The 115,343-nt window shown below is 44.7% G+C and carries 104 protein-coding genes, 1 tRNA gene, 4 pseudogenes and 1 other annotated feature (1 of these 110 running past the window's edge); of the genes and pseudogenes, 58 read left to right on the forward strand and 51 right to left on the reverse strand.

Features of this window, described 5'->3' with window-relative positions; genetic code table 11:
- Positions 1 to 128 precede the first annotated feature (128 nt).
- The 4 genes from csn2 to cas9 are packed head-to-tail and all read right to left on the reverse strand — an operon-like array spanning position 129 to position 6,164.
- A complete protein-coding gene (gene csn2, locus L870_RS0115000; protein WP_028518830.1) occupies positions 129 to 797 on the reverse strand; it encodes a type II-A CRISPR-associated protein Csn2 in 669 nt (222 codons plus the stop codon).
- Positions 794 to 1,114: a CRISPR-associated endonuclease Cas2 gene (gene cas2, locus L870_RS0115005; RefSeq protein ID WP_341349480.1), complete on the reverse strand. Its 321-nt coding sequence runs from the start codon at positions 1,112 to 1,114 to the stop codon at positions 794 to 796. Before cas2 ends, csn2 begins: the two co-directional genes overlap by 4 nt.
- Before the next feature lie 2 nt (positions 1,115 to 1,116).
- Positions 1,117 to 2,001, reverse strand: coding sequence for a type II CRISPR-associated endonuclease Cas1 (cas1, locus tag L870_RS0115010; RefSeq protein ID WP_028518832.1), 885 nt, complete (start codon positions 1,999 to 2,001; stop codon positions 1,117 to 1,119).
- Entirely contained in the window at positions 1,998 to 6,164 is a 4,167-nt protein-coding gene (cas9, locus tag L870_RS0115015; protein WP_028518833.1) for a type II CRISPR RNA-guided endonuclease Cas9, read from the reverse strand. The genes cas1 and cas9 overlap by 4 nt, the downstream gene beginning before the upstream one ends.
- 454 nt (positions 6,165 to 6,618) lie before the next feature.
- Here cas9 and L870_RS0115020 point away from each other — a divergent pair, with 454 nt between their 5' ends.
- Both L870_RS0115020 and L870_RS0115025 read left to right on the forward strand, forming a co-directional pair.
- Positions 6,619 to 7,347, forward strand: coding sequence for a DUF134 domain-containing protein (locus L870_RS0115020; protein WP_028518834.1), 729 nt, complete (start codon positions 6,619 to 6,621; stop codon positions 7,345 to 7,347).
- On the forward strand, positions 7,347 to 8,156 hold the full coding sequence (locus tag L870_RS0115025) for an MBL fold metallo-hydrolase (RefSeq protein WP_028518835.1): 810 nt from the start codon (positions 7,347 to 7,349) through the stop codon (positions 8,154 to 8,156). The genes L870_RS0115020 and L870_RS0115025 overlap by 1 nt, the downstream gene beginning before the upstream one ends.
- A gap of 51 nt (positions 8,157 to 8,207) precedes the next feature.
- Here L870_RS0115025 and L870_RS0115030 read toward each other — a convergent pair whose 3' ends face one another.
- Positions 8,208 to 9,542, reverse strand: a complete 1,335-nt coding sequence (locus tag L870_RS0115030) for a sensor domain-containing diguanylate cyclase (protein WP_028518836.1) — start codon at positions 9,540 to 9,542, stop codon at positions 8,208 to 8,210.
- Positions 9,543 to 10,013: 471 nt separating this feature from the next.
- On the opposite strand from L870_RS0115030, the gene L870_RS0115035 reads away from it, so the two are divergent.
- The 6 genes and pseudogenes from L870_RS0115035 (at position 10,014) to L870_RS0115065 (ending at position 17,755) form a co-directional block, all read left to right on the forward strand.
- Positions 10,014 to 10,574, forward strand: coding sequence for an RNA polymerase sigma factor (locus L870_RS0115035; protein ID WP_028518837.1), 561 nt, complete (start codon positions 10,014 to 10,016; stop codon positions 10,572 to 10,574).
- Positions 10,567 to 13,197: a dockerin type I domain-containing protein gene (locus L870_RS19955; RefSeq protein WP_028518838.1), complete on the forward strand. Its 2,631-nt coding sequence runs from the start codon at positions 10,567 to 10,569 to the stop codon at positions 13,195 to 13,197. The genes L870_RS0115035 and L870_RS19955 overlap by 8 nt, the downstream gene beginning before the upstream one ends.
- Positions 13,198 to 13,519: 322 nt before the next feature.
- The gene (locus L870_RS0115050) at positions 13,520 to 13,759 is read left to right on the forward strand and encodes a hypothetical protein (protein WP_028518839.1); all 240 of its coding nucleotides are present in this window, start codon (positions 13,520 to 13,522) and stop codon (positions 13,757 to 13,759) included.
- Positions 13,760 to 13,775: 16 nt separating this feature from the next.
- Positions 13,776 to 14,291, forward strand: coding sequence for a flavodoxin (locus L870_RS0115055; protein WP_028518840.1), 516 nt, complete (start codon positions 13,776 to 13,778; stop codon positions 14,289 to 14,291).
- 39 nt (positions 14,292 to 14,330) lie between these two features.
- Positions 14,331 to 14,732, forward strand: a pseudogene (locus L870_RS0115060) (cupin domain-containing protein); the annotation flags it as partial.
- Positions 14,733 to 15,064: 332 nt separating this feature from the next.
- Positions 15,065 to 15,308, forward strand: a binding site (T-box leader).
- 110 nt (positions 15,309 to 15,418) lie between these two features.
- Positions 15,419 to 17,755 carry an AMP-binding protein gene (locus tag L870_RS0115065; RefSeq protein ID WP_028518842.1) on the forward strand — a complete coding sequence of 779 codons (2,337 nt, stop codon included), beginning with the start codon at positions 15,419 to 15,421 and terminating at the stop codon, positions 17,753 to 17,755.
- 336 nt (positions 17,756 to 18,091) lie between these two features.
- Here the strand turns inward: L870_RS0115065 and L870_RS0115070 are convergent, their stop codons facing one another.
- The 4 genes and pseudogenes from L870_RS0115070 to L870_RS0115090 all read right to left on the reverse strand — a co-directional run bounded on the left by L870_RS0115070 (position 18,092) and on the right by L870_RS0115090 (position 21,723).
- The gene (locus tag L870_RS0115070) at positions 18,092 to 18,649 is read right to left on the reverse strand and encodes a hypothetical protein (RefSeq protein WP_028518843.1); all 558 of its coding nucleotides are present in this window, start codon (positions 18,647 to 18,649) and stop codon (positions 18,092 to 18,094) included.
- Positions 18,650 to 18,680: 31 nt separating this feature from the next.
- Positions 18,681 to 19,145, reverse strand: a complete 465-nt coding sequence (locus tag L870_RS0115075; RefSeq protein WP_028518844.1) for an 8-oxo-dGTP diphosphatase — start codon at positions 19,143 to 19,145, stop codon at positions 18,681 to 18,683.
- Positions 19,146 to 19,534: 389 nt separating this feature from the next.
- Positions 19,535 to 20,261, reverse strand: a pseudogene (locus L870_RS18015) (ABC transporter ATP-binding protein); the annotation flags it as partial.
- 127 nt (positions 20,262 to 20,388) lie between these two features.
- Complete coding sequence (locus L870_RS0115090; protein ID WP_028518845.1) at positions 20,389 to 21,723, reverse strand: sensor domain-containing diguanylate cyclase; 1,335 nt, start codon at positions 21,721 to 21,723, stop codon at positions 20,389 to 20,391.
- Positions 21,724 to 21,950: 227 nt separating this feature from the next.
- On the opposite strand from L870_RS0115090, the gene L870_RS0115095 reads away from it, so the two are divergent.
- The 25 genes and pseudogenes from L870_RS0115095 to L870_RS18040 all read left to right on the forward strand — a co-directional run bounded on the left by L870_RS0115095 (position 21,951) and on the right by L870_RS18040 (position 40,276).
- Positions 21,951 to 22,829, forward strand: coding sequence for a LysR family transcriptional regulator (locus L870_RS0115095; RefSeq protein ID WP_028518846.1), 879 nt, complete (start codon positions 21,951 to 21,953; stop codon positions 22,827 to 22,829).
- A 168-nt stretch (positions 22,830 to 22,997) separates the two neighbouring features.
- A complete protein-coding gene (gene pnuC / locus L870_RS0115100; protein WP_028518847.1) occupies positions 22,998 to 23,717 on the forward strand; it encodes a nicotinamide riboside transporter PnuC in 720 nt (239 codons plus the stop codon).
- 89 nt (positions 23,718 to 23,806) lie between these two features.
- Positions 23,807 to 24,049 (forward strand): hypothetical protein, encoded by a 243-nt coding sequence (locus tag L870_RS0115105; RefSeq protein ID WP_028518848.1) that lies wholly within the window; start codon positions 23,807 to 23,809, stop codon positions 24,047 to 24,049.
- A 15-nt stretch (positions 24,050 to 24,064) separates the two neighbouring features.
- A complete protein-coding gene (locus L870_RS0115110) occupies positions 24,065 to 25,231 on the forward strand; it encodes an iron-containing alcohol dehydrogenase (RefSeq protein ID WP_028518849.1) in 1,167 nt (388 codons plus the stop codon).
- Positions 25,232 to 25,284: 53 nt separating this feature from the next.
- Positions 25,285 to 26,139: an aldo/keto reductase gene (locus L870_RS0115115; RefSeq protein ID WP_028518850.1), complete on the forward strand. Its 855-nt coding sequence runs from the start codon at positions 25,285 to 25,287 to the stop codon at positions 26,137 to 26,139.
- Between the two features lie 4 nt (positions 26,140 to 26,143).
- Positions 26,144 to 26,368: pseudogene (locus L870_RS20090) on the forward strand (putative quinol monooxygenase); the annotation flags it as partial.
- 120 nt (positions 26,369 to 26,488) lie between these two features.
- Positions 26,489 to 26,971: a flavodoxin gene (locus L870_RS19965; protein ID WP_028518851.1), complete on the forward strand. Its 483-nt coding sequence runs from the start codon at positions 26,489 to 26,491 to the stop codon at positions 26,969 to 26,971.
- 12 nt (positions 26,972 to 26,983) lie between these two features.
- Positions 26,984 to 27,739 carry a carboxymuconolactone decarboxylase family protein gene (locus tag L870_RS0115125; RefSeq protein WP_028518852.1) on the forward strand — a complete coding sequence of 252 codons (756 nt, stop codon included), beginning with the start codon at positions 26,984 to 26,986 and terminating at the stop codon, positions 27,737 to 27,739.
- An 11-nt stretch (positions 27,740 to 27,750) separates the two neighbouring features.
- Positions 27,751 to 28,875 carry an aldo/keto reductase gene (locus L870_RS0115130; RefSeq protein ID WP_028518853.1) on the forward strand — a complete coding sequence of 375 codons (1,125 nt, stop codon included), beginning with the start codon at positions 27,751 to 27,753 and terminating at the stop codon, positions 28,873 to 28,875.
- A 2-nt stretch (positions 28,876 to 28,877) separates the two neighbouring features.
- Complete coding sequence (locus L870_RS18020; protein ID WP_051411610.1) at positions 28,878 to 29,456, forward strand: ECF transporter S component; 579 nt, start codon at positions 28,878 to 28,880, stop codon at positions 29,454 to 29,456.
- Entirely contained in the window at positions 29,449 to 29,871 is a 423-nt protein-coding gene (locus L870_RS18025) for a DUF1893 domain-containing protein (protein WP_051411611.1), read from the forward strand. The genes L870_RS18020 and L870_RS18025 overlap by 8 nt, the downstream gene beginning before the upstream one ends.
- A gap of 180 nt (positions 29,872 to 30,051) precedes the next feature.
- Positions 30,052 to 30,567 (forward strand): flavodoxin, encoded by a 516-nt coding sequence (locus L870_RS0115145; protein WP_028518854.1) that lies wholly within the window; start codon positions 30,052 to 30,054, stop codon positions 30,565 to 30,567.
- A gap of 72 nt (positions 30,568 to 30,639) precedes the next feature.
- A pseudogene (locus L870_RS19970) lies at positions 30,640 to 31,431 on the forward strand (aldo/keto reductase).
- Positions 31,432 to 31,440: 9 nt separating this feature from the next.
- The gene (locus L870_RS0115155; RefSeq protein ID WP_028518855.1) at positions 31,441 to 31,998 is read left to right on the forward strand and encodes a DapH/DapD/GlmU-related protein; all 558 of its coding nucleotides are present in this window, start codon (positions 31,441 to 31,443) and stop codon (positions 31,996 to 31,998) included.
- Positions 31,999 to 32,008: 10 nt separating this feature from the next.
- Positions 32,009 to 32,377 carry a nuclear transport factor 2 family protein gene (locus tag L870_RS0115160; protein WP_028518856.1) on the forward strand — a complete coding sequence of 123 codons (369 nt, stop codon included), beginning with the start codon at positions 32,009 to 32,011 and terminating at the stop codon, positions 32,375 to 32,377.
- 10 nt (positions 32,378 to 32,387) lie between these two features.
- Entirely contained in the window at positions 32,388 to 33,260 is an 873-nt protein-coding gene (locus tag L870_RS0115165) for a LysR family transcriptional regulator (RefSeq protein ID WP_028518857.1), read from the forward strand.
- Positions 33,261 to 33,398: 138 nt separating this feature from the next.
- Positions 33,399 to 33,557: a hypothetical protein gene (locus tag L870_RS20120; RefSeq protein WP_341349481.1), complete on the forward strand. Its 159-nt coding sequence runs from the start codon at positions 33,399 to 33,401 to the stop codon at positions 33,555 to 33,557.
- Complete coding sequence (locus tag L870_RS18035; RefSeq protein WP_341349482.1) at positions 33,557 to 34,579, forward strand: iron-containing alcohol dehydrogenase; 1,023 nt, start codon at positions 33,557 to 33,559, stop codon at positions 34,577 to 34,579. Before L870_RS20120 ends, L870_RS18035 begins: the two co-directional genes overlap by 1 nt.
- Before the next feature lie 23 nt (positions 34,580 to 34,602).
- On the forward strand, positions 34,603 to 35,433 hold the full coding sequence (locus L870_RS0115175; protein ID WP_028518858.1) for an SDR family oxidoreductase: 831 nt from the start codon (positions 34,603 to 34,605) through the stop codon (positions 35,431 to 35,433).
- A gap of 10 nt (positions 35,434 to 35,443) precedes the next feature.
- Positions 35,444 to 36,193, forward strand: coding sequence for a flavodoxin (locus tag L870_RS0115180; RefSeq protein WP_028518859.1), 750 nt, complete (start codon positions 35,444 to 35,446; stop codon positions 36,191 to 36,193).
- A 1-nt stretch (position 36,194) separates the two neighbouring features.
- The gene (locus L870_RS0115185) at positions 36,195 to 36,857 is read left to right on the forward strand and encodes a DUF4405 domain-containing protein (RefSeq protein ID WP_037272710.1); all 663 of its coding nucleotides are present in this window, start codon (positions 36,195 to 36,197) and stop codon (positions 36,855 to 36,857) included.
- A 363-nt stretch (positions 36,858 to 37,220) separates the two neighbouring features.
- The gene (locus L870_RS0115190) at positions 37,221 to 37,787 is read left to right on the forward strand and encodes a hypothetical protein (protein ID WP_028518861.1); all 567 of its coding nucleotides are present in this window, start codon (positions 37,221 to 37,223) and stop codon (positions 37,785 to 37,787) included.
- 121 nt (positions 37,788 to 37,908) lie between these two features.
- Complete coding sequence (locus L870_RS0115195; RefSeq protein ID WP_028518862.1) at positions 37,909 to 38,406, forward strand: CarD family transcriptional regulator; 498 nt, start codon at positions 37,909 to 37,911, stop codon at positions 38,404 to 38,406.
- 101 nt (positions 38,407 to 38,507) lie between these two features.
- On the forward strand, positions 38,508 to 38,747 hold the full coding sequence (locus L870_RS0115200) for a hypothetical protein (protein ID WP_028518863.1): 240 nt from the start codon (positions 38,508 to 38,510) through the stop codon (positions 38,745 to 38,747).
- 89 nt (positions 38,748 to 38,836) lie between these two features.
- Positions 38,837 to 40,276, forward strand: coding sequence for an MATE family efflux transporter (locus L870_RS18040; RefSeq protein WP_051411612.1), 1,440 nt, complete (start codon positions 38,837 to 38,839; stop codon positions 40,274 to 40,276).
- Between the two features lie 6 nt (positions 40,277 to 40,282).
- On the opposite strand, the gene L870_RS0115210 is transcribed toward L870_RS18040, so the two are convergent.
- The 4 genes from L870_RS0115210 to glgB form a co-directional block, all read right to left on the reverse strand.
- Positions 40,283 to 41,116 carry a hypothetical protein gene (locus L870_RS0115210; protein ID WP_028518864.1) on the reverse strand — a complete coding sequence of 278 codons (834 nt, stop codon included), beginning with the start codon at positions 41,114 to 41,116 and terminating at the stop codon, positions 40,283 to 40,285.
- The gene (locus L870_RS18045; protein WP_207637730.1) at positions 41,116 to 42,396 is read right to left on the reverse strand and encodes a hypothetical protein; all 1,281 of its coding nucleotides are present in this window, start codon (positions 42,394 to 42,396) and stop codon (positions 41,116 to 41,118) included. Before L870_RS18045 ends, L870_RS0115210 begins: the two co-directional genes overlap by 1 nt.
- Positions 42,397 to 42,904: 508 nt before the next feature.
- Positions 42,905 to 42,993 (reverse strand) — tRNA-Ser (locus tag L870_RS0115220).
- A gap of 275 nt (positions 42,994 to 43,268) precedes the next feature.
- On the reverse strand, positions 43,269 to 45,059 hold the full coding sequence (gene glgB / locus L870_RS0115225) for a 1,4-alpha-glucan branching protein GlgB (RefSeq protein WP_028518865.1): 1,791 nt from the start codon (positions 45,057 to 45,059) through the stop codon (positions 43,269 to 43,271).
- Positions 45,060 to 45,303: 244 nt separating this feature from the next.
- On the opposite strand from glgB, the gene aroC reads away from it, so the two are divergent.
- A complete protein-coding gene (aroC, locus tag L870_RS0115230; protein WP_028518866.1) occupies positions 45,304 to 46,395 on the forward strand; it encodes a chorismate synthase in 1,092 nt (363 codons plus the stop codon).
- 33 nt (positions 46,396 to 46,428) lie between these two features.
- Positions 46,429 to 47,457, forward strand: coding sequence for a 3-deoxy-7-phosphoheptulonate synthase (locus tag L870_RS0115235; RefSeq protein ID WP_028518867.1), 1,029 nt, complete (start codon positions 46,429 to 46,431; stop codon positions 47,455 to 47,457).
- 34 nt (positions 47,458 to 47,491) lie between these two features.
- Here the strand turns inward: L870_RS0115235 and L870_RS0115240 are convergent, their stop codons facing one another.
- Positions 47,492 to 48,508: a sensor histidine kinase gene (locus L870_RS0115240; RefSeq protein ID WP_028518868.1), complete on the reverse strand. Its 1,017-nt coding sequence runs from the start codon at positions 48,506 to 48,508 to the stop codon at positions 47,492 to 47,494.
- Positions 48,505 to 49,167 (reverse strand): response regulator transcription factor, encoded by a 663-nt coding sequence (locus tag L870_RS0115245; protein WP_028518869.1) that lies wholly within the window; start codon positions 49,165 to 49,167, stop codon positions 48,505 to 48,507. Before L870_RS0115245 ends, L870_RS0115240 begins: the two co-directional genes overlap by 4 nt.
- Positions 49,168 to 49,358: 191 nt before the next feature.
- Here L870_RS0115245 and L870_RS18050 point away from each other — a divergent pair, with 191 nt between their 5' ends.
- The 7 genes from L870_RS18050 (at position 49,359) to L870_RS0115285 (ending at position 61,021) form a co-directional block, all read left to right on the forward strand.
- Positions 49,359 to 49,595, forward strand: a complete 237-nt coding sequence (locus L870_RS18050; protein ID WP_162148456.1) for a putative Se/S carrier-like protein — start codon at positions 49,359 to 49,361, stop codon at positions 49,593 to 49,595.
- Entirely contained in the window at positions 49,582 to 50,718 is a 1,137-nt protein-coding gene (locus L870_RS0115255) for an aminotransferase class V-fold PLP-dependent enzyme (protein WP_028518870.1), read from the forward strand. The genes L870_RS18050 and L870_RS0115255 overlap by 14 nt, the downstream gene beginning before the upstream one ends.
- Positions 50,719 to 50,858: 140 nt before the next feature.
- Positions 50,859 to 51,743 (forward strand): diadenylate cyclase CdaA, encoded by an 885-nt coding sequence (gene cdaA, locus L870_RS0115260; protein WP_028518871.1) that lies wholly within the window; start codon positions 50,859 to 50,861, stop codon positions 51,741 to 51,743.
- A complete protein-coding gene (locus tag L870_RS0115265) occupies positions 51,743 to 53,077 on the forward strand; it encodes a CdaR family protein (RefSeq protein ID WP_028518872.1) in 1,335 nt (444 codons plus the stop codon). The genes cdaA and L870_RS0115265 overlap by 1 nt, the downstream gene beginning before the upstream one ends.
- A 232-nt stretch (positions 53,078 to 53,309) precedes the next feature.
- A complete protein-coding gene (locus tag L870_RS19555) occupies positions 53,310 to 55,283 on the forward strand; it encodes a DUF5620 domain-containing protein (RefSeq protein ID WP_028518873.1) in 1,974 nt (657 codons plus the stop codon).
- Positions 55,284 to 55,506: 223 nt separating this feature from the next.
- On the forward strand, positions 55,507 to 57,828 hold the full coding sequence (locus tag L870_RS19430) for a D-alanyl-D-alanine carboxypeptidase family protein (protein WP_051411613.1): 2,322 nt from the start codon (positions 55,507 to 55,509) through the stop codon (positions 57,826 to 57,828).
- Between the two features lie 745 nt (positions 57,829 to 58,573).
- Positions 58,574 to 61,021 carry a type 2 periplasmic-binding domain-containing protein gene (locus L870_RS0115285; RefSeq protein ID WP_028518874.1) on the forward strand — a complete coding sequence of 816 codons (2,448 nt, stop codon included), beginning with the start codon at positions 58,574 to 58,576 and terminating at the stop codon, positions 61,019 to 61,021.
- A gap of 205 nt (positions 61,022 to 61,226) precedes the next feature.
- On the opposite strand, the gene L870_RS18060 is transcribed toward L870_RS0115285, so the two are convergent.
- The 9 genes from L870_RS18060 to pyrR form a co-directional block, all read right to left on the reverse strand.
- Positions 61,227 to 63,317: a cellulase family glycosylhydrolase gene (locus L870_RS18060; protein ID WP_037272716.1), complete on the reverse strand. Its 2,091-nt coding sequence runs from the start codon at positions 63,315 to 63,317 to the stop codon at positions 61,227 to 61,229.
- Positions 63,318 to 63,380: 63 nt separating this feature from the next.
- Positions 63,381 to 65,189 carry a cellulase family glycosylhydrolase gene (locus L870_RS0115295; protein WP_028518875.1) on the reverse strand — a complete coding sequence of 603 codons (1,809 nt, stop codon included), beginning with the start codon at positions 65,187 to 65,189 and terminating at the stop codon, positions 63,381 to 63,383.
- A gap of 226 nt (positions 65,190 to 65,415) precedes the next feature.
- On the reverse strand, positions 65,416 to 67,377 hold the full coding sequence (gene uvrB / locus L870_RS0115300) for an excinuclease ABC subunit UvrB (protein ID WP_028518876.1): 1,962 nt from the start codon (positions 67,375 to 67,377) through the stop codon (positions 65,416 to 65,418).
- A 115-nt stretch (positions 67,378 to 67,492) separates the two neighbouring features.
- A complete protein-coding gene (locus tag L870_RS0115305) occupies positions 67,493 to 68,017 on the reverse strand; it encodes a hypothetical protein (protein ID WP_028518877.1) in 525 nt (174 codons plus the stop codon).
- 18 nt (positions 68,018 to 68,035) lie between these two features.
- Positions 68,036 to 71,227: a carbamoyl-phosphate synthase large subunit gene (gene carB, locus L870_RS0115310; RefSeq protein WP_028518878.1), complete on the reverse strand. Its 3,192-nt coding sequence runs from the start codon at positions 71,225 to 71,227 to the stop codon at positions 68,036 to 68,038.
- Between the two features lie 109 nt (positions 71,228 to 71,336).
- Positions 71,337 to 72,437, reverse strand: a complete 1,101-nt coding sequence (locus L870_RS0115315; RefSeq protein ID WP_028518879.1) for a carbamoyl phosphate synthase small subunit — start codon at positions 72,435 to 72,437, stop codon at positions 71,337 to 71,339.
- 201 nt (positions 72,438 to 72,638) lie between these two features.
- On the reverse strand, positions 72,639 to 73,565 hold the full coding sequence (gene pyrF, locus L870_RS0115320) for an orotidine-5'-phosphate decarboxylase (RefSeq protein ID WP_028518880.1): 927 nt from the start codon (positions 73,563 to 73,565) through the stop codon (positions 72,639 to 72,641).
- A 17-nt stretch (positions 73,566 to 73,582) separates the two neighbouring features.
- A complete protein-coding gene (locus tag L870_RS0115325; protein ID WP_028518881.1) occupies positions 73,583 to 74,851 on the reverse strand; it encodes a dihydroorotase in 1,269 nt (422 codons plus the stop codon).
- 30 nt (positions 74,852 to 74,881) lie between these two features.
- Entirely contained in the window at positions 74,882 to 75,403 is a 522-nt protein-coding gene (pyrR, locus tag L870_RS0115330; protein ID WP_028518882.1) for a bifunctional pyr operon transcriptional regulator/uracil phosphoribosyltransferase PyrR, read from the reverse strand.
- A 410-nt stretch (positions 75,404 to 75,813) separates the two neighbouring features.
- Between pyrR and trmB the strand changes: the two genes are divergently transcribed.
- The 10 genes from trmB to L870_RS0115385 all read left to right on the forward strand — a co-directional run bounded on the left by trmB (position 75,814) and on the right by L870_RS0115385 (position 85,987).
- Positions 75,814 to 76,476, forward strand: coding sequence for a tRNA (guanosine(46)-N7)-methyltransferase TrmB (gene trmB, locus L870_RS0115340; protein WP_028518883.1), 663 nt, complete (start codon positions 75,814 to 75,816; stop codon positions 76,474 to 76,476).
- A 1-nt stretch (position 76,477) separates the two neighbouring features.
- Positions 76,478 to 76,687: a hypothetical protein gene (locus L870_RS0115345; protein WP_028518884.1), complete on the forward strand. Its 210-nt coding sequence runs from the start codon at positions 76,478 to 76,480 to the stop codon at positions 76,685 to 76,687.
- An 82-nt stretch (positions 76,688 to 76,769) separates the two neighbouring features.
- On the forward strand, positions 76,770 to 77,780 hold the full coding sequence (locus tag L870_RS0115350; RefSeq protein WP_051411614.1) for a M20/M25/M40 family metallo-hydrolase: 1,011 nt from the start codon (positions 76,770 to 76,772) through the stop codon (positions 77,778 to 77,780).
- Between the two features lie 2 nt (positions 77,781 to 77,782).
- Entirely contained in the window at positions 77,783 to 78,787 is a 1,005-nt protein-coding gene (locus L870_RS0115355) for a M42 family metallopeptidase (protein WP_028518886.1), read from the forward strand.
- A complete protein-coding gene (locus tag L870_RS0115360) occupies positions 78,784 to 79,581 on the forward strand; it encodes a GNAT family N-acetyltransferase (protein ID WP_028518887.1) in 798 nt (265 codons plus the stop codon). The genes L870_RS0115355 and L870_RS0115360 overlap by 4 nt, the downstream gene beginning before the upstream one ends.
- A 406-nt stretch (positions 79,582 to 79,987) precedes the next feature.
- On the forward strand, positions 79,988 to 80,977 hold the full coding sequence (locus L870_RS0115365) for a diaminopimelate dehydrogenase (protein WP_028518888.1): 990 nt from the start codon (positions 79,988 to 79,990) through the stop codon (positions 80,975 to 80,977).
- A gap of 186 nt (positions 80,978 to 81,163) precedes the next feature.
- Positions 81,164 to 82,306, forward strand: a complete 1,143-nt coding sequence (locus tag L870_RS0115370) for a leucine-rich repeat domain-containing protein (RefSeq protein WP_028518889.1) — start codon at positions 81,164 to 81,166, stop codon at positions 82,304 to 82,306.
- Positions 82,307 to 82,522: 216 nt separating this feature from the next.
- Positions 82,523 to 83,344, forward strand: coding sequence for a hypothetical protein (locus L870_RS0115375; protein WP_028518890.1), 822 nt, complete (start codon positions 82,523 to 82,525; stop codon positions 83,342 to 83,344).
- 18 nt (positions 83,345 to 83,362) lie between these two features.
- A complete protein-coding gene (locus L870_RS0115380) occupies positions 83,363 to 84,388 on the forward strand; it encodes a hypothetical protein (protein WP_028518891.1) in 1,026 nt (341 codons plus the stop codon).
- 27 nt (positions 84,389 to 84,415) lie between these two features.
- Positions 84,416 to 85,987 carry a tetratricopeptide repeat protein gene (locus tag L870_RS0115385; RefSeq protein WP_028518892.1) on the forward strand — a complete coding sequence of 524 codons (1,572 nt, stop codon included), beginning with the start codon at positions 84,416 to 84,418 and terminating at the stop codon, positions 85,985 to 85,987.
- A 146-nt stretch (positions 85,988 to 86,133) separates the two neighbouring features.
- Here L870_RS0115385 and L870_RS0115390 read toward each other — a convergent pair whose 3' ends face one another.
- Entirely contained in the window at positions 86,134 to 87,318 is a 1,185-nt protein-coding gene (locus tag L870_RS0115390; protein WP_028518893.1) for a hypothetical protein, read from the reverse strand.
- A gap of 12 nt (positions 87,319 to 87,330) precedes the next feature.
- Positions 87,331 to 87,891 (reverse strand): RNA polymerase sigma factor, encoded by a 561-nt coding sequence (locus tag L870_RS0115395; protein ID WP_028518894.1) that lies wholly within the window; start codon positions 87,889 to 87,891, stop codon positions 87,331 to 87,333.
- Between the two features lie 337 nt (positions 87,892 to 88,228).
- On the opposite strand from L870_RS0115395, the gene L870_RS0115400 reads away from it, so the two are divergent.
- On the forward strand, positions 88,229 to 89,245 hold the full coding sequence (locus L870_RS0115400; RefSeq protein WP_028518895.1) for an SDR family oxidoreductase: 1,017 nt from the start codon (positions 88,229 to 88,231) through the stop codon (positions 89,243 to 89,245).
- A 37-nt stretch (positions 89,246 to 89,282) separates the two neighbouring features.
- The gene (locus L870_RS0115405; protein WP_028518896.1) at positions 89,283 to 90,464 is read left to right on the forward strand and encodes an iron-containing alcohol dehydrogenase; all 1,182 of its coding nucleotides are present in this window, start codon (positions 89,283 to 89,285) and stop codon (positions 90,462 to 90,464) included.
- Here the strand turns inward: L870_RS0115405 and L870_RS0115410 are convergent.
- Both L870_RS0115410 and L870_RS0115415 read right to left on the reverse strand, forming a co-directional pair.
- On the reverse strand, positions 90,448 to 91,026 hold the full coding sequence (locus L870_RS0115410) for a hypothetical protein (protein ID WP_028518897.1): 579 nt from the start codon (positions 91,024 to 91,026) through the stop codon (positions 90,448 to 90,450). The genes L870_RS0115405 and L870_RS0115410 overlap by 17 nt on opposite strands.
- Positions 91,013 to 91,279 carry a hypothetical protein gene (locus tag L870_RS0115415; RefSeq protein ID WP_028518898.1) on the reverse strand — a complete coding sequence of 89 codons (267 nt, stop codon included), beginning with the start codon at positions 91,277 to 91,279 and terminating at the stop codon, positions 91,013 to 91,015. The genes L870_RS0115410 and L870_RS0115415 overlap by 14 nt, the downstream gene beginning before the upstream one ends.
- 126 nt (positions 91,280 to 91,405) lie before the next feature.
- Between L870_RS0115415 and L870_RS0115420 the strand changes: the two genes are divergently transcribed.
- Entirely contained in the window at positions 91,406 to 92,140 is a 735-nt protein-coding gene (locus tag L870_RS0115420; RefSeq protein WP_028518899.1) for a polysaccharide deacetylase family protein, read from the forward strand.
- A 61-nt stretch (positions 92,141 to 92,201) separates the two neighbouring features.
- On the opposite strand, the gene L870_RS0115425 is transcribed toward L870_RS0115420, so the two are convergent.
- The 10 genes from L870_RS0115425 to L870_RS0115470 form a co-directional block, all read right to left on the reverse strand.
- On the reverse strand, positions 92,202 to 93,062 hold the full coding sequence (locus L870_RS0115425; protein WP_028518900.1) for a DUF11 domain-containing protein: 861 nt from the start codon (positions 93,060 to 93,062) through the stop codon (positions 92,202 to 92,204).
- 128 nt (positions 93,063 to 93,190) lie between these two features.
- The gene (locus L870_RS0115430) at positions 93,191 to 94,171 is read right to left on the reverse strand and encodes a GTP-binding protein (protein WP_028518901.1); all 981 of its coding nucleotides are present in this window, start codon (positions 94,169 to 94,171) and stop codon (positions 93,191 to 93,193) included.
- Positions 94,172 to 94,261: 90 nt separating this feature from the next.
- Positions 94,262 to 94,855, reverse strand: a complete 594-nt coding sequence (locus tag L870_RS0115435; RefSeq protein ID WP_028518902.1) for a phosphoribosylanthranilate isomerase — start codon at positions 94,853 to 94,855, stop codon at positions 94,262 to 94,264.
- A 1-nt stretch (position 94,856) separates the two neighbouring features.
- Positions 94,857 to 95,633, reverse strand: a complete 777-nt coding sequence (gene trpC / locus L870_RS0115440) for an indole-3-glycerol phosphate synthase TrpC (RefSeq protein ID WP_028518903.1) — start codon at positions 95,631 to 95,633, stop codon at positions 94,857 to 94,859.
- Positions 95,634 to 95,641: 8 nt separating this feature from the next.
- Positions 95,642 to 96,661 (reverse strand): anthranilate phosphoribosyltransferase, encoded by a 1,020-nt coding sequence (gene trpD / locus L870_RS0115445; RefSeq protein WP_028518904.1) that lies wholly within the window; start codon positions 96,659 to 96,661, stop codon positions 95,642 to 95,644.
- A 227-nt stretch (positions 96,662 to 96,888) separates the two neighbouring features.
- Positions 96,889 to 97,665, reverse strand: coding sequence for a tryptophan synthase subunit alpha (gene trpA, locus L870_RS0115450; protein WP_028518905.1), 777 nt, complete (start codon positions 97,663 to 97,665; stop codon positions 96,889 to 96,891).
- A complete protein-coding gene (gene trpB / locus L870_RS0115455) occupies positions 97,658 to 98,848 on the reverse strand; it encodes a tryptophan synthase subunit beta (RefSeq protein WP_028518906.1) in 1,191 nt (396 codons plus the stop codon). Before trpB ends, trpA begins: the two co-directional genes overlap by 8 nt.
- A 200-nt stretch (positions 98,849 to 99,048) precedes the next feature.
- The gene (locus L870_RS0115460) at positions 99,049 to 99,615 is read right to left on the reverse strand and encodes an anthranilate synthase component II (RefSeq protein WP_028518907.1); all 567 of its coding nucleotides are present in this window, start codon (positions 99,613 to 99,615) and stop codon (positions 99,049 to 99,051) included.
- Positions 99,612 to 101,078 carry an anthranilate synthase component I gene (gene trpE / locus L870_RS0115465; RefSeq protein ID WP_028518908.1) on the reverse strand — a complete coding sequence of 489 codons (1,467 nt, stop codon included), beginning with the start codon at positions 101,076 to 101,078 and terminating at the stop codon, positions 99,612 to 99,614. The genes L870_RS0115460 and trpE overlap by 4 nt, the downstream gene beginning before the upstream one ends.
- 423 nt (positions 101,079 to 101,501) lie before the next feature.
- Positions 101,502 to 101,915, reverse strand: a complete 414-nt coding sequence (locus L870_RS0115470; protein WP_028518909.1) for a peptide deformylase — start codon at positions 101,913 to 101,915, stop codon at positions 101,502 to 101,504.
- A gap of 171 nt (positions 101,916 to 102,086) precedes the next feature.
- Between L870_RS0115470 and L870_RS0115475 the strand changes: the two genes are divergently transcribed.
- The 3 genes from L870_RS0115475 to L870_RS0115485 all read left to right on the forward strand — a co-directional run bounded on the left by L870_RS0115475 (position 102,087) and on the right by L870_RS0115485 (position 105,699).
- The gene (locus tag L870_RS0115475; RefSeq protein ID WP_028518910.1) at positions 102,087 to 102,887 is read left to right on the forward strand and encodes a hypothetical protein; all 801 of its coding nucleotides are present in this window, start codon (positions 102,087 to 102,089) and stop codon (positions 102,885 to 102,887) included.
- 12 nt (positions 102,888 to 102,899) lie between these two features.
- Entirely contained in the window at positions 102,900 to 104,426 is a 1,527-nt protein-coding gene (locus L870_RS0115480; protein ID WP_028518911.1) for a YifB family Mg chelatase-like AAA ATPase, read from the forward strand.
- Positions 104,427 to 104,544: 118 nt separating this feature from the next.
- Positions 104,545 to 105,699: an FtsW/RodA/SpoVE family cell cycle protein gene (locus L870_RS0115485; protein ID WP_028518912.1), complete on the forward strand. Its 1,155-nt coding sequence runs from the start codon at positions 104,545 to 104,547 to the stop codon at positions 105,697 to 105,699.
- A 72-nt stretch (positions 105,700 to 105,771) separates the two neighbouring features.
- Here the strand turns inward: L870_RS0115485 and L870_RS0115490 are convergent, their stop codons facing one another.
- The 13 genes from L870_RS0115490 to L870_RS0115550 form a co-directional block, all read right to left on the reverse strand.
- The gene (locus L870_RS0115490; RefSeq protein ID WP_028518913.1) at positions 105,772 to 106,845 is read right to left on the reverse strand and encodes a radical SAM/SPASM domain-containing protein; all 1,074 of its coding nucleotides are present in this window, start codon (positions 106,843 to 106,845) and stop codon (positions 105,772 to 105,774) included.
- Between the two features lies 1 nt (position 106,846).
- Positions 106,847 to 107,587, reverse strand: coding sequence for a dockerin type I repeat-containing protein (locus L870_RS0115495; protein WP_028518914.1), 741 nt, complete (start codon positions 107,585 to 107,587; stop codon positions 106,847 to 106,849).
- A gap of 125 nt (positions 107,588 to 107,712) precedes the next feature.
- Positions 107,713 to 107,979, reverse strand: a complete 267-nt coding sequence (locus tag L870_RS0115500; RefSeq protein ID WP_028518915.1) for a hypothetical protein — start codon at positions 107,977 to 107,979, stop codon at positions 107,713 to 107,715.
- A 124-nt stretch (positions 107,980 to 108,103) separates the two neighbouring features.
- The gene (locus L870_RS0115505; protein ID WP_028518916.1) at positions 108,104 to 108,661 is read right to left on the reverse strand and encodes a dockerin type I repeat-containing protein; all 558 of its coding nucleotides are present in this window, start codon (positions 108,659 to 108,661) and stop codon (positions 108,104 to 108,106) included.
- Positions 108,662 to 108,935: 274 nt separating this feature from the next.
- Positions 108,936 to 109,745: an amidohydrolase family protein gene (locus tag L870_RS0115510; protein WP_028518917.1), complete on the reverse strand. Its 810-nt coding sequence runs from the start codon at positions 109,743 to 109,745 to the stop codon at positions 108,936 to 108,938.
- 150 nt (positions 109,746 to 109,895) lie between these two features.
- Complete coding sequence (locus tag L870_RS0115515; RefSeq protein ID WP_028518918.1) at positions 109,896 to 110,453, reverse strand: S1 RNA-binding domain-containing protein; 558 nt, start codon at positions 110,451 to 110,453, stop codon at positions 109,896 to 109,898.
- A gap of 45 nt (positions 110,454 to 110,498) precedes the next feature.
- Positions 110,499 to 110,801, reverse strand: coding sequence for a hypothetical protein (locus L870_RS0115520; protein ID WP_028518919.1), 303 nt, complete (start codon positions 110,799 to 110,801; stop codon positions 110,499 to 110,501).
- Entirely contained in the window at positions 110,798 to 111,337 is a 540-nt protein-coding gene (gene yabQ, locus L870_RS0115525; protein WP_028518920.1) for a spore cortex biosynthesis protein YabQ, read from the reverse strand. The genes L870_RS0115520 and yabQ overlap by 4 nt, the downstream gene beginning before the upstream one ends.
- The gene (gene yabP, locus L870_RS0115530; protein WP_028518921.1) at positions 111,334 to 111,612 is read right to left on the reverse strand and encodes a sporulation protein YabP; all 279 of its coding nucleotides are present in this window, start codon (positions 111,610 to 111,612) and stop codon (positions 111,334 to 111,336) included. Before yabP ends, yabQ begins: the two co-directional genes overlap by 4 nt.
- A gap of 67 nt (positions 111,613 to 111,679) precedes the next feature.
- Positions 111,680 to 112,816 carry a hypothetical protein gene (locus tag L870_RS0115535; protein ID WP_028518922.1) on the reverse strand — a complete coding sequence of 379 codons (1,137 nt, stop codon included), beginning with the start codon at positions 112,814 to 112,816 and terminating at the stop codon, positions 111,680 to 111,682.
- A 15-nt stretch (positions 112,817 to 112,831) separates the two neighbouring features.
- Positions 112,832 to 113,977, reverse strand: a complete 1,146-nt coding sequence (locus L870_RS0115540; protein ID WP_028518923.1) for a hypothetical protein — start codon at positions 113,975 to 113,977, stop codon at positions 112,832 to 112,834.
- A 32-nt stretch (positions 113,978 to 114,009) separates the two neighbouring features.
- Entirely contained in the window at positions 114,010 to 115,107 is a 1,098-nt protein-coding gene (locus tag L870_RS0115545; RefSeq protein WP_028518924.1) for a DUF3810 domain-containing protein, read from the reverse strand.
- 131 nt (positions 115,108 to 115,238) lie between these two features.
- Positions 115,239 to 115,343, reverse strand: the end of a protein-coding gene (locus L870_RS0115550; protein WP_028518925.1) for a hypothetical protein. It continues 513 nt past the right edge of the window; the window shows 105 of its 618 coding nt (coding positions 514-618); its start codon lies beyond the right edge, outside the window; it ends in the stop codon at positions 115,239 to 115,241.

Raw genomic sequence — 115,343 nt, forward strand, 5'->3', positions numbered from 1 at the left:
TGTTTTACTACCCTATAAAATTACACTACTCTCAAACCTCAAATTCAAGATAATGACACTACTCATCAGCATAATTTTATAAGATATCACCTATATTATATGTCAAAATCTATTAAAAGTCAACAATTTCAGATAATACACATATCTTTATCTATTATTATCACCTCCTCATTCTTCAACCGCTCATGTTCTGAGCTTTCTATACATATAAGCTGTAATTTCTTTAAGAGCATACTTTGAAAAAGCTGTTCGGCTTGAGCATCAGTCAAATAGCTTCTTAAATTAACAATTATAAACAGCTTTGTCCCTTTTAATTCGTTTGACGTAATAGTATATTCCAGTATTTTTTCGGGCAGAGACATATCATTATCCTCAAACCTCACATCAAATGCTTTAAGGATACCCGCTATATCATCAGGAGCATTTATTGCAAGCTCCATATCCTGCTCCTCCGTAAGCTTATAAAGATATTCCGAAATTTTTGAAATTATCTCATGTGTTGACTGATACATTATCTCGTCAACAGCTTTCCTTTTCAAAAGAAAATGAAGTTTGCTTACAAGTTCCTTTTGATTGACGGTAAAAGGGACAAGCTGAGTAATAAGCTCGATATATTTACGCATATCCAGCGGCTGAAAGTTTTCGGAAAGCACGAATTTTCCGTCATTTCCTTCGAGCTGAGTCTGTATATCATTAATAATACTGTAGAATAAATGCTGATTTTCTATAGTTAGTGTCAGTATTTTATCTTCATTAAGCTCACAGCATATATCAGCCGCAGGATATGCTATCATCATAATATCACAAGCCTTTCATCACTGTCTATCACATCGCTTTTAAAGCTGCCTGTAATAAACTCCATTTTCTCAAATTGCTTTTCCGTAACATTAAGCACTTGCACAAGCCCATGAGGAGGACGGTTGTTCTTTATTACATTAAGAACAGTGCCTGCAACCGTCTGATTAAGAACCATTCTGCAATATACCGATTCCTGAAGCATTATAAATCCGTTTTTTATCAGAAATCTTCTGAAACGGTTATAATCACGCCTGTTTTCAGCAGTTATCACAGGAAGGTCAAAAAATACTATAACTCTCATAAATCTGTAACTCACTTTTATCCCTTCTTTTTTAAGGAATAGAATGTTATCTGTGAAGCATCATTATCATTCAGCGCATCAAAAACACTTCTGCAATATAACTTAATTGCGTTTCCGAGGTACTGCTCTGTGCCGTTAATGTAAACGGTCGAATTCAGCAAACCTACAAGTATGTGTTTTTCGTCCTTTTCAAATTTCGTAAATCCATTATCGACCACACATCTGTCAACGATAACTCTGAAAGGCTCCATAAGATCGCATGAAAAATTAAAGTGATTGAACATATTGCTGTGAAATAAGCCAAGCTGCGTAACATAACCGTGTGCAGTGATCTCCCTGTTGAAATACGAAAGAATAATACTGTAGCCATAATTAAGTGCAGCATTTGTAATGCATTCCTGACTTCTTGTAAATTCCTTTCCAAAAAGCGCATTAAAATATACCTTTGCAGCGTGTCCTTCTCGGTTTGTAACATCTCCAAGTTCAAGCTCTTCGATATATTTTCTCAGCATTACAGCTTCTTCATTCTTTTTAAGTTCTTCAAGAAATTCTGTCTGCTTCCTTATTTTTTCAGCAATTATTTCTGACCATATATATGCTTTTACATCATTGTCCCATTTTATCTGCTTTCTCAGCTTTGCAGATGTATCGTGACTTCCGTAAAGTGCGACAAGTTCACAGGTGGGATCACGCTTCTCATTGCAGAAAATCACCTTTATCTTCTTATCCGTAAGAGCAGCAATAAGACAGCCCGTGATAGAAACGGCTGTATTCTCTATTATGAGTACGGATATCTCGTCAAGGTTTATTCTGTTTGTTTCATCTTCACTCCTTACGACGAGATAACCCGTTTTCATATCAAGTTTGGCTCTTTTGGATATAACAACAGTACGCCAGCTCATAGCTCAAGCAGATTTACAGACTTCTTTTCATAAAGACCTGTAGGAGACTGATCAATAATATAAACGCTTTTGTTCTTTTTAAGATCCAATATTGAATTAAACCTTACTGTATTAAAATTAGCAACTCCCCCCACGAAACTAAGATCACAATTTGATGAACGCCCTGTTTTCAATATTGATAATACTTTCAGCAGAGACAGTGTCTGAGATGTAATATCCAAAGCAGCAAACCTTTCTTTTCCTTCTGTTAATATATCACCTGCTTCTTTGAACTTCTTCCATTTATTGAACGGCACATTCAAACATTTTTCTGTGAGGCAATCATACAGCTCAATGTTTCCGGCTGATGAAATTCCACTATACTTATTAATTTTATAGTTTTTATCACTGTCATATTTTTTCTTGAAGGATTCGATTTTTTTAATATATAGATTTTGTTTATTATCAAGAATCAAAGGAACAGCCGATGAAACAGAAATATATTTTCCTTTACTGTCTTTGCTGCATATATTGATTCTGAATCCATCGATTTCAATCATAGTATTTATTTTTATAATACTTCTTTTTAATGGAAAGACTAAATCATCTGAATTAACCCCTGTCAGTTTTTTGGGTGAATAAAACTCTTTTAAAGCCGTTAATGCAACCTCTATTGCACTTTTTTCATCATTTAAAAATTTATCAGAATCAATTAAATCAACAGGAATAAAAACAATATCATTTTTAATCTTTACTAATGAGAAAAATGATGCGGTTTTATTGTTATATCCGCCGTATTTTTCAGTATCAAGTCCGTTTTTACGCGGAACGAGCCCCTTCTTTTTACGCTCGGGCATCTGATTGAAAAGACCACCCTTGCGCTTATAGGTATATCTCACATACCTGATACTGTTTTTGCCCATCATATCCCGCACTGTCTTAAACGAAACGTCGGGATCCCATGCGAGGTTATCACCGCGCTGAACCTTTCCTGTCAGCAGACCGCTTTCCTTTCCGTCCTGATCCTTTTTGAACAGCTTCATAGAATAGCGTTCACCACTTTGTACGAAGTTCAGAGGAGATTTTGTAAACTTTGTGTCATACACATTTCCCATTACTATATTCAGATATGCGTCCTTAGCGTGGTGGAGATCGTTTATCTCACGGCATTTGAGCATATCCATTTCCTGTCTGAATTCAGATACAAGCCCCGCCTTGACATATACTATCTCACTGTCTGGTAAAAGCTCCTTCAGAATGGCTGCGACAGCTTTGGTAGACTGTCTTGTTTCCACAAGCTGACGGGCGATAAATCCGGCTAATTCATCTTCTGTAAACTGAGTGCTGCGAATAAGACGGGAATATTTCTTTTCGCTCATAAGTCCTTTTTCACGAAGGCTGTGCCAGAATCCCTGCATTTTCTCCCGTATTTTTTTATCAATAGGATAAGTATCACCTTTTGCTCCATTAGCATTAGTATCTACAAGCACCTTGTTATCAATACTGTCGTCCTTTATTTTTGCCTGCGGCCAGATATGATCAATGTTCCATTTATGGTTATCTTCAAGCTCATCAAAATTGATAGATTTTCCGGTATATGCACACTTTCCGAGCTGCATGAAATACAGGAAATACTTCTCACTGCGAAGCAGTCCGTCATCAGTGCTGTCCAGCTTCTGTTTCAGTTCAGAAATATTATCCGAATCGGCTTCTTCAAGGAATTTTGTTATCTGCTCACGACGCGACTGAGTGCGCTTTCCTTTTGGAGTATCTCCTTCGCCTCTTGACATTTCTATGAATATCTTATCGGGAGATTTTTTTAATATTGTTTTCAGTTCCTTTACAATATCGAGAGTTCTGTTTATAGAACGCCTTACCGCAGTCGAGATATACATATTCTCCAAACGCTTACTGATACTTTTTTCTTCCTCATGCTGATCGTAGTAATCATTGTTAATAGTTTCAATAGCATTTGAATAGTTATACTTCGAGCTTAAAATCTGCATGAGATTGTCATTATCCTTGTTTTCCCAAAGCTCTGTAATTATGTTTTTCTCACATAAAGCTTCTCCTGTAACAGGGTCACAGAAGCATTCTTCAAGAAAACGCCTTGAAAGTCTGCCATAATCAGTATATTTCAGCTTTGAGATATACTTTATTTCCTCGTCAGGCAAATGTTCGTAATTATATTTCAGCCATTTTTTCAAACGCTTTACATCAGTGGTAACAGTTATACGCTCAATTATATTCTCAACATCGTTTTCATTGAGCAAACCTCTTTCCATAAGTCGCTTGAAATCATGATATGACTTCAATGATGACTTGATATTATCGTCAATACCACTTATTTCTATTTCTCCTTCGTATGCTCCGATGGACTTGAAATACTCAGCGATACGCTTTTTCGTAACCTTTGCTTTGCTGTCTGCAAACTTATCCTGATATAATTTCTGCTTCAATTCAACACGAATAGGTTCACCATTGACTTTAATATTGTTTATCTCATTCAGAACACTGAACTTACAGTAAAGCAGTGAATACTTAGGAAGCACTTTTTCGCCTGCTATATACGAGCAGTTTCCGACCATGCGATCAATAAATTCCTTTTCAGATTCTTCTTTGTCCACCATATCATCGAAATTCCACGGATATATCTTACCCTCTGCCTTACGTTTCAGCCATGCATTTTTACTTCTGTCAGTTCCGACCAGCGGCCCTGCATAGTAAGGTATACGGAATTCCATTATACTCAATATCTTGTCGGCTACAGTACCGTATTCATCTTTTTCATTAAGAAATTGCAAATATTTTGAGGCATTTTCCAGTATCTTTTTCAGCTCGGCATAGTAAAGCTGATATGGGATTACTCTGTTATCTGTAGTGACTTGTTTAGGGCAGAGTTCACCATCCTCGCACTTTTTCATTAATTTTTCGTAACGTTCTTTATCTTCGGCGGCCGGAGTTATTTTAGAAAGATATGGTTTCAGAAACTTGCAAAATGCGAATTGACTTTTCCTGTCATTTGACGCATCATTTTTACTAAAATTTGGAGCGACATTTTTATCAATAACATTTTTCCGATTATAAACATAGGAGGCATAGTTTGCTTTATCACCTGCTAATCTGAATATTTCATCATAATCCTTTTTAATATATTTACGGACAAAGTATTTAAGCTCCTGCAAATCCTTTTTGTGCTTATCATATATTTCGACCTTTGATTTTGATATCATTTTATGACCGTGAAGAATATCAACCAGAAGCGACCATTCATACATAGCTTTTACGCCTGCGAGCAGATTTAAATGCAGGTCATCTATCTGACCTGTGAGCATATCGAGGGTATCTGCAAAATCTGCATTTTTAACGCATACCGAGTTCTTTTCGAGATCCTTGTAATCGTCTTTACAGAACAGATCGGACAGCTTTACAGTACCACCGCTTATGAGCTTTGTGAGCTGATCATATTTAATCGCAGCATCACTTTCATCATCTTTTTTAGGAACTTTTCCGCCGAATAGCAGTTCTTTCAGTTCCTTATCCTTAGATGACTGATTAATATGCTTTTTAAGTATTACAGCCATTCCATCTGCGTCCTCATCAAAAGGAGGAATTTCAACTGCTTCGGTAAGAGCTCTGTAAAAGTTCTTGTATATCTCGTTAAAGTCTGTTATTTCATCAATATTATCCTTTTTTACATTGAAAAGAAAATGTCCCCTGTGTGCAAGAAGATATGCACAGGCATAATAAACCAATCTTACATCATGATATTCAGAGCTGTTCATAAGCTCACAGATAAGATGATGTATGGTAGGATATTCACTGAAATACTCCTTATCGCCGTAATTTTCATCATCAAAAAAGATATTGTTTTTTCTGTTTTCCGAATCTTCAGGAAGCAAAGCACTTTCTTCAAGCCTCGAAAAGAATTTTTCGTCCTTTTTCAGTATTTCTGCTGCAAACAATTCCTGTAAGAGTTTTATTCTTTGCTGTCGTCTGTCAAGCCTGCGGCGAGCTGTTCTGAATGATCTTCTATCAGCTGATTGCTGAGCTTCATCAAAAAGATGTACTCCCCACATGAGATTTTTCCTGAATTTCTTTAAATTATATTCTCCGTCTGTTACTGCCCAGCCTACTGAATTTGATCCGATATCAAGTCCTAAGTATATTCTTTCATTTGCCACTTGACAAACCTCCTTTTTTGTGGTAGTATAAACATATAGGAATTACTACCCTATAAAATTACACTACGAGTTCAAATAAAAATTTTTTCAAATCGTTCGGTTTTACCGTTCGCACAAGTGTTGTGCATTGATCCTTGCTAATTAGCAAGGATTTTTTGTTTTTTCATTCTATTTTTTCATTCTATTAATTTATTATATCATGTTTAATGTCGTATTTCAATATAAATTTGTAACTTTTTTGAACATTCCAAGCGATTGTGCACATATAGATAAATGTATTTGTTCAGTACATTAATAGTAACACTGAATGAATTTACACATAAAAAACATATCGGCTGCTCGCCTGTCCCGTTTTACTGCATTTATCAGTTCCAACAAATACTACGTAAAGCCGAACTTGACATAAGTCAATAATCGTGGTATAATTGACATAAGTCAGAAAGGAGATGCTATTATGCCAAGGCCACAAAAATCACGCCGTATCTGCTGTTATCCTGATTTCTGGAGCTTTGCGCCCGATCAAGATAAGGCAAATGATACGATAGTAATGTCGCTTGACGAGTTTGAGACCATACGTCTCATAGATTATCAGTCAAAGACGCAGGAGCAGTGCGCTCAAGAGATGAACGTAGCAAGAACTACCGTCACGGCGATATACGACGCCGCAAGGAAAAAGCTTGCACAGGCTCTGGTGGAGGGCAGACGCATTGTAATTTCGGGCGGGAATTACACTCTTGAAAACACTATCTCGGAAGAGATAACTCAGAAAGGAAACACTATTATGAGAATCGCAGTAACTTATGAAAACGGACAGATCTTTCAACATTTCGGCAGGACTGAACAGTTCAAGCTCTACGACGTTGCTGACGGCAAAATAATCAACGAGCAGGTAGTCGGAACAATGGGCGCAGGACACGGCGCACTTGCAGGATTCCTGAAAAACGCGCAGGCTGACGTGCTTATCTGCGGCGGTATCGGCGGCGGAGCACAAATGGCTATGCAGGAGGCAGGTATTGCTCTTTACGGCGGAAATATGGGCAGTGCTGACGAAGCAGTTTCGGCTTTCCTCGCGCAGACACTTGCTAAGAACTCCAATCCCACCTGTGACCACCACCACGAGCACGGCGAGGGACATTCCTGCGGAGACCACGGCTGCGGCAGTCACTCCTGCGGTAATCACTGATGAGAATTGTAACCCTTGTAGAGAATACCTGCGGACATGAGGATTGTATCGCCGAGCATGGACTTTCTCTATATACTGAAACTGAAAAGCACAAGCTGCTGCTTGATACAGGACAAACCGATGCAGTTATGAAGAATGCTGACGTTCTCGGCATTGATCTTTCCACGGTCGATACTGTGATACTAAGCCACGGTCACTACGATCATTCCGGCGGAATTATACCGTTCTCGCAGATAAACCATACTGCACAGATAATAATGCAGAGTAAAGCTGCCGAGCCCCACTACAACGGTGAACGCTATATAGGCATCGACAAAGCTATTCTTGACCTGCCGAATGTGCGGCTGATAGAAGGCGATGTCAGGCTTGATGATGAGCTGTTCCTGTTCAGCGGTATCACCGGCAGGCGTTGCTATCCACAAGGAAATCACAGGCTGTCCAGCATTGAAAATGGCGAAAAAGTTCCCGATGATTTCGCCCATGAGCAATGCCTTGTCATAAAGCAGGACGGTAAGCTCTGGCTGTTGTCGGGCTGTTCACATAACGGTATCCTCAATATCCTTGACCGATACAGAGAGATATTCGGCAACGCTCCCGACTATGTTATCACTGGATTCCATATGATGAAAAAGGACGGCGAACATACTGAGGAAGAAAAGTCTGTCATCGTTCAGACAGCACAGGAGCTTTCACGCCTTGATACCATATTTTACAGCGGTCACTGCACAGGCATTCCTGCGTTCGAGCTTATGAAAGAGGTAATGGGCGATAAGCTCATTGCTCTGCACAGCGGAGAACAGATCATATAAAAAATCCCCTCATTAAATGAAGCATTCTTACTTCAATTAATGAGGGGGTTTTTATTCTGTAACAATAATACCGCCGAAATATTCGGGATTACCGTCTTTATCGCTTAATACGAAGCCTCTTGTATGGCATACTGCGTATGTACCGTCAGCACGCCTTGCGCGGTAACGTATGGGTCTGACCTCGGCATTTCCGCAAAGCACAGCGTCGATCGCATCTTTGTAGATCTTCATATCGTCAGGGTGGATATGCTCCTGCCAGCATTTATCAGCGTGATACATATATTCAGACTTCATACCAAAATCGTCTACCAACAACAGCGACCAGCGTGAGAAATCATGTTTCATATCATTCAGATAAACATATCCCTCACCAATAACAGTATACAGCGCACCGAATATACTGTCAAGCACACGTTTCCTCTCAGCGCTGATCGGTATGTCCATACTGTTCATTTCCGTGAAATAATCGACTATTTTCGTGGATTTCAATTCTTTTTTATGCTCGTACATCCGCTTATCAGCTCTTTTATATACCGAATCAAAGCTGTCATCGGTATCACGTTCAAAGACCGCCATACCGCATGCGACAACAGGCCCCGAACGTGACAGCTTATTTGCAACTGATTCTTCGCGCAGCTTTGCAAGCAGCTGTTCACGCATATCATAATCCCGTCCGTCAAGTACAACAACGAACTCGTCACCGCCAACTCGGAATACAGGGCTGTGGTCGAAAATATCGCATATCAGTCGGCTCGTTCTCTGTATCTCTTCATCTCCGAAGCTGTGTCCTCGGGTATCATTTATTTTTTTGAGGTCATTGACATCACACATGATAATTCCAAAATAATAGTTTTCCGAGGTGGAATTGATTTTCTCGTTAACTGTCACAATATACTCAGTAAACGCATTTTTGTTTCGTATCCCTGTCAGAACGTCCATTCTTGCCATACGTCTGGCGGATTGCAGTATCCTTTCCTGCTCTTCCTTCTGGCGGAATTCTTCTTCTATATTTTCGAGGCAGCAGATGATATGCTTCTGATCATCGCACATTATCTCAAAATGGCGCATATGAACTATCTTTCCCTGAAGAATAAGTCTGTACATAGCAGAATAGGACTTGTCCCTCGAAAGCCGGCTGAGCATAGCTTCTCTGTCATGCAGCTTAATAACAAGCTCAAGGTCATCGGGGTGGACACATTTAGGCGCGTTATTCCGGGATTCAGCAAAAAAATCCTCTCCCTGACTTGGAATATTCAAACCTTCAAGCAGGCTGTTGTGCATATACTCATAATAGTTTCCCGATTTTATATCAACATAATAAAGGCTGTCAAAATGGTGTGCAAGTGTAAGTGCGATCTGGTTTAAAGCTTCCTGATTATCTTTCATACGCTCCTCCTCTGTCTGAACTTATATTGGATAGTTTAATAAAAACCTTGATCTAATGTGAATTTTAAACAACACTTTTTATAAATTATACATCATATTACTAAAAAAGTCAATTATAAAATAATATTTATATTTTACCTTTCCTTCACGAAATGAATTCTCATCTCCAATGTCAAACAACATTAACAAATCGCATATTTTACTCTCTTGCCGCAGAAAGCTTGCTGATCTTTTTCTTGAATCCCCAATCTGTCTATGGTATAATTAATCTGTACTCAATAACCGCCGTAAGGCGTATACTGCCTTGAATATAGTTCAGAAAGACAACATACAAAAGATCGATCCGGAAAAATTCTGAATTCGAAACAGATCAGGAATAAAGAGCTCAGAAAAAAATTTGAAAAAAGTGAAATATTATTTTCCGAATGTTGTCTTTATATACAGAGGACCTCAGGAAAGGAGGCTGACCTTTTGAATGATGCATCAATTATCAAATTGCTTTTTGAAAGAGACGAAAAAGCTATTGAAGAAATGAAACAAAGCTATGAAAAGCTGTGTTTCTATATTGTGGGAAATATTCTTTCTCTGAAGGAAGACCAGGAAGAATGCGTGAATTCTGCCTATATGGATGTCTGGAGTTCTATCCCCCCCAATAAACCGGATAATCTGAAAGTATACCTTTGCAGACTCGTGAAAAACTGTGCGCTGAACCGAAAAAAATACAACAGCGCAGCAAAAAGGAATTCGGATTTTTCCGTATCTCTGGACGAACTTGCGGAATGCATACCTGACGGTAAAAGTATTGAAAAAACATTATCCGACGAGCAGCTCGGCAGAGCGATAAGCGGATTTCTGAAGAGTCAGCCCGAAAAATACCGTAAGGTATTCGTGAGGCGATACTGGTATTCCGAATCCGTAGAGGATATAGCAGAATTTTACGATATGAACGTGAAAACCGTGGCTACATATCTTTTCAGAGTAAGAAAAAAACTAAAAGCATTTTTGCAGAAAGAAGGTTATATAGATGAGTGATCTGAAATTATACAAGGGAATCAATAATATAGATGCTGATCTCATTGAAGAAGCCGACTGCAAACACAAGCCCACAATACATCATTGCTATGCACTCCCTGCTACTGCCGCAGCAATATTTATAGCTCTTGGCGCTACAGGTATTTTTAATACAATCAGTCCGCAAAGAAAACAGGTCGTTTCCGAAGACATTGTTGTTACAGAGGAGATCACAACAGCAGTCACTACTGCATCGCCTGTAATATCCTCCGATATCAGCCAGTCTTATACAGCAGCAACAACGTCCTTGAACGCTCAGAGCCCTGCGGCTTCAACTCAGACTTCCGTTTCTTATTCAAAAACAAGTACAATATTCCAGAACAGCCAAATACAAACAGCACAGCCCCCACAAGAACAAACAGTACAGAACACTCAAGTACAAACAGCAGCTATGCCTGCACTTACTGTTACGAATTTAACTTCCGCAGGCAGGGAAACAGGAACGGCAGCTGTAAGCACCGTAACTACAGCTGTGCCTGAATATAACGATGAATACGAAGGGAGTATTATTATGAGAAAATATGCCGCAGCTTTAGCTGCACTTATGACCATTTCGGGTACAACATCTCCGGCCCCGGTACACGCAGAAACTGTACTCGAAGAATCTCCGACAGCTTCATGTACAAAGAAATTCTTAGATGAATGCAATGTTGATTTAGACCTTAACAGTGACGGAAAGGTCGATATATTCGATGTATACGCTATGTATCGCTGTGAATACGGTCCTGACGGCACAGTTCCCGACTATATAAAGGATAAATATGATTCAATGACCAAAAAGAGAGAAAACGAAGCCGAAGAGGTCGTAACTATACAGGGAATTGATTTTTATGAGCTTCCTTTCTGGCTTGATTACAGATATTTTGCAGCTTATTATTTCACATATTGCAGCATGGAGCCTGAATATTTCGATGCGAGATACTATGTAGAAAACTGTCCTGACGAATATTATGACCCTCTTCCTATTGATGTGGTAAAGGAGCAGATCAAGGATATTACACAGTGGAATGGCAATGAAATGTTCAAGACTTGTTTGTATGTAAAAAATGACGACGGAACATACAGACTTTTCACAGCAGATGACCTTGAAGACGCTTATTACTATGATGAGGACGGCGTATACAGAGAGAATATGGATTTCTTCTGTAATAAGACTTTTTCATGTGAATTTTACAGTTTTATCGGCGACTTGAAAAACTATGTTATACCTTTCATCAATCTTAAACAGGAATATGCCGATGAGCTTATAAACAAGGGTGCGGCTGATCCAGATATCAATTCTGACGGTGTTTACGATTTCGATGATATAGTGCTTCTGCAATATTATGTTGATACTTATTTAACTTCAGAGGATGCACAAAAGTTATATTACGCATATAAACACCCGAAACCAAGCTACTTTGAAAATTATCCTGCTGAATTAAGAGAATCACCGGATAATCCAATTACTGAAAGCGAATGGAACAATGCCCGTGATTTTTTGAGTGCAATGGAATTATATTATGATTCCGATAATTCTGTGATCAGAGATATGGCAAAGAATTATCTGTTAAAAAATGAGGTAGATTCGAAATACTTTGATCCCGTATATTATGAGAAAAATCACTTTGCACACTATCGTTACGAAGCTTGCTTTATGGGTGCGGACACCGACAACAATGGATCATTATTCAATATTCTTGGAGTATTTGAAGATTATTCATACAGATACGGTCCGGGTGCCGAAAAATACAAGTCATTGATCGAAGAATATGAAAAACGCAATAATTACACTGAGAATGATGTACAGGAAGCATTCGTCACATACTATAAAAATGTCAAGGCAGGTATCACTCCCGAGCCTGATATGAATCTTGACGGTAAAATAGACTTTTTAGACTATTACCTTCTTGATGATATAGACTGGGCATACATGGGTATTGAAAATGATATTTTTAATTCTCTTGCCAGACGCCATCCCGAAGTTGTTGCAGATATAAATATTTCACAGGAAGCGATCTATAATTACAAAAACAATTTTGATTTCAATAATAACGGTATAAGCTGTGATTATGTGGAAACAAAGTGTATGAGAATGTATATCCTTGATTTGCTTGAACCTCAGTACAGCGATAAAGATGCTTTGTGTACAGCGATCTGGGAGTACGGAAAAGCGCATCCTGAATTGAGGTATATGAGAACAACCGATGAACTTATGGAAGCATTCATAAAAGCTCACGATGTTGGCTTCACTAAAAAGCCTGAGCAGCAATACAAAGAATATGACGAAAAAGAGCCCGATTATATCACGGAAAATGATGAAGCACCGAACGATTCCGACAGCCATAATAAGGTTTATTCCTCACCGGCAGCGGCAAAAGGAGCAAGCGGTGATGCAAACATTGACGGAACAGTTGATCTTTCAGATGCTGTATTAATTATGCAGGCACTGGCAAATCCTTCAAAATACGGCATAAACGGCAATGATGACAATCACATCACCGAGGAAGGCTGGAGCCTTGCAGATGTTGACGGTGACGGTGTTACAAACGGAGACGCTCTCACAATACAGAGATCACTCCTCGGATTATGCAGCATTAACTAATGATATTTTATAAAATAACGCCGCCCCGCTTGCTGACATGGAATAGCCTGTGTTCTGACGATAGAGGGTGCAACGACAATGTTCGATCCTGCACGATTTGCGTTCCGTACGCTGATACCTGAGCTGTCGTTCACTTCAGTGCTTGCGTGGAAGAAGCTGAGCCCATATTCTGGGGCGGCAGGAAAATTTCTTGAACATATCAAAAGTATACATTCTGAGCATACATATGTATAAGATATAAGCATTTTACATATTGAATAAATCATGCTATAATGAGTACAGGAAATAAACCTGTACTCTTTTTGTTTTGCGGGGTGACAGAATGAAAGTGTTAAATACAACTATTAGCGACAAGGAGCTTGCAGAGGGTTTATCGCAGACAGGTATGACTGATGAACAAATCAAGGCTTTTCTTTCCGAGTGCTGTGACAAGAACTGCTGTGCCGAAAAGGTGCGTATCCTGCGAAACGCAAAACGTTCTCTCCTTGATTCTATCAACAAAGAACAGGCACTTCTTGATAAACTTGATTATGTAATCTGGTGTACAGAACCAAAACAATGAAACGGAGGTCATCACTATGGCAAATATACTTATCATTTATTACTCTCGCAAGGGCGAAAATTATTGGAAAGGCGATTTGAAGTACATCGACAAGGGCAACACCGAGCGTGTTGCGGAGTTTATCCAAAAGGCAGTCGGCGGTGATCTTTTCGAGGTCGATACCATGAAGCCTTACTCCGAAAGCTATATGACCTGTATTGAGGAAGCAAAGCAGGAACTGCGTAGCAAGGCTCGTCCCGAGATCAAGGCATACCCCAATAACTTTGAGGACTACGACACTATATTTATAGGCTATCCCAACTGGTGGGGTACGATGCCGATGTGTATGTTTACGCTGCTTGAAAAGTACGATTTAACGGGCAGGACTGTTATCCCTTTCTGCACCAATGAGGGCAGCGGTATGGGCAGCAGTGAGCGTGACCTGAAAAATCTCTGCAAGGGCGCAGCAGTAAAAGCAGGGCTTTCCATTCATGGTGCTGAGTCCGCCGAGAGTGAAAGCAAAGTAGCTGCCTGGGCGAAGAAATCTGTCTGAGGGGGGATTATTATGGCTGATATTATGAGCAAAGAAATGTATCAGAACGAGGTATTCTTCCCTATCGGTGAGCCGAACCCCTACAGCGATTATTTTGTCGGACAGAGCTATCTTACACCTGTTTCTACTGAACAGCTTTCAGTATACAACGTCACCTTCGAGCCGGCTTGCCGCAATAACTGGCATATCCACCACGCAAAAAGCGGCGGTGGTCAAATGCTGATATGTGTCGGCGGTCGTGGATATTATCAGGAATGGGGCATGGAAGTGAGAGAGCTTCATGCAGGTGATATTGTAAATATCCCTGCTAATGTCAAACACTGGCACGGTGCCGCACCCGATTCATGGTTCTCTCACCTTGCAATTGAAATTGAGGAAGAGAACAGCAGCACAGAATGGTTGGAAACTGTTTCCAGTGAAGATTACAACAAATTGAAATAAATGGATTTAAAGTCATGCAGACATATATTACTTGGAATGACGGCACAAATATCCCGCAGTTCAGACTTGACGTATATGATACAAGAGACTAACCGGATTAAAGCAGCAAACAGATGAAATAACACTTATAAGCATTTTATACAAGGTTCTGGATCAGTAAATCTCGAGGCAGATACTTATGTGAAGATATGGCAAGAGCCTTCCGAAATCCCGATTCAAGTCGGGAATGACAATCAGCATCGAAAGCTGGATAAAAATGTGCAATTCATTTTTGTCTTTCAATTTTTTCTTAAAAGGTCTTGACAAACCCATTTTCGTGTGATATAATACACACATAAGCTATGAGGAAGCCAAGCAGAGAATTGCCAATGTCTTCAGAGAGCCGATGGTTGGTGTGAGTCGGTGTCATGCAATACTATGTATCCCTTCTGAGCCGGAGTGCTGAAATTTACAGTAAGCGTTCCCGTGATTCTGCGTTAATGAATAGGACTTGCTGGAGTCTGAAGTGGTGTTACGCAATAGCGGCACAATTTGAGTGGTACCGCGGGTAATCAGGTTATGATACTCGTCTCAAAGAAATCAACTTTGAGACGGGTTTTTTGTTTTTTACCGTAAAAGCATTTACAGTATTTCTAAACTCCCGTTTCATTTTCCAGTATTAAATTATTTTTAAAGGAGAGATTATTATGAGCGAAATGTCGAAATTACAAAATGCAGAGATAAGGATCAAAGAGGTCGCAGAGCGTATTTCACATCTGCGTGAGGATCTCGGTATTTCGGTAGAGGAAATGGCAGCTATAACCGATTATTCCGTTGAGGAATATAAAAAGCTTGAATCAGGCGAACAGGATTTCAGTTTTACTTTTATATATAAGTGCGCAAATAAATTCAATGTGGAGATCACAGATCTCATGGAGGGCAGCAGCCCTGAGCTGAGCGGCTATACCGTTACCCGCAAGGGCGAAGGAGTACCTATCGTCCGCAGAAAGGGCTTTGCATATAACCGCCTTGCTTCAAAATTCAAGAACAAGACCGTTGAGCCTTTCCACGTTGTTATCCCCTATTCCGATGAGGCGCTTTCACAGCCACTTCATATGGCAAGCCACGCAGGTCAGGAAATGGATATCGTTATCAAAGGCACTCTGCGTATGACTGTTGGTTCTCATACAGAGATACTCAACGAAGGTGACTGCATCTACTATGACAGCTCTATGCCCCATGATGAAATAGCTCTTGGCGGCGAGGACTGCGAGATATACGCATTTGTAATGGCTCCTCACGGTTCAACAGGTATGTCCGAATACAAAGAGCATATCGCAGAGCATCATCTTACAAATGTTGACAAGGCTGGTCTGCTTCACCCTGTAGCAGAAAAATTCGTAAAATGTGAAACCAACGATGAGGGTATCCTCAGCGCTGTTAACTTTGAAAATCAGGATAAATTCAATTTCGCATACGACATCGTTGACGCAATGGCAGAAAAATGTCCTGATAAAACTGCGATGATCTATGTCGATGTCAATAAAAATGAGCGTCGCTTCACATTCAAGGATATAAAGAAATACTCCTGTCAGACTGCTAACTATTTCAAGTCACTGGGCATCAAAAAGGGCGACAAGGTAATGCTTATACTCAAGCGTCACTATCAGTTCTGGTTCTCAATAATCGCTCTTCACCGCATCGGTGCACTCGTTATCCCCGCATCTAATATGCTCAAGGAGCACGATCTTGAATACAGATTCAATTCCGCACAGGTATCTGCTATCGTATGTACAGCTGACGGCGATGTGGCAGACGAAGTCGATAAGGCTTGCGCAGTTTCACCTTCGCTCAAGACAAAGGTACTCGTAAACGGTCAGCGTGAGGGCTGGCGTGATTTCAACGCAGAGCTCTCTGCATACAGCACACATTTCGAGCGTACCGACGATACTCCATGCGGCACAGACCCTATGCTCATCTTCTTCAGCTCAGGTACATCGGGCAATCCTAAACTTGTGCTCCACAGCTATCAGTACCCCCTCGGTCACTATGTCACTGCACGTTACTGGCAGAATGCCGATCCTAACGGTCTCCACTTCACTATCTCGGATACAGGCTGGGGCAAGGCACTCTGGGGCAAGCTTTACGGTCAGTGGATGTGTGAGGCTGCTGTATTCGTTTACGACTTCGACCGCTTCCACGCTGATGATATACTTCCTATGTTCAAGAAATACCATGTAACAAGCTTCTGCGCACCTCCTACTATGTACCGTTTCTTCATCAAGGAGGATCTCGGCAGATACGATCTTTCATCACTTAAATATGCCTGCATAGCCGGTGAAGCACTTAATCCCGAGGTATTCTATCAGTTCCAGCGCGCAACGGGCATAAAGCTCATGGAGGGCTTCGGTCAGACCGAAACAACTCTCTCTATCGCAAACGTTGTTGGTATGGAACCAAAGCCTGGCAGCATGGGCAAACCAAATCCTCAGTACGATGTACAGGTGCTCCTTCCTGACGGTACACCTGCCGCAGTCGGTGAAACAGGCGAGATCTGCATAAGACTCAAGGAAGAGGGCGTACCGGGACTCGCACTCTGCTATTACGGCGACGAGGAAACTACTGCCGAAACATGGCGTGACGGCTACTATCATACAGGAGATACCGCATGGGTGGACGAGGACGGCTACTTCTGGTATGTCGGACGTGTTGATGACGTTATCAAGTCATCAGGCTACCGCATCGGACCATTCGAGATTGAAAGCGTACTGATGGAGCTCCCGTATGTGCTTGAATGTGCTGTAACAGGTGTTCCCGATGAAGTCCGCGGACAGGTCGTAAAGGCAACTATCGTTCTTACAAAGGGAACAACAGGCACTGAGGCACTTGTGAGCGAGATCAAGGATTATGTCAAGAAAAGAACAGCACCTTACAAGTACCCAAGAGTCGTTGAGTTCGTTGAAGAACTTCCAAAGACTGTGGGAAGCGGCAAGATCAGACGTGCTGCTATCCGTGAAATGGATAAAACAAAATATCAGAAATAACATAAAAAGCATTTGCAGCCAAGCTGCCATTAATATAGGGCAATTCTAAAGACAAGTAAATGTTTGACTTCATTCGGCATAGCATTGTTTGCAAGTATTGTAGCAGAATATAGTTCAGGGCGTTCAGTTATAAACAACGCCTCTTTCAACAATACATTACTCTGCTCTAAATTTGTAAAAAAAGGCTCGATTTCAGCGTTTTCACAATTCGTAAAAAGCGCTGAAATCGAGCCTGAAACTTTGTTTACTATTAAAAATGATTTTTCTGTATTCCGACCTTTACTGAACTAAAGGTTTAACTCTATTAATTGTTTGTTTTACGCCGGTATTTGTCAATTACCGATCATAATGATGATCAATTATTGCTCTCAGGTTATCATAAATAAAAGACTGCGCCTGAACTGAATACAGATTGAGGTAATACTCCTCGCCATCAGCTCGCGTTTTAAGGTGAGAAGTTATGCCTATCTCTCCGCCTTCAGCAGTTGCAATGCGCTGCCCGTCGGTGTTTCTGCAAAGCATACCGATACTTTCCAGCCAGTCGTTTATCCATACTGCCTGAAACTTCTTAGTCTCATTTCCTGCAATAACGCGGTTCACCTCGTTTGCAATATCACTCACCTTACAATCTCCGTTATTTAGCTGTAGCTGTGCGAACTGATTATCATTGATAAACGCTCGTCTGCGTCTTGGCTTTTCAACAATTGGAGCCCTGTTTTCAAAAGCCTCTATCTCCCATTCAAGCACACGGGAAATATACTCGAAGCAAGCTATAACGCGGCTGTCACGAACAATATCATCTTCATGTACACGCATACCAGAATTCGGATCAACTCCTACCGATAACTTGTCCATATACAGCTTTGCGCGTTTCAGTTTATCTATCTCATTCATTTATCTTCGCCCCTTTTCAAAATAACCTTTTTTATCCAAGCAGTTCTCCTTTATATTTTCCGTCCTGTATCTTGAAGAAAAACTCACTGAATTCATCGGTCTCGAATATCTGCATAAGCTCGCGCATATTCCATATTAGATTTGCGCTGCCGATCTTGTCCCTGTCAAGCCAGAATACACGGCCTTCTTCTGAGCTTTTAAGCTCTCCCTCGAACTGATCTGTCTTATATAGCAGAACAATATAACGTGTACCGTCCTCCAATATCCAGTCCTTGAACCCACAAGGCTGCGGATTATATATCGTTAATCCGGTCTCCTCTTTCATTTCTCTGATGACTGAATCTAACAAAGATTCATCAGATTCAACGTGACCACCCGGAAATACCAATCCACCTTTATACTTTTCTTTTAGTCCAAGCTTCTCCTGCACCAAAACTCGTTTTTCATCATATATAAGACACATATTTGTCAGTTCAATTTTTGAAGATCTGTCCATTTTTCCTGCTCCGATCTGATATATTTCATTTTTATTATACATCAGATAAATCACAAAAGCAAGGTCATACACTTTATAACTCCAATAATAAGCAATCCGGATTTAAGCGCTTATTTTCATATATGTGCTTCAAATTCATGTATATAGCCATAAACAACATAAAAATGCCAGCGGTCAGGAATTCTCCTGACCGCTGTTTTCATCAGCTCTTACTTTATTTAAGTATTCTTCCAATTACATTATTTCTACTATTGAAGTTGATACATAAGCATAGTACCAGAAAAGCAAGCGACTACAAATGTTATCGCAAAATAAAGTGCAGTAAAAATCCCCACCGTGATAAGGTCTTTGATCTCTAATTTCTTTTCCATAAAAATACTCCTTCAGATTTAATTTTTCCACCCCGTGCTGACTGCACGTTTTGTCACCATGTTATAATAGATACCGCCCATATCCATAAGACTCTTATGATCGCCAGACTCGGCTATCTCTCCGTCCTTTATGACCATGATGTTATCAGCGTGAGCGATCGTGTTGAGTCTGTGAGCGATTACCAGCAATGTTTTACCTTTGCAAAGCTCGGAAATCGCCTGTTGTATATAGCTTTCATTGTCAGCGTCTACACTTGCTGTAGCTTCATCAAGAATGACAATAGGCGAATCTTTCAGTATGCACCTTGCAATAGAAAGCCGCTGTGCCTGACCTCCCGAAAGGCTTGTGCCGCCCTCGCCTATAACCGTGTCAAAGCCGTCGGGAAGCTCCGTAATAAAATCAAAACAGCGAGCCTTTTTCGCCGCTTCGATGACTTCTTCACGGCTTGCGTCGGGTCTGCCCAGAGCGATATTGTTGTAGACCGTATCCTGAAACAGATACACCCTCTGGAATACCATACTGATATTGTCCATAAGCGCCGCAAGCGGTATTTTTCGTATATCCGTACCGCGCAGAAGTATTTCTCCGCTCTTTACGTCCCAGAAACGTGTCAGCAGACTTGCGATAGTTGATTTACCGCCGCCAGACGGTCCTACCAAAAGCAGTCATTGTACCTTTATCGGACTTGAATGACACATCTTTCAGCACGTCCTTTTCACCATAGGCAAACGTAACATTGCGGTAAAATAGTAGTTGAACTATGGCTTTGATACTGCCGGAGTCAAAGTTGCAAATAAATATACCGCACAAGGACGTATCCCTGTGCGGTATAATGTTTTATATGTCACTCTCAATCTAATGAAGAGTTTTTTTATTCTGCAATAATTATACCGCCGAAATATTCGGGATTACCATCTTTGTCGCTCAATACGAAGCCTCTTGTATAGCAAACTGCGTATGTACCGTCGGCACGCCTTGCACGGTAGCGTATCGGTCTGACCTCTGCATTTCCGCATAGAACGGCATCGATAGCTTCTTGGTAGGTCTTCATATCATCGGGGTGGATATGCTTCTGCCAGTATTTATCGGCATGATACATATATTCCGACTGCATACCGAAATCATCTACAAGAGCCAGCGACCAGCGCGAGAAGTCGTGCTTCAGATCATTAAGATAAACATACCCATCGCCTGCGACCGTATAAAGTGCGCCGAACATACCGTCAAGAAGCCGTTTTCTCTCGGCGTTTATCGGTATATCCATACTGTTCATTCCCATGAAATAATCGACTATCTTCATGGATTTCAGTTCGTTTTTATTCTCGTACATCTCCATGTCGGCTCTTTTGTAGACCGCTTCAAAGCTGTCATCGCTGTCACGATCAAAAACCGCCATTCCGCAAGCGACCACAGGTCCCGAACGCGAGCGTTTATTGGCAAGGGATTCTTCCCGCAGCTTTGCAAGCAGCTGTTCACGCATATCAAAATCCCGTCCATCCAGTACGACGACGAACTCATCTCCGCCGACTCTGAATACGGGGCTGTGATCGAAAATATCGCAAATCAGGCGGCTGGTTCTCTGTATCGCTTCATCTCCGAAGCTGTGTCCACGGGTATCGTTGATCTTTTTAAGATCGTTGACATCGCACATGATCACGCCGAAATGACAGCTCTCAGGGGCTGCTTTGATCCTCTCATCAACAGCTGTGATATACTCCGTGAACGCGGTCTTGTTTCGTATTCCTGTCAGCGCGTCCATTCTTGCCATACGTTTGGCAGACTGCAGATCCTTTTCCTGTTCTTCTTTTCTGCGGAATTCTTCCTCAATATTTTCCAGACAGCAGATAATATGCTTCCTGTCATCACACATTAGTTCAAAATGCCGCATATGCATAACATTCCCATGCAAAATAAGTCGGTATACAACAGAATAGGACTTGTTGCTGTAAAGCCTGTCGAGCATAGCTTCTTTGTCATGAAGTTTTATCACAAGCTCAAGATCGTCGGGATGAACGCATTTTGAGGCGTTTTCCTGTACTTCGGAAAAGAAATCCTCTCCCTGACGCGGAATATCCATCTCTTTTAAAAGATTGTCCGGTATATATTCGGAATATTTTCCCGAATTTATGTCAATATAATACAGACTGTCAAAATGATGTGCAAGTGTAAGTGCGATCTGGCTTAATGCTTCCTTATCATCTTTCATACGCTCTCCTTTAATTAAACACTCATTTATTAGTCTCTCAGATTAATGATACTGACGGCATTTCGATAGCTTTTGCTCTTATTATACAACATATCGCTGTAAATGTCAATAAAAGCACATTGTTTATACAGATGTATCATTTCCCTATCTCTGTAATATGCCGATTGACCTTTCAGCCCCGATGTGATATAATAAACCTACATTCTGCATTGATTGGAGGAATAGACATGGAACTGCGTTTACTGGAATACTTTCTGACGGTCGTTCGTGAGGAAAACATATCAAGAGCTGCTGAGGTCTTGCACGTTACGCAGCCCACACTCAGCAGGCAGATGAAGGAGCTTGAGGACGAGCTTCACACAACGCTGTTTGTCAGGGGCAAACGGCTCACACTGACCGATTCGGGTATTATGCTCCGCAGACGTGCAGAGGAAGTCGTGTCGCTGATGAAGAAGATCGACAGCGAATTTCAACAGCAGGAAGAGATCAGCGGAGTGATCTCGGTCGGCAGCGGTGGACTGAAAGCAGCAGAGGTGCTTCCTGAACTGATAGCGCATTTCCGTGACCGCTATCCCCTTGTCAGCTTTGAGCTTCACACTGGTACGGCTGACCACGTTAAGGAACGGCTCGAACACGGTCTGCTCGACTTCGGTATCCTGTTAGAGCCTGTGGATATTGAGAAATTCGACTATATCCGCTTGCACGCAAAGGAAACATGGGGCTTGCTGATGCCTGCGGATCACCCGCTTGCAAAAGAAAAAGCTATCAATCGCAAGCAGTTGAAAGAACAACCTTTGGTATTGACGAGCCGTACAGCTCTGAAAAGCGAGATTGAAGAATGGCTGAGGTGTCCCGTATCGGAACTGGATATTGTTGCGACCATGAACCTCATCAACAACGCCGCACCTCTTGCGGAGCGTGGGATAGCCTGCGTATTGACGATAGAGGGAGCGACTACGATGTTCGATCCTGCCCGATTTGCCTTCCGTCCGCTGACACCCGAACTGTCGTTTACCTCGGTGCTTGCGTGGAAGAAGTTCAGTCCTTATTCGGGTGCGGCGGGAAAATTCCTTGAATATATCAAGAGTGTTTACGCAGAGCAGTAAAAAGCCCTTTAACGCACAGAAATAATTGACTTTTTCTTCTTTCTCTGCTATAATAGAGAAAATATGAAAACTGCCACCGGGTAGTATATGCGATAAGCATTTGTATACACATCGTTAGGTCTTAGAAGATGTGTACGCAGATGCTTTATTTTTTTGGAGGTATGGAACGTGTTAAAACGTATCAAAGATTATTTTTCAAAGGGTGAGCTTATGCTGTGGGGCATTTCAACGCTTTGCGTTCTTGTTTCGTTCTTCATGTTTGACAGAGAGAACTATCTTGCACTGTCGGCATCACTGATTGGAGTGATCTACCTTATCCTTAACGCAAAGGGAAACCCGATCGGTCAGGTGCTTGTTATCATATTCAGCCTGCTGTATGGGATAATATCCTACTCCTTTTCCTATTATGGTGAAATGATTACATATCTTGGAATGACAATGCCTATGGCTGTGTTTGCACTGATCTCATGGCTCAAGAATCCCTTTAACGGTAATAAAGCGGAGGTAACGGTAAACAGCATAAGCAAAGGAGAAGCCGTATTTATGTCTGTACTGACGTTGGTGGTAACGATACTGTTTTTCTTTATTTTGCAGGCTTTCGGTACAGCGAATATCCTACCGAGTACACTATCGGTAGCCACGAGCTTTCTTGCCGTCTATCTGACATTCAGGCGAAGTCCGTTTTATGCGGTCGCCTACGCTGCGAATGACATTGTGCTGATCGTATTATGGATCATGGCAAGTATAGCGGACACAAGGTATATTTCGGTAGTTGTCTGCTTCTCGGTTTTTCTCATAAATGACATATACAGCTTTTTCAGTTGGCAGAATATGAGAAAGCGGCAAATGGCAGTCAAAAGTATACGATTTGAGCATACCAAAGTATAGAATATAAGTATTTTACATATTGATAAAACTATGCTATAATGAGTACAGGACATAAAACCTATACTCTTTTTGTTTTGTGGGGTGATAGAATGAAAGTGGTCAATACTAATATTACCGATAACGAGATCGCAGAGGTTTTGTCGCAGGCAGGGCTGACCGACAAGCAGATCAAGGCATTTCTTTCCGATTGCTGCGGCAAGGGTTGCTGTGCCGAAAAGGTGCGTGTACTGCGAAATGCACGGCGTTCTCTCCTTGATTCTATCCACAAAAAACAGGTGGTGCTTGACAGGCTCGACTATGTGATATGGTGTACGGAAAACAAAAATCAATAAACGGAGGTAATTATCATGTTAGGAAATTTCAGCTACCACAACCCGACCAAGCTCTATTTCGGTGAGGACTCTCTCAGCTATTTGAAGGACGAGATGAAAAACTACGGCGAGAACATTCTGCTCGTTTACGGCGGCGGTTCTATAAAGAAAAGTGGTCTGTATGACGAGATCATTGCTATCCTGAAAGACTGCGGTAAGAATGTTGCCGAGGTCTCGGGCGTTATGCCAAACCCGACCATTGACAAGCTCCGTGAGGGTGTTGCTATCGCCCGTGAGCATAAGACCGACTTTATCCTTGCGGTGGGCGGCGGTTCTGTCTGCGACTACTCAAAGGCGGTATCTGTCTCCGTTCACTGTGACGATGATCCGTGGGATAAATACTATATCCGCTTTGAAGAACCGACCTGCGAGATCGTACCAGTGGGCTGTGTGCTGACAATGGCAGGCACAGGCTCGGAGATGAACGGCGGTGCAGTCATCACTAATCACAAGAGCAAGCAGAAGATCGGTCACGTTTTCGGTGACGATGTTATGCCGAAGTTCTCTATCCTCAATCCGAGATACACCATGACACTCCCGAAGTATCAGATGGTGGCAGGCATCTACGACATTCTCAACCACATCTGCGAGCAGTATTTTTCCGGCGAGGACGATAACACCTCCGACTACATCAGCGAGGGACTTATGAAAAGCCTTATCCACGCAAGCCGTATCGCTGTTGAGAATCCGCAGGATTATGAAGCACGCTCCAACATCATGTGGACAGCCACATGGGCGCTCAATACTCTCGTTTCAAGGGGCAAATCTACCGACTGGATGGTGCATATGCTCGGTCAGGCTGTGGGCGCATACACGGACGCTACCCACGGAATGACACTTGCGGCGGTATCTCTGCCTTATTACCGCTATATCATGCCCTACGGCTTGAAGAAGTTTGCCCGTTTCGCAACAGAGGTCTGGGGCATATCCGCCGAGGGTAAGACCGATGAGCAGCTTTCAGGCGAGGGACTTTCCGCTATGGAAAGCTGGATGAAGGAGATCGGGCTTGTGATGAACCTCAAAGACCTCGGTGCGACCGAAGATATGATAGAAGGCATTGCCGATGCAACAATTATCCTGAACGGCGGATACAAGGTACTTGACCGTGCTGAGGTCGTGCAGATTTTGAAAGAGAGTATGTAATAAGACCGGAACAATACGAAATATCTGTTACACAGAAAAAGGAGGATCACATTATGTTATACAAAACCTTGAACAACGGCATAAAAATGCCCATGCTCGGCTACGGCACTTTTCAGGTGAACGATGCGGCGGAGTGCAAAAACAGCGTACTTGAAGCGATACGAGCAGGCTATCGCCTGATCGACACGGCACAGGCTTACGGCAACGAAGAAGCTGTCGGTGCAGGCATCAAGGCGGCACTTGACGAGGGACTTTGCACCCGTTCGGAGCTTTTCATCACCACAAAGGTGTGGTTTCGCTCCTTTGAGACCGAGGACTGCCGCAAGAGTCTTGACGAGTCCATGAAAAAGCTCGGTGTGGAATATATCGACATGGTGCTTCTGCACTGGCCGTTCGGCAATGTGTACGCCGCTTGGCGTGTGCTTGAGGAATACTACAAGGCGGGGAAGATCAAGGCGATCGGCGTTTCCAATATGGAGGCTGACCGCTTCATCGACCTCATCAATTTTAACGAGGTAAAGCCTGCGCTCAACCAGATCGAAACGCACCTTTACTGCCAGCGCCTTGAAGAAAAGGAATGGCTTGAAAAGTACGGCATCGCACATCAGGCATATGCACCGCTCGGTCAGGGCAGAGCCAATAAAATGTTCTCCGAGCCTGCCGTGAAGGAGTTAGCGGATAAGTACGGCAAAACGCCAGCACAGGTGCTTCTGCGTTTCCTTGTGCAGAGCGATGTTGCAGTTATCCCGAAGTCGGTGCATACCGAGCGTATCAGGGAAAACATTGACATATTCGACTTTGAGCTGACCGGGGACGAGATGCTGTCCTTGCAGGCACTCGATAAGGCTACACCGATGATCGGAAAACCCGAAGCTCCCGAAAAGGTTGAGTTTGCGATGACTTGGTGAAAGTATGAACATCACGGTAAACATCTACTACACAGGTGAAAACGGAAATGCCCGTAAATTCGCAGAGGAAATGATACAAAGCGGCACGGTGGACAAGATACGAAATGAGAACGGTAATCTCCGCTATGACTATTTTCAGCCCTTTGACGATCCCGAAACGGTACTGCTGATAGACCAATGGACAAGTCAGGACGCAATTGATGTCCATCATGCTTCGCCTATGATGCAGACGATAGCGAAACTTCGGGAGAAGTACGGACTGAAAATGAAGGTCGAGAGGTATATCTCCGACGAGGACGGTATTCCCGATAAGGATAAAAAATTCATTGTAAAAAAGGAGGAAACAATCATGAGCAAGAAATTAGTAGCATATTTTTCAGCAAGCGGTGTGACTGCCGGACTTGCAAAGAACCTCGCAGAAGCCGCAGGAGCAGATCTTTATGAGATCAAGCCTGCCGTTCCCTACACAAATGCAGACCTCAACTGGCAGGACAAGAACAGCAGAAGCTCAGTTGAGATGAATGACAAATCATTCCGTCCTGCTATCGCAGATACCAATGCGAATATCGCAGACTATGACACGATCTTCGTTGGCTTCCCCATTTGGTGGTATGTAGCTCCGACGATCATCAATACCTTCCTCGAAGCCTATAATTTTTCGGGCAAGACAATAGTTCTGTTTGCAACATCAGGCGGCAGCGGTATGGGTAATTCCGCAAAGGGATTGAAGCCCAGCGTATCCGAGACCGCAGTCATCATGGACGGCAAGCGTTTCGCTGCAAGCACATCAGTCGATGAGCTGAAAAAGTGGGTGGAATCCCTCGGAGTATAAGGAGGGCACACTATGGCAGAAAAAATCGTGCAAACCGCAGGACGAGATGCCCTCGGTGAGTTTGCTTCCGAATTCGCCCATTACAACGATGATATTCTTTTCGGTGAAAACTGGAACAACACCGACATTGACTTGAAAACACGGAGTATCATCACGGTGGTCGCTCTTATGTCGCAGGGAGTGACAAGCGATGCGCTGATATTCCACCTGATGAATGCGAAAAATCACGGCGTATCGCAAAAAGAGATCGCAGCGATCATCACACACACGGCTTTCTATGCAGGCTGGCCACACGCCTGGGCGGTTTTCGGACTTGCAAAAGAGGTCTGGAGCGAGAAGTCTCCTGAAATGACCGACAAGGACAGGTATCAGAACGAGGTATTCTTCCCCATCGGAGAACCAAATCCCTACGGCGATTACTTTGTCGGACAGAGCTATCTTGCTCCTGTGTCCACCGAACAGCTTGCGATATACAATGTGACCTTTGAGCCTGCCTGCCGCAACAACTGGCATATTCACCATGCAAAAAGCGGCGGCGGTCAGATGCTGATCTGTGTCGGCGGTCGAGGCTATTATCAGGAATGGGGCAAGGAAGCGAGAGAGCTTCACCCAGGCGATATTGTCAATATCCCTGCGAATGTCAAGCACTGGCACGGTGCCGCACCCGACAGTTGGTTCTCACATCTTGCGATAGAGATCGAGGGAGAGGACAGCAGTACCGAGTGGTGCGAGGCTGTTTCGGAAGATGATTACAATAAACTGAAATAGGAGGAAAAATCATGTCAGATTATTTCGGAAAAGACGTTTTCAAGCTGGGCTTCGGGCTTATGCGTCTGCCCAAGCTGCCAGACGGCAGTATCGACATTGAACAGACCAGTGTCATGGTGGACAAATTTCTTGAAGCGGGCGGCACTTACTTCGACACAGCCTATGTTTATGACAACGGCGAGTCGGAGGCGGCAATCAAAAAAGCACTTATCGACCGTTATCCCCGTAATAAATTCACCCTATGTACCAAGCTCTGTGCGTGGATGGCTTGCCATGACGAGGAGAGCGCCAAGCAGCAGTTTTTTACAAGCCTTGAACGCACGGGGGCAGGCTATTTTGACTACTATCTGCTCCATGCCCTTCAGCGCACAAATTACAAGAAGTATGACGAATATCACATCTGGGATTTTGTGAAAGAGCAAAAAGCAAAGGGGCTTATCAAATATTTCGGTTTCTCATTCCATGCCGATCCTGATTTACTGGACGAGCTTCTGACAGTACACCACGAAGTCGATTTCATTCAGCTCCAGATAAATTACGCCGACTGGGACAACCCCGGCGTAGCGTCAAGGGAATGCTATGAGATCGCACGAAAGCACGGCAAATCCATTACAGTAATGGAGCCTGTCAAGGGCGGTGCGCTTGCAAATCCGCCGCAGGGTGTTCAGGACATTTTCAAGGCTGCCGACCCCAAAGCGTCAAACGCTTCGTGGGCGATACGCTATGTGGCTTCGATGGACGGTATTATCACGGTGCTTTCGGGAATGTCGAACATAGCACAGATGGAGGACAATCTCTCCTATATGCGTGATTTCAAGCCGCTTAACGAAGCCGAGCAGCAGGTTATCAGAGCCGCACAGAAGGAGCTGAAAAAGGACAATTCAATTAAATGCACTGCCTGTCACTACTGCACTGAGGGCTGTCCTATGGGTATCGCTATTCCCGAGATATTCGCCGTTGCCAATGCCGAGAAGCTCAAAGCAAGCTGGGACGGCGGCAGGCAAGCATATGCGATTGCCACACAGGGTAAAGGCAAGGCGAGCGAATGTCTTGAATGCGGTCAGTGCGAGAGCGCCTGTCCGCAGCATCTTGAAATTGTCAGTCTGCTGAAGGATTGCAGAAAAATGGAGGGTTAATTATGTTTGAAAATGCTTTGACAATGAGAAATGTTTCCTATGGCACGAAGATCACTTATAAAACGCTGGTATCGGCGGGGCTTGTGGCACTTGCGGTCATTCTGCCGCAGCTCGTTCACTTAGCGCTCGGTCAGCCGGGCGGCGTCAAGTGGCTTCCGATGTATCTGCCTGTACTGATCGGCGGCTGTCTTCTGGGTGCAAAGTGGGGGCTTGCGGTCGGGGCGCTCTCGCCGCTTGTGAGCTTTCTCATTACATCAGCCATGGGAAGCCCGATGCCTATGGCTGCACGTTTGCCGTTTATGATGGCTGAGCTTGCGGTTTTTGCGCTCGTTTCGGGGCTGTTCACCAAAAAGATCGCGGATAATGGTCTGTGGGCTTTCCCTGCGGTAATACTTGCACAGGTCACGGGCAGAACCGTATTCTTAGGACTTATCGCCGCAACACAGAGTATGACCGACTTTACCGTTCCTATGATCTGGTCGCAGATACAGACGGGCGTTGTCGGACTGCTTGCACAGGCGATCATCGTTCCTGTTATCATCATCGGACTGAGAAAGCTCATGGTGAAAGACAATGACTGATATTGAAACAGCGAAAGCAAACCTTGACGGACACTCGATATGCCTTTGCCGCAGTGGTGAGATCATCACCGATGACGACAGGGGCATTTCCCCGATGATGAAATTCATAGCACAGGGCAGAGATCTGACGGGATTTTCCGCCGCCGATGTGATAGTCGGCAAGGCAGCGGCGATGCTGTTTGTCAAGGCAGGTATCGCCTGCGTTCACGGGAAAACAATGTCTGAAAGCGGAAAGGCATATCTTGAATCACACGGTATCCCCTGCACCTATGATATTTTGACAGAGAAGATCATCAACCGACAGGGTACTGATATTTGTCCTATGGAGAAAACGGTTGCGGAGCTTGACAACACCGATGAAGCCCTTGATGCACTAAGTAAAAAAATTGCGGAATTGCGTGTAAAATCATATTGAGCCCTGCTGCATTGTTACAGCATGAAATAAGAGCCATATGCTTAATAAAGCAAAAACGGCTCTTATTTCCGCAATGATAGATAAGTAAAACTTATCTAATACCCTCGAAATCCAGATTGATTTATTCAAAAATCCGTGATATAATGAATTTACCAAATAAAGATACGGAGGATGATCACTATGACAAAGATACTTATCGTTTACTACTCCCGCAAGGGTGAGAACTACTGGAACGGCGGCTTGAAGCATATCGACAAGGGCAACACCGAGCGTGTAGCTGAGTTTATTCAGAAAGCAGTCGGTGGTGATCTGTTTGAGGTCGATACCGTCAAGCCCTACTCCGAAAGCTATATGACCTGTATCGAGGAAGCAAAGCAGGAGCTGCGTAGCAAGGCTCGTCCTGAAATCAAGGCGTATCCCGACAACTTTGAGGACTACGACACGATCTTCGTCGGCTATCCGAACTGGTGGGGTACAATGCCGATGTGTATGTTCACCCTGCTTGAAAAATATGATCTCACTGGCAAAACTATCATTCCATTCTGCACTAATGAGGGCAGCGGTATGGGCGGCAGTGAGCGTGACCTGAAAAATCTCTGTAAGGGTGCAACGGTAAAGTCGGGACTTTCCGTTCACGGTGCGGAGTCAGCACAGAGCGAGAGCAAGGTCGCAGCTTGGGCGAAGAAGTCAATTTAAGGAGGAATACTTATGGAATACATCACATTAAACGACGGCAACAAGATACCCACAGTCGGTTTCGGCGTATTTATGATCCCTGCGGACGGTTCGACATACAAGGCGGTCACAGAAGCGTTGAAGGCAGGCTACCGCCACATTGACACGGCGGCTGCCTATTTCAACGAAGCCGAGGTCGGCAAAGCTGTCCGTGACAGCGGTATTCCCCGTGAGGAAATCTTCATCACAAGCAAGCTGTGGCTTCAGGACTACGGCTATGAAGCGGCAAAGCTCGGTATTCAGGCTTCTCTTGATAAACTCGGTACGGGATATATCGACCTCTATCTGCTTCATCAGCCCTACGGTGATGTTGCAGGTGCGTGAAAGGCGCTTGAAGAAGCAAAGGCAGAAGGCAAACTCCGTTCTATCGGCGTGAGCAATATGACACCGAAGCTGTACCGTGAGCTGACGGCTGATTTTGCAACGATTCCTGCCGTCAATCAGGTGGAGTGCAATCCGCTGTTCCAGCAGAAGGCGCTGCGTGAGGTACTTTCCGAGAATGATGTGAAGCTCGAAGCGTGGTATCCTCTCGGTCACGGTAACAAGGAACTGCTTGAAGCTACCGTTATCACGGCGCTCGCTGAAAAATACGGCAAGAACACAGGACAGATCATTCTGCGATTTGAAGTGCAGGAGGGATTCATTGTCCTGCCGAAGTCCACAAATCCTGAGCGTATCAGAGGCAATATCGACATTTTTGATTTTGCTCTGACCGATGAAGAAATGGATAGCATTCGTGCGCTCGATACAGGCAAGCCATCACATGATCCCGAAGCTCCCGGTGTTGGTGAGATGCTGCTGAATGCCTTTAAGATACATGACTGAGGTGGGCAAATGGAAGAAGTAAGAGTGGATATGCGTGAACTTTCTCCCGATGTACAGGAGATGTATCAGAAGCACCGTGAGTTACTGTTCAGGCTTAATCACACAATGCCGCAGACCGATGAATATATGTCATTGCTACGTGAACTTCTTGCAGGTAATCTCGGTGAGAACAGCACGATCAATCCGCCGCTTGCAGGTGCAGCTTTTGACAAGCTCGTGATCGGAGAAGGTGTATTTATCAACAGCGGTCTCCTTGCAATGGCAAGGGGCGGTATTACCGTTGATGACGGTGCGATGATCGCAGCGAATGTTCAACTCATCTCCAATAATCACGATCCTTACGACAGAGCTGTGCTGACCTGTAAGCCCGTACACATTGGCAAATGTGCGTGGATCGGCGCAGGTGCTACGGTACTGCCCGGCGTGACAGTCGGAAAGTATGCGATCGTCGGTGCTGCTTCTGTTGTGACGCACGATGTTCCCGATTACGGAGTGGCTGTGGGCAATCCTGCAAAGGTCATCAAAATGCTTGATCCCGATAGATTTGTGCAAGTGACTGCTGAGTGAGGATATATAAATGACAGAAAAAGAACAGATCATACAGCTCTACAAGGAAATGTACACCGCCATGATAAACAAGGACAGACCGGAGCTTGAACGAGTACACGATGACAGCTTTGTGCTTGTTCATATGACTGGTATGCGGCAGACAAAAGATGCCTATATCACTGCTATTATGGACGATACGCTGAATTATTACTCTGCGACCCATGAGGAAATGCAGGTGGAGATGAACGGCGATACTGCCGTACTTACGGGCAGAAGCAAGGTCACGGCGGCGGTGTTCGGCGGCGGAAGGCACACATGGCGGTTACAGCTTCGGTTTCAGCTTGTGAAGAAAAACGCCGAGTGGAAGTTCACCCTTGCTTCGGCTTCGACATATTGAGGTAAAAACCATGCTAAAACAGATCAGATATTTTCAGTCGGTGGTAAGGCTCGGCAGCTTTACCGCCGCTGCCGAAGAGCATTTTATATCGCAGTCGGCTATATCACAGCAAATAAAAGCGCTCGAAGATGAGCTGGGTGTCGCTCTGCTTGAACGCAAAAAGCGGAGCTTTACCCTCACGCCCGCAGGCGATTTTTTCTACAAGAAAAGCCTTGTGCTTGTGGCGGACTATGACAACATCGTCCGTGAGTTGCAAAAGGTGTCGGGCAAAAACAGCGAGCTTCTGCGTGTGGGACTGCTCAAAGGTTACAGCGGAAAGGAGTTTAATTCCGCTGTTTCCGAGTTTACTGTAAAATTTCCCGATGTGACGGTGGAGGTCACACACGGCAATCATGATACGCTGTATACACTTCTGCGAAACGGCGAGTTGGACATCGTTCTCAACGATCAGCGCAGAGCATTTTCGGACGAGTACATCAATATCGTGCTGGATATTCGGGAATACTATGCGGAAATATCGTCGAACTCCCCCATTGCCCAGCTTGAAGAGGTGGAGCTTTCAGACCTGAAAAATACGCCGCTGATACTATTGTCCTCCGAAGATCAGCAGGAAACAGAGCGCAGCTTTTATCTGAATGATCTCGGCTTCAAGAGCGAGATATATTTCACGGAATATATTGACGATGCGCTGATGCAGGTCATTCAGGGCAAGGGCTATATGCCGATCGAGGGCAGCGGTGATGCGATACAGACCACCACAAAAGCAGTCAGACTGCTTCGTAACGGATATCCGATCATCAGGCGGTACTGTGCTTTTATGAAAGCGGATAATCCATCGAAGCATACGGGCGAGTTTATTGAGATATTGAAATCACAATTCTGAGGATCTAAGGGCTATATGTGTTTTGCATATAGCTCTTTTCATAAGAAAAACTAATGTCATACTGCTGAAATCGAGATTGATTCACCCGATTTTGTGTGATATACTTAATGTAGCAAATAAATCAAAGGAGTAAATGCTATGAGAGATTTCGTATTTGAAAATAAGACAAAGGTTTATTTCGGAAAGGATCAGCTTCAGTATCTTCATGAGGAGATCGGCAGATTCGGCAAAAAGGTACTGCTGGTTTACGGCGGCGGTTCTATCATATCAAAAAGATCGGTCTGTATGACAAGGTGATGTCACAGCTCCTGGAAGCTGGCGCAGAGATATTCGAGCTTGCAGGTGTTGAGCCGAATCCCCGTCACACAACTGTCAACAAGGGCGCTGCGATCTGCAAAAAGGAAGGGATTGATGTTCTGCTTGCAGTCGGCGGAGGTTCGACCATTGATGCAACAAAGGGTATCGCTGCGGCTGCAAAGTATGATGGTGACGATGTGTGGGACTTGGTATCAAGAAAAGCGTTCGTGACCGAAACCCTGCCTATCATCACGGTTCTTACCATTGCGGCAACAGGCTCGGAAATGGACGGCGGATGCGTGATCAGCAATACGGATACGAACGAAAAATATGGCTATTTCGCACCTGACAATCACCCCGATGTATCATTCCTCGATCCGACCAATACATTCAGTGTAAGCGCATACCAGACCGCAAGCGGAAGTGCGGATATTATGTCGCATATCTTTGATGTGGCATATTTCAGCAAGGGCGGCTGTATGGATATGCTCACAAGAGTGCAGGAGGAAGTGCTGAAAACAGTTGTTAAATTCGCTCCTGTGGCTGTAAACACACCCGATGACTATGAAGCAAGAGCAAACCTGATGTGGGCAAGTAGTTGGGCGCTGAACGATTTTCTGTATGAGGGCTTCAATCAGGCTACGGTATGCCACGCTATGGAGCATCAGCTTTCCGCTGTTTATGACATTACGCACGGTCACGGACTGACGATCATTATCCCACGCTGGCTGACTTACATTCTTAATGAAGAAACTGCACCTGTCATCAAGCGTTTTGGTGTGAATGTTATGGGCGTTGATGAGTCGCTTTCCCTTATGGACGGCGCAAAGGCTGCGATAGACGCATTGTCAGCATTCTTCTTTGATACGCTCGGCTTAAAGAGCAGACTTTCCGATCTTGGTATCGACGATAAGAGCTTTGAAGAAATGTCAAAGACCGCCTGTGGTCAAAATGGTGTGCTTCACGGTTTTACCGATCTGACACCGAAAGATGTTGAAGCGATATACAGAATGTGCTTATAAGCAGAATTGATGAGGTGAACACTATGAAAGAAGTCATGTTAGTCACAGGCGCAGGGCAGATCAGTATGACGATCGCACGGCGTATCGGCTACGGAAAGAAGATAATTCTTGGTGACAAGAATATGCAGAATTGCGAGACTATCGCAAAGATAATGAATGATGCAGGCTTCGATGTTGAGCCGTTTGAAATGGACTTATCCTCCCGTGAGAGTATTCTTGCGATAATCGCAAAGGCTCAGGAGTTCGGTGAGATCAGGTATCTTGTGAACGGCGCGGGCGTTTCGCCCTCGCAGGCTCCCATTGAAGCGATACTGAAGGTCGATCTTTACGGTACTGCGGTGCTGTTAGAGGAAGTCGGCAAGGTGATCGCAAAGGGCGGCTGCGGCGTTACGATCTCCAGCCAATCGGGTTGGAGAATGCCTCAGCTAACAGCAGAGCAGGATTTTCAGCTTGCGATGACTCCCACCGAGGAACTGCTTGACCTTGAAATACTCCGTCCCGAAAACATTCGTGATACCCTCCATGCCTATCAGCTTGCAAAACGATGCAACGAAAAGCGTGTCATGGCAGAGTGTGTAAAGTGGGGCGAGCGTGGTGCAAGGCTCAATGACATTGCACCGGGCATTATCGTGACTCCGCTTGCGATTGATGAATTCAACGGGCCGAGGGGCGATTTCTACAAGAATATGTTTGCCAAGTGTCCCGCAGGAAGACCCGGCACAGCCGATGAGGTGGCGAATGTTGCAGAGCTTCTGATGAGCGACAGGGGCGCATTTATAACGGGTTCGACTTTCCTGATCGACGGCGGTGCGACTTCGAGCTATTACTACGGTGCGTTGAAACCGACGGAATGAGGAGGCGCTTATGAAGAAACTATCACTATTGATTTCGGCATTTATGCTATGTCTGACAATGACCGCCTGCGGTTCAAGTGAGCCTGCTTCTGCACCAAGTGTTGCCGATAATGATAAGGCAGCCGTGCAGGAAAAGCTGAATCAGGAAGAAAGCAAAACAGAAGCATCTGAATCTACCGAGGACGATAAGCAAAGCGAAACAACAGAAGCACCTGCCGAAAAGCCGGAGGAACAGACCTCTGACGGTACAAATATCCTTGTTGCGTACTTCTCCCGTGCCGATGAGAATTATTCTGTCGGTACGATAGAGGTCGGAAACACGCAGATACTCGGAGAGTATATCGCAAGTGAGGTCGGTGCGGATAGCTTCCATATCGAGACTGTAACGCCCTATCCCACAGGCTATGATGAGTGCTGCGACGTTGCAAAGCAGGAGCAGAAGGACAATGCCCGTCCCGAAATAACAGGCTCGGTGGATATGGAGCAGTATGACATCGTATTTCTCGGCTATCCGATATGGTGGGGCGATATGCCGATGGCGGTCTATACCTTTATGGAGAGCTATGACTGGTCGGATAAGGTCGTGATACCGTTCTGCACCCATGAGGGCAGCGGACTTTCGGGAACGGACAGCAATATCGCAAGCGCAACGGGCGCACAGGTGCTGACTGCGATTGATATGCGCGGAAGCACAGCACAGGCACTGAATGACGATACCAAGCAGACCGTCCGCACATGGCTCGATGACTTGGGTTTCTGATATGGATACAAAGACGAAGATAAAAACAGCCGCTGACATTCTTATGACAGCGGCATTACCCGTATTGATGTGCTATTCCATTGTAGGCGAAACGGCTCACGAAATAATAGGTGTGACGATGTTTGCACTGTTTATACTGCATCATATTCTCAATTTCGGCTGGATAAAAGCCTTGTTCAAGGGCAAATATCCGCCGAAGCGCATTGTCGGTACGATCGTCAATGCGGCGGTGCTGATATGTATGCTCGGTCTGATGTACAGCGGTATCGTGATCTCAAAGCATATCTTTTCTTTCCTGAACCTCGGCGGTGCAGGCTTTGCAAGGACGGTACATATGCTTTGTGCCTATTGGGGACTTGTGCTGATGAGTGTTCATCTCGGTATGCACATAACGCAAATGTCGGCGAAAATGAAGCTGAAAAGCAAGCCAATGATATGGACACTCCGTATCATTTTCGGCGTTGTCGGGGCAGTCGGAGTTTATGAGTTCATACAGCTCAATTTCACCGACTATATGTTTGGCAAGGTGCAGTTTGTGTTTATCGACACATCGGCTTCGGCTGTACTGACGTCTTTGCAATATGCAAGCGTTATGGTGCTGTTTGCGTATATCGGATATATTATGCAAATTCTGCTAAACAAGAAATGGGCAGCGGTTAAGTGACGAGCCTCCGCTTTTGACCTTTGAGGTAGCCATGACTTAGGTTATAAATGACAAATGTCAAATAGCCATTAAGTAACCCCAACAATAAGCAGACCAAATTCGATGAAACAATAATCTAACTACAATCGAAACATGAAACAAAAAGCTGAATAAAACGGCTTTGAGAAGATTTAAAAAACTTTGTCTAAAATCGCCTTTGACACAGCAAGCCGTTTTCTGCTATAATAATCAAGTAAATAATTATTATAGCACTGACACACGTTGTATTCTCAGGAATGCGTAAATCTGATCACGGAATGCTATCCGCAGATGATGTATTCCTTTGAGTACAGCGTGTTTTTTTGTGCGGAAACGGAGATTTTTATGCCAAGAAATCAATTTGAAAGAATGATGTTCGCCCTTATGACAGTTATCGTGACCGTTCATGCCTATGTGTTTTACAGTCTTTATGTGGTGAACGGTGCGACACTTATGAGCGTAACAGGACAGACAGGAGTGCTGAAAGCGATAGATGCAATGGGCGGAGTGTATATGCTCGGTCACAATTTGCCGATATGGGCAGTCGTGCTTGTGGAGTTCGTTCTTGCCTATACGCTGGAAGTGACAGTAGGAAGTCCTTTTTCATTCAAGATCGCCAGCAGGATATTCGATATGAAAACAACACACCCGTTCATTTTCGAGACAGCCATTATCTGTGCGACTGTCACGATCATGTGTCCTGCTATGAGCTTCCTCGCCGCTTTCCTCTATTATCCGTATTATGAGGGATTTAACATCTTCACGCTACTTGCCAACTGGCTGAAGCTGGTCTGCTACAACTTCCCCTTTGCATTCTTCTCACAGATATTCTTTATCCAGCCCCTTATCAGAACTTGCTTCAAGGCGGTATTCAGAAGAAAAAGCGCAGTAGCAGCACCTTCAAAAGCCTGAACTTTGTGCAAAAACACCATTTGAAAAAGCCTGAAAAGTGTGGTATAATATATATATAACGAGTAGCAATCCTGCGTAAGTCCAGTTATTGCTGCTCGTTTTTATTTTGCGAGGTGATAATATGTATAACATTGGCGATGTTGTGATGTACGGCACATTCGGGATATGCAGGATAGAATCCATAGAAAAGCGTGACTTTATGGGCGAGGAAAATGATTATTATATCCTTCGCCATGTTTATAATGAAAAAAATATATTCTATGTGCCTGTTGACAACGAACTGGCAGTCAGCCGACTTCATAAGGTATGTTCTAAAGCAGATGTAGACGAACTTATCGGACACATGAACGCTGAAGCTCCTATATGGATAGATAACGAAATAAAGCGCAGGGAAGAATACAGCCGTATCATTAAGGAAGGCGATAAACATGAGATCATAAGGCTGATAAAAACTCTGTATCTTCGCCGTAAGGAGCTTTACGCTGAGAAGAAAAAGCTCCGTTCCTCTGATGAAAGCTATCTTACCCTTGCGGAGAATATGCTCTATGAGGAATTCGCATACGCTCTCGATATTGACAGGAGCGAGGTTGTTGACTATATTGAAAAGCACATAGCCTGATTCAGGTGAAAAATTTGATATTATTAGTACATAACGAGCAGCATTCCGCGTAAGTCCGGTTATTGCTGCTCGTTTTAATATTTTTATGGAGGTATATCAAAATGAAAAGAATCAAAGAAGCGTGTATCTGCCAGACACTTCACTTCATGCTCAAGGAGGATTTCGGTCACGACTATGCTGTCAGAGCTGTAAAGGAAGAAGTTGAGAAGTACAAAGCCGGTCTTGACAAGAGCAGAACAAAATACAAGATAATCGAGGAGACCGAACAGGCTGACGGCTCGGTCATCATAAAGATAAAGAAGCAGTACAATGCTTCTCCTGTCGGCTCTTATCTCGACTGATACAACTTAATATCATCAAAAACAGCGTGTAGCCAAAAGCATAAATCCAGCTTGCGGCTCACGCTGTACTTTTTTAGGAGGAAAAACAGATGGAAGAAACCACAAATCAATTCTTAGGGCGTGAGCCTGTGAGCAAGCTGATGAAGAAATACGCCGTGCCGTGTATCATCTCTCTGCTTGTGGGTGCGCTCTACAACATCGTAGACCAGATTTTTATAGCTAATGCGACCTATCTCGGCTCTTACGGTAACGCAGCTAATACCGTAGTCTTTCCGCTGACGGTCATAGCACTTGCTATCGCCGTTATGATCGGTGACGGCTGCTGTGCGTTCGTGAGTATCAGTCTTGGCAAGCGTGAAAACGATAAGGCAAGGCACAGCGTTGGTAATTCGATAGTTATGAGCATTATCGGTGGACTTGTGCTGTGTGCCGTGTATCTGATATTCAGCGACGCTATCATCGCAATGTTCGGCGGTACGGTCAATCCCGAAACATTCAGGCACTCGAAAGAGTATTTCTTCTACATCTCGCTTGGTATCCCGTTCTATATGTTCGGACAGGCGATGAACCCTGTGATCCGTGCAGACGGCAGCCCGAGATTCGCAATGTTCTCCACCCTTGCGGGTGCGGTCATCAATATGATACTCGATCCGATATTCATATTCGGCTTAAAATGGGGTATGATGGGCGCAGCGGTCGCAACGGTCATCGGGCAGGTCGCAACAGCGGTACTTGCGGTATGGTATTTACTGAACATGAAGCAGGTCAAGCCCTCAAAGCACGATTTCAGGCTGAACAAAACTATCGCAGGAAAAACGCTTACCCTCGGTCTGACCAGCTTTCTTTCGCAGATAGCACTTGTAGCGGCAATGGCAGCGATCAATAACATGATACGCAAATATGGAGCGATGGACGCTGTGTTCGGGCAGGAGCAGTATGCTCAGATACCTATGGCGGTGGTCGGTATCGTGATGAAGTTCTTTCAGATAGTCATATCAATAGTAGTCGGAATGGCGGCAGGCTGTATCCCGATCGTCGGCTTCAATATGGGCGCAGGACTGAAAAGCCGTGTGCGTGAGCTGTTCACAAAGCTGCTGATCGCAGAAGCAAGCGTGGGTGCTGTGGCTCTCGTTATTGTTGAGCTGTTCCCGCATCAGCTTATCGGTATTTTCGGTGCCGCCAACGAGAGCAGCTACTATACCGATTTTGCAGTAAAGGCTTTCCGCATTTATCTCTGTATGATGATATTCGCCTGCGTAAACAAGTCATGCTTTATCTTCTTGCAGGCTATGGGCAAAGCGGTCGAATCAACAGCATTATCGGTTATCCGTGAAATCTTGTTCGGCGTAGGGCTTGCGCTTCTTCTCCCCTTATTTTTCAGGCTTGACGGTGTGCTTTACTCCATGCCCGTGGCGGATATTTTGACTTTTGCGGTGGCGCTGTTCCTGATAGTGAGAACTTACAGGGAGATAGGGGCAAAAACTGTAAAACAGTCAAGTAATATCGAGTTGCAGGCAGATATAAGGTAAGGGATTTTATATAAGTGCCCTCACCCTACACACCCCAAAGCTCTGCTTATCGCGTTCAAGGAGAGTGTCAGGGAACAAATTGAGCCACTTGTGGCTGAAGCTGGTATTGCCGAAGTAAGCGTCAAAGTTTGAAACAGGCAGTATGACGTAATCCGAATCAGCAGGCTTGTTGGCAATACAGTACGCAATAACAGTTTCCGCAACATCATACGGCAGATCGTCAGGCAGCAGAGCCTGTATACGCTCCTTTTCATCTTCAGAAAAAGAAACGGTCTTGTCCGTCAGCGGACCAAGTTCAAGAGCGTCCGCCAGTACATCATCGAACCGCAGCACCCACGCTCCTTTAGTCTCAGGCGAGTACAGCGATACCTGAAACTGCTTGACCTTATCGCGCCATGCGTCGTCGAACTTCTTCCTAAGAGGTTCTGCCTTAGCAAGAGTAGCCTTGCTCATAATATCGCTGTTCTTGGTAATAAACTTTTCAATTTTGTGAAAGTGCCTGTAAAACCACCCCTGTCCCTTTGCATCGACCAGCTCGGAGAACTCCCCGTGCAGCTCTCTGAAATCAGTCCTGAACTGCCACTCCTCCTTCGGAGCGGCAGTTTTTTTGTCGGGGATACTGCACCATGCACAGAGAGCTTGCCGTGCATAGTCAATGTCTGGAGCACCGTTTTTGAACATATATCCCCGAGCGATAATAGTCAGCACACGGTTCAGACCGATGAACCCCATTATCATCTCAAAGCTGAAACACCCGAGGAAGGAAAGGTCACGCTTGCCGCTGCATTTGTAAGCAGGCTTGTCCGTATAAGCCTTGAATTCTTCGATCTCATTCAACATTACTTAGCCCTCCTGACGTGCTTTTCGATCCTGTCATACAGCAGGTCGAAGAGCACTTTTCTTTTGCCCATTGCTACAAGGTACTTGACCGCTTCATCAGGCTTTGTTACGGCTTCTATGAGCTTTCTGCACTCAGCCGACACAGCGTCGCGGAAGTACACATTCACAGGCTTTTGCAGATAAGCCTCCATAAGCTGCGTGAACTCCGCTGAATCACCATCGCGGATAAGCCGCTTCCTGTCAGTAAGATTGTTTTCAGCGTCGATGTCTGCGATAAGGTCAATAAGAATACGGTAGCCGCCAAAACGGAAATTGCTGAAAACTTCATAATATCTTTCAAGTTCGGGCAGCCATTCCGTAAGCAGCTCCTCTCGCTGTTCCTTCGGAGTAAAGTGCCAGCTCTTCAATTGAAGCTCCTGCCTGATAGCAGTTATCCGCTCGGCAGGTATACCCTGAAACAGGGTATACAGCATATCTGCGTCGTATTCACAGTCCTGACCACGGCTGTACAGAATTCGCTGAATATCGCTCCTCCGCTGCCTGTTATTGATAGGCTGACTGCAAGCCCTGATACGCGACAGACATCGTTCATAATCGGTCACCAGTTCAGACAACCTATCCATAATCCCACTGTTGAGCTTGTCCTTCCAGTTAGCGTCAACGGCAAAGGAGAAAAGCTCCTCGTCTGCAGCAGGCTTGTCAACAATAGTTTTCGTGCTCTTCTGGAGCATATAAGCCAGATACGGAAGCCTCTCCACATTGGAATCAACGCTGTTCCAGTCCGTATCGGCAAAGAATTTCTCGAACTGCTCCTCAAAGGTCTGCTCGTACCACGCACGGCGTCCCTCGCTCTTTTCAAGCAGACTCTTGTATTTCAGGAACTTGCTCTTGGCGACTGTTTTAGTACCAAGATATACAGTCAGATCAGGCTTCACACCGCTCTTGGCAGAATCAATCTCCAGCCCAGTAAGTATGGCGAGTATCTCCGTCTCCTCGCGGCACTTATCACGAAGCTCATCGGAAGAATTCTCATTGTATGCAATAATGCTTCTGTTCAGAGCTGCATTTGAAATTTGTCCCACACGGGAAGAAAATGTGCTCTTGACCGTTTCAAAACGTGCCTGCCAGTCGGTGGCATCACGGATAACTGGTTCAGCACTTGGTATCTTCAACAGCGGAGTATCCTCCTTTGAATTGCACTTGACACAGCGGTTTACAATTGGATCGGAGATAGTTTTTATCATAATATAACAATCGCTGTATACAAATATCCCCATCATTTTCACCTCCACCTTTAATTAGTCATAAAATCTCTTTTGTATTTTCTGCGCAACTATAGAATGTACAAATGTATGATTAATTACTGAATTTTTCTATTATAATTATAACTTATTTATACGATGTTTTCTATATTTTTTCCTAATCTGCAACTAATTTTCCTAATTTGCAAATAATTATCACCATAATATTTCTGTAATAAAACAAAAAACATTTTTCAATATTTAATAACAAAAGACTCTGTATGGTTTCTGTAAAAAGCCAACAAAATCGGCTTTGAAATCGCTTTAAAATTCTATATTATATTTTTCTCTTTTTGTGATGGAATATTCGTTTTTGACTCCTGATAACATTAAAAGCAGCTCTGAAAAGGTTCCTTAAAAGGGTTCGAATCCAATTTTCATGGCTCGGGATCTACGGCTTCACCTTGAAAATTTTTCTCTCTTAAAACAAAAAAACTCCCGTAAAATCGGGAGTTTTTAGCTTGGGATCTAAATTGATTCACCATTTTGGCGCAGTGGGTGGGATTCGAACCCACGTCCCTCAAGGGGCATCATGATTTCGAGTCATGTCCGTTATGACCACTTCGATACCACTGCGTATTTAATTTAACTATAAAACTGCGAGAAAACTGCGAGAAAGCCGATTGCAAACACAATCACAGACACCGCCGAAACCACGCAGAACAGGGATAAATCAAAGTGCGGCAAGCTCAGAAACGACTATGTTTCGAGTCATGTCCGTTATGACCACTTCGATACCACTGCATAAAAATTACTATAATATTATATCACACTGGTTCTTGGAAATCAAGAGAATTGTAAAAAAATAATATTATAACAAAAAGAGCAGAGGAACTCCTCTGCTCTTTGGATTATTTAGTAAGTAGGAACATTCTTCCGCTGAACGGGGGGATATCCATATCCAGTCTGCCGTCTTTATACGAAAAAACAGTTTTTCCATGCGGTGTAGTACCACTGTACAGCTGGTCATCGGAGTCAATCAGCAATTTAACTTTATACTCATCACCTATACGGACTGAATATTTCGACTGGAACCAATCCGAGAAATTGAAAACTGCCAGTATATCTCCTTCCGCAGACTTTCTCCGAATTGCGTAAATACATCTTTCTATTGCATTGCAGTCCGACCACTCAAAGTTTGTAGGATCATAGTCATAATGAAGCGCACTATGCTCAAGATATATCTTATTAAGAGTCTTTATATACTCTCGGAAAGAGTCATGCAGCGGATATTTCAGCATATCCCAGTCCTGCTGACGCTTCTCGTCCCATTCTCTCAGCTGAGCGAACTCACTTCCCATAAAGTTCAGCTTCTTGCCGGGGTGAGCGATCATATACATATACAAAGCCCTTGCCTGTGGGAATTTCTCGGGATACTGTCCGTTCATCTTCTGTGCGACTGTAGCCTTTCCGTGGACTACCTCATCATGTGAAAGCGGAAGAATAAACTTCTCGTTGTAGAAATACAGCATTGAAAAAGTCAGCTTATGATAGTCCCGTGAGCGATAAATAGGCGCACTCTGAAAATACTCAAGAGTATCATGCATCCAGCCCAAGTCCCATTTATAATCAAATCCAAGGCCACCTGAAAAAACAGGAGCAGTTACTCTCGGATAAGATGAAGAGTCCTCAGCTGATATTATAGCAGAGGAATGACGGGCTTTAAGTCCGCAGTTCATAGACTTCAGAAACTCTATTGCTGTACGGTTCTCGCCGCGGCGTTCATCGCCGTTCCAGTATATCATATTGCGGATAGCGTCCATGCGCAGTCCGTCAAAATGATACACGCTCAGCCAGTAATCCGCAGCCGACTGTATGAAAGACCTTACCTCGCCTTTGGAGTGATTGAAATTGCGGCTTCCCCACTCATTATACCCAACACTGTCGTCAGGATACTCATACAGCTTAGTGCCGTCATACTCGGTGAGCCCGTAGTGGTCTACCGCAAAATGCACAGGAACAAAGTCAACTATGACACCTATGCCGTTTTTATGGCATTTATCCACAAGCTCCATAAGCTCCGAGGGAGTACCATAGCGCGAAGTCGGAGCAAAAAATCCCGTGCTCTGATAGCCCCACGATTCATCACAGGGGTGCTCGCTGAGTGGCATAAATTCAATGAAATTATAGCCGAATTCTTTAACATAAGCAATAAGCTCGTCAGCTATCTCGGCATATGAATACCAGCCTGTCTTCTCATCATCTGAACGCCTTTTCCACGAACCGAGATGCACTTCATATATATTCATGGGCTTATCGCGGCAGTCCGTTCGATTTTTCAGCCATTCATCATCTGTAAATGAGTAATCACTGATACTGCGTATCACAGAGCAGGTTCCCGGACGCAACTCCATTCCGAAGCCATACGGGTCACAATGGTCTATGAACTTGCCTTTTTTGTCGTATATACGGTATTTATATCGCATCCCCTCTTCAGCATCGGGCAGACACAGTTCAAAGAATCTTCCGTCATCAACGGGCTTCATGGTGATATCATTCCAATCGCTGAAATCGCCTATTACCGAAACCTTTGACGCATTCGGCGCATATGTACGAAAAACAGTGCCTTTTTCAGTGATATGAGCACCGAGATACTCATACGCTTTGAATTCATCACCCTTGTAAAACCTCATAATGTCCATACTATCAGCTCCCGTCAGCTATCTCTCTTTTCTGATTATAGCACGATATATGGTCAAAGTCAATGATGTCAAATCCGACAAAAAGGAGCAGCTGCACCTATACAAAATCACTATTTACTTTAGCGCTTTGTACCTGCAAATCATTAAATTGCAGTGTTGACATATTTCCGACTCAGTGATATAATTTAAATAGTGTTCCGAATAAGAATATCGGGAAATTAAACGGTATCAGGGAGATGAAATTATGAAAAACACCTTTGGCTCAAGCGTTTCCGTAACCGTATTCGGCGAAAGCCACGGCGAAGCTATCGGCGCAGTGCTTGACGGATTGGCATCGGGTATCCCCGTAGACGAGGATTTCATAGCACAGCAGATGAAGCTGAGACAGTCTATCGGTGCTCTTTCCACAGCAAGACGAGAAGCAGACAAGGTAAGGATAGTCAGCGGAGTCTTTAACGGAAAAACTACTGGAACTCCTATGACGTTTATCATAGAAAATCAGGACACAAGAAGCAAGGATTACGGCGAGCTCGCTTACAAGGCACGTCCAGGACACGCAGATTATTCCGCACAGATGAAGTATCACGGCTTTCAGGATTTCCGCGGCGGCGGACATTTCTCGGGCAGGATAACAGCAGGGATAGTTGCGGCAGGTGCAGTGGCAATAAGTGCTCTCCGTTCAAAGAATATAAATATAGCAACTCATATCTTATCATGCGGCGGAGTCTATGACCGACCGCTGAATAATATCGAAGATGACATAAAGCAGCTCAATTCAATGGAATTTGCTGTTCTTGACGAAAAGAAAGCTGATGAGATGCAGGCTGCGATAACTGCTGCCAAGAATGACGGCGACAGCGTAGGCGGCAGACTTGAAACTATCGTTACGGGACTCCCCGCAGGCGTAGGCGAGCCGTGGTTCGATACTCTTGAAAGCGTACTTGCCCATGCACTTTTCGGTATCCCAGCCGTTAAGGGCGTGGAATTCGGTGCAGGCTTTGCTGTTGCGGATATGCTGGGAAGCCAGTGCAACGACTCCTTCCGCTCGGCTGACGGAAAGGTATACAGCGATACCAACAACAACGGAGGTATCATCGGCGGTATAACCACAGGACTGCCCGTACTTTTCAGAACAGCTATAAAGCCTACTCCTTCGATCTACAAGGAGCAGGAAACTATCGACCTCAACACACTTGAAAATACCACATTGCAGATAAAGGGCAGACATGACCCTGCAATAGTTCACCGTGCAAGAGTAGTGGCTGACAGCATCACCGCACTTGTACTCTGCGACCAGCTGTCGCTACGTTTCGGCACAGACTGGCTTAAAGCGTAAAACGCTTTTTTAATCAAGAAAGGAAAATGAAATATGGCACTTAATATTATCCGCGAGCTGCCTCACCCATCTGAACTTAAGGCTGCTCACCCGCTCTCACAGGAGCTTATAGACATCAAGGCTAAACGTGACGAAGAAGTAAAGAAAATATTCAGCGGCGAATCCGACAAGTTCCTGCTGGTTATCGGCCCCTGTTCCGCCGACAACGAAGACAGCGTACTTGACTATATAACCCGTCTGCGCAAGCTTCAGGAAAAAGTAAGCGACAAGATAATGATGATACCGAGAATATACACAGGTAAGCCAAGAACTACAGGTGCAGGCTACAAGGGTATGCTCCACCAGCCAAATCCTGCTGCAATGCCTGACCTTAAAAGCGGTATCATCGCTGTAAGACATCTCCACATGAGAGTCCTTTCCGAAACAGGCTTTTCATCAGCTGATGAGATGCTCTATCCCGAGAATTACAGCTACCTTGATGACCTTCTCTCATACATTGCTATCGGTGCGCGTTCAGTAGAAAATCAGCAGCACCGTCTGGTATCCAGCGGAGTTGATATCCCTGTTGGTATGAAGAACCCGACAAGCGGCGATATTTCCGTAATGATGAATTCTATCACTGCTGCACAGCATCACCATGCATTCATATACAGAGGCTGTGAGGTAAGAAGCGACGGCAATCCTTATGCACACGCTATACTCCGCGGCTATGTCAACGATAAGGGACAGTCATTCCCAAATTATCATTTTGAGGATCTTTACAGCCTTGCACAGACATATGCAGAAAAAGGACTTAAAAATCCTGCTCTCGTTGTTGATACGAACCATGCAAACTCAGGCAAGCGTTATGAAGAGCAGATAAGAATATCCAAGGAGATACTCCACAGTATGCGTCACTGCGACGACATCAAAAAACTGGTCAAGGGACTTATGATCGAGAGCTATATCGAGGACGGCGCACAGAAGATAGGCGAAAACATCTACGGCAAGTCTATTACAGACCCATGCCTCGGCTGGACAAAGACAGAAAAGCTTGTATACGATATAGCAGAACAGCTTTAAAAAATCAAGGGCGAACCGCGGTTCGCCCTTTTATTTATCCCATTTTATAATAATTATTCTTGGCAAAGCCTATTGTCAGCTCCGTAAAGCTCCCCTGCTCCGACGCTGCGGCAATACTGTGCTCAAGGCGCTCACAAAGGCTTTTTACTATATAAAGTCCCATACCCGTAGACTTAGCGTAAGAGCGTCCATTCTCACCCGTAAAGGACTTATCGAATATCCTGTGAAGATCATTTTCGGGGATACCAATGCCGTTATCACGGAAATGAAGCAATACCCTTTCATCATTCTCCTCTGCACTGACACTCATAATGAGTTCGCGGTCGGGAGCAGCATATTTAAGGCTGTTGGCAATGAACTGCCCAAGTATGAATTCAAGCCATTTGCTGTCTGTCATAACGCTGACATCAAGTCCTGAGGTCTCAATGGAAGCTCCGCAGAACTGTATCGCCTCACGGTTTTTAAGAGCTGCATTTGACACCACACGCTTCAGGGAAGTCTCTTTTATTATATAATCCTTTTCCGAATTCTCGGAACGCGCATAGTAAAGCACCTGATCGGTATATCCGTCTATTCTCCGCAGCTGTTCGAGGAATTTATCTCCAAGCTCATCTTTGTGATTATGAGCCATGAGCTGTAGACTTGCCACAGGCAGCTTCACCTCATGCACCCAAAGCTCAATAAATTCACGGAAATCCTCAGAGCTCTTTTTGAACCCATTAACATTTTCGCACATCGACTTATTAGCTTCGCAGAGAGCGTCATATGTAAGCTTTCCTTCGATAAAATCCGGCTCTGACAGCATTTCGTGTACAAGATATTTCTTATCAAGGATATCCAGCTTTTCCCTGAGGTCATCATAGAAATGTTTTTTTCCGAAAAAGCCGAATAACTCCTCAAAGACGATAAACAGCAAAAAGACGGTACTCATACATCCTAAAAGCTGACCGCTTACTCTGAAAGCTCCGAGAAAAAGCAGCATCAGTCCGAAAAAAATACCTGCAATTATATAGAACCATACCCTGTCTTTAAGATATTCCGTAAATTTCATCGAAGTATATACCCCTGTTTCTTGCGTGTTTCAATGGCATCTTCACAGCCAAGCTCCGACAGCTTTGAACGCAGTCGGCTTATATTCACCGTAAGTGCATTATCATTTACGAATTCGTCATTGTCCCAGAGTGCCGTCATAAGCTCATCACGTGTGACTATAGAGCCTTTCCTGTCCAGCATGAAGCGGAATATTATCATCTCATTCTTTGTAAGAGTCATCTCGCAGCTTCCGTCGGTAAGACTTCCCTTTGCGTCGTTTACCTGCAAGCCGTTATATGACTGTGCCGATGCAGTTCCCGCTGAACGCTTCAGCACGGCAGATATCCTGAGAAGGAGTATAGTCGGATTATACGGCTTTGTTATATAGTCGTCAGCTCCGTAGCTCATTGACAGCACCTCATCGGTCTCTGAGGTGCGGCTCGTCACCATTATCACAGGGATATCCGTTTCCTTGCGTATCTCCTTCAGTAGCTGTTCACCGTTAAGATTTGGTATATTTATATCCATAAGGATAAGGTCAGGGCTCGCAGCAAGTATATCAGCCTTTGAGTTTGAAAAATCCGTAAGATATCCTGTCTCATAGCCCGAATTGCGAAGAAGCTCGTCAAGCTCCCCGCGGATAGCCTTGTCGTCCTCAACAATAAAAATTCTGCTCATAATTTCCTCCATATCATATCAAGAAAAATATAAACGACATCATTTAATACATCTTTTCACATTATATCACAGTATCCGCCCGTTTTCAAGTCTGCTGACGGCAATGACATTTCACACAGTATGAGCATATAATGAAGAGTACCGCATTTCCTGCTGACCTGCGCAATACGCAGCAGTCAGGGGTGATACTTTTGACCATCAGTATTCTTGATATGCCATCATACACCTACGCTGTCAAGGCTCAGCGGCTCCTGCGTTCACGTGGCTATCCGTGCAGGATAAGGCGGCGCGAAAAAAGCTCTGACCGCGGCTGCGGCTACTCTGTCCACATCACAGGCAGCAGCGAAAGCCCAGCAAGACTACTTGAAAGCTATAATATACCCTATTCTGTAATAAGCGGCGGAGGTGAAGGCGATGATCAACTTTGACAACGCAGCCACCACCTTCCCTAAGCCGCTGTCTGTGCGCCGTGCAGCTATGGAAGCCATAAGAAATTACGGAGGAAATGCAGGCAGAGGAGGTCACGAGCTTGCTATGCGTACCTCTGAGGCACTTTACTCAGCCCGTGAGACCGCCGCTGCTTTTTTTGGTGCACAGCCTGAAAATACGGTTTTTACACTTAACTGCACCTATGCTCTGAATATGGCGATACAGGGAGTCATGAAAAACGGCGGACACCTTATCATAAGCAGTATGGAGCATAATTCGGCAGCCCGTCCTGTGTTCACGCTTGCCGCAGAAAAGAAGATAACTCTGTCCATAGCAGAGGTTTTTACAGATGACGAGCAGACAGTAGAGAGCTTCCGGCGGCTTATCCGCAGCGACACAAAAGCAATAGTCTGCACTCTTGCAAGCAATGTCACAGGCCAGCTGCTTCCCTATCGTGAAATTGCCGGACTATGCCGTGAAAACGGTATATGCTTCATCGCAGACGGCGCACAGACCTGCGGTATCTACGATATAAAACTTGACAGCGGCATAAATATACTATGCACCGCAGGTCACAAGGGACTTTACGGCATCACAGGCACAGGACTCCTTATTACCGACGGCAGCTTCCCTATCTCCCCTATTGTACAGGGCGGCACAGGAAGCGATTCCCTGCGGCTTTTTCAGCCTGAGATGCTCCCAGACAGCCTCGAAAGCGGCACACCCAATATCATCGGAGCTGTGACTGTAGGGGCAGGGATACGCTATATCAACTCATACGGCATCGACAATATACGCAGCCACGAAGAAAAGCTTTGCAGACTATTCATATCAGAGCTTGAAAACACGGGAGATATAACCTTCTTACGCGACGAAAAGGCAGAATATGCTCCTATCGTATCCTTTAATATAAACGGCTTTTCATCTGAAGAAGCCGCCTCGATGCTTGCCGACAAAGGTTTTTGTCTCCGCGCAGGCTATCACTGTGCAGCCCTTGCACACGCTTCTCTCGGAACAAAAAACGGAACGATCCGTTTTGCGCCGTCAGTATTTAATACAGAAACAGAAGTTAAAAATCTTGTATATTTTGTTAAGACAATGAAAAATTTACAAAATTCTTAAAAAACTATTGAAATTATCTGAATTTGTGGTACAATAATAATATATAGTATTGCGCAGTCAGCTATGAGGACACAAGTCCTCATACATAAACAGAACACGCAAAGTAAATATGTGTAATAATTCCCCAAGGGGGTGTATAAATGCTTAGAATACATCCGCAAGAGATATTCACTGCCTTTCTCAGTGTGGTAAGTACATTTGAACCTATTGATGTAATAGACGTTCTCATTCTTACTTACGTAATATATCTCCTGCTCAAGCTTATCCGCGAAACCCGCGCGGGTCAGCTCATAAGAGGAATACTTTTCCTTGTTGCAAGCTATTTTATCAGCGATGCAATAGGTCTCAAGGTCGTAAGCTATCTGCTCCAGCAGACTCTCAGCATGGGTGTACTTGCAATGATAGTCCTTTTCCAGCCTGAGCTGCGAAGAGCTCTCGAAAAAGCAGGACGAACCAAATTCGGAATACGCCTTTTCGGTATCGGTCAGAATAACGATGAGATCAAACAGATCTGGGAACCCGCAATAGAAGCTATATGCGATTCCTGCGTAGAGCTTTCGGCTACCTGTACAGGTGCGCTTATCGTAGTCGAAAGGCAGGTAAGACTGGGCGAACAGATCGAAACGGGCACCATACTTAACGCAAAGCCAAGCAAAGAAGTATTCGGAAATATTTTTTATCCCAAAACACCGCTGCATGACGGTGCTGTTATTATGCGTGACGGTATCATACTTGCAGCAGCCTGCTTTCTGCCAAAACCGCAGAAGGACGCTCTCATAAACAAAAAGCTCGGTTCAAGACACAGAGCAGCTATCGGTATGAGTGAAAACTCCGATGCTGTAGTTGTGGTGGTTTCCGAAGAAACAGGACAGATATCCGTAGCTGTAAACGGTACTCTCACAAGAGATTATACCCGTGAAAAGCTTAAAACATTCCTTGAAGAGCTTCTCTTCAACGACAAGACCGAGATATCTATCGGCAGAAAGTCTCTCTTTTCTTCACGCTCCGAAAGGAGGAAGAAATAATGAAGCTTTTCGGCAATATAACAAAACATAATGCAAAAGAGGCAAGAGCCAATCTGGTACTCCTTGCTATCTCTTTGATATGCGCTGTAGCAGGCTGGTTCATAGTATCCATAAAGCGATATCCGTCAGCCCACAAGGAGCTGTACAATATCCCCGTAGAACTTGATATCAGCGGTACTGAAGCCGCAGCAAACGGTATCAATGTACTGTCGCCGAAATCAGCCAAGGTAAATATAAGCTTTGATTGCAGCCGTATCGATTTCAGCAAGATAAACAATGATACCGTCAGAGCATATGTTGACTTCAAAACCGTAGACACAGTTGGTTCAAGGGAGATGACCATACAGATCGAAAGCAAAAACGGAATGACGCTGTCAAATATCGTTAAATCTCCTGCTACAATCACTGTCAATATGGACAAATTTGAGACAAAGACATTCCCTCTCAAAGCCAAAACACCGAATATAAATTCAGCTGAAGGAATGGTAATAAGCGAGGACGAAATAACCTGTACTCCCGCTGAGATCAATATCACAGCCCCTTCCGCACAGCTTTCAAGGATCGCAGAATGCTATGCCGTATCTGAAAAGAAGGATACGCTGAGCAGTACAACAAATATCAACAGTGAAAAATTACTGCTTCTTGACGAAGACGGAAATCCGCTGGATCAGGAATATATAAAGTCTGATTCGAGTGTTATAAGCATCAACATTCCCGTACTCAGCCAAAAGACCGTAAAGTTGGGAGTTAATCTCGGTGTACTGCCGGAAAACTTTGATCCTGACTGTCTTAATTTCACTATAACACCTGAAACCATTACCATTGCCGCAAAGGATTCAGAATCAAATCTCCCCGATCCGTTTGAGATACCTGCATTCCTAAATACGCTTGATATAGGCTATTCTTCTGATACCGACATCAATAAACTGCTTACCGATAACGGTATAAAGAATGTGTCAAATACAGAAAAGGTCAATATCACACTCAACAGTGAAGGTCTTTCATCGAAGGAGATCTATATCAACTGTGAGGATATACCTATAGCAAACAAACCGAGTGATAACAATGATTACACTATCCTTACACATCAGGTAAAAGTAAAGATAGTAGGACCTGAGGACATAATCAACGAGCTTACTGCTCAGGATCTCACAGCGTCCGTTAATCTCCTCGGAGTTGACACATCCAAGGATCAGTTTGAACCGCGCATCAAGGTATCATGCAAAACTCATAATAATGTATGGGCTGTGGGCGATGTTACAGTTAAGGTTCAGAAAAAGCCTAAGGATTACAAAACATCTCAGTCCTCTACAGTCACAACAAACGCATATTGATATCATAAGCCCCTCTGTACTGTTGTACAGAGGGGCTTTTTGTTTACAAAGCTGCAAAGCAATGGTAATTATTCACAAATTATTTATAACATCTTAAAACATTATGCCGAATTTCACTTGGTGTTAACAATTTATTAACATTTCAATGTCATAAGAGTGTTATAATGTGCGTGTACAAATACATTTTTGTACATTTTATTTTATTTAATCTTATCTGAAAGGATGATACACAATGAAAAACCATCTCTCCAAACGAATAACCGCCTCAATAATGAGCCTTGCACTGACAGTAACAGCCTTACCGATCTGTGTCCTGCCTGCAACTGCTGCAACGCCATCAGGATCAGTAACAGCTGTCAAAAATGTAGGTCTGTCACAGACAATGAAGGTAGACTCTGTATACAAGGGCACTTTCCCCGAGGACGGCGCTGACTCCGTTACCTTCACCCTCAGTACAAGCTACTCAGGACAGAGCTTTTCATACGGCTTCGGCTGTTCAACTGCCGAGGATCCTTACTGGCTCGAGCTCGACAAGAGCGGCAAATGGATGGAAGGCGGAGCAGGTTCAAAGGTAGAGGGTACAGCCTGCAAGCTTGACAAATCTTCAAACACTATCACTATAGACCTGAAAAAAGCAGGCATAAAGCCGGGAGGTTCATTTGAATTCAGATGCTATTATTCGGCACACTGGGACAACTCAAAGAGCGATATGGTTGATAACTCGGTTACCCTTACAGGAGTTGACTTCAAGGGCGGAAGCAGTTCCTCATCTTCTTCGAGCAGCAGCTCTTCGACTGCATCAAAGAACAAAAAGAGCGGTTCATGGAGCTTCAAGGACAATAAGGACGGCACTGCAACTGTTTCGTCTACGGTCACAAAACAGCTTGACGACCTTGACTACAAGCTCACTGTCGGCTACGATGAGGATTATTACGCTAAAAAGGGCGAAAAAATAACAGATACCTCCCCTATCAACAGTCATAAATTCAAGTACAGTGATTTCGGTATAGGCGAGACAGAGGGCATAACTATAGAGTCACTTGATGTCATAGTAGAGACAGATTTCGATGTTGATAAATTCATGTACGGCTGCGGCACAAACGTTGAAAAAGGCTCTCCTGCTGACACAGAATACGCAAAGAGAGGCATCATAGACGGCAAGGAAGAGGCAGGCTACTGGTATAACGAAATGGGCGAGGAATCCCGTGAGGAATTTGAGGACGCAGGCGTTGAATTCGGCATCAAGGATATAGGCGAAGGCACAACTCTCGAAGGCGCAGGAAAATGGATAGAATGCGTCTGGGACGTTCCTGCCGATGTACAGAAATACCAGACTACAGCAGCTACCGATTCTATCGGTTTCCAGTTCTGGTACGGCACAAAGGATACTACCAAATATACAGAGATAACCGAGGACGACGATGTTACTATCACAAGCGCCGCACTGACATATACCATTACAAAGACTATCCCATATACCAAGTCTATAAAGACAGCTATAGGCAAGGTGCTTGACTGCACGGCTTCATCTGACTCAAAGAAAAACCTTGAGGTAGACTACTCCGATCTGGGTATTGAGTCTGATATGAGGGTATACGCTATCAGATTTGACGTTTCCGCAAAGAAGGACGTCAAGAAACTGGTTTACGGCACAGGTACAGGCACAACAAACGCTGACGATGATTACTGGTATCAGGAGCCTGTGAACTCTGTTGTGCTCAATGCAGGCAAGACCGCAGAGATCATGTGGGTACTTCCCAAGGCAGTTGCAGGCGACAAGCCTGAAAAGAATATAGTAAATCCTGACGGAAAGGTAGTATTCGGTTATTATTACGGCGAATCCGACTCTATCACAGTTGATAACATCGAAGTATACTATGATGTCTATACTACCACCACCACAACTACTACAACAACCACAACTACCACCACTACAACTGTTTCCACTGCTCCGAAGGTTACCCTCTGGGGCGATGCAAACTGCGACGGTGACCTTGATCTCAGTGATGCAGTAATCATAATGCAGAGCCTTGCAAATCCTAACAAGTACGGAGTTAAGGGCTCTGACACTCATCATATCACCGATCAGGGAATTGCCAACGGCGATGTATACCAGAACGGTACAGGACTCACTTCAAATGACGCAGCATCTATACAAAAAAGACTGCTCAATCTCATAACAGAGTTACCCGAGTCTTACAAATAAAAACAAACATTGTTCAAGAGCTGCCGTTATGAGGCAGCTCTTTTTTATTAAAAACACCGAAAATAGCAAAAAAAGCCTTGTTTTTTCATGTTTCATCTTCCATTTTATGGTTAAGCATGATATAATGAAAATTGCCGTTTTATCATACCCATATAACAATAAGCGGTATTTGCTTTATAAAAAGCACAAAATGTTATATAATAAAATACAGAAGGAGAATTACATGAGAGTCAAAAGATTTTTAGTGCCTGTTCTGTCATTTGCACTATGTGCAGGACAGCTTTCAGCAGCAGCCGCGACTGGCGCAGGATATAACAGCAGTATTTCTGTATACAAAACAGATACTCCTGCCTTTGCAGCTGCAACAGAAGCGCTTATCCCACAGACAGCAGTAAAAGATGTATCCTCTGCCGTTACAACCACCGCAGCAGTTACTACAACAGCCGTTACTACAACAAAGACTGAATTGCAGACCACTGATATCAACGCTCTTGGCGATGTAAACAATGACAAGCTTATTGATGCAAACGATGCATCGCTGATACTGAAGGCATATGCAAAGCTCTCAAATAATATGGCGTCGGGACTTTCTTTTGAACAGGCCAATGCAGCCGATGTAAATTATGACCGCCATATAGACTCTATCGACGCTTCATGCATACTTTCATATTACTCCTACGTTTCCACAAACGGCACTCTTTCACTTGAGGAATACCTCAAGGCTGACAAGCCGTCTGCAACCACAACTGCCACTGCAGCAGTTACGACTACTGCCGCAAAAACTACAGCTACTACAGCAGCTTCGACCACAAGCTCCGCTCCTGCTGCTTCTACCAGTTCAACAACTGCTAAAGCTGTGACCACATCAGCCACTGCATCGTCAGCTGCTTCGACAACGACAACAACAAAAACAACTGCTGCAACTACAACAACAGCACAGCCAACCACCACAACTACTTCGGCCGCTCCCACAACCACGACCACAACGGCTGCTTCCACAACAACTACTACAACTACCACCACTACTGTTACGACACTTCCTGCAACTACGACCACAACTGCATATCAGGATCCTTACAAAGTTCAGGCAATAAAGCTCAGCAAGACTGAGATATCCCTTAATGTAGGTGATAAAGGTGACATTTCGTATGTTACCATGCTGCCGCTGACAGTAACGGATTATCGTGATATATGGAGCTGCTCCGATGAAAGCGTCGCAATAGTCGACAATGAGGGCTGGATATTCCCACTCTCCGAGGGCAGCTGTATAGTTACAGTACAGAGCATAAATAATCCGTCTGTAAAGGCTGAGATAAAGGTCACAGTAAAGGATCCCAACAGGGTAAGCTCAATAAAGCTCAGCAAATACAGTATGTCTATCCCCATAGGCGGAGGAGATATTGCCTATGTAACTATGCTCCCTTCCAATGCGACAAACAAGAAGGAGACATGGAAAAGCTCAGATGAGACCATTGCAAAGGTCGATGCTTCGGGCTGGGTAAGCGGCGTATCCGAGGGAACCTGCACCGTAACGGTTTACAGCAAGTCAAATCCCGATGTTCACGCATCTGTAAACGTTACCGTTACCGATCCTAAAAAGGTAAGAGAAATAAAGCTAAGCAAATACGAAATGGATCTCCTTGTGGGAACTACAGATATATCATATGTCACAATGCTGCCGACCACAGCAGTAAATACCGATGAGGTATGGACAAGCTCAAATCCAGCTATCGCAAGCGTTGACAACTGGGGCAACGTTTACGGAGTATCAGCAGGAAAATGTGTGGTAACTGTAATAAGCAAAGCCGATCCCAGCATAAAGGCCGATATAGCGGTCTCAGTACATAACAGGCCTGTTGTATCATCTTCCACAACCATAACATCTACTACTACCACTACAACGACCACCACGACTACCTCAACATCAACTCAGACATCTTCGACAACATCAACAACTTCAACCACTATAGCTTCAACGACTGTTACAACAACTTCCGATCAGCCGACGCATCTTATCCAGAATATAAACGGAGCTACCTATATCGACGGAATATTAGTCGTAAACAAGACCTACAGTCTCCCCGAAAACTTTGGGGTAACAGAGCTCAATCCCCTTGCACTTGACAGCTTCAACAAGCTTGCTGCCGACGCTGCACTTCTCGGACTCAAGATCAAGTGTTCATCAGGCTTCCGTTCATACGCTACACAGAGCACCATATATAACAACTATGTAGCCTCCGACGGTCAGGCAGCAGCTGATACCTACTCTGCAAGGCCGGGACATTCCGAGCATCAGACAGGACTTGCAATAGATGTAAATTCTATAAGCAATGATTTTATAGATACTCCCGAGTGTGAATGGCTCGCAAAGAACGCTCATAAATACGGTTTTATAATCCGTTATCCAAAGGGCAAGGAAAGTATAACAGGCTATCGCTATGAACCGTGGCACATAAGATACCTCGGAGTGGATACTGCCACAGCAGTTTACAACAGCGGTCTCTGCCTTGAGGAATACCTAGGTATCGACTCATACTACAGATAAACAGAAAAGCTGCCGATATTCCGGCAGCTTTATTTTATATGAAAGCAGCTCTCAGAAGCTTCGCCATATGTCGGGAAGCTATCCAAGGGAACGATACTGCTCCACCTCCTGACGACGCGCTCATATTGCCGCTTACATTATAGTATGCAGAAAGCAGAAAAAAGTACAAAGAAATTTCTTACAGCACATATAAATATTATTGTAAATATTGTCAGAATTATGTAACCATAATGAGAAATTCCGTAAGCAATTGATATCCAAACTGTATTCAAACCGTGATTGCTCTGTTATTGCATATTCGGCTGTGATAATATATAATATAATCATACCAAGGAAATAAACACTCATAAAAAACCTTCATTGTTCCCCCCGCGAAGTGTCGAAAATACCTCCCGACGCTTCTGCTAAGACGGACTCGCACACACCCCGTCTATGAACACACCTTTCAGGAAAAAGAGAAAAAACCGCCGGCGCAATAGTGTCGGCGGTTCTCTTTTTGTCATCTCAATATCTCATTTCAAATTTTTTTCTGATTTTCTGTCACAAAAGCTTTGAAAAAAGCGTTTATATAAGTGTGGGGACAATCAGTAATATAAAAGTGATTTGAATGGCATAAAAAGTCGGGCTGCGCACAGGGTCTGTGTATACAGATAACAGCTGCAATATTTGTGCAAAGCCCATAGGCACTGTACTTTTTATGCTTAACAAATCACCTTTATATGAAAAAACTGAAAGGAAAATTCACATGAATAAAAACTTTTCACGCATCTTGGCTCTGACCTCTGCATTTTGTTTTGCACTGTGTTCCTGTTCCGAAACCAAAAACAATTCCCCGAGCACACAAAATGATACATCTCAAAGCGATCAGGTGTCTGCACAGACTCTGACAGAGCTTTCCGAAAATTCATATAAGCTTGTAAAGCACAAGACTCTCGATAATATCGGATACCTGTATAACGTCATAAAGACCGCAAGCGGTGACTATCTGGCATATAGCAGCTATGACGGAGATGAGCCCTGTATATTAAAGATAAACTCTGATTTTTCCGATACTCAGCTTTTAAAACTTGAGCTTCCCGAAGAAGCAGAGCAAGCCGATGAACAATGCAACTTCATCACCTATAATTCGGACGGCTGTGCTGCTGTTTATTACACATTATACGATAACGGCGATATGTCTGCCCCCGAAGAATACGACGAAAACTTTGATTACGATGCATTTTACGCTAACCAGAAAAAAACACACGCTATATGCTTCTACAACAGCGACGGGAGCATAAAAAAGTTCATTGACCTTGGTGACATTGGCGATGAAGAGGATAACGGCTACAGCGATTATACTTACCCTGCAAATTCAGAACTGCCTGACAGTGATACATATATCGGACTGTTCAGATATAATGAAATACATATTTTCAAAAGCGACGGAAGCAAAGACAAAATATCCATTCCGTCCGAATACACACAATACTGCGAACCTAAGCTGCTGACAGGCGCTGACGGTAAAATTTACATAAGGGCAGTTGCTCCTAATAAGGACTATACGTCCACACAAACACAAATATTTGAGATAGATATCGACGCTAAGGAAATAAAAGAACCTGTTTTCAGTGAAAACAGCAGTTACAGTATATCAGCCCCACATGACTTTGCAGCAGGCTACGGCGACTACATTTTCATGGGTACAAGCGAAAACGATGTTATCGGCATAAAAGCTGACGGAACATCTGAGACTATACTAAAATGGGTAGACGCAGATACTACTGCTATGGGCATCGTTCCTGCGGAAAACGGAGAATTTTACTGTTATACATATACAAGTTCTCACGGTGAAAAAACCAATTCCGTTGAGGTATATAAGCTTGTACACCGCGAAGCAGGCGAGCTTGACAATGTACAGCTCATAACTATGGCTTCGTTCGGCACTAATCCGCTGAATTACTATATAAGCAAATTCAACCGTGAGCAGGATAAATACAGAATACAGACCATTGACTATTCATCTGAGCTTACTCCGGAAGAAATGGAGGACAAGTCTGCGAAGTCTATTGCTGAAAGATACAATGATGATCTCAACAGGCTGAAAATTGATATTGCAGCAGGAAAATGCCCTGATATACTGACGCTTGACAGCAGCACCTCAACTCTTCTCGGCAAAAAAGGCGCACTTCTTGATCTTTACACCCTTATGGATAATGACTCTGAGGTGAACCGCGATACAGTAGTTTCCAATATACTCAAAGCAATGGAAAACAGTGACGGCAAGCTTTATTCGATCACACCAAGCTTTACGGTCAATACCATCGCAGCAAAGAAAAAGTTCGTTGACCACGAAAACTGGACATTGCAGGAAATGATCGACCTTTACGACAGTAAGGATACTGCCGTTCACCGTTACGACAGAATGACCAAGCAGGATATTTTCAGATACCTCATATGTTCTGACAACAAGCTTGTAGATATAGAAAATTCAGAATGTCATTTTGATACTCCTGAATTTATAGAGCTTCTCAATTTCTGCAACAGATTTGTTGATGATATGGAGTTTGCAGATAAAGGAAACAACGAGGAATACATGAATTACTGTATGGGACTCGCAAACGGCAGAAAAGATGAAAGCGAACTTATCTCAATTATACATCTCTGCGGAGACCGCGATCTTGCACTGGATAAATTTGATTTCGGCGAGGATATCTCACTTGTAGGCTATCCAACATCTAACGGCAAGGGCGGCAAGATAATCCCGAACTATGAATTCTCCATAGGCGCAAGATCGTCTGTTAAGGAAGGTGCATGGGAGTTCATCAAGATGATGCTCAAGGAAGCTTCAGAACAAGGCATTGATGACGGCAAGGGTGGTCTTGCAAACGGCTATCCGGTTTTAATCAAGGATTTCGACAAGCAGATAGATGGTATGTCAAAGGTATATGTTTACGATGAAAATGGTGATCTTACAGAATCAACCTCCTTTACAGCCAACGGTATACCTATAGAATTACTCTCAAAGGACGAGCTTGCAGACCTCAGAAGATATATACTCAGCTGTGATACTCTTCTAAATACAATAGATGAAGATGCATATGCAATTTGCATGGAAGAAGCCGATGAATACTTCAAAGGAGGAAAATCCGCAGAGGAAGCTGCAAAGATGATGCAGAACCGCATATCACTGATCGTCAGTGAAAAGAGCTGAGTTTATTAAAGACATCTCCTATTACGCTTTTTTCATAATATTCTCTATATTTCAGAAAAACGGCAGTCATAATAATGGCTGCCGTTTTTCGTATAAAAAAATTTTGATGATATTCAATGGTTTTCCGTTGAAAAAAACGTTTTTTCAGCCCCCTTATAGAAAGGCATAAAAATCGGCACAGCTTTCGCCGTGCCGATAATTATATTTACTTGCCTGTCTTAGGATCGAACTTTCCGAGGAGGTAGAGCTGAATCCTTACAGCGTCGTTATTAGTAACGCTGCCGTTGTTGTTTACAACAGAAGCATTGTTAAGACCTGCCTGTGTGATGTGGTTCTTGTCAGTACCGCGAACGCCGTACTTATTCGGGTTAGCAAGGCTCTGCATGATAAGAACAACGTCTGACATATCTACCTGACCGTCACCGTTTGAATCTCCCCAAACAATATCTGCTGCATTTGGAACATCAGTAGTTGTTATCTGAGCAGTAGTAGTTGTTGTTGGTGTCGTTGTTGGCTGTTGAGGTCTTGTGCCGATGTAAACGCCGTTATCGTAGCATTCCTGACATACAGGGAAGCCAAGAGGACCATAGATAGCCTCTGATTTTGGTATCTCCTTGCCACAGTGATCGCACTTTACAGTCTCTACGGGAGCTGTAGTTGTAACTGTTGTAGTAGTTGTAGTCTGCTTGCTTGTTGTAGAAGTTTTAGTTGTAGTTGTTGTGGTAGTAGTTGTAGTAGCAGGCTTTGAAGTAGTTATTGTTTCCTTTGGCTCAACAATTACAGGAGTGCCATTGCCTGCCTTACCGCCGTCAAGGTTGCTCTTTGCACCTGATGAATAGAACTGATTGAGTGAAAGACCGTTAGCTCCGAGAGCTGTCTGGTGGTCGAGACCGATGTACTTGCCTGAATCTGTCTGCCAGAGTGACTTCTCGAACAGGCTGTACTTGTTGTTATCCCAGTTCATGAATGTAGGATCAAGAAGTCCGCCTGTATCACCTGAGTTAGGATTGATACACCAGAATGTGTGGTTGATATGGTTGTCTATCATGTAATCACGGAGAAGCTCCATCCACTTCTGGTTAGCGCCCTTGTCCATATGACCGCCCCACTCACCGATGAGAAGAGGTGCGATATCTTCCTTATTGATGTATGCCCATGTGTCATACCAGTAATCTTCAAGAAGAGTCTCTGTAGTAAAGTCCTTGTCGAACCATGTCTGTGCATATACTGACGGACCGTAATCGTGAGGTGAGTATACTATCTGTGAAGTACCGCTTTCAGGTACTACAGGATACTGTCTTACACCGCGGAGGTTTCCTCCCCACCATGCACCGTACCATTTTTTATCCGCTTCTGTCTTTGGCTCCCATACATCAGGTGTATCGAATGTATAGCCCTTTTCAGTCATAGGATACTGCTCTATGCCCTCTACGAAAATAAGAGCATGAGGATTTACCTTGAGGATAGAATCTGCGCAGGTCTTTGCAGCATAAGCCCAGTTGTTCTCATCTGTTGAGCCGTCCCACTTAGCAATATCGGAAGGACACTCATCGCCCTTGTAGCCGCGCTTGCCGTGTGGCTCGTTCTTCAGGTCATAACCGATGAGAGTATCATCATTTGAATACTTTTCAGCCAGCCATGTAAGTGAGTCGATCCATACCTTTGTAGTTACGCCTGCCTTGCCGTACCAGAGCTCATAGTTGTGTCCTGAGTTGTTGGCATCCGGGCTGTGGATATCAATGAATACCTTGATACCGTACTTCTTGCACTTCTGCATGATGATATCGAATATCTCCATTGAGTTCTTGAGTGTCTTACCGTCAGACTCAACGAAATCTCTGTTGATATCACCGTATTTTCCTGCGGGAGTGATAGTGCCGTCCTCGCCTACAACGTCCTGCGGAGGATTGTAGCTTGCCTGTACCGAGCTTACAGGGTTTGGCTTGCCGTTCATCCATGATACGAGAAGCTCAGAAGAAATAGGCAGACGGAGAGTATTGATACCGTGGTCTGCAATGCTCTGGAGCATATCGTCAACATCTCTTGCGTAGAGACCGTGAGCACAGTTCTCAGAGCAGTTGAAGCCGAACCAGTTTGCACCTGTGATCCAGACTTCGTTTCCGTTCATGTCGTAGAGTCGGCTTCCCTTTGCGTGGAGCCAGTCGTCATTGTTGTCATCGGTTGAAGCAGCGCTGCCGATAGTTTCGGGCGCAACTGTAGGCACATAATAAGCAGCACCTGTTACAGTAAGCGCAGCTGCGGCAGCAACAGCTGCCAGTGATTTTAAGATCTTCATATTTTTTTCCCTCTCTGATTATATATTTTCCGCGCCGCCCATATCAGCAGCGCGGTATGAAGCTTATTTTACAGGAAGTGACTTATATTTGCCGAGGAGATACATCTGTATAGCCTGAGCATCATTTGTAGTTATGCCATTTCCGTTACCCTCAACGTCAGCATTTGCCGAACCCTCATCTGTAATATGATGATCATCTGTTCCCTTCAATCCGTATTTATTCGGATTAGCAAGTGCCTGCATTATGAGCACAGCGTCTGCAAGATCGACCTGACCGTCGCAATTAGAGTCTCCGTACAAGCGATTACTGGCGATCTCGGCAGATGTGGTAGTTGTAGTTGCTGCAGCAGACGAAGAAGTAGTTGTTTTGGAAGTTGTAGCAGTGGTGGTCTTTGCAGGATCAGCATCAACTGTCTTGCCGTCGGATTTCTTTCCGCCGTCAAGGTTGCTTCCCTCTGAAGCAGCATAATTAGCGTAGAAATCGTTCAGTGAGATACCGTCCTTGCCCAGTGCAACCTGATGATCGAGACCGATGAATTTCTTTGAAGTCGAGGTCTTCCATATAGCAGGATAATAGTATGTCTCATACTTTTCCGTATCCCAGTTTATAGTGGTCTTTCCGACCATTTTACCGTCAGCACCCTGTGTTACGCCAAACTGTATATCCTTCCAGAGTCCGCCCGTATCACCTGAGTCGTCATTGAGGCACCAGAATGTATGATTGATATGATTCTTTATCATGTAATCACGGAGAAGTCCGAGCCATTTCTCGTTCTTTCCGCCGTCAAGACGTCCGCCCCATTCTCCGATGAGGAGAGGATACATATCCTTGTCCACGAGATATGCCCATGTGTCGTACCAGTAGTCATCAAGGAGAGTTTTCTCTGTAAAGTCCTTGTTGAACCATGTCTGGTCACTTACTACAGGACCGTAGTCGTGAGGTGAATATACTATCTGAGATGTTCCCGAAGCAGGCATTACAGGGTATTTTGCAACGCCGCGGAGATTTCCTCCCCACCATGCGCCGTGTCCCTCAAAGCCTTCAACGCCCTCAATAAGAATGAGTGCATGGGGATTCTTTGCGAGTATAGCATCAGCACAGTCCTGTGCTGCTTTTTTCCAGTTGTTCGGAGCGTCTGAGTCGTCCCATATAGCATCTACAGGAGCTCCGCCGTATTTACTGTGAGGCTCGTTCTTCAGGTCGAAGCCGATAAGAGTATCATCGCCCTTGTAGTGGTCTGCGCACCATGCAAGGGTTTCTATCCAGACATCGGTAGTTACTTCAACTTTCTTTCCGTCGCGTCCCGTGAAGCTCTTGCCGTACCAGAGTCCGTAGTTATGTCCCGAGTTATTGGATTCGGGGCTGTGGATATCAATGAAGCACTTTACGCCGTACTTCTTGCACTTAGCAAGGAGGATATCGAAAAGCTCCATGCTGTTTACAACGCTTCCGTCGGACTTGATAAGGTCAACATTGAACGGATAGCTTGGATCGTCGTTAGGGTTTATGCTTCCTACAGGATCGGGATCACCTACCATCCAGTTGTAGAGCAGCTCCGTGGAAACAGGCAGTCTGAGCACATTTACACCGTGATCTGCGATATCCTTTACCATGTCGTCGATATCGCCGCTCCAGAGATAGTGAGGTGAACACTCGGTACAGTTGAAGCCGAACCAGTTTGCACCCGTGAGCCATACCTCATTGCCGTTCATGTCGTAGAGTCGGCTTCCTTTTGCGTGGAGCCAGTCGTCATTGTTTGTGTCAACTGCACAAGCTGTCATCATTGTCTGGCTAAGACAAGGTGCTGCTCCTGTCAAAGCCATTGTTGCAGCAGAAACTAACGCTGCAACAGAGCGTGTTAGTTTTTTCATTATTTAATTTCCCCTCTCATAGTATACTTTTCCAGTATACTTATAATTACCTATATTGTAGCATTTCAGCACATAAATGTCAAGAGTTTCGGGTAGATTTAGTACGAAATACAGGCAAATTATAAAGAATTAACGAAATAACTCGCACATAAAAACATTATGCCACGCTCCCTATTCTAATAATCGTAAGGGCATGGCATAATCGGACAAAAATTATAAAATTATTTCAGCTTTCTCTCAGTTCCTGTATCTTATCACGGAGATATGCAGCGTGTTCAAATTCAAGCAGCTTTGCCGCATTCTTCATTTCCACGGTCAGCTTGTCTATGAGATGCTGCTTCTCAGAAGCCGACATTTTCTTCTTTTTGGTCTTTTCCTCCACCTTGTTCTTGGAGGTTATCTCCAGAACGTCGCGGACTTCCTTGATGATAGTCTTTGGCACTATACCGTGCTCCTCATTGAACGCCATTTGCAGTGAACGGCGGCGTTCTGTCTCGGTTATGGCTCTCTCCATTGAACCTGTTACGGAGTCGGCATACATTATGACCTGACCTTTGGCATTTCTTGCTGCTCGTCCTATAGTCTGGATAAGCGAAGTCTCGCTTCTCAGGAAGCCCTCCTTGTCCGCATCGAGTATGGCGATAAGGCTTACCTCAGGTATATCAAGTCCCTCACGGAGAAGATTTATTCCTATGAGAACATCGAATACTCCCTCGCGGAGATCCTTAATTATCTCCATACGCTCGATAGTGTCGATATCGTGGTGGAGGTAGCGGACTTTAACTCCCAGCTTCTCATAATAAGAAGTCAAGTCCTCTGCCATTTTCTTCGTGAGAGTAGTAACAAGCACTCTCTCGTTAAGAGCGACACGCTCGTTTATCTCGGACAGCAGGTCATCAACCTGTCCGTGTGTAGGCTTTACGATTATCTCAGGATCAACAAGTCCCGTAGGACGTATCACCTGCTCCACGATAGTATCAGTCTTTTCACGCTCTATCTGTCCCGGAGTAGCACTGACGTAAATCGCCTGATGTATATGATCGTTGAACTCGTCAAAGTTCAACGGACGGTTATCCATAGCACTTGGCAGACGGAAGCCGTATTCCACAAGAGTAGTCTTTCGTGCGCGGTCGCCTGCGTACATGGCGCGAACCTGCGGCAGAGTTACATGGCTCTCGTCCACGATGAGGAGGAAGTCCTCGGGAAAGTGATCCATAAGTGTAAGCGGAGTGCTGCCCGCAGGTCTGCCTGCAAGCACACGGGAGTAGTTCTCGACTCCGCTGCAATAGCCCACCTCACGTAGCATTTCCATGTCGTAGTGTGTACGCTGCTCAATTCGCTGAGCCTCTATGAGCTTGTTGTTCTGCTGGAAGTAGTCGATGCGCTCCGCAAGCTCGCGGTCTATCTCTGTAAGTGCAGCTTCAAGCTTTTCATCGCCCACAACATAGTGGGAAGCAGGAAAAATAGCCGCATGGGACACAACTGCCTTTACCTCCCCCGTTATCACGTTTATTTCGGAGATACGGTCTATCTCGTCACCGAAGTATTCAACTCTGACCGCCGTATCCGTGGACATTGCAGGGAATATTTCCACAACATCGCCGCGGACTCTGAACTTGTTACGCTCAAAGGCTATATCATTGCGCTCGTAGCGTATTTTCACAAGCTCTGCGATGAGCTGGTCGCGGGGCTTTTCAGCGCCCTGACGAATTGAAACGCACATGGAACGGTACTCCTCAGGACTACCGAGAGAGTATATACACGAAACACTGGCAACGATTATAACGTCACTGCGCTCCGCAAGAGCAGTTGTGGCAGAGTGACGCAGCTTGTCTATCTCATCGTTTATGGAGGAGTCCTTTTCGATGTAGCTATCCGTGCTCGGCACGTAGGCTTCAGGCTGATAGTAGTCGTAGTAGGAAACAAAGTACTCAACGGCATTTTCGGGGAAGAACTCGCGGAACTCCGAGCAGAGCTGCGCTGCAAGTATCTTATTGTGAGCAAGTACAAGTGTGGGCTTGTTCACACGGGCGATGACGTTTGCCATTGTGAAGGTCTTTCCCGAACCCGTAACACCCAGGAGTATCTGCTCCTTTTTGCCCGACTGTATGCCGTTTACAAGTTTGTCGATAGCCTGCGGCTGGTCGCCTGCGGGCGCGTAGTTTGAACATAGCTTGAAATGATCCATAGTTCCCCCTTTTGAAGTTGAGAATGTAGGGGCGCACAGTGTGCGCCCCTACAGGCTAACGGCTAACAGCTTCGGGCGGATAATATCCGCCCCTACTGAATTAGCTTTCCGTCTTTTATTCCTCAGGATAAATATTAGTATATTCGCCCTCTTTTAAATCAAAAAACGCTAATACTTCATTCCAGTTTTTAAAATCATCTTTCAATTTACTACCATATTTTTTGGCAATACCAATATATTTCTTATCGTAACTGCATATCCAACATAAGACATCTTCGGCAAATCCCTCTTCATTAACAAAAGCAATATATTCTACGTCATCGTCCAATGATTTATGAATTGAAAAGAAATAATTTCCAAATTCGCTATTGTCACGAATATGTCCGTAAACCATATTTGGAAGAGGAGACTCGTTACAAAAGAACTCCATGCCTATCCCACTTGCCATCGTTCTTGATGAGGATTTTTTTCCTTGTGAATCATCATCTGAAACATCTGTAGTATTATTTATGTTTGTATCTGTGATATCAACTGTGGTTTGTGAAGATAAGAGCGATGCTTTATTATTATGTCCACAACTTATAAAGCAAAATGCAAAAACTGCAATTACAGAAAATAGTATTGTTTTTCTATACCGCATAATTAAGAATAATCCTTTTCATATCTTGGTAATGTCAACAAGCTCCACGTCGTTGATAGTCCTGCCCGATTCGAGAACCTTTACCAGCGATTTCGCCGTATCTACAGCAGTTAAACTACAGATAGAACGCTCAATGGACTTTCTTCTCATCTTAACGCTGTCACGCTCTGGGAGTCTGCCCTTTGCGGAAGTGGATATTACATAGTGTATCTTGCCGCTGTCAAGGAGAGTCTCAACGTTTGGCTCACCGTCGGATATCTTGCGGACAAGGTTTGCAGCTATCATATTCCTGTGGAGAACGCTCTGTGTACCTGATGTTGCATAAAGCTCAAAGCCCATCTGCTCGAACTTATCGGCAATAGGAAGTATCTCCCTCTTGTCGCTGTCACGTACCGAGATAAGAACTCCGCCCTCGCGCTTGAGGTCAAAGCCTGCTGCGATAAGTCCCTTTAAGAGTGCGTCCTCAAGGTTTCTGCCGATACCGAGACACTCACCTGTGGACTTCATCTCAGGTCCCAGCATTGTATCAACGTCTGTGAGCTTCTCGAATGAGAATACAGGAACTTTAACTGCAACATAGTCGCCTGCCGGGTAAAGTCCGCTTTCGTAGCCCATATCCTTGAGCTTTGCGCCGAACATTATCTTTGTTGCGATATCGACCATTGGTATGCCTGTTACCTTGCTGATGTAAGGAACAGTTCTTGATGAACGTGGGTTTACCTCGATAACGAATACCTCATGGTTGTAAACAACATACTGTATATTCACAAGGCCGATAACGTTGAGCTCCTTTGAAAGAAGTCTTGTGTACTCAACGATTATGCGCTTGATACGCTCTGAAAGATGCTGTGCAGGGTAAATAGATATAGAGTCGCCCGAGTGAACGCCTGCACGTTCGATATGCTCCATGATACCCGGGATAAGGAAGTCCTCGCCGTCACAGATAGCATCTACCTCGACCTCAGTACCCATCATGTACTTGTCGATGAGGACAGGGTTTTCAATATTATGGCTCATGATGATGCCCATATACTCCTTTACATCTGCATCGGAATGAGCGATTATCATGTTCTGACCGCCGAGAACATAGGAAGGACGGAGAAGTACAGGATAGCCGAGATCATTTGCAGCCACAAGAGCTTCCTCTGTGTTCATTACAGTATGTCCCGCAGGTCTCGGTATACCGCACTTTTCAAGCACTTCGTCAAAACGCTCTCTGTCCTCTGCCGCGTCTATCATATCAGCAGAAGTACCGAGGATACGAACACCCATATCCGAGAGGTAACGTGTAAGCTTGATAGCTGTCTGTCCGCCGAACTGAACAACTACGCCGTAAGGCTGCTCGGTCTCAATAATGGACTGAACGTCCTCCTTTGTCAGCGGATCGAAGTACAGACGGTCGCCTGTATCGAAGTCGGTGGAAACGGTCTCGGGATTGTTGTTGCAGATAACAGCCTCGTAGCCAAGCTCTTTAAGAGTCCATACGCAGTGTACCGAGCAATAGTCGAACTCGATACCCTGTCCGATACGGATAGGACCGCTGCCGAAAACGATGACCTTTTTCTTGCCCTTGTCGGTGCGCTCGATGAACTGCTTTGCTTCGTTCTCCTCGTCGAATGTGGAGTAGAAGTAAGGAGTTTCAGCCTTGAACTCGCCTGCGCAGGTATCAACCATTTTGTATACGGCACTCTTGTGCTTGGGGCACTTCTGTCCCGATATGCGCTCGATAGTGCTATCGAGGTAGCCGTACTGCTTTGCGATATCGTACTTTTCCTCTGTGAGCTCACCCTCTGCGAGCCATTTTTCAAGCTCGACAAGGTTCAGGAGCTTATAGAGGAACCAGTTGTCTATCATGGTTATCTCGTGTATCTCTTCGGGAGTTATTCCGCGCTTGAGAGCTTCAAATACGCAGAATGAACGCTCGTCGTCGATAACGTGGAGCTTCTCGCGTATCTCCTCTGTGGAGAGCTTTGCAAGCTTTTTAAGGTTCATAGTGTCAAGACCGAGCTCGATGGAGCGGACTGCCTTCATCATAGCCTGCTCGAAGCTTGTACCGATAGCCATTACCTCGCCTGTAGCCTTCATCTGAGTGCCGAGGGTACGCTTTGCATATACGAATTTATCGAAAGCCCACTTAGGGAACTTGATTACAACATAGTCCAGTGCAGGCTCAAAGCAGGCGTATGTCTTGCCTGTTACCTGATTGATTATCTCGTCGAGAGTATAGCCGATAGCTATCTTAGCGGCAGTCTTTGCTATCGGATAGCCCGTAGCCTTTGAAGCCAGTGCGGAAGAACGTGAAACTCTTGGGTTAACCTCGATAACGGCGTACTTGAAGCTTGTTGGATGCAGTGCGAACTGGCAGTTGCAGCCACCCTCGACTTTGAGCTCCTTGATGATATTGATAGCAGCTGTACGAAGCATCTGATACTCTCTGTCGCTGAGAGTTACAGCAGGTGCAATAACGATACTGTCGCCTGTGTGAACACCTACAGGGTCGAAGTTTTCCATTGAGCAGACTGTAATAACGTTGCCCTTTGCGTCACGGATGACCTCGAACTCTATTTCCTTCCAGCCGCTGATACACTTCTCAACAAGGATCTGTGTGATAGGTGAAAGACGGAGTCCGTTTGTAGCGATATCGCGGAGCTCCTCTTCATTCTGAGCTATACCGCCGCCTGTACCACCCAGTGTGAAAGCAGGACGAACGATAACAGGATAGTGTATCACCTGTGCGAAGTCCACTGCGTCCTCAACGGTCTCTACGACCTTTGAAGGTATGCATGGCTCGCCTATTTTTTCCATAGTGTCCTTGAATGCCTGTCTGTCCTCTGCCTTGTGGATAGTCTCCGGATCTGCACCGAGGAGCTTTACATTGTGGCTCTCAAGGAAGCCCTCCTCTGCAAGCTGCATGGACAGTGTAAGACCTGTCTGACCGCCGAGAGTTGAGAGAAGGCTGTCGGGCTTTTCAATTTCGATTATTCTCTTTACAACGTCAAGTGTGAGGGGCTCGATGTAGACCTTGTCTGCCATAGCCTTGTCGGTCATAATGGTAGCAGGATTCGAGTTAACAAGAATTACTTCCAGTCCCTCCTGTTTAAGTGCGCGGCAAGCCTGTGTGCCTGCGTAGTCAAATTCGGCAGCCTGTCCGATTACGATAGGACCTGAGCCGATAACGAGTACCTTTTTTATATCACTTCTGAGTGGCATTTCTATTACCTCCAAATAAGTAGTAAGTAGTATTGTAGGGAACGGCGCCCTCGCCGTTCCTTTAATATATCACTTTTGCGGAACGCCGAGGGCGGCGTTCCCTACTGAATTATTTCTTACTCATTGTTTCAACAAAATCGTCAAACAAGTACGCTGTATCCAGCGGTCCGCCGTGTGCTTCGGGGTGGAACTGAACTGTTCTTGCGTTGACTGAGGTATAGTGTATGCCCTCACAGGTCTTATCGTTTGCATTAATATGTGATACATGACCTACTGACGGGTCGATGCTGTCGCCTACTACCGCATAGCCGTGGTTCTGGCTGGTTACGTAGGTGAGACCGCTTTCAAGGTCGATAACAGGCTGATTTGCACCTCTGTGGCCGTATTTCAGCTTCTCGGTCTTTCCGCCGTTGGCAAGAGCCATGAGCTGATGTCCGAGGCAGATGCCGAATATCGGTATGCCAAGCTTCTGTATCTCCTTGATATTCTCTATTATCTCAACATTTTCGGCAGGGTCTCCGGGGCCGTTTGAGAACATGATACCGTCGGGAGCAAGCTCCTTTATTTCAGCAGCTGTGGTGTATGCAGGTACTACAACCACCTCGCAGCCGCGCTTTAAAAGCTCCTGTCTGATATTGCGCTTGTAGCCGAAATCGAACAGTGCAACTTTAAGCTTTTTCTCCTCGGGCTCATATGTGAGAGTCTCGGTATTTGTAACATTCTTTACAGCGTCCTTTACTGTGAAAGCGCGTATCTTTTCGAGAAGCTCGTCCTTCTTTGCGTAAACGTCCTCGGTAGTTATAACGCCGTTCATTACACCCACCTCGCGGATAGTTCTTGTAAGGCGGCGGGTGTCAATGTTATTGATACCGACGATGTTATGCTCCTTCAAGAAGTCGTTGATGTTGCCCTCACAGCGGAAGTTTGACGGTGCGTTGCACCACTCTCTAACGATATATCCCGATACATAGGACTTAGCGGACTCGTTGTCCTCTGAGTTCACACCGTAGTTTCCGATAAGGGGAAAGGTCTGTGTGACTATCTGTCCGTAGTAGCTGGGGTCTGTAAGAGTTTCCTGATAGCCTGTGACACCTGTGGTGAATACGACTTCACCTATGACCGTACCCTTAGCGCCGAAGCTCCTGCCCTCGAACACCTGTCCGTCGGCAAGCATAAGGTAAGCTTTTTCGCCCATGTTGAATAATGACATTGTAAATTCCTCCTTCGTTTTTTTTAGAGGTCGTATTGTTGATGTTTTGCACCCTGTTCCACACGCCATTGTATGGAAGAGCGTTTTTTAATTCGGAATTCGTAATGCAGAATTCGGAATTATTGTGTCCGCTTACGCGGAAATATTCGATTTGTAGGGGCGGGAGTCACCGTCCCCTACTTTCTACTTTCTACTCACTACTCACTTGAGATTGATATACTGGCAGATATCGTCTCTCATGCGGATAACTTCTCTTCTTGCTGCCTTTGCGAAATCTCTTTCGTCGCAGCCTTCTTTCTTGTATGCACACATTACTGCGCGTGAGGAGTTTACTATAGCTCCGAGACCGTTCTCGTCAAAGCCGCCCTTTAAGCCTTCTGCTCCGCCGCCCTGTGCGCCGTAGCCCGGAACAAGGAACATTGTGTGAGGGAGTCTCTTTCTCAGCTCTGTGAGCATTTCCGGATATGTAGCACCTACAACTGCGCCTACTGCGGAATAGCCGTACTTTCCGCGTGTATCCTCGCCCCACTTCTCGCACATATCGCCCATGCACTCGTAGATAGTGCGTCCGTCAGCAAGCTTCATATCCTGAAGCTCACCTGATGAGGGGTTGGAAGTCTTAACAAGTACGTATATGCCCTTGTCACGGTCGCGGCATACTTTAAGGAGAGGCTCGATACCGTCTGTGCCGAGGTAGCCATTAACTGTAAGAGCATCTGCTCCGAAAGCTTCAAGATTGTTCTCTCCCACTGATGTAACACCGAGGTGTGCATTTGAATAAGCTTCCATTGTTGCACCTATATCGTTTCTCTTGCCGTCTGTCATTACGAACATACCGTTGAGCTTTGCGTAGCGGATAGTCTTTTCAAGAGTTCTGATGCCGTAGTGTCCGTACATCTCATAGTAAGCAGCCTGTGGCTTGATAGCAGGTACTATATCGTGTATCTCGTCTATGATAGCCTGATTGAAGTCGAATATCGCCTTTGCAGCAGCCTTTAATGTCCAGCCGTCACTGTCAAGATAACGACGCTGAATGAATTCGGGAACATACTCCAGCTTAGGGTCAAGACCCACCACTGTAGGATTTTTAAGGTCGATTATCTTTTCGATAAGTCTGTCAAATGACATATGTTTTCCTCCTGTAATTACATTTCATTATATCTTATCTCGCCCTTTGATATAGTAACGAGAGGCTTTCCTGTAAGTTCCATGCCCTTGAATACTGTGTTATGCGACTTTGAATGGAGCTTTTCGGGCACTACTGTCCATTTTTTATTTATATCGGCGATCACAAGGTCTGCTGTACTGCCTTCCTTTATTGCAGGCACTTCAAGACCGAGAAGCTTTCGCGGATTTGCGCACATGAGCTCAACTACTCTGTTAAGGCTTATCTCACCTGTATGATAAAGAGCTGTGAGAGTTGCGGCAAGAGATGTTTCAAGTCCCACAACTCCGTTGGGAGCTTTCTCAAAGTCAGCTTTTTCCTCGGCTGCATGAGGAGCATGGTCTGTGATTATGCAGTCGATAGTACCGTCCTTTACTGCTTCTATGATAGCCTTTACGTCCTCGGGAGTCCTGAGAGGCGGATTCATACGGTAATCCGCGTCACGCTTCTCCAGCAGCTTATCCGTCAGCATGAAGTAGTGCGGTGCAGTCTCGCAGGTTACCTTTACTCCCCTTGACTTTGCAAAGCGTATCATTGCCGCACTTCCTTCAGTGGAAACGTGGCAGATATGGATACGGGCATCAACAGAGGAAGCAAGTATCATCTCACGGGCGGTTATGTAGTCCTCGGAGGCTCTGTCCATACCCTTGACGCCAAGCTTTGCGGAAGTCTCGCCCTTGTTCATAATACCGCCGTTTATTATGCTCAGGTCCTCGCAGTGTGAAGCAACGAGGAGGCCGTTCTCCTTTGAAAGCTCAAGTGCTTTCCTCATCATCTCTGCGTTCTCGACAGGTCTGCCGTCATCGGATATGCATATGCAGCCTGCGGCTTTAAGAGCTTCGTAGTCGCAGAGGCCGTTTCCGCTCATTCCGCCTGTGATGCAGCCTACGGGATACACTTCAACTCCCGTTCCCTCTGCCTTGTCGATTATATAGCGTATAGTTTCGGGATCATCGCATGGCGGCTTTGTATTGGGCATCGCAAGTACTCCTGTAACTCCGCCTGCAAGTGCAGCAGCACAGCCTGTAAGGATATCCTCCTTGTGAGTAAGCCCCGGATCGCGGAAATGTACGTGCATATCAAAAAGTGAAGGCATGAGCACAAGTCCTGTGCCGTCTATTATCTTATCTGCTTCTGCCGATATATTGTTTCCCAGCTTTGATATTTTACCGCCGCTGATAAGTACGTCTGTGACAATATCCGTTTCAGTATCAACTGCACGGATTTTCCTGATGAGTATCTGAGACATGATTACCTCGCTTTCATATTGTTGTGATTTTCAGTATATGGCAACTCCGTCGCTGCCGTCCAGTTCCATTGCAGAGACCTTTACTACCTCGCTGTGAGAGGTGGGAAGATTTTTGCCCACATAATCGGGACGTATGGGAAGCTCTCTGTGTCCGCGGTCAACCAGCACAGCAAGCTGTATAGTACGCGGTCTGCCCCGCTTTATAAGTGCATCTATGGCTGCACGGGAGCTTCTTCCCGTAAAGATCACATCATCGACTATGACAACGTTCTTGTCCGTTATATCAAAAGGGATATCGGTCTTTTCAGCAACATCGCCATGCTTGCTGTCGTCACGGTAGGGAGTTATGTCAAGTGCTCCGAAAGGCACTTCGTTCTTTTCAAGCTCCGAGAGCTTTGCTGCGATACGTCTGCCAAGAGGCACTCCTCTTGAAAAGATACCAACGACACAGAGATCCTCAGTGCCCTTGTTTCTCTCGATTATCTCATATGAGATACGGGCAATGGCTCTGTTGACCGCTTTATCGTCCATGATAATGCGCTTTGTATCCATACAGGCTCTCCTTTCAACAAAAAATGCTCCCCGCTGCGGCAGGGAGCATACTTATAGTTATAGCTATAGTTAGAGTTATAGTTATAGTATCAAATAACGCGCCTTGCCGACCTCACGGGATCGGATTTAAAGGGTAGTTTCCAAATAACACATCTATTATACCACATACTATTTCACTTGTCCAGTCATTTCAGCATTATTATTATCAATTGACAAAAAAACATCAAAAAACATGATTCTCATTTTGTATTTTTTCTCTCTCACGGGATATATCGCAATGAATATTTTGAACATTCACAAACATATACAAAACATCACCTCGAAATTTTATACTCGGTTAAGTTGATTTATGAGACTTTTTATGATATAATTGTTTTAAGTATGAATGAGATGTGAATTGGAGGCAATTTATGAGAATTCGTCACAAACCCTGGGCAAAGCCTGAACTGGAAGCCTGCCCTTTCTATATACATGAACCCCAGAAGCAGATCGGTCACTGGCGCGAGCTTTTTTCCGAGCCTGACAAGCCCCTATATGTGGAGCTTGGCTGCGGCAAGGGCGGCTTTATATCGCAGGCTGCTCCTGCTCACCCCGAGGCAAACTTCATCGCTATGGACATAAAAAACGAAATGCTTGTGCTTGCAAAACGCAAGCTTGAAGCTGCATACGAGAAAAAGGGAGCATCTCCCGATAATGTCCGCATAGCTATCCAGAATATAGAGCGTCTGGAGCTCGCATGGGACGAAAACGACCGTGCGGACCGTATCTACATCAACTTCTGCAATCCGTGGCCTAAGGCAAAGCACAAAAAACGCCGCCTTACCCACACTCGCCAGCTTATCAATTATAAGAAATTCCTCAGAGGTGAGCTCTGGTTCAAGACAGATGACGACGAGCTTTTTGAGGAGTCCTTTGAATACTTCGAGGAAGCAGGCTTCAGGATAAAATACAAGACTTTCGATCTCCATGCTGAAAGTCCCTATGAGAATTTCGTAACTGAACACGAGAAAATGTTTACCGATGAGGGAAAGAAAATAAAATTCCTTATCGCAGAGCCTGTCAGGGAGGACTAATATGGAATTTCAGAAGGATCTCGGTATCTTCCATATCGAGGGCGGTTCTATCAAGACCGCAGGCAAGGGCAATCTCGGTGCAACCGAGGAAGTTCCGCAGGATATCAAAACAAAAACAAACTTAAAAAAGGACGTTAAGACTGCTGCAAAAGCCATTGCTCTCACAGGTCTTTTCATTCTCAGACACAAGTCAAAAAAGAAGAAGAAATGACGATTTTTGCATCATCTCTTCCTTTTATGTGAATATCTGAACTTTTTGCTGACTAAAATATCTTATGAAAGGAGTAATTGTAATGGATATCACACAAACCGTTATCTCTCTCTCGGAGTCCGTCGGTGCTTCGGGAAATGAAGAGAATGCCGCAGCCCTCGCCCTGAGTATGCTGCGCAATTACTGTCCCGATGCGGAAATACGGAACGGCAATGTTATCGGACATTTCGGTATTCACCGCGAAGGACTGCCGTCACTGGTTCTTGACGCACATATCGATCAGGTAGGCTTCATCGTAACCTACATAACCGATGACGGCTTCGTTAAGGTGGGAAATATCGGCGGCATCGACCGCAGACTTCTCCCAGCACAGCCCGTCGTCATTCACGGCAAGCAGGACATAAAGGGCGTTATATGCTCTGTTCCGCCTCACCTTTCAAGCGGCAGCAGCAAGGTGCTCAGCATCGAGGACGTTGCCATCGACACAGGCATGACCCAAGACGAGCTGTATCAGGTAATCGCTCAGGGCGATACCGTCACATTTGATGTCTCCTGCCGAAAGCTCATAGGAAACCGCATTACAGGCGGCGCTTTTGACGACCGCTGCGGTATCGCAGCCCTGCTGTATACCCTTGAGCTGCTCAGCGGTCAGGATACCGCCTATAATGTTACCGTTATCTTTTCAACCCAGGAAGAGGTCGGTGAACGCGGTGCAAAGATAGGCGCATTCTCACTGGCTCCCGATATCGCACTGGCTGTGGACGTGAGCTTCGCTTACGCTATAGGCGAAGAAGAAAGCAAGTGCGGATATCTCGGAAAAGGTCCTATGATAGGTCTTTCTCCTTCACTTTCAAGGGAGATAAGCGACAAGCTCATAAATGCTGCCGAAGCCACAGGTATCCCCTATCAGAAAGAAGTCATGAGCGGTCTTACTTCTACAAATGCCGACCGCTATTCTGTCAGCAGGAGCGGTGCAAAGACCTGTACCGTTTCAATACCGCTGAGAAATATGCATACGCCTGTTGAGGTCATAGATATGTCGGATGTTGAAATGACCGCTATGCTTTTAGCTGCATTCATCAAGGAGGGCTGAACATGAAGGATCTTCTGAAAGAACTCTGCCTGACTGACGGTATCTCAGGCGATGAAAACGCTGTCCGCGAACTCATAATCAGCAAGATAAAGCTGGTCTGCGACTACAGCGTTGATAACCTCGGAAACCTCATCTGCTTCAAGAAAGGCAGAAAAAAGCCCAAGAAAAAGCTTATGATATGCGCCCATATGGACGAGGTAGGTCTTATGGTGACTTATATCCGCGCTGATGGAACTCTCGCTTTCGACTGCGTCGGAGGTATAGACCCGTCCGTAATAATCGGCAGGCAGGTACGTATAGGAAATAACCGCATAAGCGGCGTTGTGGGCTCGACTGCCGTACATAATCTCAGCAAGGAGGCAAGGGAAAAAGCTCCCGAGGTCGACAGCCTTTACATAGATATCGGCGCTGACAGCAAGGAAGAAGCCGAAAAATACGTTTCTCTCGGTGACAGCGTTTACTTTGACTCGGAATTTACAGACCTGGGCAGCAGCCGCGTAAAATCAAAGGCTCTTGATGACCGCGCAGGCTGCGCTATGATGATAAAGCTGCTCCATGAAAAGCTTGAATACGATACTTATTTCGTTTTCAACGTACAGGAGGAGATCGGTCTGAGAGGCTCTGCTGTCTCTGCTTTTTCTGTAGCTCCTGACTTTGCCATAGTCCTTGAAGCTACTACCGCCGCAGATATCGACGGAGTTTCGGGCGCAAAGCGCGTTTGTGTATTGGGTGACGGTCCTGTTGTATCATTTATGGACAAAAGGACGATTTACGATAAAGAGCTCTATCAGCTCGCCTTCGATATCGCAACCTGTCAGACAAAGACCATGATCGCAGGCGGAAACGACTCGGGCGCTATACATATAAGCGGAAATGGTGTACGCACTATTGCTATATCCGTTCCTTGCAGATACCTGCACTCCCCTTCGTCAGTCATAGAAATGTCTGACCTTGAAAGCTCATACAAGCTTGTTAAAATTCTCGCCAGAAGGATACCCGAATTATGATAACACTTATCGAACACGAGCACGAGCTTGACCGCGTACTGCTCAACAAGACCCTCTCGGGCAAAAAAATGCTTGCCTATATGAGAGCCTATGGTCCTAATTATGAATTCTGCCGCTTTTACAAAATAACCGACGAGAGCGGCATCGGCTTCATGTTCATTATAAATTCAACGCTCATTATATGCGGTGACGGTGACCTTGAACCAAACGAGGAGATAGACCTCTTCGTCAGCATGAATGTCCCCTTCCGTATCGAGGGAGACCAGAAAATACTCGAGGGTATAAAGATACCCGAAAGATATCAGGTGCTCAACCGTACCATATTCGAGCTTATACCTGATGATACGCCACTTGAGGCTATCGAGGAGCATGTTGAATTCAATCCGAATCTCCCTGACGTATACAAGATACTCAGCGAGGGATTTCCGAATATTGCCGATTTCTCACTGTGGTACACCGATACCTCTCACAGATGCCGTCATGGCATAAGCAGAGTATTTACCTACCGCAATTCTACTACAGCTTCAGCCGTGTTCGATATCGGCAGCACTGTCCTCATAGGTCAGGTAGCTACCAACACAGCTGCCCGCGGAAGAGGTTATGCAAGAGAATTTCTGAAATGGCTCGCCAAGTTCTTCAACGGACTCGGAAAACGTGCATATTTGCTGGCTCTTGATGTCCGCGTAAGCTTCTACACCGAAATAGGCTTCCGTATCGCAGGGCGCGAGATAGTCCTTGAACGTATCGACGTTAAAAAGGACAGCGCTGCTAAGGGTCGCCTTGAAGAAAGGTGAAAATTTATTTTGTATTTAATTAACGTGAAAATGTGACGGATATGGAGCAGACGGGCGAGCGGAACTCGCCCCTACAGCGCAGAACCTGCGCCCCCTTGCTCGTCCGCATATTATCAAAAGAACAGTCGCTTCTCGACACGGGAAGTATCATCGGAATTGACGGGCGAACACTGTTCGCCCCTACAGCACATCATTTGGTGTTTACAAGTATTTTGCGGACGACCAATGGTCGTCCCTACAGTTATCGGTGGGACATCGAGGACGCCGTCCCCTACACTTAGTTCTTAGCTCTTAGTTCTTAGATCTAAGTTCTAAATTTATGCTTTACAACTAAGAAAAAAGGTGCTATAATGTAAATAAGCTGCGCTCAAAGGCGAGCACAGTAATCAAAAGGAGGTATTTCCAAATGGGAAAAGTTAGAATCGGTATATCAGGCTACGGCAACCTCGGAAGAGGCGTTGAGCTTGCTATCCGTCAGAATGATGATATGGAGCTTGCAGGTATTTTTACCCGCCGCGATCCAAGTACAGTAAAGCCTCTCACAGCAGGCGCAAAGGTCTACAATATCGCTGATGCCGAGAAAATGGCAAATGATATAGACGTTATGATAATCTGCGGCGGCAGTGCTACTGACCTTCCTAAGCAGACTCCCGAAATGGCTAAGCTCTTCAATGTTATAGACAGCTTTGATACTCACGCAAGAATTCCCGAGCATTTCGCTAACGTTGACAAGGCTGCAAAGGAAAGCGGTCACCTCGCTTTCATTTCACTTGGCTGGGATCCGGGTCTCTTCTCACTCAACAGACTCTATGCTGAGTCTATCCTTCCTAACGGCAAGAGCTATACATTCTGGGGCAAGGGCGTAAGTCAGGGTCACTCAGATGCTATCCGCCGCGTAAAGGGCGTTAAGAGAGGCATACAGTACACTGTTCCGATAGAGTCAGCTATGGAAGCTGTTCGCAGCGGCAGTCAGCCTGAGCTCACAACACGTCAGAAGCACCTCAGAGAGTGCTGGATAGTTCCTGAGGATGGGGCTGACCTTGCTCAGATCGAGAACGATATCAAGACAATGAAGAATTACTTCGACGAGTATGATACAACCGTAAACTTCATCAGCGAGGAAGAATTCGACGCAAAGCACAACAAGATGCCTCACGGCGGCTTCGTTATGAGAAGCGGTCTCACAGGTGACGGCGAGAAAACTCACCAGATGATAGAGTATTCTCTCAAGCTTGAGTCAAACCCTGAGTTCACAGCAAGCGTACTTATCTGCTATGCAAGAGCACTTGCAAGACTCAAGGCTGAAGGCGCAACAGGCTGTAAAACTGCTTTCGACATTGCTCCTGCTTATCTTTCAAAGCTCAGCGGTGAAGAGCTCAGAGCTTCAATGCTTTAATAGTAAATATGTTTTTATAAAAGAGTCACTTATAAGTGACTCTTTTACTTTATGTGTAGGCATTTACAACAAAGAACAGTAATCCGTTCTGTATATTTTGTGATATTTGCTTTAATTTTATTGACATACAAGCCCTTTCGTGGTACAATTATTTTATAAAAGAAGTAACTCAGGGGGGATATTATTATGGCAAATGTAAATGCGATATGCACAAGCTGTAACAAGACCGTTGAAGTAGATAATTCAAAAGATGCGTGGGTATGTCCCTATTGCAGCACCCCGTTCATTGTCTCAAAGGCAATTAACAAGTACAAGGCACAGCACAAGGACGTTGCCAAGAAAGTAAAGGCTGTCAAAAAGCACAGCTCAGATTTCGTTGTTGATAACGGTATTCTTACCGAATACAAAGGAAATGCCGAGGATATTACTATTCCTGGAGAAGTTCGCAAAATAGGCAAGCACGTTTTTGAGAACAACACCACACTCAAAAATATCACTATCCATGACAAGGTCGATGAGATAGGTGCTTACGCTTTCCGCGGCTGTACCGCTCTGGAGGAGATAAATCTCCCAGACAGCATAAATTCTATCGACATCTGGGCTTTCAGAGGCTGCACAAGCCTTAAAACAGTTGTTGTGCCGCCTCATTTAAGGTATATCTCGGACTGTCTCTTTGCGGACTGCTCAAGCCTGACTTCAGTTGAGCTGCCCGAGCCTATAGGCGGTATCGGTTCATTCGCTTTCTCAGGCTGTAAAAACCTTGAGGCAATAACTATTCCGCCACACGTTTCACAGATAGGAAAATACGCTTTCTCAGGCTGTGAAAAGCTGGAGACCGTATCTATCCCCGATGGCGTTTCACTTGTTGAGGAATGTACATTCGCAAACTGTACAGCTCTTTCCGCTGTCGGACTGCCGAGAACTATCAAGTCTATCGGTGCTTTTGCTTTCCAGAACTGCACTTCTCTGCATGATATAGAGCTTCCCGCAGGTATCCTGAGTGTTGACGGCTTCAGCGGCTGTACGGGTCTGAGAGCCTTTACTGTTCCGGGAGGCGTTTCATCTGTGGGAGATTTCAGCGGCTGCACAAATCTTGAAAAAATAACTCTGCCCGCTTCACTCAAAAAGATAAACGGCGGCTTTAATAACTGCCCTAAGCTTCTGAGTATCGCATGGCCTAATCTTTCGGATAATGCCTCTAACTTCCCTGCTTACTATGAGACAGTGGTGGCAAGCCGAAAGACAGCAGGCAAATGCCTTTACTGCGGCGGTGACTTCAAGCTTATATCCAAGACCTGCAAGCTCTGCGGCAAGAAAAAAGATTATTGATACATAGTTTTTAAAGCCATAGTGTTTCTGATAACTTTCAGAAGTGCTATGGCTTTTATTTTAGTAAACAGAGAGTAGTGAGTAGTTATGTAATGTTTCCTTCGGAACGCCGAGGCGCCGTTCCCTACACGTTCTGCTCAATAAAATGCGGATTATATATTGACTCTCTTCCTTTTTAGAGTTATAATATTTATATATTATTTTAAGGAGAACCTCATGAGTAATACTTCAAGAATTACTGCTGCTGCATTAGCTGCTGTCATATCTGTTTCAATGTACAGCTGCGGTAATAAAAAGAATAAAAACAATTCCGACACTACAGAAATTATAAGCTCATCATCAGAAACTACGACTGAGTCTACAGATACTTCCGAAACGGTAACGACCTCTTCCGAAAAGACTACAGGAACTGCGACTGCTTCCGCCGAAACTACAGCTTCTCAGACCACTACCACCGAGGCTGCTAAAACCGAAAAGCCTGCGGAAACTGAAAAGAAACCCGATGAAGCTCCGAAAAAAGGCTACGAAAACAGCTTTGAAGCTGCAAAGGCATATTACAATGCTTACATTACATCAAATGCAGATGCAGTATATGATATGTTCTGCTCGGAAGAAATGGAAGGCTATCATAATTACATAAGCACTACCGAGCTGCTTGAAGGTCAGAATGCACAGATCGCTTTCAAACGCTCAAACGTTGTTAATGCAATAAAACAGTCAATGCAGAATATCCACAATATCATGGCTGAAAAGTCCGACGTTCCTGCCGATAAATGGACTACCTCATTAAGTGAGGATCTTCTGAAGCCTATCGGCGAAAACGAGCTGAACGACTTTAACAAGTCACTCAACACTAAATTCACTAATGCCGCCGAATGCGGAATAGTATATTACAAGGACGGCAACGACGAACACAACTTCATAGGCAACGGCTGTGCCTTTGTAGAGTTTGACGGCAGATGGTATCTTTCCTATACCACTTTAATGAAAATAGAGCTTATAACATATATGGACGAGTCTGCTCTGTTCAAATCATAAACCGAAAGGAGCTTATCTATGTCATTCCCCGAAAAAGCAGGTATCTTTATCACAGGTTTCTTACTTTTCGCTGTTATAGCAAAAGAGATCATCGGTCTCATCGCCGACTTTATCCTTGCACCGCTTTTCGGTATGAGAGTGAAAGGAGTTTCATTTTTCGGTCTTGCATTCAATCTGCAAAATAATAAATGGGTAGCCTCAAAACATAAAGCTACTGCACTTATCCAGCACGATGTACGTTTTGACGACCGTAAACCTTTTGAAGAATACGACGAGAAAAAATCACAGGCTTTGCAGCTTACCACAACTGTCATAAAGCTTCTGGCTGCTGCCGCAATATGCTTTGCCTGCCGCGGCTTCTTCGTAAAGGACAAAAAATCGCCTCTTGATATACTCGTTATATCATTCGCTCTCGGCATGATATTACAGGCTCTTACTTCACTTGGAATTTTTCTTTACACAAATCTTGTGCTGATGAAAAGGCTGAGCGGATATATCAATACCCTGCTTAGCCGACTCAGAAAAGGCGAAGATCTGGCTGCTCTTAATTTACAGCCCGTTGAGATGCTCCCCTATGATAATCCCACAAATGCAGAGAAGATCCTCTACTATCAGGTATATATGGCGCATCTTGCTGCCTGCGACAGATATGAGGATATGCGTGGGCCATCTCATCAGGCTATGGATTACATTATGAACCACGATTACTTTTCACAGGAAACTCTTGCGTATTACTGGCTCATATTCTTTTTCTCCGAGGTCGAACCCAATGAAGGAAATGCAAAATCCCTGCTTACAAAGCTCGGTGACATAATAAGGAACGACAAGGACTCAAATGCAAGGCGTGTACTTGCTTACTATATGTTCAATATACAGCATAACCCAGAACGTGCTGAAGCTCTTGTCACGGAAGGCTTCGCTGCTCTGAACACATCACACTGTCTCCCAACAGAACGGGAGCTCGAACGTAAATTGCTCACAAAGCTCAATCAGCGCATAAACGATCATAAACACGGAATAAACGTAAACTCTGACGTTCAGTGATCACCTCAATATCAGGAGGATTATTTTATGGATAGCAAAACCCTCAGCGACACCTCTCAGGCAGTAAAACTGGTTGTTGAAAGGTTCGGGATAGAAATACTCAACGACCACAAACGCTTCTGCTCAGCCTTTGCCGATTTTGCACCAAAGCTCTCAAAGGAGAACAAGGCTTTCTTCGTAGCTCTCAGTGAGAATATCGGCAGTATCTTCATACGCGAGAACGATGACGTTTTGGCAGGCAAAAAAAGTCCCGATGAAATAACAGAACGAGCTATAAAGGATATAAGCGAGTACCTCAATGATGAAAAGGCAAAGCTCGTTGCAATGAGCATTGCCGCAGCTCTCGGCTGGAAAACTGCAATAGCTGAGGAAAAGTCTCATGACAGCGATGAAGCTGCTTCCTACGGCAGCTCAGCTTCACTTATCGAGGACCTTTTCAAACGCGCTCAGAACGGCGATAACGACGCCTGCTTCAATCTCGGTGAACACTTCTTCTACGGAAGAGGCGTAAAGCAGGACTACGCAAAGGCTGTAAAATGGTATATAATGTCCTCTGACCGCGGCGATTGCAGCTCGCAGAAAAAGCTTGCCGACTGCTATTATCTGGGACAGGGCACAGAAAGAAATGTGGCAAAGGCTGCTCACAGATACGAACAGGCTGCCGAGCAGGGCGACTACGACTCGCAGAAGGCTCTTATAAAATGCTACATGATCGGCGGAAACGGACTCCTTCCCGATACGAAAAAGGCTGAATACTACTCAAAAAGGTACAGTATCCCCATAAGCAACGGAACTACCGAGGATACTCTCAAGAATGCAATGGCAGGTATCCCCTCAGCTCAGTTCAAGCTTGGAAATATGTATCTTCACGGCACAGGTATGGAACGTTCTCCCGAGACTGCGATCACTTGGTTCAAAAAAGCTGCCGAACAGAATTATCCTGCGGCTCAGTTTAATTTGGGCGTATGCTATTACTACGGCATAGGTGCTCCGCGCGACCGCATAACAGCAGTCAACCTCTATAAAAAGGCTGCCGACGGCGGAGACCTTGACGCACTCAACAATCTTGCAGGCTGCTTTATGCGCGGCGAGGGCACTCAGAAGGATCAGTCCACAGCAGCAAGGTATTATAAAAAGGCTGCCGAAAGCGGTCTGGCAAAGGCTCAGTACAACTACGGCGAGTGCTGCTTCAACGGTCTGGGCGTTCCGAAGGACATGAGAGAAGCCGTTAAATGGTACAAGGAATCGGCTATACAGGGCGACCCTGACGGACAGTTCTCCTATGGCTGGTGTCTGCGCGACGGTCTGGGCTGTCTCAGAGACAATATACTGGCTAAGGATATGTTCGAGAAAGCCTCTGCTCAGCGTCATATCGGAGCACACAAAGCACTCGGCTACTGCTATACCAACGGTACGGGTACTCCGAAAAATTACGCTTCTGCCGCAGACCAGTTCGCAAAAGCCGCCGCAGGCGGCGATAAGGAAGCAGCAAAGCTGCTCATAGCCTGCTATAAGTACGGCGGCGACTACCTTGCGATAAACGATGCAAAGGCTCATCACTACGCAAAACAGTACGGTATTGATTATGATATGATATGAGCAGCGTAACGCTGTACTCTTTTTCGCGTCAAGGTAACGAAAAACGTGAACTATTGCGCCGCGATTGTTGCTGTTTCCAAATTTATATGATAAAGAAAGGCTTCCCTCACGGGAAGCCTTTTCGCTTGTAAGACTTTTATAGAGCATCATTCAAAAGAATTGAACTGAATAAACACATGACTGTAGCCGTCTGTTATCCTGTTTGCTTCATCCTGAGATATTAATGTATCTCTGCCTGATTGATCTGAATTATTATAATATATGATCGGCTCATTGTTCTCATCAAGTCCGTCAGTATTCACGCTCTCCACAAAGTTGAGTCCGTTGTAGCCAAGTCTGTAGTAGCTTTTGCTGGTATGTGCTGCGCCGCCCGAACCCTCATTTGAGATAAAGCCTGAATGAACCATACTGTCTTGTGCTCTGTCTGCTGTAGGATTTGAGCAGATGTAGTATCTGCTTCTCAAACCGCCGCTAGCACAGTTATACACTTCATTGTCAGCATTAACTGAGAAAATATTGTAGATAACACTGTCAAAGTCGCCCGAATCAGTACCATAGTCGTAATTTACACCGAGGAGCAGCTCCATAATTCCGTCCTCATTGACATCATAGAATGCATATCCGATATTTGCTACAATTTCATCAGAAGCATAGAGCAATTCACGTGCAAGTTCATTTTCGTACTTCAGACCGCTTGCATCCTTGTTCTTTATCATAGTGCTGCAATCGTCGATGATTCTTGCATATTCCTTGTATATCTTCTTCTCTGTCTCACCGATCTGCGAATACTCTCCTATATATGACAGTACCTTATCCTCTATGCTTGTATTATTCTGTTCGTCAGAATTATTTTGCTGACTTCCGCTTACGACCGCATCATCAGACTTGCTGCTTGCTGTAGTTACAGTTGTCAGAGCAGAAGAGATCGCACTTACTTCTTCTGTTGTTGTAGTCTTTGCAGCTGTTGTACTTGCAGCTTTTGCTGTTGTTACTGTATTCGTTGTATCTGTCTGTGTTGTTGCCTGATTTAATACAGGCTCAGGGAGCTTGTTTCTGTCTCTGTTATTCTTCATTAGGTATGCTCCACCGCCTAATGAACCTAAAAATACTGCTATTATTGCTGCTATACTTGCTATTCTTGTCATATTTATCTTCCTTTCATACTTTTCAACGCCGCTTACACTGTCGGCATATTCGGTCTGTTCGATATTTGCTCTGCGCTGTGCCTTTGCAAATATCTCATTCTTCTTAGCTTCCTCCGCCATAAGCTTCTCAACGGATGCCTTATTTGCCCTGCGAAGGGTATTTATTATTTTCCTTTTATTATTCATATTTACCCTCCTTTAAAGAGTTATACTCTCTGCTTCAAGGAGCTTTTTCAGCCGCTTCATAGCTCGTCCGCAGCGCACTCGCACTGCCGTAGGATTAAGTCCCACCATTTCAGCTATCTCCTTGGAGCTTTTATCGTAGTAATATTTCTGAATAATTATTATTGAATCCGGGGGGCCAAGCTCGGACACCTTGCTGAGCAGAAGCTCTGATGTTTCGGACTTGTCATTGTTTTTTTCAATATCCTCCTCATCGGCTATCTCTGCCATGCTTTCTTCGTCTGCGGATATGTTCCTGCCCGTCTTTGCAGCCAGTGAACGCCTCATACTTATTGCAGCATTTCTTGCCACCGCACCTACATATGACTTCAATGAACATTCAGCATCAGGTCTGAGCTTCATCATCACCGAGGCAAATACATCTATAACGCATTCCTCCGAATCGTCAGTACTTCCAAATCCGCTTATGATCCTGTTTACTATTGAATAGACATAACTATAATATTTATCAAAAAGAGCACGTTGTCCCTGCGGCGGTGTTTCACGCATCAGACTCATTATCTCATTATCAGTCATATGCTTCCTCCTCTTTATTTTTTGAGAACAGATCTGTCTTTCACCTATATTAACGCAAAGCGTTTATCATGTGTAACACATTTTTTGAAAATTTTTCTCAGTCCGTTTGGACTGTGTTTTAAGATCAGATCTGTTCTTCACCTATATTAACGCAAAGCATTTACCATGTGTAACACTATTTTAGCATTTTTTATTTTTAAGTGCAAGAAATTATATCATAAACAATAAATTTGATATTTTTTGCTGTGCAAAAGGTTGCTTTTTTAATAAATTTGTGTTATAATAGTTCCAACACTTGAGCGCATTAGACAAAAATAATAAAGAGAGGTGAATAATTATTAAAATACTACTTATCGGCGGCACAGGTACTATAAGTATGGCTGTCACAAAACTCCTTGCACAGCAGGGACACGAGGTCATTCTCCTTAACCGCGGATCACGGAATAAACAGCTCCCTGACAGAGTCAAAACTATCCAGTGTGATATATCGGACGAGACAGAAACTGCAAAAAAGCTTGAGGGAATGAGCTTTGACTGTGTCGGCGAATTCATCGGCTTTGTGCCTGCACAGGTTGAACGTGACTTCCGCCTCTTAAACGGCAAGACTAAACAGTACATTTATATAAGCTCCGCTTCTGCTTATCAAAAGCCCCTTTCAGACTGCGTGATAACTGAGAGCACTCCCCTTGCCAATCCCCACTGGCAGTATTCAAGGGATAAGATAGCCTGTGAGGAATACCTTATGAAGCAGTACCGTGAAAACGGATTTCCTGTTACTATAGTCCGTCCGAGCCATACCTACGATGAAAGATCGGTGCCTCTCGGAGTCCACGGCGACAAGGGCAGCTGGCAGGTGGTGAAGCGTATCATGGAGGGCAAGCCAGTAATAATTCACGGCGACGGCTCTTCACTCTGGACTATCACCCACAACAGCGACTTCGCAAAGGCTTATGCCGGTCTTATCGGTAATATCCACGCTATAGGTCAGGCTTTCCATATCACCTCTGACGAGAGCGTTACGTGGGATCAGATATACTCAATTATCGCAGATGAGCTTGGTGTGGAGCTTAAAGCCTGTCATGTATCATCTGACTGGCTCAATGCTGTAGGTCCTTACGACTTTGAAGGGACTCTCCTCGGCGACAAGGCTTGTACAGTTATTTTCGATAACTCAAAAATAAAACGTGCAGTACCCGATTTTAAGGCTACTGTACGCGCAGATCAGGGCATCAGGGCTACCGTGAGATATATCCTTGAGCACAGGGAATGTCAGGTCGATGACCCCGAATTCGATAAATGGTGCGATAAAGTAGTCGCAGCAATGGAAAAGGCTAAGAAAGATTTTTTAAACTGAGTCATATGATAATAAATAAAAAGGAGGAATATTTTTTATGGATAATTTTCAGTTTTTCAGTCCGACAGAATTCATATTCGGAAGAGATACCGAAACAAGAGCAGGTGAAATGGTAAAGAAGTACGGCGGAACAAAGGTACTTCTGCACTACGGTTCAGGCTCGGCTGTAAGGTCGGGACTGCTTGACCGCGTAAAGGCTTCACTGGATATAAGCGGCATCGCTTATACAGAGCTTGGCGGCGTTAAGCCAAATCCCCGTGATACACTTATTTATCAGGGCATCGAGATATGCCGCAATGAGGGCGTTGATTTTATCCTTTCAGTAGGCGGCGGTTCATGTATAGACTCCTCTAAGGCTATCGCTCTGGGCGTTCCCTATGAAGGAGATTTCTGGGACTTCTACGGTACAGGCAAGAAGGTAGAAAAGGCTCTCCCCGTTGGTACTGTCCTCACTATCGCCGCGGCTGGCAGTGAGGGTTCGGGGGCTTCTGTTGTAACTAAGGAAGAGGGCTGCCTGAAGCGTGATGTAGGCTCTGACCTGCTCCGTCCCCGCTTCTCTATCCTCAATCCCGAGCTTACCTGCTCACTCCCTGCTTATCAGACTGCCTGCGGTGCTACGGATATTATGGCTCACGTTTTCGAGCGTTACTTCACAAATACCCGTGAAGTCGAGATAACAGACCGCCTCTGCGAAGCTGTTCTCCTGACTATGATAAAGGAAACTCCACGCGCTATCGCGCAGCCAGATAACTATGACGCACGTGCAAATATAATGTGGGCAGGTACTGTTGCTCACAACGATATCGTTGGAGTCGGAAGAAGTCAGGACTGGAACAGCCACGCTATAGAGCATGAGCTCTCGGCTCTCTATGACTGCGCTCACGGTGCAGGTCTTGCAGTTATCATGCCTGCATGGATGGAATTTGTATACAAGCACGATGTTATGAGATTTGCTCAGATGGCTGTACGAGTATGGGGCTGTCAGATGAACTTTGAATTCCCTGACGAAACTGCCCTCGAGGGTATCGCCTGCTTCAGAAGCTTCCTTCACAGTATAGGTATGCCTATTAACTTCGAGCAGCTCGGTGCAAAGGAGGACGATATACCTAAGCTTGTCAGAAAATTCGGTATCGGCGACGGCAGAACAGGAGGCTTCGTTCACCTTTCTGCTCAGGACGTTGCGTCTATATATCGTATCGCTGCTAACGCAGGTCTGTGATATCACCTGCAAAAAGAGCTAAAGATACGGCAAGAAGCGGAAAAGCTTCTCTTCCGAAAAAATACACAGTGGCTGCTGAAATGACTATCAACAGCAGTTTAACGGTATTGAGGATATGCATGACTGCTCTTTCACAGACAGTGCCTACTGCAAGCTGTGATATTATTGCTCCGCCATCGAGACTTCGGTAAGGAAGCATATTATACACGGCAGCAACAAGGGTGAGCTGTGCAAAGCTCCCGTGATATCCATATATACTCAGCAATAAATATAAGAGAATATTGGCGGCAGGTCCTGAAAGCAGCACAAAAAGTCTGCTTTTGTCGGAGATACTGCCGCCTTTTCGCGTCCCTATAACTATTCCCGCGCCGCTTATATCAACTGACCTGATGCTGCCGCCTGTAAGCTTCAAAGCAATAAGATGACCTGCTTCGTGCAGCAGGCATACTGCGTAAAAGCTGAGTATCAGTCCGCTGCTGCGCATAAGAAATATCAGGGCATTGAAAACAAGGAACGAAAAATGTATGCGCACATCTGCTCCGCGTATCCTAATGCTTATCAAAAAAATCCCTCAGCAGGTCAATGGGATTGACTATAACGCAGCTTCTGTCCTCTGCAAATCCTTTCAGTCTTGCAAATACCGCTTCTGTAATATCGGGATAGAAATACCTTCCGCAGCAGAAAAGTGCCGCTAAAAGTATGCATAATACAGCTTGCGTAGCTATTACGTCATCGGCTTTGTTTTTACGTTTTCTTTCGTATGTATCAAGCAGCTCCTCTGTCGTATCCTGCTCTGCTTTTTCTTCATTTTCCATAATATCACCTCTGTAAAAAATATGCGAAAAAAACGAAAAAATGCAAAAAAATCCACGTTTTTTCCGTAAAAGAAAGTTTATAATAGTATTGCGGAATCTTCCGCAACTAAATCAGAGGTACAAAAAATGAAGATAAATATTCCTGCTGCACTGCTTACCGCTGCCGTTATGCCTTGTACTGCCGTTGTGGCTGCCGATAATACTAAAATAGGCTACGGTCAGGGAACGGAAGTCGATGAAAAGAACCGTCCTCTCGGTGCAGTACAGTTCAACAGCCGATTCGGCGACCTTGATGCCTTCGCCCTGTCGGAGGACGAGAACAGAATAATCATCACCTTTGATCAGGGCTATGAAAACGGTTATACCGCTAAGATACTCGATACCCTGAAAGAAAAAGACGTTCAGGCTATATTCTTCCTGACAGGTCCTTATGCTAAAACTGAATCCGCTCTTGTCAAGCGTATGATAGACGAGGGACATATTCTCGGAAATCACGGCATGACTCACGCAAGTCTGCCGACTCTCTCAGATGATAACGCAAAGGAAGAGATAATGTCACTCCACGACTATGTATTGAACAACTACGGCTATCAGATGCAGTATTTTCGCTGCCCCTGCGGCGAATACTCCGAACACGCTCTCGAAACAGTCAAGAAATACGGCTATGTATCACTTTTCTGGAGCAGTGCCTACGTGGACTGGAACACAGACGCTCAGCCCGATCCTGCCGAAGGACTGAAAAAACTCACGGATATGGCTCACGGCGGTGAGATACTCCTGCTCCACTCGGTGTCTGCTACCAACGCCGAAATACTCGGAGACCTTATAGACAACTTCCGCGCCAAAGGCTTTACGGTATAAAAAAATGGGGACACATCTGTGTCCCCTGTTTTCTTGGCAGATAATATCCTGTAAATTTCTATTATGCCAATCTGCCCTTGATAACGAGAGTGCTTACACCTGCCTGTGTTGTCCACTCTCCTGTTGTCTCGTCCTGTGTGAACTGTGCGGCAGGTACTGTCACCTGACCGTCAAGGCTTGTGAATACTCCTGTATCGGGATCGTAAGCATAATTGGTGCCCGATACCCATGCAGTGCCGTTGAACTCGGCTGTAAGTCCGCTGAGTGCAGGTGTGAAGGTATCGCTGAATATTACATTATCAACAGCTTCTGCGGCTGTCGTACCGAAATTCTGGATAACAAAAGTGTAGGTCACTTCGCCGTTCTCCTCTACAGCCGCAGGACTCAGTGACTTGCTGATAGAAAGGTCTACACCCTCGGTGTAGGAAATAGTCTCGGAAGCTGTCACAGGCTCAAAGCCTGCACCGCTTACTGTGACAGTATTAACTATCTCGCCGTTTGTGCCAAGCGGAGCAAAGACGTTGGTATCTGCTGAATATACAAGCATTGCATTGCCGCCTGCGGGTACATTTATACCTGTAACTGTGAGAGGTGAAAGTGAAGTTTCGGCAGGTGCTGCCTGCTGTACGCCGTTTACATAATAACAGAGAGTACCCTCATTGTAGCTAAGCGGAACTGCTGTACTGTTTTCCTCGCCGAAAGTATACTCGCCTAAATTGTCTGTAACTGTAAGTCCGTTATAGCAGCTTGAACCTGTATTGACAATACTTATCATAAATACATTTTCGCCGCCCTGTGAATAGGTGTCTGATACCGCATTCTTTGAAACTGAAAGCACTTCCAGTATCTCACCTGCTGTTATATTTGAGCTTGCAACTGTTCCATTGTAGGAAAGAGTCGCCTGATTATAGAATGTTGCCATAATATTATCCTCCATATGGCAGATGACTGCCGTATTAAGGGAGGGAGTCCCCTCCCTCGGTAATATTATATGCAGTTTCCTGATTTTGCGTGAAATATCAGAAGCGCACTGATGACCAGTGCGCTTCTTTATATTGAAACATATTCTTTGTCGGTATTTAGCTGCATTATGTACTCGTCTATACGCTCGCGGGAAATACCGTCACCGATAACGATGAGCACGGGCTGTCCCTCGGCTACAGTGGATATCTCCGTTTTTTCACGGGTAGCATTTACTTTCAGCCAGCCGCCATTTTCAAGTGGAAGTGAGCCTTTTATCCTGAATATAATGCCGCATCTTTCATCATTCATTATTCTGTCAATAAGCGGCGATATCTTCTCCTGCGGTATATTTATATGCATGAAATAATGCACAGAACTCTGTATATCCTCGGGGCTGAACTTCTTCACATAGCTCGAACCGCGATAGCCTGCATTTTTGAAAAGCTTATAATCGTCATCAGCGAATGACTCCCAATCCTTTGCGACTATATCACACATTGTCAGTCTGCGGTCGCAGCGTATAGCTTCAAGAGAGCTGTTAACGTGAGAAAGTACACGCTCGGCAGTCTGCTCAGCCGTTTCATTCTTTATGTTTCCAAGCTTACTGAGTATGAGCTTTCCGCAGCAGGCTGCCTCAGAGCCGAGGAGATACTCCATCTGCTCTGAAAGCTGCTCTTCCATTTCAGAGTCCACTATAGTAAGCACGCTGCCTATCTCGAACCACCTGTCAAGGGGAGACTCGTGCAGTATATCGAAGAATTCGTCCATATCGAATATTCCCGAAGGCTCAACAAGTACACGGTCAAAATGCTGCATACCGAGAGATATGAGCTGGGTTTTGAAACGCCTTCTGTGACAGTCCGCATCGCAGCCCCCTGCTATCATTTCAAGACGGCAGTTATCGCATTTAAGCTCCTGCAATATCATCATATCTATATTTACAGCACCGAAATCGTTTTCAAGAATGGCGATATTCTCGCCTTTATCTATGAAATGCCGCGCATATTTCATCAGGAACGTGGTCTTTCCCGAACCGAGTATTCCCGTTATAAGGTCTATTTTTGTCATAAAAAACTGCCTCCTTCATATTTCAGTATAACACATCGACTCATTCAAGTCAAATTTGTGTTAGCTCTGAATAATCAGGAAGCAGCTTATTCATTTTCTTACCGCCTGTGCAAAGGCGTTCATTTTATCAAAGTCCTTGAAGCCGTCAGTTTCAAGGCAGGAGCTTGCGTCCACTGCATAAGGTCGGAGCGTTTTCACAGCATCTGAAACATTTGCAGCAGTAAGCCCGCCTGCAAGGAAGTATTCACGTTTTATCTCACCAATTACCAACCAGTCAAAGGTCTCTCCCGAGCCCTGTCCCGAATCAAGCAGCACATAGTCCGCACAGCTGCTCTCAGCGGCTTTTATATCGGCTTCTGAGCGCACTTTATATGCACGTATTACGCAAATACCAAGCTTTTTAAGTTCCGCTGCGTAATCCTCGCTCTCTTCCCCGTGAAGCTGTACAGCTCTTATAGCACCGCTGTGGACTATATCAATAACGTCCTCTATGGGCGAATTTACAAATACTCCTACAGGAGTAATGCTGCTGTCAAGTTTTTTCGTAAGCTGGGCAGCAGTCTCAGGCTGTACATATCTCTTACTGGACTTTGCAAATACATAGCCGATATATTCGGGATTTATCCTGTTTGCGTACTCAATATCGACCTCTCTGCGCAGTCCGCACATCTTTATCTTTGTCATATTATCCTTTCAGCTCAGCAAGCTTCGCTTTTTTATCGGCTGCGCGCATAAGGGTCTCGCCTATGAGAACTGCGTTCACCCCTGCTTCACGAAGAAGCCTTATATCCTCTGCAGACTGAACTCCGCTCTCAGAGACGAAGCTCACATTTGCGGGAGCAAGCTCCCGCAAACGGCGGCTGTTGCCTGTATCTACTGAAAAATCCTTTAAATTACGGTTGTTAACACCTATTATACGCGCACCTGCCGCAACAGCCGCGCGAAGCTCCGCTTCGTCGTGAGCTTCGACGAGAGCAGACAATCCCAGCTCGTCACATACGCCTATATATTCGCTTATCTGCTGCTGAGAAAGTATCGAGCATATTAGCAGAACTGCCTTTGCGCCGAGGAGCTTTGCTTCGTATATCATGTATTCATCAACTGTGAAATCCTTACGGATACATGGGATACTCACATTAGACGCGATCTCACGAAGATATTCGTCACTTCCGAGGAACCACTTAGGCTCTGTGAGTACTGAAATACAGTCAGCTCCTGCTGCTTCATATTCCTTTGCGATGCTAAGATACGGGAAATCCTCAGCTATAATACCCTTTGACGGAGAAGCCTTCTTGCACTCGCATATAAAAGCAATATCGTCCTTTTTAAGTGCGTTTTCAAACTCAAACTGTCCTTTTGGAAGTTCAAGTGCCAGCTTTTTTATATGATCTGCGGAAAGATTTTCCTTAGCCGCAGCCACACGCTCACGGGCGTGGTCGGCAAGCTTGTCAAGTATAGTCATTTTTCACCTCAGTTGTTGGATTCAGCAATGAATTTATCCATTGCTGCAAGAGCCTTGCCGCTGTCGATAAGCTCGGCTGCCTTTGCAACACCATCTGCCATAGACTCAGCTTTGCCGCCGATATATATAGCAGCACCTGCGTTGAGAAGAACTGCGTTTCTCTTGTGTCCCTTTATCTCGCCTGCAAGGATACCGCGTGTTATAGCTGCATTTTCCTCAGGTGTACCACCCTTGAGATCGTCCTTTGTACAGCGTTCAAAGCCGAACTGCTCAGGAGTTATCTCATAGTTCTTCATCCAGCCGTCCTTGTACTCGCATACAGCAGTAGGAGCACTCAGTGATATCTCGTCAAGCTTGTCAGTACCGAAAACTACCATGCCGTTCTTTGAACCAAGCTTCATAAGAACCTCTGCAACAGGTTCAAGGAGAACTCTGTCGTATACGCCGAGAAGGTGATGAGAAGGACAGGCAGGATTTGTAAGAGGTCCGAGGATATTGAATACTGTTCTGAAGCCCAGCTCCTTGCGGATAGGACCAACATATTTCATGGAAGTATGATACTTCTGAGCAAAGAAGAAGCAGAAGCCCACGTTTTCAAGGAGCTGTCTGCACTTTTCAGGCTCAAGATTGATATTTGCGCCAAGTGCTTCGAGGCAGTCAGCAGTTCCCGAAAGTGAAGATGCAGCACGGTTGCCATGCTTTGATACCTTTATACCTGCTGCTGCGATAACAAAAGCGGAAGTTGTTGAGATATTGAAGCTGTGTGCATTATCTCCGCCTGTTCCGACAATTTCAAGGAGATCCATGTTATGCTCGAACTTTATAGCTGCATCACGCATAGCAGCTGCACAGCCTGTGATCTCATCTATTGTCTCAGCCTTTGTGCTCTTTGTGGAAAGAGCAGACAGAAAAGCTGCATTCTGAGTAGGAGTTGTCTCTCCTGCCATGATTTCCGATATTACCTTGTAAGCCTCATCATATGTAAGATCCTGCTTGTCAACGATCTTTACGATTGCTTCTTTAATCATAATAAAAACCTCCTGTTATAAATTTATTTTTGTAGGGGACGGACGAACTCTGTTCGCCCTTACTCGGAACGCCGAGGGCGGCGTTCCCTACAATGTGCTAATGGCTCAAAGCATAATTTAGCAAATCACACGATGTTATTTGCCTTTCATTCATTATCCCTCGCGGCGATACCTTTTCTTTCGCAGGTATTTTATCGCGGAGAAATGGTGCAGCGTCACGCTGCAAATTATGCTTTTGCGACTGCTTCTTTCATTTCCTTAACGTATTCGCCTACATAAGGTGCAGCGTCTTTGCCGTATTTTTCAAGTATCTTGATTATAGCCGAACCAACGATAGCTCCGTCGGATACAGCTGCCATAGACTGTGCCTGCTCGGGCTTTGAAATACCGAAGCCAACTGCACACGGTACATCTGTATTATCACGTACTACCTTTACGATATCGCCGATATTTGTGGTTATCTCGCTTCTCATACCTGTAACTCCGAGGCTTGAAACTATATAAATAAAGCCGTCAGCTTCCTTTGCTATCATTGCGATACGGTTCTCAGATGTTGGAGCTATAAGTGAGATCATATCAACTCCGTACTGCTTTGCTACTGCTGAAAACTCATCTTTTTCCTCAAACGGAAGATCGGGAAGTATGATACCGTCAACTCCGCATTCACAGCATCTTGCCATAAATCTCTCTGCATCGTAGGAGAATACAACGTTTGCATATGTCATGAATACAAACGGTATCTTAACGTCTTTGCGGAGCTCCTTTACAAGCTCGAAAACCTTGTCTGTTGTGACTCCGCCTGCAAGTGCGCGGATATTTGCGCCCTGTATAACAGGTCCTTCAGCAGTCGGGTCTGAAAATGGTATGCCAAGCTCGATAAGGTCTGCGCCGTTCTCTGCTGCTGCACGAACTACCTTTGCAGTAGTTTCAAGGTCGGGATCACCGCAGGTTATAAATGGTATGAATGCCTTTCCGTTTGCAAATGCTGATCTGATATTACTCATAGATATCCTCCCCTCTGTAACGTGCGATAGCTGCACAGTCTTTATCGCCGCGTCCTGATACTGTTACGATTATTATTTTGTCCTTGTCCATTGTAGGAGCAAGCTTCATAGCATAAGCTACAGCGTGTGCAGACTCTATTGCAGGGATTATACCCTCTGTACGTGAAAGATACTCAAAAGCATTTACTGCTTCGTCATCTGTTATCGGAACATACTCAGCTCTGCCGATATCGTGAAGATGTGCATGCTCAGGACCTACTCCGGGATAGTCAAGACCTGCCGAGATAGAATAAACAGGTGCTATCTGACCGTATTCGTCCTGACAGAAGTATGACTTCATACCGTGGAAGATACCGATTCTGCCTGTGTTTACTGTTGCAGCTGTCTCGAATGTGTCGATTCCTCTGCCTGCTGCCTCACAGCCGATAAGACGTACTCCCTCATCGGGGATATAGTGATAGAAGCTTCCGATAGCGTTTGAGCCGCCGCCTACGCAAGCGATAACTGCATCGGGAAGCCTGCCCTCAGCCTCAAGTATCTGAGCTCTTGACTCACGGGAAATAACTGCCTGAAAATCACGAACTATAGTCGGGAAGGGGTGCGGTCCCATAACAGAACCGAGGCAGTAATGTGTATCCTCGATACGTGAAGTCCACTCACGCATTGCCTCTGAAACAGCATCTTTAAGTGTAGCTGTACCTGTTTTTACAGGGACAACGTCAGAGCCGAGAAGCTTCATACGGTATACGTTGAGAGCCTGTCTCTTTGTGTCCTCTTCGCCCATGAATACTACGCACTCCATATCAAGGAGAGCTGCTGCTGTTGCAGTAGCAACACCGTGCTGACCTGCACCTGTCTCTGCGATAAGTCTTTTCTTGCCCATTTTCTTTGCAAGAAGAGCCTGTCCGAGAACGTTGTTTATCTTATGGGAGCCTGTGTGATTAAGGTCCTCACGCTTTAAGTATATCTTAGCACCGCCAAGCTCTCTTGTGAGCTTATCTGCACGGTAGAGCAGTGAAGGTCTGCCTGCATAGTTATTGAGGAGCTCTGTAAGCTCCCTGTTGAACTCGGGATCGTTCTTATAGTGATCGTAAGCCTCTTCAAGCTCAATGATCGCATTCATAAGCGTTTCGGGGATATACTGTCCGCCGTGAACGCCAAATCTTCCTTTTGACTGTGACATGATATCTTTCCTTTCTGTTTCAGCCATTAGCCGTTAGCTATCAGCCGTTAGCATTTGTAGGGAACATCTCCCTACGGTTCATTTTTATCTGTCGGGCAAACAGCTCTGCATATAGCATTGCCAGCCAAATCAAAGATTTGGGTCACAGCTTAACTGTTCACCTCTGCAAAGTTCTTAGTTCTTAGTTCTTAACTCTAAGCTCAGAGTTCTATAAAGTTCTTCAGCATTTTTCTTCCGTCGGGAGTCATTATTGACTCGGGGTGGAACTGAACTCCGTATATAGGGTATTCCTTGTGCTGTACTGCCATTACCTCGCCGTCATCGGCAAGTGCTGTAACTTCGAGACAATCGGGAAGCGTACTTGCATCTGCTGCAAGAGAATGATATCTTGCAACGGGAGCTCCCTCGTCTATTCCCTTGAATAACGGACTGTTGTTCATAAAGCTTATAACGGACTGCTTTCCGTGCATAAGCTCCTTTGCGTAGGTAACTGTTGCACCGTATGCTGCGCATATTGCCTGATGACCGAGGCAAACACCGAGAGTCGGTATCTTCTTGCAAACAGTCCTTGCAGCCTCGATTATGATGCCTGCGTCCTCGGGACGACCGGGACCGGGCGAAAGGATTATGCGCTGTGGGTTGAGTTTTTCTATCTCCTCAACAGTCATCTCGTCGTTTCTTATTACCTTTATATCAGGCTCTATAGCTCCTATAAGCTGATAAAGATTATAGGAGAAGCTGTCGTAATTATCTATGAGAAGTATCATGCGTCTGCCTCCTCTGCAAGTTTAAGGGCGTTGACTACTGCCGCAGCCTTGTTTATGCACTCCTGATATTCCTTTTCGGGAACTGAGTCTGCAACTATTCCTGCGCCGCTTCTTACGAATACCTTGCCGTTCTTCTTGTAAGCTATACGGATAGCGATACAGGTATCAAGATTTCCTGTAAAGTCAATGTAGCCTATTGCTCCGCCGTAAATTCCGCGCTTGTTGTTTTCGAGCTCTGCAATGAGCTGACAGGCTCTTATCTTGGGAGCACCGGAAAGCGTACCTGCTGGAAGTACTGCACTTACTGCGTCTATGCCGTCAAACTCTTCCCTGATCTCTCCACGTACTGTAGAGCCTATATGCATTACGTGAGAATATCTCTCTATGCTGTGGAGCTTTTCCACCTCAACGCTTCCGAACTTGCTTATCTTGCCGAGATCGTTTCTTCCGAGGTCAACAAGCATATTATGCTCAGCAAGCTCCTTTTCGTCCTTGAGAAGTCCTTCCTCAAGCTCCTTGTCCTCTTTTTCTGTCTTTCCTCTCGGTCTTGTACCTGCAAGCGGGAATGTATGGAGAACTCCGTCCTCAAGCTTTACAAGAGTCTCAGGCGATGCACCTGCTATCTCTACATCTGTTCCCGAAAAATAGAACATATAAGGTGAAGGATTTATAGTTCTCAGCACTCTGTAGGTATTGAGGAGACTTCCCTCAAATTCAGCACTTAGTCTGTTTGAAAGAACTATCTGGAAGATATCTCCCTCATGGATATGATGCTTTGCCTTTTCCACCATTTCGCAGTACTCTTCCTTGCTGAAAAGTGCTGTGACTTCACTTTTAAGGTGACCTGAGGGTTCTTTTTTACGGTCGCCGTTCCTGAGCAGGTCAGCCATCTGCTGAAGCTCGAGCTTTGCCTTGTTATAGCCTGCTTCGCCTTCATCAAGCTTCATATTTGCTATAAGTATCAGCTTCTGACGGAAGTTGTCGAATGCGATGACCTTATCAAAAAGCATCAGGTCTACGTCCTTGAAATTCTCTGTATCCTCGGTCTTTATACGAAGAGTCTTCTCGGTATAAGCAAGGAAATCATATGAGAAATATCCCACAAATCCGCCTGTAAATGCAGGAAGATAATCGAATTTCGGACTTCTGTATTTTGCAAGTATCTGTCTTATCTGTACAGACGGATCGTCTGACGTCATTTTAACATCGCCTATGGTAAGCTCATTTCCGCAGGCAGTTATCTGAGTTTTCGGATCAAAACCGAGGAACGTATATCTGCCCCATTTTTCCTTTTCGGCTACAGACTCAAGCATATAGCAGTGTGTAGATACGTTTTTCAGAGTCATTATAGCTTCGATAGGAGTGCAGATATCAGACATTATCTCACAGCTTACAGGGACAATGTCGTATTTTCCACTCTTGGCTATTTCTTGTACTGTCGAAAATTCGGGTAAAAAATTCATAAAAAGCACCTCCGCTGACCTGTCAGGAATAACAAAAAAGTCCTTGACAGATCATAATGATCTGTCAAGGACGAATATACTTAATATCCGCGGTACCACCTTGATTCACGGCTTTGCCGTGCGCTTAACAGGATACTGACATATCCCTGATGATTAACGCACATCATAACGTTGCAGAATACTCTGAAAGATCACCGCAGGCTCATAACACAACTACCCTCCTGTATCGCGATCACCCATTTGACTGCACCCTCGGCGGTCCATTTGCTAATTTGTTTTTCACCTGACTCTCAGCATCGCAGGCTCTCTGTGGAAGCATAATTAACTTTATCTCCGCGTCAACGGTTTACTCATGTAACAATTATAGCACTTGGATTTTTTTATGTCAATAGAATTAAGATATTTTTTATATTTAATCAAAGGTCATATGATAATACCGCTGAAATGGTCTATCTCATGCTGTATTATCTCTGCCTCAAAATCGCGGAATATACCGCGGCGGCGCTTGAATTTCTTATCAAGATACTCTACTGTGATTATATTATGGCGCGTAACGGGACGGACTCCATCAAGTGAGAGACAGCCCTCCTCGGTATCATAGGTCTCCTTTGACTTATCTACTATGACAGGATTTATCATAGCAACATATTCGTCGCCTATCATTGCCACAAGTATAGTCTTGTGCACACCTATCATATTTGCAGCCATGCCCACGCAGCGCTCCTCATTGGCTTTCACCGTGTCAAGCAGATCGCGGACAGTCTGTATATCCGCTTTTGTTGCAGGCAGTGATTTACAGCTCAGTATCTCCTTGTCTCTGACGATTTCCTTTATCATGCTGTTTTTCCTTTCGTTTTTGTTTTATCATACCACACCTGCCCGAAGCTGTCAAGAACATATAAAAGCCGCATATTATAAGCAGGTATATTTTTGATACAAAAATGTTTACATCAATGCCAAAAAGTGATATAATAATATAGACCATAATTTTTTATAATGGAGAATTATATGGAATTCAAGAAAAATCCCGAACTTATCGAAAAGCCCGATCACGCTCACTATCCCGTGTGCCGCGGAAGGCTTGACGAAATAGAAGAGATAAGCCGAAAGACTTTTTTCTATACACTCGGTACTAACGGCGTACTTGCACTTTTTTCACTGCTTCAGGTACCTATGCACTTAGTAGGCTGGGTGCCGCTCTTGTTCACTATGCAGGATACATCGGCATTCAACATGGGCGCAGGCTTCAGTTTTTTTCAGCTGTTAATGTGCCTGATCATTGCAGGGATATCGCTCCTCGGCTGCACCAAGCACAAAATATTCACCGCTATCATGTTCTTTCTGTACGCTCTGACGTTTGTATGTTCATTGATAGCAAGACTTACAGGATTTGATTTCATAACTGTTATTATCGGCATTGGCGGAATGTACAACAGTTTAGGTGCGCTTAAAGGGTATTCGGATTACAAACAGCTTAGGAACACCGAAGGTTTCCCAATATTCAGCACAGTCCTTGCCGACCATGATGACATGAAGAAATATAGTCCCAACGGCTATAACAAAAAACACTTTGATAAGCTTTTGCGCGAAAAAGCTTTGCGTGAACGCAATATTGCCCCGCATCAGGCAGACAGCAGCTATCCTGTCCCGAATCTTACGCAGCCGCAGTCTGCTGACACAAAGGATATCGGCGGAATGCCTTCGCTGAATGTCACACGCCCTGCGCGAAACACATCAGTTGAACAGAAATTTATACCTAAAGCTCATAAGGAGTTGTTTTTTTCTGACAGTACATTAAAATTGAAATAAGGGGGACATACTATGTTTGCAAAGGTCTCAAGTCTCGGCCTCTTCGGACTCAACGCTTTTCCTGTTGATGTTGAGATAGATATAAGCCGCGGCAATCCGCAGTTTGAAGTAGTCGGACTCCCTGACACAGTTGTTAAGGAGAGCCGTGAGAGAATACGTGCAGCTCTGCGCTCATGCAGCATAAGCTTCCCTGTAGCCTCAGTAATGATAAATCTTGCTCCTGCCGACACAAAAAAGAGCGGCTCTGTGCATGATATGGCTATATTCATGGCAATACTCCGCGGAATGCGCATGATAAGCGAGGAGCTTGAAGGCTGCTCGTTCATCGGAGAGATTTCCCTCAACGGCGATATCCGCAGGATAAACGGTGTACTCCCTATGGTCATGCTTGCTCGTGAGCTCGGGATAAAGTCCGTATTCGTTCCTGCTGACAACGCAAAGGAAGCCTCCGTTATCGACGGTGTTGACATCTATGCCGTGCATAACGCCGAGGAGCTTATAAGACATTTCCGCGGCGAAGAAAAGCTTATTCCCTGTGAGCACTACACTCCGCCCGAAGCCGCATATAACGAGACTCTGGATTTTGCAGACGTAAGAGGACAGCAGTCAGCGAAAAAAGCTCTTGAAATAGCTGCGGCCGGCGGACACAATGCGCTTCTTATCGGTTCGCCCGGAAGCGGAAAGAGTATGCTCGCAAAACGTATGCCTTCCATACTTCCACCGCTTACCTTTGAGGAAGCACTTGAAACTACAAAGATACATTCGATATCGGGACTGCTTACTCCCGAAACTCCAATAATAACCAAAAGGCCTTTCCGCTCGCCTCATCACACCATTTCCTCGGCAGGACTTGCAGGCGGCGGAAGTATACCACACCCCGGAGAGGTTTCACTCGCCCACAACGGATTGCTGTTTCTGGACGAGCTTGCGGAATTTGACCGCAAGACACTTGAGATACTGAGGCAGCCCCTTGAGGACAGAAAAGTGACTATCGCCCGTGCGTCGGGAACTATCACCTATCCCTGCACTATCATGCTCATAGGCGCTATGAACCCATGTCCCTGCGGTTATTACGGACACCCGAAGAGGAAATGCATATGTCCCAGAAACAAAGTGGCAGGCTATCTTTCCAAGATATCAGGTCCGCTCCTCGACCGCTTTGACCTTCATATAGAAGTGGCACCTGTGGAATTCGGCGACCTTTCATCAAAGGTAAAGGAAGAGAGCTCCGCTGACATACGAAAACGCGTCATGGCAGCAAGAGCTGTACAGGAGGAGCGCTTCAGGGGTACAGGCATAACCTGCAATGCACTGATAACTCCCGACAAATTACAGGAGTTCTGTCCTATGGACGACGCTGCCGAAACACTTATGAAAAATGTATTCGACAGGCTGGGACTCAGTGCGCGAGCTTACGACCGCATACTGAAGGTCTCAAGAACTATCGCTGACATCGACGGCTCTGAGGTCATAAAAAAACAGCACGTTGCAGAAGCAGCTCAGTTCAGGAGCCTTGACCGCAAGTACTGGAACGAATAAACATCGTGCAGGGACGCCCATCGGGCGTCCGAAACGCAGCAGAAATATTTCCTGCGGACACCCAATGGGCGTCCCTACAGGCATAAACTCAAAAAGAAAGAAAAACTAAGGAGAAACAATGAAATCGGCATTTAAAAAATTACCATCAGGCAAACACAGTATCGACGGAGGACTGCTTTTTGCGGTCACTCTCTGCGCTGCTATAAGTACCCTGCTCATCTATTCCATAACCCAGAACAAGGTGCTTGAATCAGTCGGTTCAAGCTACTGGAAGACCCAGCTCTTTTCAATGGGCGCAGGTATTGTTGCAGCTGTCATAATCTCATTTATTGATTACCGAAAGCTTGTAAAGCTATGGTTCATATTCGTTCCCGTTGCGCTGGGACTTATGGCGCTTACCTTTACCACCCTCGGTTACAGGCGAGAAGGCGCCGACGACCAGGCGTGGCTCAATCTCGGATTTATCCAGTTCCAGCCATCAGAGGTGCTGAAACTGGCATTCATACTCACCTTCGGCTATCACCTTTCCCGTGATGAGGAGGAGATGAATAAGCCTCTGCATATGCTGCTGATAATCATTCACGGAATGATACCCATAGGCATCGTCGGATTGCAGGGCGACTACGGTACAGCTATCGTATTTGCGGCTATATTCGCATTTATGATATGCTCGGCAAAAATATCGTGGAAATATCTTGTGGCAGCTCCTTTCGTTATTGCTGCGGGAATCGCGGGAATGTGGTTCTTCGCACTCAGTGAGTTCCACAAAAAGCGTATCCTCATTCTCTTCCACCCCGGAACAGACCCCGAATATATCGAATATCAGCAGGATCTGGGTCTTGCAGCCCTTAAATCCGGCGGAGTATTCGGAAAAGGACTCTTCGGCAAGCCCGAGGATTATATCACAGTTCCCGAAATACACAACGACTTTATTTTCACCTATGCAGGACAGGTTTTCGGCTTTGTGGGCTCTATAGGAATAATCATAATCCTTGCATATATCTGCCTTAAAATATTCGGTGACAGCCGCGTCTGCCGCGATCATCTCGGAAAATTCATATGCATGGGAGCTTTCGGACTTCTCCTTTCACACTGTATAATGAATATCGGAATGGTACTAAAAGTTGCTCCTGTTATCGGTGTTCCGCTGCCCTTCCTCAGCGCAGGCGGTACTGCTATGATAAGTATGTATGCTATCATAGGACTCGTCCTAAGCACATACAGTCACCGCGCAGTAAACTACAACGTATTCTACGATGAAGAGGACGAGTAAATATCTCACATAAAAGAAAATCGCGGAAGCCTTTCGGCTTCCGCTTTTATATATATAAATATCTCTCTAACCTTAGAAAAGAATGTCCTTGAAACAGACAAGGGGCTTGTTATTGTCAAAATCCCAGCTGTGGAAAGCATCGCCGTGACAATAATCCTTATGGAAGCACTTTGAGCAGGTCTCGTTCTCGTCTGCGAGATCGCGTCTGAACACCTGAAACTTATTCTTCCATACCTCGCTGAATCTGTCCTTGAGGATATTTCCCTGAACGAATTCAGGTCTGCGCTCAATATCGAGACAGGCAATAATATCACCGTTTGCAGTGATACTTGCAGTATAGAGTCCTGCTGTGCAGAGATAGTACCAGTCGCGGACTTCTCTCTCGTACTCCATGCCAAGATAATGACTGCAACCGTATGTAACAGGCTCGCCTGCTATGCGCTTATTTCTGATAAACTCAAATATGGTCTGATAATCCTCTTTTGTAAGGATAAGCTCGGGGTGCTGTTTTGCACGTCCCATAGGCTCGATATTGATAACACGCCATGAGTCGATGTCCATTTCGTTGAATATCTTGTAAAGCTCATCAAGCTGTCCTATATTCTGATGAGTAACAACCGTTGTTATCTGAACGTTCTCAAATCCGCCAACACGGAGAAGGCTCTCGATACCGCTCATAGCCTTTTTGTAACCGCCCGGAGTTCTTCTGAATGCATCGTGAGTATCCTCAAGGCCGTCTATACTTACGGAAATAGTTCCCATACCGACTCTTTGCAGATCACGCGCAACACTGTCGTCAATAAGTGTAGCATTACTTGTCATACCCCAGCTGAAGCCGAGCTCATGAGCAGCTCCCATGATATCGAAGAATTCCTTCCTGAGAAGCGGCTCTCCGCCTGTGATACAGAGCATTTTTCCTGCTGTCGTCATATCCTCCTTTACCTGAGAAAGGAATGTGCGGTACTGATCGACCGACAGCTCTTCCGAAGTAACATCACCGCAGTAGCTTCCGCAGTGGAGACAGCGCTCATTGCAGCGCAGAGTAAGCTCAAGGAAAAGGTTGCGGAGCTTGGGTTCTTTCATAAGTTGTTTTCTGTATTCACGCATCTGTTCAAGATGCTTGCGTTTCATATCAATACTGAGCATTTTACTTCTCCTCGGATATCATTTTATCAGCCCCCGGCTGTGTTTCAGAAACATTTGCTGTAGTTTCAGATGTAGGACTATAGAACAGCCACGGTGGTCCGTAAGCAGTCTGTATCCTGTCTGTTACAGGATCATAGGTAGTTGTAACAACTGCCTCATAGTCCTCTTTCATTGCAGGATAATTTTCAAGATCCTTTATTTTTCCGAGGAGATACTTATTCAGTATAACAAGGTCGCCTACACTTATCTCGCCGTCCTTATTGAGATCGGCAAAATATCTGTTGATATTATTATTTGAATAATCATCAAAAAGGATAGCCTTTCTGATAGCTATAGAATCAAAGATATCAACAACACCGTCCATATTTGCATCACCCATGTAAACAGGTGCGGGTCCGTAAACAGGCTGAGGTACCATAGTCGTGGTCAGAGTTACAACATCTTCCTGCTCGGCAGTAGTAACAGTGCTTGTTGAAGTAGGACCGTAAACCGTTCTCGGCATTGTAGTCGTAGTTGTGGTAAGTGTTTCTAACGCTTCGGTAGTTGTGATCTCGTCCCACATTGGAATACTTGTGGGCGGAGGTCCGTATGCCCCATAAAATTCCTTGAACACATCACGCTCAGTCTCATTGTTGAACGTCATACGAGCAGGTTCGATTCCTTCTGCCATAGCAGTCATAGCAGACACTCCTGCTGCTGCAAAAGCTGCGGCTGTCAGGACAGTACGTATAGTTTTTTTCATCTCATAAACACTCCTTTCATTTTTTACAGTGCTGTATAATAAATGTCGGAAAATCTCTCAGTTTTTCCCTTAGATATTCAATTTTGGATATATGCACAAAGTAAAGATGCTCTTATTGTGCAGTTTTACTCCTTAGGCGGACCGTATACCAGCTGCACCTTGTCCCTTTCGGGCTTGTATTCAGTCGTTGGCTCAGCTTCGGTGACAGGAGGTCCGTAAACGTCCTGTACTTCGTCCTTTGCAGGATCGTACTCCGATGTCATGGTAGTATTTTCGGTGACGGGCGGTCCGTAGACAACCTGTACGTCGCTGTTTCCGTGGTCGCAGCCTGTAAGTCCCGCAGCAGCCGCAAACATAGCAGCCATAAGTTTGGTCTTGCTCGACTTTTTCATATCCATGCCCCCTTATTGTACTTACTATTATTTTACTCCATATACGGTGTTTTGTCAACCATTTGGAGCATTTAAAAAGCATTTTACTAAAGAAAAAAGCGGAACTTAAAGTTCCGCTTTTGTATCAGTTTTTATCTGGGAGATCATCGAAATCCTTCAATGTTCCGTGAAGGAATCTGTTCAGACGAACAAGGTCACCGACACTTATTTCGCCGTCTTTATTGAGATCGGCAAAATACTTATTTATTGTTTCGCCGTACTCATCGAAAAGTATAGCCTTTCTCAGTGCAACTGCATCGAAGATATCTACAACTCCGTCATTATTAACATCACCCATGAATGCCTTAGGCGGTCCGTAAACAGTGGGCGGGAACGTTGTTGTGGTCATTGTGGTCAGTTCTTCAAGATAATCCGAGGTTACCGATACTGTGGTCATAGGACCGTAAAGACAAACTGTCGTTGTCATCGTAGTCGTTACCATGGTCTCTACAGGCATAGTAGCCGTTGTTGTCAGCATGGACGGAGGCGGTCCGTATACTGCCATGAATTTTCTCTCGACTTCCTCAACAGGATTGATCTCCTTTGGCTGCTCATTGACTGCATTTGCTGCCGAAGGCATCGCACACATATTTGCTGCTGCAAAAGCTGCGGCAGTTAGAACAGTACGTAAAGTTTTTTTCATTTCAGAAACACTCCTCTCATATATTTGCGTTAATATATAATAAATGTCGGAAATATGCTTACTTTTTTCAAAAAGAGTCCGGATTCGTATATTTGCACAACTCAAATCTCCCTTGATTGTGCAGTTTTACTCCTTTTCCCAATTCACATTGATCCTTATGGCTTATCCTTTATTTTACTCCATATATAGTGATTTGTCAACATTACCCATGTTTTATTAATACTATTTTTACAAAAAAAGGACGGATACTATCCGTCCTTTAAAGTATTCACTATCAAAGTCCGAGGAAGTCCTTGAAGTTAGACGCAAGTATCTTCTGATTTTCCTCTTCTGTAAAGCCCAGCTTCAGGAAACGAACAAGCTCGTCCTCGTGACTCCACATAGGAAAATCAACACCGAAAAAGCAATTCTCTATGCCGTATCTTCTGATGATATTTGCAGCTTTTTCGGGAGTAAGGAATGCAAGCGAGCTGCTGCAATCGACTTTCACATTTTCCAGCCCCGGAAGGCACTCCACAGCCTCGTCCCACTGCTGATATCCGCCGAGATGAGCAGCAAGTATCTTGAGCTTAGGGAAATTGTCATGTATCTTTCTTATACGGTGAGGAGCAGAATAATCATACCTGTTGTCGCCGCAGTGGATAAGCAGCGGAAGTCTGCCTTCCATGAGCTCATATATCTTGAATGCTTCGGGTGAATCAGCGTTGAACTTCTGGAAATCAGGGTGAAGCTTTACACCGTGAAGTCCGAGACTGATTATCTGATTTATGTCTTTTTCAAGATCCTCGGAATCTGCATGAGTAGTTCCGAAGCCGTAAAAACAGCTGTGCTCAGCACATTCCTTTGCGATAAAAATGTTTATATTCTCTGTCTGATGCGGCGCTGTAGCAGTCGAGCATACAAGATATTTCAATACTCCTATCTTGCTGCCTGCTTCACGCAGCTTTTTGCTCATTCCGTTGCCGTCCATTGGGATACCATAAAAATGTCCTATATTTTCTGTCGCATTCTCCGCTATCTTTTCGGGGAAAATATGCGCATGAGCATCTATTATCTCATACTTGCCATATACCTCTGAATTCATTATCTACATCTCCTAATACCAAAAAATCCAAAAATATTATACTCCATATTTTGGGCTTTGTCAAATATAAAAAAGATGATAGGCATACAAAAAATCTATCTCAGGGTATAAAAAACTCCCATAGCTTTCATGCTACAGGAGACTTTTTCGTTATTTTCTTCTTGTACCGTTTTTTCTGTCGGTACTGCGCTTGAGGTCACACATACGCTCTTCACTTGTCTGCTTGAAGCGTGACATCATATCCTCAAATGTCATTTCAGAAGGTGGGATCTGCTTTTTAGGCTCCCATACAACAGGCTTGCTGCGCTGAGGACGCTCTCCGCCTCTTTCACCCTTATCAAAGCTGCGCTCGCCCTTGTCTGTTCCTCTGTCACTGCCTCTGTCGCCTCCGCGTTCGCCGCCTTTGCCGCCGTCCTTATCGAACTTGCCCTGTCCTTTGTCAAAACGGCGCTGACGCTGCTGAGAGTCACCATTCTCGGAAGCCTTCTTGATCGAAAGACTTACCTTTCCTGCCTCGTTGATGCCGATGACCTTGACCTTTACGTCCTGATCCTCAGACAGATGCTCTCTTATATCACTAACGTATGTATTGGCGATTTCGGAAATATGCACCATACCCGTACCACCGCCTTCGATATCAACGAAAGCTCCGTACTGTGTGATGCCTTTGACCTTGCCATTGTAGATCTTACCAATTTCCAGCTGCATATTTATTTATAACTCCTTTTTATGGACCTGACTCCGCAAGCCCTATTAATCCCTTGTAGTGTCGTAGAATCTGCGCTCGTCAGGGTAGGCATAGCCTCTTTCCTCAAGTGCGACCTTTTCCATATACTCATTCAGGTCATCACTGTCAAGAACACGCTGCAGCTCGGCATTTTCGGTCTCATAAGCGTCTATTTTAGTCTGTATCAGTCTGACCTGCTCCTCTTTTTCGGCACAGTCTTTCTGAGTTGTTGCGATAAGGACACCGCAGCCGATTATTACGGCAACTGCTGCAAGCTTAACAAGTCCGCGATTGAACAGACCCTTCTTCTTTTCCTTTTCATGTCTCATTTTCTTCGACAACGCTTTTCACGTTCTTTCTCTTTTGTATTTTCCATTTTATTATACAACAGATAGAGCCCGTTTAGCAATACTATTTTTGTTTTTTTAATAGATTTAACAATAATTTTGGAATTTCTTACAAATTCAGCAGTTGCTTTTTTACGTAAAAATGCACAGCAAGGCTTAAACGGTCTGAAAATCAGCTTGAACAAAGCTCCCATAAGGTTGAAAAGCTTTCGTATAGTCCGCATAACAACGCTGCCTATGGTGACATAATACAGCGCGTATCCGATAGTATTGCCGATCACGAAATACAGCCTCATCTCGCTCCTTGCGGCAGCTTCCGAAAAGGCCGTAAGTGAAATAGCATAAAGCATCAGGAAGAATATATCCTCAATTGCTGTCAGAAAGCTGTTATGCGCCGCTATAAGCCTGAATACTCTCAAAACATCGTAAGCCGCTCCGACTATAGCTCCCATAAGGCAGGAAAGTCCGAAAAGGCGCAGCTCCTCGCTTACCGAGAAGAAGGTCTCCGCTATTCTCATCGGAACAGCCTTCCAAGCGCTGACAAAGGACCTTTTCTGTCCTTATCACCGTAGATCATAGCCCATATATCGCCTGTTATTGTCATATCTCCCGTTTCAACGCTCATGGAGTCGATATGCAGTTCCCGTCCCTGTATGGTCAGCTCACCAAGCTGAGTATAAAGGCTTATCTCCTTTTCGTCAAAGCTGTCAACATCTGTTATCCCCGATATACTCAGACTCTTGCGGTTTTCGAGAATTATGTTCTGATTTTGCTTTACAGTCTTGTCCTGCATGGTCATACCTCCGAAATACTTGATACTTCAAGTATATTCGGAGGTACAGTTTTATATGCTGAATGCGTTATTTTCCGATTACTTCTACACAGATATCATGAAGTTCTTTAAATGTCCTCTCATCTGCTTTCTCGTCAGGTTCCGTGTAAGAATCAGCGTCATCGCCTGCGGCAACCATAATGTAATCAGAAGGATAAGTACCTACATACCGCTCATCATCATAATAAATAACAGACAAATACTCAACATCTCCATGATTTATGACAGCAAACCACTTCAGCTCTTTGATCTTATCAAAATAATTCTGAGCTTTTTTTCTGAGCAGTTCCACATCAAAATCATCAGGAACATTATAATTCATGCTGTCATCTGAGCTGACAATAAACATTTTGTCAGATGAAGGCAGCTTTCCCTCTTCGTCCATCTCCACAAATGAAGTATACAGTGCATTTCTTAAAGAATAAGCAGTGGAGTTCATTGCTTTCTTTCTGCCAGATTTAACATTGCCATACATATTAACTACACTGATCTTCCAGCCGTTTTCGCCCTTAATACGGACAACATAAAGTGTTCCCTCAGAAGTTTCACCTTCATCATTTTCAACTTCAAAAATAACCAAGTAGCCCTCCTCGATATCGACTTCGCACGGATATTCGTCATAATCCAGATCTTCCCACGCATCTTCAAACTCGTCAGGGTCTGCCTTATCAGGTCCGCCGTGTTCATTGATGTAGTTTACTGCCCATTTCATAGGGGAGTACGATTCTTTTATATCATCTTCTTCATGGCTTCTCAGAGGTTCGACACTGATAATGCCCTTGTATGTGACTTTTGCGTCCTCATCATAATTATCATATGCCTCATACTGCAAAAATGTTATAATATCTTCTTCGGTCATGTCTTCGGCTTCATCTGATCTCATAAACAACTTGACGAAATCCATTACGCCTTCAGGATACTGCATTTTGAGAGTCTTTTCACGGTCATTGTCGATATACGCCTCGACAAACTCCTTAACAGTATCTTCATACGAGCCTATTTCAGCCGATGCAACAGAAGTCACTTCTTCATCAGTCGTTTCCTCCTGTGCAGCTGTTGTTTCTGCCTTTGTACCTGCCGCATCATCGGCAGGCTCCTTTCCGCAGCCTGTAAGTGTACATAATACTGCTGTTATTGCGATTATCCCTGCAATTAATCTTTTCATTTTTTATTCCTCCGTTTATTTTTTCTTAGCTATTGTATCGACGCAGATATTGTATCTTTCGTCAAATGACATATCGTCAGATATCTTTTCGCCTATTACGCTGATAACTTCTTCTTTATCATTTTTAAAGTCAGGGTATGTTTCTATATTTTCGGGCTTGTCCTTGACATAGGCAGTAACATAGGCAACACCGTTGCATATTACAGAAAACCATTCTGTCTTATCTATAGCATCAAAATACCGCCTAACCTTTTTCATAAAGTAATCCCTGTCAAATTCCTCAGGTACATTATAGTCCTTACTTTCATCAGAACATACTATAAAGCAGGTCTTCCAGTCTATATCATAGAACTCTTCGTCCATTTCTACAATTGCGGTATTTTGCCCATTATAGATGCTTCTTGCAAATCCTTCAAGCTGTTTAAGCGAATTGAGCATAGCAGAGCCCAGTATACAATCGGCATCTATCTTCCATTTGCCCTTATAGTTCATAACATAAGTATTACCTTCATAAGTATATCCTGTTTTTTCGTTTTCAAGCTCCATTTTAACGCGATAGCCGTCGGATATGCCGGCTTGCTTCACCAGATCATCGGTATCAAGCTTTGACATTGCTTCTTCTATACTGCTCTCATCAAGATCAGGATCTGTACCGTTTTCATTGACAAACCTGACCATATATTCATACATACCAAAAGCAAACTTACGATCAAGAAGCTCTTTCTCTGTCATTGGTTCCTTTTCTATGATGTTTTTGATCTTTACCTCTACGTGCTCATCATCGGCATTGCCGTATATTCCACGCTGAAACACCCTGATTATCTCATCGGCATCACGTTTTTCCTTTTCATCATATTTCACAGAAAAATCAATGACCTTCATAATATCATCGGGCATCTGCATTTCAAATGTTTTATGATAATCCTGCGCATTGTAAGCGTCAATAAATTCATATATAGTATCTTCGCAGGAAGCATTACTGATGTCAGCTTCCGAAGCGTTCTCGTCCGTTTTCTCTTCTGCGGTCGTTTCTTCCTCTGTAACAGCAGTTGTTTCCGATGTTGTCACTTCTTCAGCTTCATCGGAAGTCTCCTTTCCGCAGCCTGTAAGTGCACAAATTATAGCTGTAAACGCAATTATTCCTGAAAGTATCCTTTTCATTCTCATTCTCCTTTTTGACTGTTCACTGCTTTTTATTGAAAATAATAATCCAGCAAGAGATTTACTACCATAGAATAAGCCTTTATTCCTTCTTCTCTTCCGTTCATCTTTATATTCGTATCAATAGCCGCGCTTGAAGCCTCGCTGACCGTCTCGGTGGAGATGACTTCCTTATCCGCATTTTCTTCCCAGTAATTCTCAGGCATGAACCTGAACCAATCCATGAGAACTTCTTCGCATATTTCATCAGAAAGGGGATAAGCCTCCTTGACTTCATTGTCCCATACCGTATTATGTACGTATTCAAGGGCATCAAGATAGCCCGAATACTGAAACTCCACATTATCGCTGCCTGTAGCTGCCACAAAGGATATGAAATTTGCTTCGTCCTCCTGTATAAAGCCTTTCAGATGAGCAAGCTCATGGCAGACCGTTGACGGAAGATTTGCACGTATCATATCATCGTTGTAGTTTGCTTCAATAGTGTAAGGAAGATATATGCCCGTAAGGTGAGACTGGCTCATAAAATACGAAAACTCAATTGGCTTGGCATTCGGATAATAGCCTCTGAGCTGCGGTGAAAGCTTGTCCGCAGCCTTTTTCATAGCTGTTTTTGCCTCTTTCTGAAAGTCACAGGTAAGCTTGAAGCAGCCATTCTCATCACGGGGGACCTGCTTTGAAAGCTCGTTGCATTTCTTTATAAGTGCCCCATAAAGCTGAGTAAGCTCCTCGTTGGTATGCTCATGGGCATCGGGAAAGCATTTTTCCGCAAGAGGAGTACAGTGATACATCATGAAGCAGTTCATAGTCTCTGTGGTGGTAATATAGCAAAGTATCCACAATACAAGAGCACCTGCAAAGGCAGCTGTTTTTTTGCGTTTTCCTTTTCTGAAAATAAGGAGCAGCAGGAACAGCGGTATCCCCGCAATTACAAGAACTATCGCTGCAACCGTCAGCATTTCGCCCAGTGAAAACGGAAATACTCCCGTAACGCGTGAGACTGCACCTGATATGTAATGGAATATCTTTTCCACATAAAAATCGCAAAAAGCTGTACTAAAGCGTGAAATAACATTCAGTATTACCATGATGACTATGATAATAAGCGGTATGCTGTATCTCTTTTTCATCGTTCTCCCCCTGTTCATTCGGAAATAACCTGATTAATTTATCGCATTAATTATACCATATTTCATTAAAATAATCAACAGGCATTTTTTCCATAACAAGAAACGGACAGCAAAAGCTGTCCGTCAAAAAATTATGCAGTTGTAGTTACCGTAGTCTGACTATCCACAGACGATGTAACCGGAACAGCAGCCGTGACTGTTTCCGTAGTTACCTGCTCCAATGATATCTCCGCAGT

Origin of the sequence: Ruminococcus flavefaciens ATCC 19208, from assembly GCF_000518765.1 — a bacterium.
Classification (GTDB): Bacteria; Bacillota; Clostridia; order Oscillospirales; family Ruminococcaceae; genus Ruminococcus; species Ruminococcus flavefaciens.

Excerpts from the sequence above, each read along its gene's own strand:
- L870_RS0115050 (WP_028518839.1), top strand. The coding sequence starts at position 13,520 with ATGAAAGTGTTAAATACAACTATTAGCGACAAGGAGCTTGCAGAGGGT.
- L870_RS0115405 (WP_028518896.1), top strand. The coding sequence starts at position 89,283 with ATGGATAATTTTCAGTTTTTCAGTCCGACAGAATTCATATTCGGAAGA.
- L870_RS0115165 (WP_028518857.1), top strand. The coding sequence starts at position 32,388 with ATGCTAAAACAGATCAGATATTTTCAGTCGGTGGTAAGGCTCGGCAGC.
- L870_RS0115425 (WP_028518900.1), bottom strand. The coding sequence starts at position 93,062 with ATGGCAACATTCTATAATCAGGCGACTCTTTCCTACAATGGAACAGTT.
- L870_RS0115390 (WP_028518893.1), bottom strand. The coding sequence starts at position 87,318 with ATGAATAATAAAAGGAAAATAATAAATACCCTTCGCAGGGCAAATAAG.
- L870_RS0115110 (WP_028518849.1), top strand. The coding sequence starts at position 24,065 with ATGTTAGGAAATTTCAGCTACCACAACCCGACCAAGCTCTATTTCGGT.
- L870_RS0115355 (WP_028518886.1), top strand. The coding sequence starts at position 77,783 with ATGAAGGATCTTCTGAAAGAACTCTGCCTGACTGACGGTATCTCAGGC.
- L870_RS0115245 (WP_028518869.1), bottom strand. The coding sequence starts at position 49,167 with ATGAGCAGAATTTTTATTGTTGAGGACGACAAGGCTATCCGCGGGGAG.
- L870_RS0115055 (WP_028518840.1), top strand. The coding sequence starts at position 13,776 with ATGGCAAATATACTTATCATTTATTACTCTCGCAAGGGCGAAAATTAT.
- L870_RS0115460 (WP_028518907.1), bottom strand. The coding sequence starts at position 99,615 with ATGATACTTCTCATAGATAATTACGACAGCTTCTCCTATAATCTTTAT.
- L870_RS0115385 (WP_028518892.1), top strand. The coding sequence starts at position 84,416 with ATGGATAGCAAAACCCTCAGCGACACCTCTCAGGCAGTAAAACTGGTT.
- L870_RS0115185 (WP_037272710.1), top strand. The coding sequence starts at position 36,195 with ATGGATACAAAGACGAAGATAAAAACAGCCGCTGACATTCTTATGACA.
- carB (WP_028518878.1), bottom strand. The coding sequence starts at position 71,227 with ATGCCACTCAGAAGTGATATAAAAAAGGTACTCGTTATCGGCTCAGGT.
- L870_RS19955 (WP_028518838.1), top strand. The coding sequence starts at position 10,567 with ATGAGTGATCTGAAATTATACAAGGGAATCAATAATATAGATGCTGAT.
- pyrR (WP_028518882.1), bottom strand. The coding sequence starts at position 75,403 with ATGGATACAAAGCGCATTATCATGGACGATAAAGCGGTCAACAGAGCC.
- L870_RS18045 (WP_207637730.1), bottom strand. The coding sequence starts at position 42,396 with ATGATGGGGATATTTGTATACAGCGATTGTTATATTATGATAAAAACT.
- L870_RS0115350 (WP_051411614.1), top strand. The coding sequence starts at position 76,770 with ATGGATATCACACAAACCGTTATCTCTCTCTCGGAGTCCGTCGGTGCT.
- L870_RS0115325 (WP_028518881.1), bottom strand. The coding sequence starts at position 74,851 with ATGTCTCAGATACTCATCAGGAAAATCCGTGCAGTTGATACTGAAACG.
- L870_RS0115520 (WP_028518919.1), bottom strand. The coding sequence starts at position 110,801 with ATGAGACATGAAAAGGAAAAGAAGAAGGGTCTGTTCAATCGCGGACTT.
- L870_RS0115375 (WP_028518890.1), top strand. The coding sequence starts at position 82,523 with ATGAGTAATACTTCAAGAATTACTGCTGCTGCATTAGCTGCTGTCATA.
- L870_RS0115255 (WP_028518870.1), top strand. The coding sequence starts at position 49,582 with ATGATCAACTTTGACAACGCAGCCACCACCTTCCCTAAGCCGCTGTCT.
- trpE (WP_028518908.1), bottom strand. The coding sequence starts at position 101,078 with ATGAATTTTTTACCCGAATTTTCGACAGTACAAGAAATAGCCAAGAGT.
- L870_RS0115545 (WP_028518924.1), bottom strand. The coding sequence starts at position 115,107 with ATGAAAAAGAGATACAGCATACCGCTTATTATCATAGTCATCATGGTA.
- uvrB (WP_028518876.1), bottom strand. The coding sequence starts at position 67,377 with ATGGATCATTTCAAGCTATGTTCAAACTACGCGCCCGCAGGCGACCAG.
- L870_RS0115210 (WP_028518864.1), bottom strand. The coding sequence starts at position 41,116 with ATGTTGAATGAGATCGAAGAATTCAAGGCTTATACGGACAAGCCTGCT.
- L870_RS0115160 (WP_028518856.1), top strand. The coding sequence starts at position 32,009 with ATGACAGAAAAAGAACAGATCATACAGCTCTACAAGGAAATGTACACC.
- L870_RS0115095 (WP_028518846.1), top strand. The coding sequence starts at position 21,951 with ATGGAACTGCGTTTACTGGAATACTTTCTGACGGTCGTTCGTGAGGAA.
- L870_RS0115365 (WP_028518888.1), top strand. The coding sequence starts at position 79,988 with ATGGGAAAAGTTAGAATCGGTATATCAGGCTACGGCAACCTCGGAAGA.
- L870_RS0115155 (WP_028518855.1), top strand. The coding sequence starts at position 31,441 with ATGGAAGAAGTAAGAGTGGATATGCGTGAACTTTCTCCCGATGTACAG.
- L870_RS0115435 (WP_028518902.1), bottom strand. The coding sequence starts at position 94,855 with ATGACAAAGATAAAGATGTGCGGACTGCGCAGAGAGGTCGATATTGAG.
- L870_RS19965 (WP_028518851.1), top strand. The coding sequence starts at position 26,489 with ATGAGCAAGAAATTAGTAGCATATTTTTCAGCAAGCGGTGTGACTGCC.
- cas1 (WP_028518832.1), bottom strand. The coding sequence starts at position 2,001 with ATGAGCTGGCGTACTGTTGTTATATCCAAAAGAGCCAAACTTGATATG.
- L870_RS0115090 (WP_028518845.1), bottom strand. The coding sequence starts at position 21,723 with ATGAAAGATGATAAGGAAGCATTAAGCCAGATCGCACTTACACTTGCA.
- L870_RS0115415 (WP_028518898.1), bottom strand. The coding sequence starts at position 91,279 with ATGGAAAATGAAGAAAAAGCAGAGCAGGATACGACAGAGGAGCTGCTT.
- L870_RS0115195 (WP_028518862.1), top strand. The coding sequence starts at position 37,909 with ATGTATAACATTGGCGATGTTGTGATGTACGGCACATTCGGGATATGC.
- pyrF (WP_028518880.1), bottom strand. The coding sequence starts at position 73,565 with ATGTCATTTGACAGACTTATCGAAAAGATAATCGACCTTAAAAATCCT.
- L870_RS0115265 (WP_028518872.1), top strand. The coding sequence starts at position 51,743 with ATGAAGCTTTTCGGCAATATAACAAAACATAATGCAAAAGAGGCAAGA.
- L870_RS0115395 (WP_028518894.1), bottom strand. The coding sequence starts at position 87,891 with ATGACTGATAATGAGATAATGAGTCTGATGCGTGAAACACCGCCGCAG.
- glgB (WP_028518865.1), bottom strand. The coding sequence starts at position 45,059 with ATGGACATTATGAGGTTTTACAAGGGTGATGAATTCAAAGCGTATGAG.
- trpD (WP_028518904.1), bottom strand. The coding sequence starts at position 96,661 with ATGATTAAAGAAGCAATCGTAAAGATCGTTGACAAGCAGGATCTTACA.
- L870_RS18035 (WP_341349482.1), top strand. The coding sequence starts at position 33,557 with ATGTCACAGCTCCTGGAAGCTGGCGCAGAGATATTCGAGCTTGCAGGT.
- L870_RS0115065 (WP_028518842.1), top strand. The coding sequence starts at position 15,419 with ATGAGCGAAATGTCGAAATTACAAAATGCAGAGATAAGGATCAAAGAG.
- L870_RS18025 (WP_051411611.1), top strand. The coding sequence starts at position 29,449 with ATGACTGATATTGAAACAGCGAAAGCAAACCTTGACGGACACTCGATA.
- cdaA (WP_028518871.1), top strand. The coding sequence starts at position 50,859 with ATGCTTAGAATACATCCGCAAGAGATATTCACTGCCTTTCTCAGTGTG.
- L870_RS0115070 (WP_028518843.1), bottom strand. The coding sequence starts at position 18,649 with ATGAATGAGATAGATAAACTGAAACGCGCAAAGCTGTATATGGACAAG.
- L870_RS0115360 (WP_028518887.1), top strand. The coding sequence starts at position 78,784 with ATGATAACACTTATCGAACACGAGCACGAGCTTGACCGCGTACTGCTC.
- L870_RS0115190 (WP_028518861.1), top strand. The coding sequence starts at position 37,221 with ATGCCAAGAAATCAATTTGAAAGAATGATGTTCGCCCTTATGACAGTT.
- L870_RS18020 (WP_051411610.1), top strand. The coding sequence starts at position 28,878 with ATGTTTGAAAATGCTTTGACAATGAGAAATGTTTCCTATGGCACGAAG.
- L870_RS0115285 (WP_028518874.1), top strand. The coding sequence starts at position 58,574 with ATGAATAAAAACTTTTCACGCATCTTGGCTCTGACCTCTGCATTTTGT.
- L870_RS0115370 (WP_028518889.1), top strand. The coding sequence starts at position 81,164 with ATGGCAAATGTAAATGCGATATGCACAAGCTGTAACAAGACCGTTGAA.
- trmB (WP_028518883.1), top strand. The coding sequence starts at position 75,814 with ATGAGAATTCGTCACAAACCCTGGGCAAAGCCTGAACTGGAAGCCTGC.
- L870_RS0115345 (WP_028518884.1), top strand. The coding sequence starts at position 76,478 with ATGGAATTTCAGAAGGATCTCGGTATCTTCCATATCGAGGGCGGTTCT.
- trpC (WP_028518903.1), bottom strand. The coding sequence starts at position 95,633 with ATGACTATACTTGACAAGCTTGCCGACCACGCCCGTGAGCGTGTGGCT.
- csn2 (WP_028518830.1), bottom strand. The coding sequence starts at position 797 with ATGATGATAGCATATCCTGCGGCTGATATATGCTGTGAGCTTAATGAA.
- L870_RS0115145 (WP_028518854.1), top strand. The coding sequence starts at position 30,052 with ATGACAAAGATACTTATCGTTTACTACTCCCGCAAGGGTGAGAACTAC.
- L870_RS19430 (WP_051411613.1), top strand. The coding sequence starts at position 55,507 with ATGAGAGTCAAAAGATTTTTAGTGCCTGTTCTGTCATTTGCACTATGT.
- yabP (WP_028518921.1), bottom strand. The coding sequence starts at position 111,612 with ATGCAGGACAAGACTGTAAAGCAAAATCAGAACATAATTCTCGAAAAC.
- L870_RS0115485 (WP_028518912.1), top strand. The coding sequence starts at position 104,545 with ATGAAATCGGCATTTAAAAAATTACCATCAGGCAAACACAGTATCGAC.
- L870_RS20120 (WP_341349481.1), top strand. The coding sequence starts at position 33,399 with ATGAGAGATTTCGTATTTGAAAATAAGACAAAGGTTTATTTCGGAAAG.
- L870_RS0115480 (WP_028518911.1), top strand. The coding sequence starts at position 102,900 with ATGTTTGCAAAGGTCTCAAGTCTCGGCCTCTTCGGACTCAACGCTTTT.
- L870_RS0115025 (WP_028518835.1), top strand. The coding sequence starts at position 7,347 with ATGAGAATTGTAACCCTTGTAGAGAATACCTGCGGACATGAGGATTGT.
- L870_RS0115125 (WP_028518852.1), top strand. The coding sequence starts at position 26,984 with ATGGCAGAAAAAATCGTGCAAACCGCAGGACGAGATGCCCTCGGTGAG.
- L870_RS18060 (WP_037272716.1), bottom strand. The coding sequence starts at position 63,317 with ATGAAGATCTTAAAATCACTGGCAGCTGTTGCTGCCGCAGCTGCGCTT.
- L870_RS0115295 (WP_028518875.1), bottom strand. The coding sequence starts at position 65,189 with ATGAAAAAACTAACACGCTCTGTTGCAGCGTTAGTTTCTGCTGCAACA.
- trpB (WP_028518906.1), bottom strand. The coding sequence starts at position 98,848 with ATGTCACAGTCAAAAGGAAGATTTGGCGTTCACGGCGGACAGTATATC.
- L870_RS0115515 (WP_028518918.1), bottom strand. The coding sequence starts at position 110,453 with ATGCAGCTGGAAATTGGTAAGATCTACAATGGCAAGGTCAAAGGCATC.
- L870_RS0115235 (WP_028518867.1), top strand. The coding sequence starts at position 46,429 with ATGGCACTTAATATTATCCGCGAGCTGCCTCACCCATCTGAACTTAAG.
- L870_RS0115315 (WP_028518879.1), bottom strand. The coding sequence starts at position 72,437 with ATGTCATTATTCAACATGGGCGAAAAAGCTTACCTTATGCTTGCCGAC.
- L870_RS0115500 (WP_028518915.1), bottom strand. The coding sequence starts at position 107,979 with ATGAAAAAGTCGAGCAAGACCAAACTTATGGCTGCTATGTTTGCGGCT.
- L870_RS0115180 (WP_028518859.1), top strand. The coding sequence starts at position 35,444 with ATGAAGAAACTATCACTATTGATTTCGGCATTTATGCTATGTCTGACA.
- L870_RS0115030 (WP_028518836.1), bottom strand. The coding sequence starts at position 9,542 with ATGAAAGATAATCAGGAAGCTTTAAACCAGATCGCACTTACACTTGCA.
- L870_RS0115240 (WP_028518868.1), bottom strand. The coding sequence starts at position 48,508 with ATGAAATTTACGGAATATCTTAAAGACAGGGTATGGTTCTATATAATT.
- L870_RS0115020 (WP_028518834.1), top strand. The coding sequence starts at position 6,619 with ATGCCAAGGCCACAAAAATCACGCCGTATCTGCTGTTATCCTGATTTC.
- L870_RS19555 (WP_028518873.1), top strand. The coding sequence starts at position 53,310 with ATGAAAAACCATCTCTCCAAACGAATAACCGCCTCAATAATGAGCCTT.
- L870_RS0115200 (WP_028518863.1), top strand. The coding sequence starts at position 38,508 with ATGAAAAGAATCAAAGAAGCGTGTATCTGCCAGACACTTCACTTCATG.
- L870_RS0115130 (WP_028518853.1), top strand. The coding sequence starts at position 27,751 with ATGTCAGATTATTTCGGAAAAGACGTTTTCAAGCTGGGCTTCGGGCTT.
- L870_RS0115430 (WP_028518901.1), bottom strand. The coding sequence starts at position 94,171 with ATGACAAAAATAGACCTTATAACGGGAATACTCGGTTCGGGAAAGACC.
- L870_RS0115175 (WP_028518858.1), top strand. The coding sequence starts at position 34,603 with ATGAAAGAAGTCATGTTAGTCACAGGCGCAGGGCAGATCAGTATGACG.
- L870_RS0115495 (WP_028518914.1), bottom strand. The coding sequence starts at position 107,587 with ATGAAAAAAACTATACGTACTGTCCTGACAGCCGCAGCTTTTGCAGCA.
- aroC (WP_028518866.1), top strand. The coding sequence starts at position 45,304 with ATGAAAAACACCTTTGGCTCAAGCGTTTCCGTAACCGTATTCGGCGAA.
- L870_RS0115105 (WP_028518848.1), top strand. The coding sequence starts at position 23,807 with ATGAAAGTGGTCAATACTAATATTACCGATAACGAGATCGCAGAGGTT.
- yabQ (WP_028518920.1), bottom strand. The coding sequence starts at position 111,337 with ATGAGAATAGCGGAGACCTTCTTCTCGGTAAGCGAGGAGCTGCGCCTT.
- L870_RS0115490 (WP_028518913.1), bottom strand. The coding sequence starts at position 106,845 with ATGCTCAGTATTGATATGAAACGCAAGCATCTTGAACAGATGCGTGAA.
- L870_RS0115420 (WP_028518899.1), top strand. The coding sequence starts at position 91,406 with ATGAAGATAAATATTCCTGCTGCACTGCTTACCGCTGCCGTTATGCCT.
- L870_RS0115115 (WP_028518850.1), top strand. The coding sequence starts at position 25,285 with ATGTTATACAAAACCTTGAACAACGGCATAAAAATGCCCATGCTCGGC.
- L870_RS0115535 (WP_028518922.1), bottom strand. The coding sequence starts at position 112,816 with ATGAAAAGATTAATTGCAGGGATAATCGCAATAACAGCAGTATTATGT.
- L870_RS0115380 (WP_028518891.1), top strand. The coding sequence starts at position 83,363 with ATGTCATTCCCCGAAAAAGCAGGTATCTTTATCACAGGTTTCTTACTT.
- trpA (WP_028518905.1), bottom strand. The coding sequence starts at position 97,665 with ATGAGTAATATCAGATCAGCATTTGCAAACGGAAAGGCATTCATACCA.
- L870_RS0115540 (WP_028518923.1), bottom strand. The coding sequence starts at position 113,977 with ATGAAAAGGATACTTTCAGGAATAATTGCGTTTACAGCTATAATTTGT.
- L870_RS0115505 (WP_028518916.1), bottom strand. The coding sequence starts at position 108,661 with ATGAAAAAAACTTTACGTACTGTTCTAACTGCCGCAGCTTTTGCAGCA.
- L870_RS0115470 (WP_028518909.1), bottom strand. The coding sequence starts at position 101,915 with ATGATAAAGGAAATCGTCAGAGACAAGGAGATACTGAGCTGTAAATCA.
- L870_RS0115305 (WP_028518877.1), bottom strand. The coding sequence starts at position 68,017 with ATGCGGTATAGAAAAACAATACTATTTTCTGTAATTGCAGTTTTTGCA.
- L870_RS0115475 (WP_028518910.1), top strand. The coding sequence starts at position 102,087 with ATGGAATTCAAGAAAAATCCCGAACTTATCGAAAAGCCCGATCACGCT.
- L870_RS0115075 (WP_028518844.1), bottom strand. The coding sequence starts at position 19,145 with ATGGACAGATCTTCAAAAATTGAACTGACAAATATGTGTCTTATATAT.
- L870_RS18040 (WP_051411612.1), top strand. The coding sequence starts at position 38,837 with ATGGAAGAAACCACAAATCAATTCTTAGGGCGTGAGCCTGTGAGCAAG.
- L870_RS0115510 (WP_028518917.1), bottom strand. The coding sequence starts at position 109,745 with ATGAATTCAGAGGTATATGGCAAGTATGAGATAATAGATGCTCATGCG.